The following is a 115,343-nucleotide window of genomic DNA, read 5'->3' as shown; positions in this document are numbered from 1 at the left end:
TTATCAGATATTTACGTCTGCGGACAAACAACCAAAGAGAAGCAAGTTTATCCATGTAATCCAGTTATTGTTTCTTTGAGCACAAAGATAAGACGAATAACTGAGAATTTTCTTTTTTTTGCGTACATTTGCACAAAAGCAAAGATAAACCATACAACCTTTGCACGCTATATAAGTGACAAGAATACCCTGAATATGGAAAATTATATCGTTTCGGCACGAAAATACCGCCCTTCAACCTTCGAGTCGGTAGTAGGACAACGCGCTTTGACTACTACCTTAAAGAATGCTATCGCCACAGGCAAACTGGCACACGCTTATCTGTTCTGCGGTCCGCGTGGCGTTGGAAAGACGACGTGTGCACGTATTTTTGCCAAAACCATCAACTGCATGAGTCCCACTGCAGAGGGAGAGGCTTGTAACCAATGCGAATCGTGTACAGCATTCAACGAACAGCGCTCATACAATATTCACGAGTTGGATGCTGCATCCAATAATTCCGTAGACGATATCCGGCAATTGGTAGAACAGGTACGTATCCCGCCCCAGATAGGCAAATACAAGGTATACATCATTGACGAGGTGCACATGTTGTCGGCTTCCGCTTTCAACGCTTTTCTGAAAACATTGGAAGAACCTCCCCGCCATGCCATATTTATCCTTGCCACTACTGAAAAGCATAAGATATTGCCAACCATCTTGTCGCGTTGCCAGATATACGACTTCAACCGCATCAGTGTGGAAGATACCGTAGCACATCTGGCCTATGTAGCTTCCAAAGAAGGCATTACCGCCGAACCGGAGGCACTGAACGTCATCGCACTGAAAGCTGACGGTGGTATGCGCGACGCCTTGTCCATATTCGATCAGGTAGTGAGTTTTACCGGCGGACACATCACCTACCAAAGCGTAATCGAAAATTTGAATGTACTGGATTACGAGTACTACTTTAAACTGACCGACCATTTTCTTGAGAACAAAGTCGGCGATGCCCTATTACTGCTGAATGATGTATTGAGCAAAGGATTCGACGGCAGCCATTTCATCACCGGGCTATCCTCGCATTTCCGCGATTTGCTGGTAAGTAAAGATCCCGCCACTCTTCCCCTGCTTGAAGTGGGAGCAAGCATACGGCAACGTTATCAAACGCAGGCACAAAAATGTCCGTTACCCTTCCTTTACCGTGCCATGAAATTGTGCAACGACTGTGATTTAAACTATCGCGCCAGCAAAAACAAACGATTGCTGGTAGAGCTCACTTTAATACAGGTGGCACAAATAACCGCCGAAGGAGACGACATAGCTAATGGGCACAGCCCTAAACAAGTCATGAAACCTATATTTACACAGCCTGCAGCCACTCAACAGCCACAGGCTACTCCCGCTGTACCCCGGCCGCAAGCACCCGTCATAGCTAAACCGCAAGCAGTTCCTACCGTTGCTCCCTCCACCGGCACTACCGCCACAACAGCAAATACTGCTTCGCACGCCACCCCTACCTCCATCTTGCTGGCACAAGGCAAAGAAGAAAAGAAAATTCCGGTTATAAAAATGTCAGGACTTGGCGTATCCATTAAACGCCCGAAAGCCGAGGAAGAGGTAAAAAATACGGCTACAGCCACTATCACACCACAAACAGCACAACCGGAAGAGGACTACATCTTCAATGAAAGAGACATAAACTACTATTGGCAAGAGTATGCAGGACGTATGCCCAAAGAGCAAGTAGCCATTGCCAAACGCATGCAGAATATGCACGTCACTCTACTAAATGCTACTACTTTTGAAGCTGTCGTAGATAATGAAATTGTGGCTAAAGAATTTATCTCAATGACTCCCCAATTACAAGAGTACCTACGTACCCGCCTGAAAAACCGCAAGGTAACCATGAGTGTACGTATCAGCACTCCCACTGAGAAAGTCCGCGCGTACGGCCGTGTTGAAAAATTCCAAATGATGGTTCAGAAAAACAATGCTCTTTTACAATTGAAAGACGAATTCGGATTGGAACTTTACTAAGCATTATAAGTAAAGAGGCTCAATATTCACATACACGTCACAACTTATTGAAAATAAAAGCATTATATTTTATTTTGCATATCGCTTTTTATGTTTATTTTTGCCAATAATAGACAAACAAAGCAAACAATGAGAAAAGACGTTGCCGTATTAATGGTGCTGTGGGTGATGTGTATACCATACGCTACCTTTATATGTGCCTCAGCCACTCCGAACAAATTAGATACGCTGAAAGCTTTTCTTCGAAAAAAAATACTTTACGATGAATACGTACCGATAGACAGCGTCATTTGCTGGAGCGAAAACATCCTACCGGTCATCAAGACAAACAATCGGAATGACGAAAACTACTTTTTGCTGCAACTGCAACTTGCCAATGCCTATACATTACGAGGCGACATCAGCCTCGCCATAGACCGGGCACGACTAATGTACGAAGAAGCCAAAGAAACGGAATATGAGTTCGGAATTGCAGTTGCCAACCAAGCCATCGGCGATGCTTACACCATAGCCAATCAATGCGACAAAGCATTGGATTCGTACCAGGATGCTTTAAAGGAATTAAACCATCTCTCGCAGCAACATCCCTACCGGATACAACTCTTATTAAAGATATCCAATGCTTTACAACGTAAAGGACAACTGGAAAAGGCTCAAAAAACATTGCATGACATAGAACAAACTCTTCAGAAACAACCGGACTATGCCACCAGTTTTTTTGCCAATATCGAAAAAGCCAACTATGCAATCTCTCACGGACATCTTTCAAAGGCTTATCTCAAGGAAGCCGCAGCATATCTGCACAACATGGATTCCATCTACCGGATACATCCTGAAAAGTTTTACTGTTTTCACCTGAAATATACTACCGCCGCCTACTATCGGGCAATGGGCAACTGGAACAGAATGTATTGGAACAAAGCCCTGCAGCTGTATGAAGAGCTACGACAAGAATACACGGTCAACAAACAGTCTGCCTATTACCGATGGATCACGCAAGAAACAATATACCTATATAAGATACAAGGGAAATCAATGGCCGCCTGCCTGTTGTATCAAGAATTATATTCCACTGTTGACACACTCACTGCAGAAGGTTATGTCCGACAAATCAATATTCTACGGGCCAAGTATCAGATAGACCAAATGGAAATAGCCAGTAGAGAAGAGCACAACAAATTCATCACTGGCATATTGACCGGGAGTATCCTATTAGTCTTCATATTTATTATTATAACCATCATGCTTAGAAAACAGCGACAGGAAATCGCCCTGTCTACACAAAAGCTGGAACACCTGCGCACCAATGCCGAAAATGCCACATCCGCCAAAAGCATATTCCTCTCGAACATGAGCCATGAAATACGTACTCCGCTCAATGCACTCTCCGGCTTCTCCTCACTACTGACCGAAGAAAACCTGGATAATGAGACGCGTCGTCAGTGCAATGAAGTAATCCTGCAAAATTCCGAGTTATTGTTGAAACTCATCAATGATGTGATAGATCTATCAAGCCTTGAATTCGGGAAAATACAATTCTGTATCAACAAATATAACGTTGTCAATATTTGCCGAAATGTAATCGATACCGTCAGCAAAATAAAACAGACTCAGGCAGCCATATGCTTCATAACCGAATTAGAGAGCATGGATATAGAGACAGACGATGCACGTTTGCAGCAAGTGCTGATAAACCTACTGATTAATGCAACCAAATTTACATCGCAGGGTAGCATTATCCTGGAGCTTAGGAAGCAATCGGAACAAGAGCTGCTCTTTTCTGTCACAGATACAGGTTGCGGTATCCCTAAAGAGAAGCAAGCCGCAATCTTCCGAAGATTCGAGAAACTAAATGAAAATGCACAAGGAAGCGGGCTGGGACTTTCCATCTGTCAGCTTATCATTGAACATATCGGCGGAAAAATATGGATTGACTCCGACTATACAGGCGGCTCACGCTTCTTCTTCACCCACCCCATCCGGCAATCACAGTCCACTAACCCCCAAAAGGAGAATAACGCATGAAAAGATCATTTATCATACCAACCTTACTCATCCTACTCCTGTCCGTACAAATTATCAATGCCGATGTACAAAGCCAGAATTCCGTGCTCCACCAGCATTCTATTGAAATAGAGAGATGCATAAACAACGGCATCCGAAAAGCCGATTCTTTGGTAAAAACCGGAAAACCAGATGAAGCACTTACATATTATAAGAGCAGCCTTAAGTCAAAAGACTCATTATATAATCTTATTACCAACTCCCAGATGGAAGAAATCCTTTCACTCTACAACATGGATAAGCTCATACTGCAAAGAGAACAAAGACACAGTATGTTTCATCAAACCTGTTTATACATCTCAGTCATCATTATCTTAGCTCTACTACTTTCCAATATCCATATATACCGAAGCCGGAAACGGCTGCAAAAGAATGAAAAAGAAATCAGAAGATTAACCTCCATTGCCGAAGAAGCCAATGAAATAAAAAGCCACTTTCTGACAAATATGAGTTACAACATCCGTATACTCTTAAATAATGTAGTAGGATTCTCGCAACTTATGACCGAAGACGGGAACCTGAACGAAAAGGAAAAACGAGAATACTCCGGCATCATTCAAAGCAACTCGGCTGAATTAATCCAACTTGTGAATAACGTATTAGACCTTTCACGTCTGGAAGCCAACATGATGAAGTTTCAGCTACAGAACTGCAATGTGCAAGAGTGGTGCAACGAACTCCCCTATCTGGTGCAGATGCGAAGTGAAGGATATATACATCTGGAGCTTCAAGCCGATGTGAACAATGCAATCATATACACGGATGTCAGCCGCTTCACACAAATAATTTCCAGCATGCTACTCTATCCTGTAGAGTGCAAAAAGCCAAGAAGAATAGGTATGCAACTGGTTTACAATCGGAAAAAACAGGAAATAAACTCCCGAATAGACAACAGTCCACTTGCTGATTCGGCATTTGCCTCACAAAAAGAAGCTATATTACAAAAAATCAATCTATTGTTTTTTGAACATTTCAACGGAAGTTATCGTGTAGAGAACTGTGAAAATAATCCGATTATATTTTTCACATATCCAGCGCTTATAACCTGATTATATGTACATTCACCTCAACCGTTATTTAGACAAGATACAAATTAAATGTTTTTAATCAAGATTGATAGCAAGTATTGAAGAAAACAACTATTTTTGCCAAATCAATTAGTACTAATAATTAAAAAATTAAAGAAAATGGCTTACGTAATTAGTGACGATTGTATTGCTTGCGGAACTTGTATCGACGAGTGTCCGGTAGGCGCTATCTCTGAAGGCGATATCTACTCTATCGATCCTGAAACTTGTACTGAATGCGGTACTTGTGCAGATGTTTGCCCTTCTGAAGCAATTCATCCGGGAGAATAATACAATCCTAAGAAAAAGAAAAAAGGCTCGGTTTCAATGAAATCGGGCCTTTTTATTTCAGTACTAAAAAGACTCAGTGCCAAGAAGAAAAATATACATCTTTATCTATACTGGCCAAACCCGCTTTTTGCGTGAAATATCTAAATATACAAAGAAGCCAACCAATCCACAATACATTTCAAACGTGAATTAGTTGGCTTTTTATATTGCAGAGTTACACCCCATACACCTGAGATGAACTTCTGTCATCAAAAGATTATACCAGCTTTGACAATGCTTCCTTGATACGGCTAATAGCTTCCACAATATTCTCATCGCTGGTAGCATAACTCATGCGAATACATTCGGGAGCACCAAACGATGTGCCGCCTACACAAGCTACATGAGCTACTTCCAACAAGTACATAGCCAAATCATCCGAATTCTCAATCTTACGGTCACCGGCAGACTTACCGAAGAATGAGCTACATTTCGGGAACAAGTAGAAAGCACCTTCCGGTACATTTACTTCGAATCCCGGTACTTCCTTAGCCAGTTTCACAATAAGGTCGCGACGGCGTTCAAAAGCCTTACGCATCTCTTCCACCGGAGCCTGCGTTCCCGTATAAGCAGCTTCAGCGGCTTTCTGAGATACAGAACACGGCCCTGATGTGTACTGCCCCTGCAATTTGTTAGAAGCCTTTACAATCCATTCCGGTCCTGCAATGAAACCAATACGCCAGCCTGTCATGGCATAAGCCTTGGAAACACCGTTTACAATCACTGTACGATCCTTCATTTCAGGGAACTGTGCAATGCTCTGGTGCTTACCAATATAATTGATATGTTCATAAATTTCATCAGCTATGACAATTACCTGCGGATGCTTTGCCAACACGGCAACCAATCCGGCCAATTCCTCCTTGCTATATACAGACCCCGTAGGATTGGAAGGAGAACAGAGAATTAGTGCTTTTGTTTTTGGCGTAATAGCAGCCTCCAATTGAGCCGGTGTAATCTTGAAGTCCTGCTCGATGCCCGCTGTGACAATCACCGGCTTACCTTCTGCCAGCTTTACCATTTCAGGATAGCTGACCCAATACGGCGCAGGCACAATCACTTCATCACCTGGATTCACCAATACCAGAATGGCATTGCAAACCGACTGTTTAGCTCCGTTAGCACAAGAAATTTGCGCAACTGTATAGTCCAGACCATTCTCCTTCTTCAATTTTTCTACGATAGCATTACGTAGAGCTGGATAACCCGGAACGGGAGAATAGCGAGAGAAGTTATCGTCTATCGCCTTTTTTGCAGCCTCTTTAATGTGGTCGGGTGTATTAAAATCAGGTTCTCCGACACTTAAATTAATTACGTCTACACCTTGAGCTTTCAACTCTGCACTTTTTTGAGACATAGCCAGCGTCGCAGAGGGCGACAAGCTATTCAAACGGTCTGATAATTGGTTCATTCTATTTCTATTTAATGGTTGTTATGCAAATCCGGTTGCAAAATAAACGATTTTCTTTGATATAATAAAACAAAAAGACAGTTACTTACTAAAATGGAGAGTGTGTCCCATACGCTCTTTCTTCGTACGCAAGTAACGCTCGTTATACTGGTTCGGAGTAGTTTCAACCGGTACATTCTCTACAATCTCCAGACCATAAGCTTCCAAACCGACACGTTTCACCGGATTGTTTGTAAGCAGACGCATCTTATGCACCCCCAATTCACGCAGTATCTGAGCCCCCACACCATAATCGCGTTCATCTGCCAGATGCCCGAGACAAATGTTGGCATCTACTGTATCCATACCGTCTTCCTGAAGTTTATACGCTCTCATCTTTTCCATCAGACCAATGCCCCGACCCTCCTGGTTGAGATATACGATAACTCCTTTACCGGCTTTTTCTATCACCTCCATCGCCTTGTGCAACTGCTCGCCGCAATCACAACGCATGGAACCGAATATATCCCCCGTAGCACAGGAAGAATGTACACGCACCAACACCGGTTCATCGGGAGCCCAAGTACCCTTAAACAAGGCCACATGCTCCAATCCGTTGGACTTCTGACGGAAAGGAATCAAGCGGAAATGTCCATGCTCTGTCGGCATATCCACCTCTACACCTTTTTCTACGATAGATTCCTGTTGCAAACGGTAAGCTATCATATCGCGGATAGAAATCAGTTTCAAATTAAATTCATCTGCCATTTTACGCAATTCGGGCAAACGTGCCATCGTACCGTCTTCGTTCATGATCTCCATAAGCGCGCCGGCAGGATAGAAACCCGACAAACGACACATATCAATCGTAGCTTCGGTATGACCAGCACGACGTAATACCCCTTTCTCCTGCGCATACAAAGGATTGATATGTCCGGGGCGACCGAAAGTAGCCGGAGTGGAAAGCGGATCGGCCAGTGCCTGAATGGTTGCAGCACGGTCTGCTGCAGAAACACCGGTTGTACAACCTTCTAATTTATCGACAGTCACCGTAAAAGGAGTACCCAATACCGAGGTATTGTCCGTCACCTGATGAGGTAAATCCAGCTCTTTGCAACGAGACACCGTAATCGGAGCACACAATACTCCACGTGCATGCTTCAGCATAAAATTCACTTTTTCCGATGTTATCTTTTCTGCTGCAATAATCAAGTCGCCTTCATTTTCACGATCTTCATCATCGACTACAATCACGAAATTGCCAGCCTTAAAATCTTCAATGGCCTCCTCTATCGTATTTAACTTTACTTTTTCCATATCTTTATTATTTATTCTGATTGACTTTTATAATATTCTGTATCTCTTCGTTTGTGTGGATAATCCGCTCCATGTCCTTATTCAAGCGGATACGGAATGCCCAAATACGGAAGTAAAAGAACAAGCCGACAGGCACTATCGCTCCACACAGCATATTCAACCAATAATTACGGAAAGGACGCACATGGGCATGAACAGCTATTACCGGGTAATTATTCAATGCTGTCAACAACGGTATAGACCTTGTGTTAGACATCTCGTCTATCAAAGTTTCCAACCGTTCATTGAGAGCCACCACCTCCTCATCGTGTGGCGCATCGTTCATCCATAATCTGAAATAATTGGGTGCTCGCATCAGAGTTTTCTTTTCGGCATACGCACGGCAATCCGCCGACAGCCGCTGAAGTTCTCCCGGCAAACGTACATAATCAGGATCGTGAATAATCACTTCTTTCCGGAACAAATGGCGGACACTGCGAATACCTGCTATCTTTTTAAACCAATTGATATAGGCATCAGCATTCAGCACCACCGAATCATTATTGGATTTATAAGTAAGGAATGCACCCAATGGCGCCAGCACAGCTGTACTGGTCCACATACCCATCCACACAATCCACTTACCGTCACGAGCCATCTTATAACCCGTATTGTTGATAATGTAATAGATGATAAAAATAAGCACGGACACTACTACAGGCATGCCTAAACCGCCTTTACGGATGATACCACCCAACGGTGCACCGATGAAGAAAAAAATAAGGCATGCCAACGAAAGCGTCAGTTTCTCGTGCCAGGAAGTCATATGGCGCCTCAAACTGTTTTCCGTCTGCGATATATTGAAACCCTTGAAACTCCAATCACTTGCAGCACTCTCCGCACGGCTGACAGCCGTAGACATTATCTTCTGTTTCTGCATTAAAGTAGCCACATTAAACAGACTGTCCACATCGTAGCTACCCAAAGTTGCAGATTCTATTTTTATCGTATCAGCCTTACTCAGCGTATTGGAGGTCGCCTTATAAGTACTCGCCATAGCCTCTTTATAATAAGTACGCCCGATGCTATCGTTCTGCACCTTCATAGAATCAATGCCGGCCTGCAACATTTTCATGTCCTTGCTATTGGATTGGTTGCTCATAAATCCGGCATCCACCATATTGAAATCCGAGTTGAACTCTATAATCGCATGCTTCTCAACGAACGCTTCCCGACGATAAGGCACATTTTTCTGATTCATACTCTGCGACTTCAGATTTTCAAACTGCTCACCGCTGTAAAGGTGAAGATAAAGATGCTGTTTGTCCGCTGTCATTTCCAATCTGCCGGAATCCGATTTGATAATCTGCGCATTCTCAAACCCTTTCTCGAAATTATAAATCAATACATCATACAGCATACCTGTCTTACGGTTTTTATGCTTTACGTAAAGGTTATACCCGTCTATCTCATCATAAAATACTCCTTCGGGAATGTCCACTTCGGGCGACTTCTGCTTCATGGATACCAGCAATGTCCATAACTTAGTCTGCGCTTTAGGGCCAATAACATTCTGAAAATAAAAGGAAACGCAGCAAATAATGGATATGAAAATTATCAGCGGACGCATAATCTTAAGCAAAGAAATACCTGCCGCTTTCATGGCAAGCAATTCAAACCGCTCTCCAAAATTGCCAAAAGTGATAAGAGCTGCCAGCAAAATAGCCAAAGGCAATGAAGCCGGCACCAGCGTCAGCGCCGAATAGAAAAAAAATTGGGCAAGAACATTCATCTCCAATCCTTTTCCCACCATTTCGTCTACATATTTCCACAGAAACTGCATCATGAAGATGAAAAGGCAGATAAAGAAAGTGCCCATAAAGAGCATGCAAAAGCTCTTTAAAATAAATATATCTAACTTTTTTATGCGCAGCATTTTACTTGTTTCATGCAATAAACGCACAAAAGTAGCACAAAAAAGGGAGTACGGGAAATTTTTAATTGAAAGTTAACTAAAAACCGCATGTTCTACGCAAGGTATCTACCTGAGATTCCCACAATTCACGCAAATCATTTGCTTCGTCTGCATTGGTGAAATCTGTTATTTCAAGTACAAAATCATTGGTTAACTCATTGTTTGTCATCTTTAATTCAAAATACTCACGCGGTTTTTCATTATCCAACCAACGAAAGCGGATAAAAGAGTATGCACGCACTGCAATGATTTCAGCATCACGTCTCTCTGTCTTTCCCCAAAAGAAAGACACTATCTTATCATCCGATTGCACCCTGTCTGCAAACCAACCCTCCAAACCTGTAGGAGTACTTATTGCTGTCCAAAGAATACTTTTAGAAGTCGCATTCAAGAGATATTCCAAATGTATTTTTTCCCTTTCCATAGTCTATTCTGCTTTTATTGCGCCAGCCAAGATAAATACTTTTTTCTAATTAGAAAAAATAATTCATTGATTTTATTCTCATTTGCTTTCTATTCAAAGTTAAAACGTTGATAATGTTATACAATAGATACAAAACAATAAGAGTAAAAAGTTTTTTTATCTCAAATCATAAAATATGCGACAAAAAAATACGCCTGAAAATTTTGGCAGTTTAAAGAAAAGCTATATCTTTGCACCCGCAATCAAGAAACAATGGCGGGATAGCTCAGCTGGTTAGAGCGCATGATTCATAATCATGAGGTCCCCGGTTCAATCCCGGGTCCCGCTACAAAGAAGATTTAGACTGTTAGGAGGCTTCCACTCTTGGCGGTCTTTTTTTGTTTTTTGCCTCAATTGGTAGCAAGTGACGCTATTGGTTGCCCTCCTTTCAAAAAAATTGATCATATTGGGGCAGTCCGAAAAAACACCCGGCAACAAAAGTGGAAAGCAAAGGATTTTTGCACTATGGCAAGCAAGTTATCTTTCCAGACAGATATTAACAGCATTCATCCCCTTTGCTCCTCGTTCGAGGTCGAATGTAACGATATTACCCTCTCTGACATCCGTAACAACATTGTTCACGTGAAAGAAATATTTTTCAATTCCTGCAAGGTCTTTGATAAATCCAAATCCTCTGGCTTCATTAAAGAACTCTATTCTTCCTCTCAAAATTACCGGTTCTTCATCTTCTTTCCTGGGAGTGGAAATCATTATCTCCTCTACATTAATCTCTTGCTTTTTGATATTCTCTTCGGGTGGAGTTGAAGTAATCATACCATATTCGTCCACATAAGCAATCATATCATCAAAACTGCTTTTTGTAGATTTTCTACCTTCTTTTCTTTTTAATTTTGCTTCCCGCTTAGCAAGTCTTTTCTTTTCATTCTCACGCTTTCCTACTGTCATGGATTTTGCCATAGATTTTATAGTTTAATGGGTGTATACTCGTCGGATAAATAAAATAATAAACTTAGAAACGACCTCAGATAGCAAACTCAACCTTGCTGAGTTTCTTACCTGTCAGCTTCTGAATATCGTTAACCAACTTACGCTCTTCCTGCGAGCAAAAAGTCAATGCCGTTCCTAAATTACCAGCTCTACCGGTACGTCCAATACGATGCACATACGTCTCGGGCACATCGGGAAGGTCATAGTTTATAACCAACGGCAACTCATTGATATCAATGCCTCTGGCTGCAATATCGGTAGCTATCATTACACGTATCTTACCCGTTTTGAAGTTTTCCAATGCAGATTGCCTTGCATTCTGACTTTTATTTCCATGAATAGCCTGACTACCGATACCTGCTTTGCTTAATACGCGGACAATTCTGTCCGCATTATGCTTGGTACGTGAGAAAACAAGCACCGACTGTCCCTCCGTTTTATGTAAAATAGAAATCAACAATTTACTTTTCTCTTTCTTCTCCACAAAATAAATAGTCTGTTCGATAGTATCTACCGTAGATGATTTTGGGGTTATAGTAATCTTCACCGGTTGTTTCAGCAGTGAGTTCGTCAAAGCGATTATCGTATCGGGCATGGTAGCCGAGAAGAACAAGGTCTGCTTTTCTTTAGGAAGTTTCGGCAACAAACGTTTGATGTCATGGATAAATCCCATATCAAGCATACGGTCAGCCTCATCCAGTACGAAGTGTCGCACATTATCCAAATGGATATATCCCTGATTCATCAAATCCAACAGACGTCCTGGAGTGGCGACCAATATGTCGACTCCTTTATGGAGCATATTTACCTGCGCACGCTGGTTTACTCCTCCGAAGATAACCCCATGACGGACTTGCGTATATTTGGCATAGTCGTCTATGCATTCGCTAATCTGCAATGCCAATTCACGGGTAGGTGTCAGTATCAAGGCTTTGATACTCTTATCCCGGTTTTTAAGGACTTGCAAATGCTGAATAATGGGAATGGCAAATGCAGCGGTCTTTCCAGTTCCGGTCTGCGCACAGCCTAATATGTCTTTTCCTGTTAAGGCGGCAGGGATTGCTTTTACTTGTATAGGGGTAGGATTGGCATACCCTTTTTCTTCAATTGCTTTTAAAATAGGTTCGGTTATATTTAAATCTTTAAATGTCATATATATTGTTTTTGAATGTGCTAAAACACTAGCACAAGTATAATGAGAGCACGCTTCACTCAAGTGGCCCATACAAAAAGTCTGATAAGTCTTTGCAGAATGAAAAGTGCAGGTAATGAAGCGGAACGCTTCCGCTAAATAAAAAAACGGAGTTTATTTATGAAAGGCAGGAAAGCAAGTTTCCCGCCTTTAGTCTGATATTAATATCTTCTGGAGTTATTATAACCACCACGAGAGCTACCATTCGAGGGTCTTTCCTCGCGAGGACGCGCAACGCTTACAGAAATAACCTTGCTGTCATATTCTACGCCGTTCAATTCGTCAATAGCTTTCTGTCCTTCTGTATCATTGTTCATCTCTACAAAAGCGAATCCTCTGGATCTACCGGTTTCTCTATCGAGAATTACTTTAGCTGAAGAAACTTCTCCAAACTCTGCAAATAAATTTGTCAAGTCAGCATTATTAATGCCATAACTTAAACCTGAAATGTAAATGTTCATTCTAAAAATGTTATAAAATAAATAATAAATGGAGTGAGGAGGATAATTAAAGAAGAGGACTGCTTACTAATAATATATTAAAAAGAAGAACTATACGATAATGATTCGTAACTCAAACTCTGGGACAAAGGTAGTATAATAAATTTGATAAATACATTTCTTCCTGTTTTTTTTCACAAGAAAGACGATTATTATCATTTATTAAGCAGGTACGGAAATTCAAAACAGTTGTTTTTTACCTATTTATATCCATAGTAAGAAGGATAAAAAGGAAAATATGAACACAAGCAGTCTATATATGGATAACATTTTCCCAAAATTAGCAACTAACTTTGCACAAATTATTGGTGATTATTATGAAAAAACTACTATTCATTTTTTCCTTTCTCTGTTTGTCGGCTGTCGAAGGATACGCCCAAAAGACTTTGACGCTGAAAGATTGCCTTGAAATAGGTATCGAAAACAACCTGTCCTTGGAAAGCAAACGCAAGGAAATGCAGAAAAGCAAATATGGAGTTTCTGAAAACCGGGCAAGACTATTGCCCCAAATCAACGGGTTTGCCAATTACAATGACAACATAGACCCACCCGTATCCGTTACCGACGGTTCGGCCTACGGAAATCCGTATAACATTACCTATACCCTACGGAACAGTGCCAATGCCGGCCTGCAGTTGCAAATGCCACTTTACAACCAAACCCTGTACACCACTGTTTCCATAGCCAAAACTATGGACGAGATAAGCCGTCTTTCTTATGAGAAAGCACGGGAAGACCTTATCCTGGAAATATGCAAGATGTATTATCTGGGGCAAACCACAGCCGAGCAAGTCACACTGATAAAGGCCAATATCACCCGGTTGGAAGAATTAAAAAACATCACAGTAGCTTTCCATGACAATGGTATGGCCATGGAAGTGGATGTAAAACGGGTCAATATCAATCTGGAAAATCTGAAAGTACAATACGACAATGTACTGGCCATGCAGGAACAACAACTGAACCTGCTGAAATATATCATGGATTATCCTGCCGAAGAACAGATAACCTTAGTTCCGGTAAACTCCGAGAACATTACGCCTGTTGAGTTGACCGGACTATCCGAAAATCTGTACGAACTCCAACTGCTGCAATCGCAAAGGGTCATGGCTGAAAAGCAGAAAAAGATGATTGGTCACGGTTATATTCCTTCATTAAACCTGACCGCCAACTGGATGTTCTCCGCCTATACGGACAAGGCCTACCGTTGGTTCCATTCCGGACCGTCCAACCATTGGTTCCGTTCCTACGGACTGGACGTATCCTTACGCGTTCCTATATTCGACGGACTGGATAAGCGTTACAAAAACCGAAAAGCTGCAATAGACATCGAAAATATAAAGCTGGCACAGGAAAATACCCGCAAAAATCTGCAGACCCAATATCTGAACGCCACCAACGACCTGATGAACAACCAACGTAACTTCAAAAAGCAGAAAGATAACTACCTGCTTGCCGAAGATGTATATACGGTCACAATGGATCGGTACAGAGAGGGTATCGCTTCCATGACCGAAGTCCTGCAAGACGAAATGCAGATGAGCGAAGCGCAAAACAACTATATCAGCGCACATTACAACTATCGGGTAACAACCCTGCTGCTGTTGAAGCTGACAGGACAAATAGATACATTAATTAAATAACAAGTTAATCAAATCATCATAATATGGAAGCAATAGAAAAAAATAACGCATCGAACACACATCAGGAGAAAGCTAAAAAACTTCGTAAGCTACGTCGCTGGCAAATCGCAGTCAGCTTGTTGGGAGCAGCAATCGTTGTTTGGGGAATAGTGGAAGTTGCTTGTCTCTTCCTCGGCTACAATCGCACAGAAACCAGTAATGACGCACAGATAGAGCAGTACATATCCCCTATCAACCTACGCGCATCAGGCTATATCAAGAAGATTTATTTTACCGAACATCAAGAGGTACATAAAGGCGATACGCTCCTTGTATTGGACGACCGCGAATATAAGATACGCGTAATGGAAGCCGAAGCCGCACTGAAAGACGCACTGGCCGGCGCTACCGTAATCGGGGCCACATTGCAAACCACACAGACCACCGCTTCCGTGTACGACGCTTCCATCTCTGAAATTGAAATCCGTCTTGCCAAACTGGAGAAAGACCGCCAACGCTACCAGAACCTGGTGCAAAGAAATGCAGCCACTCCCATACAGTTGGAACAGATAGAAACGGAATACGAAGCCACCCGCAAGAAGCTGGAAGCAACAAAACGCCAGCAAAAAGCCGCTTTGTCGGGAGTCAATGAAGTATCACACCGCCGTGAAAGTACAGAAGCCGCCATCCAACGGGCAACCGCTGCTTTGGAAATGGCACGTCTGAATCTTTCCTACACTGTAGTAGTAGCTCCCTGCGATGGCAAATTGGGACGCCGGGCACTGGAAGAAGGCCAGTTCATCACAGCCGGACAAACCATTACTTATATCCTGCCCGATACTCAAAAATGGATTGTCGCCAACTATAAGGAAACTCAAGTGGAAAACCTGCATATAGGACAAGAGGTTACCATCACTGTAGATGCTATCAGCGACAAAGAGTTCACGGGAACAATCACAGCCATATCCGGCGCTACGGGTTCCAAGTACTCATTGGTTCCTACCGACAATTCAGCCGGAAACTTCGTCAAAATACAACAACGCATACCCGTACGCATCGACTTCACCAATCTTTCCAAAGAAGATAACGAAAAACTTGCTGCCGGTATGATGGTAATAGTGAAAGCCGAACTCTGATTTTCAATCATTAATTGTTAAGGAAATGCCCGCATATCCCAAAAACTATCCTTTCTATAACTGGGTGCCTAAACCGATAGGCATTATCATCCTGTTCATGTTCTTCCTGCCCATTCTTACAGTAGGCGGAACTTACTCTGCCAGCGGCACGGAGATGATGAGCGGTCTGGGCATCATATCCGAACATATCCAGTTTGCCAACTTCGCCACATCCATAGGCATGGCGGCATTCTGCCCTTTCCTGTACCGGCTGGTATGTATCCGCAGGGAGAAAATGATGTGTATCGTCGGATTTTCGCTGATGTATATCTTCAGCTACATCTGCGCCAAGACAGACAGCATATTCCTGTTGGCGCTATGCAGTCTGTTTATGGGATTCCTGCGTATGGTGCTGATGATGGTCAATCTGTTTACTCTCATCAAGTATGCCGGTAACGTAGAAGCAACCGAAAAGATCACCCCCGGCAATGAACCCACCACCGGTGAAGGCTGGGACAAACTGGATATTGAACGAAGCGCTGCACAACCCGCCATTTACCTGTTTTTTATGGTATTGGGGCAGTTGGGCACATCGCTTACAGCATGGCTTACTTACGAATACGAGTGGCAATATGTTTATTACTTCATGATGGGGTTGCTGTTGCTCTGTATCCTCATTACCTTCGTCACGATGCCTTATCATAAGTATGCCACCCGCCGTTTTCCTATCAACCTCAAACAATTTGGCAACGCTTCCATCTTCTGTATCACACTGACGTGCATCACTTATGTGCTGACTTACGGCAAGGTGCTCGACTGGTATGACGACCCTACAATCCAATGGGCAACGGTCGGTGCTGTGGTTGCAGGTATTCTGTTTGTCTACATAGAAGTAACCCAGCGCAATCCCTACTATCAGTTCGACGTACTCAAGTTGCGAACTATCCGCTTCGGATTCCTGTTCTACTTTCTGTTAATGGTACTGAACTCCAGTTCAATGTTCGTCAATGTATTTACGGGAATAGGCATGAAGCTGGACAACTATCAAAACGCGACATTGGGCAACTGGTCTATGTTAGGTTATTTTATCGGTGGCATTGCAACGATCTGGCTCAGCGTGAAAGGAGTGCACTTTAAATATCTTTTTGCCGCAGGTTTCCTGTTTTTGGGATTATCCGCCATGTTCATGTACTTTGAGGTACAGGGCGCAGGCTTGTACGAACGAATGAAATATCCAGTTATTATCCGTTCTACAGGCATGATGTTCCTATACTCGCTGATACCGACTTTTGCAACCCAGCGTATGCCTTATAAATACCTCTCATCGTGGATTTGCACAATGCTTACTGTACGTATGGTACTTGCTCCCAGCATAGGAACCGCATTATACAGCAATGTATTGCAGGAACGGCAGCAACACTACATTACCCGTTATGCACAGAATGTGGATATGATGCACCCCGAGGCATCCGCCTCATTTATGCAAACCGTACAAGGAATGCAATATCAGGGGAAAAGCAAGCAGGAAGCCGTTAACATGGCAGCCACATCCACCAAAGGGCGCATTCAGGTGCAGGCCACCTTATCGGCAGTCAAGGAGATGGCGGGTTGGACATTGTATGCTTGCCTTTTTTGCATGATATTTGTTGTGGTACTGCCCTATCCTAAACGGAAATTATTAACTTAGCACTGTTTTCAAACAAGAACCGTAAACCCTACTCTCATGGATACCCGACAAGAACGTTTATCGCGCCTTGACAGTGCGTTATTGGACAAACGGCAAATTTGCAGTTCGGAAGGCGTGCTTTGCGCCTTCCCGTCTGCCTTGAAAAGTCCGTTTATGATAGACGGAGTGGGACTTATAATTTGCCGTCAAGGAAGTTTCACCTTCATCCTTAACCAGAAAACATTTTCCGCCAAAGCCGGTGATACGCTCTTTCTGCCGAAGGACTCCTTGTTTCAGGTACTACAGGCATCCGACAACGTAGAGGTATATATCTTCATCTATCAGACCGACCCCATACGGGACTTTATGGGAAACTCGGTAGTATCCATGCACCTATACTCGCATCTGGCCACCGAACCGTGCTACGTATGGAATACCGGAGAAGAAGAAGAGGTTTTAAAATACCTGTCACTATTGGACAGTACGCTGAAAATAGAAGAGAATCCTTTTAACCGGTATGAACAGAAGTTGCTTCTGTTGGCACTGACCCACAGGCTTTGCTCGGTTTATACACGCAAACTCATTGCCGAAAAGACTTCCGTAAGCCACAAGCACGATATATTTATCCGCCTGGTGCAATTAATAGAACAATATTATACGAAAGAGCGGGGGGTGGACTTCTACGCGGACAAGCTATGCCTGTCGCCCAAATACCTCTCCGCCCTCTCCAAATCCATTTGCGGATACACGGTACAGGAGCTGGTATTCAAGTCCATTATCCGCAAAAGCATTTCACTACTCAAGAATACACAAAAGAACGTACAGGAAATCTCCGATTTCTTCAACTTCCCGAACGCATCCTATTTCGGCACTTTCTTCAAGAAACAGATTGGAATGTCGCCACAGCAATACCGCAGAATGTAGGGAAACATCATATTGCTATTACGCTTTCAGTCGAATAACGAAACGACTGCCTTTTCCCAATTCACTCTGAACGGTCAGCGTGCCGCCATGAGCTTCTACAAAATCTTTGGATATGGATAGTCCCAATCCGCTTCCCTGCACTTTCGTACCGGGTACACGGAAGTAACGGTCGAAGATGCTCTGGTGATAGCGCGGATCAATACCTTTACCGAAATCCTGTACATAAAGTTCCACACTATTATCTTCCTGCCTTGCGCCGATAATGACATGCCCGTTTTCCTTGGAATAGCGAATGGCGTTACTCAACAAGTTAGTGAGCACCCATGCTATCTTCTCGCTATCCACAAACAGTTTCGGCATCTTCTCTTCCGGATATTCCACCTCAATCTGTATATTGAACTTATCGGCCTGCACCTGATTTGCCTTGATGGCATATTCTATCAGTTCGATAGGTTTCGTTATCTTCGGTATCATCTGCAACTTGCCGGCTTCCACCTGCGTCATATTAAGAAGCTCGCCTGTAATCCCCAGCAAGCGGTCTGCATTTTCCCTGATACTTTTCGAAAGTTGTTCCTGTTCCTCGTTCAAAGCGCCCACACGATTATCCTCTAAAAGCTGCAGACTCATAAGAATGGCGGAGATAGGGGTTTTCAATTCATGCGAAATCGTAGAAATAAAAGTTGTTTTTGCCGTATCCAGTTCCTTAAATTCGGTGATATTCTTCAACAGGATAACATCGCCCAGATTATGAGATTCGTCCGTATCGGCATCCGTATTCATAATAGTAATATAAGATGCCTGAAAATAGCTTTCCTTATTATCCGCGTAAATTTTCAAAGGCTCTTTCTTCTCGCCCGGATTAACCAACTCCCTTATCAGCCTCCGGAGCAGATCGTTTTTCAGCGACAGTTCCTCTGCCGAACGGCGTATGACATCCTCACGCTTCAGATTCAGTACCGTCAGCGCTTCTTTATTGACGAAAAGAATTTCGTGTTCGCGGTTTAAGCCGATAATAGGTTCATGAATACTGTTTACGATGGCTTCCAGAAACTTTTTGGCGGATAAAATATCATTCAGCGTACTGGTACGATATTCCGTAAGGCGTTCCGCCATGCTGTTAAAACTATCGGCCACCTCGCGGAACTCTTCGTGTTCGCTCATGTCAAGGCGTTTTTCATAATTATGGTTAGCTATTTCGAGGATGCCCTGCGTCAGTTCCCTGATAGGTTTATTAATGGAGCGGGGCAACCATACCAACAACACGATACTGGCAAGAATGCAAATACCGCCCGTAATGGAAATCCAAAGCAAGGCCCGTTGCAAGCCGGGCATGGCGGCAGGGCTATCCGGCTCCGTAGCCGTCAGTATCTGGAGATTTACAACAGAAAGGGCTACCAGCAGGATTATCATACCTGCCAGAACGCCTACACTGAGTATCAGTTTTGTACGAATATTCATAACGGTCAAGATATTAAATTTTATGCAAGTATAATCAAATCTATGTTTGCTTGCGCCAGTTCGTTCACAAATTTTCTATATTTCAGAACCATAAACAAGGATTGCGGCAAAGCGAACGAAGGACTACCCATACAAACGGTCGTTATCTGCTTCTCTTTACAAGCCGTAACGATGCTGTCCAACACGTCTTTGGATTGCACCTGCATGACCTCTCCGCCCAATTCGGTCACCAGCTTGAAATGATTCAGCAGATGCCGCTGGTTCGCAAGGGCAATGCGGTCGGCACTCTCCCGGGGAGTCTGTACATAAAGGGCAACGAACGACGTATTATAACGGGTTGCCAATCGTGCCGCCTTGCGGATAATGCGGCGTGGCGTTTTCTCATGACTGCTGATACACGCCATGAACTTCTCATGCCGCACGCCCACACAGGAAACCACCACTTCATTCTCCACTTTCTTCTCCACTCTTAACGCCACCTCCTTCAGAGCCAGTTCGCGCAGTTGCAGAATATTTTCCGTCTTGAAGAAATTATTCAAAGCAAGGGCCACTTTATCCGGCTTGTATATTTTACCGGCTTTCAGGCGGGTTATCAGCTCTTCCGCCGTCAGGTCGATATTCACCACTTCATCCGCTTCTTCCAGCACACTGTCGGGAATGCGTTCCTTTACCTCGATACCAGAAATGCCTTGCACTTCTTCATTAATGCTCTCGATATGCTGTATGTTGACAGCGGATATAACATTGATACCCTCATCCAGCAAGTCCATTACATCCTGCCAACGCTTCTCATTCCTACTGCCTTCTACATTGGTATGCGCCAGCTCGTCCACAATAACGATTTCCGGATGGATACGGATGATAGCGTCAAGGTCCATTTCCTCGAGTTCCTTACCCTTATAGAATATCTTACGCCGGGGAATTACGGGCAGTCCCGCCAACACCGCCTCCGTACCGGCACGTCCATGCGTTTCCACATAGCCTATATTCACGTCTACCCCATTGTCCAGCAAGTCATGGGCTTCCTGAAGCATACGATAAGTTTTGCCTACACCGGCAATCATGCCGATGTAGACCTTAAACTTACCACGACGTGATTTCTTAATCAAGTCGAGGAAATGTTGTACACTCTCCTCCCTGCTCATGGCTTCAGAGTTATACCAAACACCAGATGCGCATCTTCCATACGGGGATTCCAAATAGCCTGCGCAAATATCGGTATCGCGAATTTGTCCGTCACCTTTATATCCTTCGTGGCTTTCAGTGCCAGATTGGTTACAGCGAATCCGCTGTTCGGTACTCCGTAAACACCTACGCCGGCTTCGTAAGGCAGAAAACCGCAAGTGGCATTCAAATCGACGGATTTAATGCTGAACGGATAGTTCAATTCTACATAAGAAGAATAATTCTGCTCTCCCTTCTCATTCTTATCCGCGCCGGCAAACATCGTGTACCAGGCTATTGACAGCGGAAACTTCTCCAACGGAAGTGTATAGGCAAGCCCCGCTTCAAAATGGTGGGCCGTTTCATGGCTTTTGAAGTTAAAATACTTATTGCTTCCCTGACCTGCCCACCAAAGACTGGCAACGGACAAGGTCAAACCGGAATCACCGAACGTATAAGCTGCCGTCAAATCTATTTCTTTGGCAGCCTCACCGTCCGAGGAACTTGTTCCATCGAAATCGGTAGAGCCCCATGCCGTCAACGCAAAGCCGCCTATCCCAAAGCCTAAAGTCGGCTGGAAACTAACTCCGGTTTGATAAAAGCCGCGCCATACATAGGAACTGATCAAATCACCCTGTATCTTAAATTCCTGCGCCTGCACTTTATCCACTCCCATAAAATTTACTGCCAAAGCGGCAATAACGCCTATTACCGTTACTTTTACCCGATTCATATCTTTCATTATTTTCTTATTTTCCATTTGCTTTTTCCAATGCAATATTCAGTTTCAGCACATTCACTTTCGCCGTACCGAACAATCCCAGCAACGGTTTTTCAACAGCCTTGTCAACGATGCCCCGGACAGTAGCCTCATCCATTCCCCTTGCCTCAGCCACACGCTTTACCTGTACATAAGCACTGGCAGGCGTAATATCGGGATCAAGCCCCGAAGCGCTGGCCGTTACCATTTCGGCAGGAACTTCTTTACGCTGCAAATAAGGATGATGCAGCAAGAATGTATCTATACGCGCTTCCACTTCCGCAAGGTATTCTTCATTTGCAGGGCCTTTATTGCTACCTGCCGAGCTGCTTGCATCATAACCGTCACCGGCACAGGAAGGCCGTCCCCAAAAATAAATGTCTTCCGTAAACATCTGCCCCACGTTGGCAGCGCCCACTGCCTTGCCGTTCAGGGTCAATACCTCGGCATTTCCTTTATTCGGCCCTGCAAATTGTGCGAATATCCACAATACAAGGATATAGAACACGGAAAAGAATATGCAGAAAGCGACGGTTATTCTAACTGATTTCCAAAGAGTTTTCATTTTCTTTTTATTTTAAATTAAAAAAACAAACTGACAAACATATCTATTAACTTAATACCTATGAACGGCGCTATGACACCACCCAAACCATAAATCAGCAAGTTGCGGCGCAGTAACGCGCTTGCGCCGATCGGTTTGTACCGGACGCCTCTCAAAGCCAACGGTATCAGTATGGGAATGATGACAGCATTAAAGATGATAGCCGAAAGAATGGCCGTTTCAGGGCTATGCAACCCCATGATATTCAATGGGGCCAATTGAGGGATAGCAACCATGAACAGTGCGGGAATAATAGCAAAGTATTTGGCCACATCATTCGCAATGGAGAAAGTCGTAAGCGTACCGCGCGTCATCAGCAACTGCTTGCCTATCTCTACTATTTCAATCAGCTTGGTCGGGTCATTGTCAAGGTCTACCATATTGCCGGCTTCCTTTGCAGCCTGCGTACCGCTATTCATGGCAACCCCCACATTTGCCTGCGCCAGCGCGGGGGCATCATTGGTTCCGTCTCCCATCATGGCAACCAGTTTGCCGGCCTGCTGTTCTTTCTTGATATACTCCATTTTATCCTCCGGCTTTGCTTCGGCAATGAAATCATCCACACCGGCTTTTTCGGCAATATATTTGGCGGTCAACGGGTTGTCACCGGTCACCATGACCGTCTTCACCCCCATTTTACGAAGACGTTCAAAGCGTTCCTGGATGCCCGGCTTGATAATGTCCTGCAATTCTATGACTCCCAATACCGCTTTATTGACACACACTACCAGCGGGGTACCGCCATTGCCCGAAATGACGGCAATCGCTTCTTCCACTTCTTTCGGGAATTTATTCCCCGCGCTTTCCACAATCCGACGAATCGCATCGAACGCACCTTTGCGGATTTGAGTACCGTCTTGCAGGTCGACACCGGAACATTTGGTTTCGGCCGTAAACTTAATCATGTGGGCTCCCGCAGTATTGAGGTCGCGCATACGATGTCCGTTCTCACGCCCCAACTCGATGACGGACTTTCCTTCCGGGGTTTCATCGGAAAGCGAGGACAATAGGCAAGCCTCTACAAACACCTTTTCATCAATGCCCGGAGCCGGATGAAACTTGGTAGCCTTACGATTACCGATAGTAATTGTACCGGTCTTGTCCAACAGCAACGTATCAATGTCACCGGCAGTTTCAACGGCTTTGCCCGATTTTGTAATTACATTGGCACGCAGAGCACGATCCATACCGGCAATACCGATTGCCGAAAGCAAGCCGCCGATGGTTGTCGGTATCAGGCAGACAAACAATGAAAGAATAGCCGCAATAGAGATATACGTACCCGGATGGTCGATATTGGTATAGTCCGCCATCGGAATCAACGTAATACATACGATTACGAACACTAACGTAAAACCGGCCAATAAGATAGTCAGCGCTATTTCGTTCGGTGTTTTCTTCCGGGTGGCACCCTCTACCAGCGCAATCATCTTGTCGAGGAAACTCTCGCCCGGTTGCTGCGTAACCAACACCTTTATCTTATCCGACAGCACTTTCGTACCGCCGGTAACGGAGCTTTTATCACCGCCCGCCTCACGGATTACCGGAGCGGATTCACCGGTAATGGCACTCTCGTCAATAGAAGCCAACCCTTCCACAATCTCGCCATCGGCAGGAATCGTATCGCCGGCTTCGCAAACAAAGAAGTCTCCCTTCTTGAGACGTGCGCTGCTTACAGTGCGTAACTTGCCTTCCACCAAAACCTTTGCGGGCGTTTCTTCACGCGTTTTACGCAGGCTGTCCGCCTGTGCCTTGCCACGGGCTTCGGCAATGGCCTCGGCAAAGTTGGCAAACAACAAAGTGACAAACAATATCACAAACACCAGGAAGTTATAACCGAACGTCCCGTATTCCGATGTTCCCAAAGAGAGGATGCAGACTACCAGCATCACCAATGTCACCAGCTCCACAGTGAACATGATCGGATTCTTTATCATCACCCGCGGATTCAACTTCACGAATGACTGTTTCAAACTTTCCATTACTTGCTCCTTTTGAAACAAAGAAGCTGATTTTTTATCCTTCATAAACATATCTGATTATTCTTATCTCGTTACAAACTGAAGTGTTCGGCAATAGTACTCAACGCATGTGCCGGGAAGAAAGACAAAGCTGCCACGATAAAGATTACGGCAAAAGTCATTACGGCAAAGGTGAACGTATCGGTTTTCAGCGTACCGGCACTTTCGGGAATAAATCTCTTCTGCGCCAACAGACCAGCAATGGCAACCTGCCCTACAATAGGAAGAAAACGGCTCAGAATAAGTACCCAACCGCAGGCATAGTTCCAGAAATAAGTATTGTCGCCCAAGCCTTCGAAACCGGAGCCGTTGTTGGCAGCGCACGAAGTAAATTCATAGAATTGCTCGCTCAGCCCGTGAAAACCGGGATTGTTCAGCCAGCCGCCCTCACTCTCTACAAACTCCGGATGGTGCGCAAGGAGGTAACAAGACAGAGCCGTGCCTACCAATATCACAAACGGATGAAGCAGCGCAACGATTGTTGCTATTTTCATCTCCCGGGCTTCCACTTTCTTTCCGAGAAACTCCGGTGTACGTCCCACCATCAGTCCGCTGATAAAGACTGCGATAATGATAAATGTATAATAGTTCATCCACCCTACACCGACACCGCCGAACCAAGTGTTTATCTGCATGTTCAGCATCTCCATCATACCGGACAGGGGCATCGTAGAATCGTGCATGCCATTGACGGAACCGTTGGAAGTAACCGTAGTTGTAATGCTCCATAATGCGGTAGCACCTGCTCCCAGACGGACTTCCTTGCCTTCCATAGCCCCATTGTCCTGTGCAATGCCCATATCGTCAATGCGAGGATTACCGTTCATCTCCTGATAAACATTGATGCCGACACCCGCCAAATAGGCACAGAGCATTACGCCGTAAATACTATAAGCCAGTTTCATCCGTTTTGTATAAAAACCCAACGCAAAAACCATAGCCATAGGTATAATCAGGATAGACCAGCATTCTACGATATTGGACAGGTAGGTAGGATTTTCCAACGGATGAGACGAATTTACGCCGAAGTAACCACCGCCGTTCGTACCCAACTGCTTGATAGGAACGATGGCAGCCACCGGCCCTTGTGACACCGTTTGTTCCTGTCCTTCAAGCGTAGTCACCTCCATCTTACCGTCAAAACCCATCGGAGTACCTTGTGTAATAAGGATAAAGCCGACAATCAGGGAAAGCGGCAAAAGAATACGCGTGCAACTCAATACAAGAAAGTTCCAGAAGTTACCGATTGTATTCGTTGTTTTACGGCTGATGGACTTCATAATGCCCGCCATAGCCGCCATACCTGTCGCTGCGGTAATAAACTGGAAGAGCATGATGACGAACAACTGGGTAAAATACGTCAGTCCGCTCTCACCGGAATAATGCTGCAAGTTACAGTTTACCATAAAACTGATGCAGGTATTGAATGCCTGGTCGGGAGTTTGCGGGCCATTACCGTCAGGATTCAGCGGCAGCCATCCTTGACTGACCAACAGCACCATTCCCCAGACAAACCAGAAAGCATTCAATATCAGCAACGCCTTGAGGAACTGCTTCCAGTTCATTTCTTCATTGGGATTAACGCCCGCTACCTTAAATATCAGTCTCTCTAGCGGTTTCATAAAGTCCGACCATGTCTTCTCTCCTTTATAAACCTTCGCAATATATTTTCCCAGCGGATAAGAAATCGCCACCAACAGGAAAATCTGTAAAACTACACCTAAAATTTCCGTATTCATTTCTTTAATCTTTTAGAACCTTTCGGGTTTCACCAGAACATACATTAAGTACCCGAACACTGCAACACCTAATACAAATAATACTGTGTACATAATCTTTTCTCTCCTCTTTAAATCTTCTCAAACCAATCCACACATTTCCAGAATAGCCAGAAAGCGAGAAATCCGCTCAACAGGCAGAAAATAAATGAAATCGTTATTCCCATGTTTTTACGTTGTTAAATTAATATTCATGTTTTACCGTCCTCATAATTGCCAAATGCGTGCCAAAATAGGAGTCTGAAAGATAAAATACTGATTTACAAATAAATAAAACACAATAAAGGAGTTACAGAAAAAGAAAACACCCTTTCAAAATGAAAGGGTGTCTATCAAAATAGAAAAGGTACATTGCATGCTTCGAGGTTCATCTGGCGAAACCATTTATTTCCTTAGGAGAAACCGGAAGTTCCACGGGGTGAAACAAAGAGTACCCCGGCATGGTACACTTTGTTTCCCGACATGGAACACTTCGTTCCACGCCGGGAAACTTTCGGCAAGTTACGGAAAAGAACAGATTATATTCCGTATTCTTCGATTTTGCGGTAGAGTGTGGTCAATCCGATTTTGAGCAGGCGGGCTGCTTCGGTCTTATTACCTTTTGTATATTCCAACACACGGGCGATGTGGCGACGCTCCATGGCAGAAAGTTCAAAACTGCCGGGAGTGGTTTCATCGGATTGTTCGTAATGTGTGTTCTGTATATCGAGCGGCAAGTCGGCAACATCCAGCCGTTCACTCTCGCAAACAATCAGACTGCGCTCTATCACATTACGCAATTCCCGAATATTACCTTTCCAAGGTTGTTGTTCGAGGGCTTCGAGAAAAGCGGGTGTTATTTCCGTAACGGGACGTGCCAACCGAACGGAGAAGTCCTTTACAAAGGCTTTTGCCAGAATACGTACATCGCCCGCCCGTTCACGCAAGGGCGGCAGATGAATTTGGAATACGGAGAGTCTGTAGAATAAATCTTCGCGAAAACGTCCTGCGGTAATCTCTTCCGGCAGATTGCGGTTGGTTGCGGCAACAACACGCACATTCACACGGGTGGGTTTGGTATCGCCAATCTTTATATATTCGCCTGTTTCGAGAATGCGCAGCAGTTTGGCTTGCAGTTCAAATGCCATTTCACCGATTTCATCCAAGAAGATAGTGCCATTGTCGGCCTCCTCAAACAATCCTTTCTTATCTTTCAATGCTCCTGTAAACGAACCGGCTTTATGACCGAACATCTCGCTTTCCAACAGTTCCTTACTGAAAGAGGAGCAGTTTACCGCTACGAAATTCTGCTTAGCACGCTTACTATTATAATGTATGGCTTGCGCAAAGACCTCCTTTCCCGTACCCGTTTCACCCGTCAGTAATACGGGAACATCCGTTCCCGATACTTTCTGTGCCAGTGAAACGGCATCTTTCAATGCTTTCGAATCACCCAAAACAGAATCGAAAGAATACGTATGCCCCACTTTCTTTTCCAGTTTCTCCAAGCGGACGTTCATGCGCGCCTTCTCTACGGCACGGCTAACAAGCGGTATAATCTTATTGTTATCATCACCTTTGGTGATATAATCGAAAGCGCCGTTCTTAATGGCCTGCACCCCGTCCGGGATATTACCGTGCGCCGTCAACAGGATTATCTCTACGTTAGGGGCTGTTTTCTTGACAGACGACACAAGGTCTACCCCGTTACCGTCAGGAAGAAACACATCGCACAAGACTACATCCGGGCTCTGAAATTCCAACTGCTTCAAAGCAGTCCTGCAATCACCGGCCTGGCATACTTCATATCCTTCCAACTCCAACATACGCGACAAAAGGGTACGGAGCTGTACTTCATCGTCAACGACTAAAATCTTGCTCATATTTTTCGGATAAGTTTAAAGTAATAAATGGTAAAAACAGGGGATGTGCAAATATAAACGTTTTCCGGGAAACAAACGGCATGTCTTTTGAACTTTTATAAGTGAAGGGAGCGCACATAAGACTACGAAAAAGTAAAAAAACACCTTACAATGTATCCTCAGAGGCATTGTAAGAGAACTGAAAAAGAAACTCGCCCTTCCATTTCGGAAATGAGCCTTCTAAAACGAAAAGGAATACAGAGGCTTCATCCGACAGTAAAAAAAGAATAACTAAAAAAGATTTAAAAATGAAAGTTTGCAAATTTGGCGGTACTTCCGTCGGCACAGTAGAGAGAATGAAACACGTAGCGGAGCTCATTTCAGAGTCCACACCGAAGATTGTAGCCCTGTCCGCAACGGCAGGCACTACCAATCATCTGGAAGAAATTGCAGCCAGCCTGTTCAACCGCGACATAGAACAGGCACACGAGAAAATCACCCGGCTGGAATTCCAGTTCATAGACTTTGCCAACGAACTGTTGACAGACGAGTCCACAAAGCGGGAAGCGATAGATTATATTCTCGACCGCTTCCAGCGACTCTGGCAATTTATCAATGATGAATTCACCTCGGTTGAAGAAAAAGAGGTTTTGGCACAAGGGGAACTTATCAGTACAGCCCTGCTGCACTTCTACCTGCGGGAACGGAAGATTGCCAATATCCTGCTCTCCGCCTTCGACTTTATGCGTACCGGGCCGGAAGGAGAACCGGACTTGAAATATATAGAGGAAAAACTACAGGTGCAATTGGCACAGTATCCCGGCATCAACCTTTTTATTACTCAAGGGTACATCTGCAAAAATGCTTATAATGAAACGGATAACCTGAAACGGGGCGGCAGCGACTATACGGCATCGCTCATCGGCGCTGCCATCCGCGCAGAGGAAATACAGATATGGACGGACATTGACGGGATGCACAATAATGACCCGCGTGAAGTAACGGGAACCCGCTCCGTAAAGCATCTCAGTTTCAACGAAGCCGAGCAGCTGGCCTTTTACGGAGCAAAAATATTACACCCGTTCTGCATCGCCCCGGCACGCAAGCGCAATATCCCGGTACGATTGCTCAACTCAATGAATCCTCAGGCAGAGGGGACATTGATTTCGGATTTGCAGGACGACAATATCATTAAAGCCATAGCCGCCAAAGACAACATCTTCTACGTGAAGTTCGAGTCGAAACATAACTTATGTCCTTATCAGTTTATCAGTAAGATTTTTGATACGTTTGCCAAATACAGAACGCCGCTTTGTCTGTTGGTTTCATCCAATCAGGATGTATCCGTCGCCATAGACAACAGCGAACATCTATGCAAAATCCTTGCGGAGCTGGAACAATATGCAAAAATTCTGATGGAAGACCGCATGTCCATTGTATCCGTGGTGGGAAACATGCGTTGGCAGTATGCCGGTGTCGAAGCACAGATTATAGAAGCTCTGGCAGATATCCCGCTACGTATGATTTCGTATGGCAGCAATGACAGTGACGTGGCATTCGTCATTAAGACGGAAGACAAGAAAAGGGCTTTGCAGGCACTCAGCAATAGACTTTTCGAGCCGGAGACGGATAAAATTGTAAAGTAAATAAAAGTTCAATCTATGGAGCCAATAAACAGATACTTTCAAAGAATTTCCGTATTTTTGCTTTCATTGTTTTTACAACCTTATATAATATAAAGTCTAACTAAAACCAACAGATATGATAACTCCCATCTATTCTCCCGCCCCCGGCAGATACGAAAACGGTATGAAATACCGCCGTTGCGGAAAGAGCGGCATCCTTCTACCTGAAATATCTTTAGGGCTATGGCACAACTTCGGCGATGTCAATACTTTCGCCAACTCGCTATCAATGGCACATTATGCATTCGACAAGGGTATCACCCATTTTGACCTCGCCAACAATTACGGCCCTTCCTGCGGCTCTGCAGAAGAAACATTCGGTATGATTATGAAGAAATCATTTATGCCCTACCGGGATGAATTATTCATTTCTACCAAAGCAGGACATGAAATGTGGCCGGGTCCTTACGGTGATTGGGGTTCCCGAAAATCACTGATGAGCAGCCTCAACCAAAGTTTAAAGCGGATGAACCTCGAATATGTAGACATCTTCTATACCCACCGTTACGATCCCAACACCCCGCTTGAAGAGACACTTCAAACACTCGTTGACATCGTACGGCAAGGTAAAGCGCTATACATCGGCATTTCCAAATACCCTAAAGACAAAGCAGAATTAGCATATAAATACTTGGAAGAGCGGGATGTGCACTGCCTACTCCATCAAGGTAAATACAATCTGTTTAACCGCGAACCGGAAGAAGAAGGTATCCTGAGGCAAGCCAAAGAAAACGGTACAGGATTCATCGCTTTCTCCCCTTTGGCACAAGGATTGCTTACCAACCGCTACCTGAACGGTATTCCCGATGATTCACGCATCGCCAAAGGCGGCTTCCTTAAAAAAGAAGCGCTGACAGATGAAGTCTTGAAAAAGATAAAAGCACTGAATGAACTCGCCATCCGTCGCGGTCAGACACTTGCCGAAATGGCGCTTGCATGGATACTGAAAGACGACTTGGTGACCTCGGTTATTATCGGAGCCAGTTCTGTTGGACAATTGGCAGATAATCTGAAAGCGATTGATAATACCGCTTTCTCTGCAGAAGAATTAAAAAACATTTATCAGATTGTAAAATAGTCGCCAATACCCTCGTATGCTATGAAAGAGACTATCTCAAAATGAAAATTGAGATAGTCTTTTTGATATAACCAGTCCCAAAGCGGTAACAACTATTTAAAACCAGCTAATTCCACCGCCTTGAATTATTATTGTGCCACTTTGTTGGCACAACAATGCCTATTTATTGGCACAACTATGCCACTTATATGGCACGATTATGCCAACGAACTGGCAATGATAGTCTGAAAAGCCATTCATACCCATCTGAATAAAAAGAAAACATACCAGTTTCTTTATAGTCCACCGCACATTTAACACATCTATTTTTGAACCTTTTATTTTTTATCTTGTTCTTTCTCCAAAAGCCTAAGGTACCAATAGGGCAGGAATTTATATTTAACCTAAACATTATAGAAGTATGAAGAAATTTATTCCCTTATTATTAGCGGTCTTCGCAATAGCATTCGTATCTTGCGAAAAAGACCCCGACATGGATAAGCTGGACAGCAAGTATCTGGTTTATACCAATTATGACACGAAAGCAGACTTCAAAGCTTTCGAAACTTATTACTTACCGGATAGCATCCTTGTTATCGGCAACAGTAAAGACGCCGAATATTGGAAAGACGAAAGTGCACAGGAAATTCTCAGCGCATACGTTGCCAATATGAACAACCGCGGTTATGTCCGTACAGACAATCGCGAAAACGCCGACCTCGGTTTGCAAGTGAGTTACGTAAAGAGCACTTACTACTTTACGGACTACGGACGCCCCGAATGGTGGTGGAACTACCCGGGCTATTGGGATGCTCCTTACTGGGGTAACTGGGGCGGATGGTACTATCCGTATGCCGTAAACTATGCTTATAGTACCGGTTCCTTCATCACCGAATTGCTGAACCTCGACGCTCCCCAAGGCGAAAAGGAAAAACTTCCCGTACTGTGGACCAGCTACATGAGCGGGTTATTGAGCGGCTCGACATCTTTCAACACCAAAATGGCAGTGGAAGGCGTGAACCAGGCTTTTACACAATCTGCCTATCTTAACAGAATGAGTGCCCAGCCGAGATAAACTACCGACTTCTTCTATCCTGATAGAAAGCTATTGTTGAATTTATAAAACAAGAACAAGTATGAAAACATTGAAATATATATCCTTGAGGGCATTCGCAATCGCCGCCCTCGCCCTTGTCTTCGCCATGCCGGCAAAGGCACAGATGACCGATAACGGTTATGCCAACATCGACTGGCAGTTCAATTTCCCCTTAAACAACCACTTTGCCGACAAAGGCAGCGGATGGGGGATGAACTTTGAAGGCGGTTACTTCCTGACGTCCAACTTTGCTTTGGGAGGCTTCCTGGCTTATCATAGCAACCATGAATATTTCAGCCGTCAGACCTTGCCGGTCGGTACGAGCGGCAGTTTGAATACCGACCAGCAGCATACCGTATTCCAGTTGCCTTTCGGTCTTGCCACACGTTATGCGTGGAACCGTGGCGGTGCATTCCAACCGTATGTGGGCGTAAAACTCGGTACACAATATGCACAGTTGAAGTCCACTTTCAATGTATTTGAAACCAATAAAGATACATGGGGATTCTACGTATCTCCAGAAATCGGTTTCAACGTTTACCCGTGGGCTTACGGTCCGGGCCTGCACTTCGCAGCCTATTACAGCTACGGGACCAACAAAGGCGACCTCTTCACTTACAGTGTGGACGGTATGAACAACTTAGGTCTGCGTATCGGTATTGCATTCTGACATACACACCTAAAACTTAACAGAATAAATTAATTGTTTCAAAAAAAAGAGATGCTGCCTAACGATTTCAAGTTAGCCGGCATCTCCTTTTTTTATTCTGATGCGATTGCCTTACTTCAACACAGCCCGATACATCGCTTCCTGTATTCTTTCCCGAATATCCGATTTCAGCAATTTCGCATTCCACACCTCCGGATAAATACGATTGCTGAGGAATACATACACCAAGCCGTTATCCGGGTCTACCCATGCACAAGTTCCGGTAAAGCCCGTATGTCCGTACACCGATGCCGGAGCGGAAAGGGCGCAGGGACTTTTCGCAGGATTCTGCACATCCGGCTTATCGAAGCCCAAACCACGGCGGCATCCCTTGGCAACCGTAGTGGTAAAGAGCCTGCACGTCTCCTTGCTTAAATAACGTTTTCCGTTCAACTCACCGCCATTCAGCAGCATCTGATAAATCTGCGCCACTTCCTCAGCCGTGGAGAACAATCCCGCATTGCCGGAAACACCGCCTTGAAAAGCGGCCGATTCATCGTGTGCAAATCCTTGCAAAACTGTTTTCCGCAGGAAAGGGTCAACGGACGAAGGCACAATTTCCTCTTTAGACAAGAACCGTAACGGAAGATACCCGGTACGCTTCAGCCCCATCGGAGTATAAAACTCTTGAGCAAGAAACTCATCCATAGGCATTCCTGCACGTGCCTCAACCACCTGCTGCAGCAGAATGAAGCCCACACAGCTATAACGATACCGTTTATCCCTCAAAGGCGCATCCGCTATCTTTTGGAGATACTCCTTTTTGAAAGACTTATTCAACCAAAGACTGTCACAGACCTGTAAAGTACATTCGGCTGTACGTACTTTCGACGTCAGCCCCGGACGGAAACGGAAATTCGGGTTAGCCCACGTCTGCCGCCCGATACGGGCAGGATGCAGTTTATCCGGCCGTGCCTTAAATAATGTACCCTCGTAACTATCCTCATCAATGGCATCCTGATAGAACAGCAAGGTGGAAGGCAATCCCGACTGGTGGAACAGCAGTTCCCTGACCGTTATATTGCGTTTATCCGTATCCTGCAGGTAGGGAAGATAATCAGACACACGGTCTGTCAGGCTTAAACGGCCTTTATCATAAAGCTTCATTACGGCCAATAAGGTAGCTGTCGTCTTCGTCAAAGATGCAACGTCATATACGGATGCCGGTGTCACCGGAACCGCTTCCTTATTTCCGGTTGTATATGTATAAGTACCGAAAGCCTTATTATACATCTCTTTCCCGTCCTTCAAAACCACTACCTGACATCCCGGATAGGCTCTTTCCCGTATGCCTTCCCGGGCAATCGTATCAATCCGTGCCAATAAGCGGGAATCCAGGCCATGCTCTTCGGGAATGAAATGAGACTTTGTCTGCGGACTTAAGGTTATCCCTTCTCCGGCGGCAAACAAACTGCCGATACTTGCCGAAAGCCGGCCGTCAGCCACGGCATCCGCATAAAGTATCCCGGCCACCTGCCGCTGTACGTCATCATTCGAAGAATGCGCCAATACCACCGCTTCGGCTGCCGATATGCCCTGACGTATCTGTGGCAGTTGCTTGTCGGGAATAAAGCACACATACACCACCGGAACGTCCGGAGCAAACTCCGCAAAGAAAGACTGATAAGCCGCCAGACGATGCTCGGTAACACATACCAGAATACGTTTATATCCGGACAGTTTATCTCTCAAAGCCTTACGTCCTGCCGCCGGTAAATCTTTTCCCAATTGGAACTCTACCGGATGCGTATATTCGGAAAGCTGCTTGATAAAAGGCCGCATCTCCGCTGCTTCCCCGACATTCAACACCGCAACATCTTTAATCGCCGGATCCAGTGGCAGCACTTTCGCCGCATTGCCCAGCACGGTAACAGCCGCCAGATTCAAACGACGAATCAAATCCCGCGTATAGGGCGTATTAATTCGGGTTCCCAATCCGGAAAGACGAATAAGAGGCTTCTTATTCAGCCCAAGTGCATATTTATAAGTCAATACCTTTCTGCATTTCTCCTCCACCGCCTGCTCCGTCAACTCACCGCGCTTTACGGCAGCCAGTATGGCATCCACTTCTTCTTTTATACGCCGGGGAACGAGCAGTAAGTCATGCCCCGCCTGCAATGCTTTCAAGCAGAGCGACTCATGTTTGGAAACTCCCTTCATAGCCAAAGCATCTGTGAAGACAAGTCCCCGGAACTGCAATTCGCGTGTCAGCAAGTCATAAACCACATTGCGGGAAAGGGAAGAAGGCAATCCGCGCTGCGCCTCAAAAGCAGGCACTTCCAAATGCCCCACCATAATGCCGCCTACCCCTGCCTGAACGGCTTTTCTAAAAGGATACAACTCCACACTGTCCAAACGCTCGCGCGTGAACGGTAAAACCGGAAGCGATTTATGCGAATCCACGTCCGTATCTCCATGCCCCGGAAAATGTTTGGATACCGAGAGTACTCCGCCGTCTTCCAGCCCCCTGGCATAGGCGATAACCTTATTGGCAACGTTCACCGGATTTTCACCGAAAGAGCGGGTGTTGATAACCGGATTTTTCGGATTGATGTTAACATCCGCCACCGGAGCAAAATTCACCTGTACGCCGAGTTCCCGGCACTGCCTTGCCATTTCCCTGCCATACTCATAGAGCAGGGTATCGTTCTGTATACATCCCAGTACCATATTCTTCGGAAAGACGGGTGTACCCCGCAGACGCATGGAAAGCCCCCACTCACCGTCGAACGTAATCAGCAGAGGAATATCCGCCATGCGTTGCGCTTCATTCGTCAGCATAGCCTGGTTTTGCATCAGTCCGCCGGAAAACAGCAAACCGCCGACTTTATAATCCTCGACAACCTTGCGCAGCAACTCCTTGTTGCCCTTGTCCTGATAGGGGGCGATTGTATAGATAAAAAGCTGTCCTATCCGCTCTTTCAGGCTGAGTGTGCCCAAAACCGAATCCACCCACTGCCTGCATCGCACATCATCCACTGCCGACCTCACCAGCAATGGCTCCACGGGGGAAACAACGGCAGGTGTCGCCGGACAACGTTTCGCATCCGAAGCAAAACGCCCGCAACATCCCATTATAACCAGTATAAACAGTAACAGCCTTTTCATCCGCTATTCCTTCGTCAGTGTCAAATCCAATTCTCCTACAAAAATGCCGCTTCTCCCGGTGTGCAATACCGGAATACTCTTCCCCTCCGCATTCAGGCAGAAAGCCGGTTTCTCCATAAAAGTATGGGAATGGCCGCCCAATATTACATCAATTCCCCTGGTTGCCGCCGCCAGCTTCTCATCGCAGACTTCATTTTTAAGACGGAAGCCGAGATGGGAAAGACAGATAACGACATCACACCCTTCCTTGGTCCGCAAAAGGTCGGTTACTTCCTGCGCCGCAACAATAGGATCGTTGTATACAATGCCTTCACACTTATCGGCCTGTACCAGCCCTTCCATCTTGGGACTCACCCCGAACACTCCGATTTTCATATCTCCGCGTTCCAGGACTACATAAGGTTTCACCAGTCCCTCAAGAACGGTTCCGGTGACATCGTAATTGGCACATACCACCGGGAAGTGGGCCATACGGAACAAACGCGCCATATTATCCAGCCCGAAGTCAAACTCATGATTACCGATAGTCATGGCATCATAGCCCATAAGGTTCATCATCCGGACTTCCACCTCGCCCCGGAAAAGATTGTAATAGGGAGTACCTTGCGAAATGTCGCCGCAGTCAAAGAGCAGGACATCCGGATTCTTGGTACGGAAATCTTTCAGAAAAGTAGCGCGGCGTACCACACCGCCCGCCCCTGCATACGGGTCGGCAGCGTGCAGGTCAATCGGTTCGATACGGCTGTGAGTGTCACTTGTGTGCAGAATGACCAATTGCTTGGTCTGCTGTGCCGATGCTGTCAGCAATGCACAGAACATCAGCAGGCAATATATAGATATACGTTTCATCGAATTCTCTTTTTTAGTTTTCTGTTCTTAATCTTCCACGGTGATTCGTCCTTCCATGCGCGAAGTAATCTTCTTGCCTGCTGCCGTCTGTTGCTCTACATAGTCCATAAACAGACCGCGCAAGGTCGCACCCGGCGGACAATCTCTCTTTTCGGCCTGAATCAGGGCGGTCATATCGCTATTGCCGTCGGCCAGATAATCGATAGTGGCAACCGTGTACAGTTTGTCGTCGACAACCGGCTTGCCGGCTACAGTAGCCCCCAGCAACTTTCCGCTTTTGGTAATCCGCAACTTCACGCCGCTGACTCCTTCGCCGCCACGTGCCGCAATGCTCTCAAACAGTTGCTTCAGATAAACACCTTTCAAAGTCACGACACAAAGTGAGTTCTCGAACGGCAGTATTTCGTAGATGTTGCCGCAAGTAATGGGGCCTTCCGTCAGCACGTTCCGCAATCCACCCATATTCACAAGCCCCATATCGGCAGGTTTTCCAAGCACCTGCGCAGCCGCTCCGCGCAGCACATCGGCCACCAGATTGGAAAGGAGGCTTTCGGGAGCTCCTTTATCCATAGACATCTCGGCAGTGCCCACTACCCGGTACATCATACTGTCTATCTTCGCCTTGTAGGGGGCAAGCAACGCCATGGCTTCCGCATCGGGAGCAACATCATAGGTAGAGTCTATCGGCTGCATGCGCCCTTCGGCTTTTGTCACTTCGTAGGCCGAATGGCAAGATGCAAACAAAAACATCACTGCCAACGCTGTTCCTGAGACGATTTTCAAATAACATTTCTTCATATTCATCCATTTTTAAATTGCTACAAATATACTTTTCTTTTGCTGTAATCCCAAAGAGGAACGGCATTTCTTTCCATCCGGCAAAAAAGAAAAAGAGTACATCTCTTTGTCAATCAAAAGAAAAACTCTACCTTTGCACCGCTTTCGCGCAATCGCTGTCAGGACACCGAGTGAGAAGCCTGGTATGTTGCGTTGTAACGATCAAACAATTTAATAATAAGAACAATGGATTTAATTAAAATTGCAGAAGAAGCATTTGCTACCGGCAAACAACACCCGAGCTTCAAGGCAGGTGACACTGTTACAGTAGCATATCGTATCGTCGAAGGTAACAAAGAACGTGTACAGTTGTACCGTGGCGTTGTTATCAAGATTGCCGGACATGGAGAGAAGAAGCGTTTTACTGTACGTAAGATGTCTGGTACTGTAGGTGTAGAACGTATTTTCCCGATTGAATCACCGGCTATCGACAGCATCGAAGTGAACAAAGTGGGTAAAGTTCGTCGCGCTAAATTGTACTACCTGCGTGCTCTTACCGGTAAGAAAGCAAGAATTAAAGAAAAAAGAGTTAACGGTTAATCCCAAACTCCTATTTCTAAATAAAAAAGGGAAGCCGATTGATTCGGTTTCCCTTTTTTAATGTCTCAAATACCTCATCCCACGGAATGGAATTATTCGTCTTACGGAACGGACAAATGTCCCTTCGCCCGCTATCCCATATGAATAAAAAATGCGAAAAGCAAAAGGAGTACAAACAAACCTGCATTTTCTACAAGCATTTTCTTTTTTCGTGGGATTAACAAAGATTTTTCATTATAGTGAAAAAAAGTTTGATACGGTTGAAAACTTTATTTAGTGTATATCCCAAAAAAATACCGCCCAGCCGTGAAATCATATTCCGGCAGGGTGGCTATATTTTCAATCAAAGACTGAGCTTATTTAATATCTCTCAACTCCCAGCCCAACGCACTGGCTCCCAGCACAGCAGCATCAGAGTCTTTCAGTTCGGACATCATCAATTTGGCCTTGCCCTTGTAAATCATCAGGATATTGTCATCAATAGCTTTCTGGATAGGCTTGAAGATGTAATCTCCGGACTTAGCCAACCCACCGAACAGAATAATTGCTTCGGGACTGGAGAAAGCAATGAAGTCTGCAATAGCCTCTCCCAGAATAGTACCGGTAAAGTCAAAAATATCCTGTGCCAGCTTGTCACCTTGAACGGCTGCATCGTACACATCCTTAGAGGTGATGTTTTCGGCCGGAATGGAACGCAACAAACTCGGTTCGGTACGTGCAGTAAGGAACTCACGTGCAGTACGCGCCACACCGGTAGCCGAACAGTAAGTTTCCAGACAGCCGTGGCGACCGCATCCGCAGAGACGACCGTTTTCGCGACGTATGATAGTGTGTCCCAACTCTCCGGCAAAACCGTCGTGTCCGTATACCATTTGTCCGTTGATAACGATACCGCTGCCTACACCCGTACCCAGCGTTATCATGATGAAATCTTTCATACCGCGTGCAGCACCGTAGGTCATTTCACCGATAGCGGCGGCATTGGCGTCATTGGTCAGTGCCGTAGGGATGCCCAAACGTTCTTCAAACATGGCTGCCAAAGGAATTACTCCTTTCCACGGAAGATTCGGGGCAAACTCGATTGTACCGCTATAATAGTTGCCGTTAGGAGCACCGATACCGATACCTTTTATTTTATCAACACCGCCATTCGCGATAATCAGCGGAAGAAGATTCTTGCATACTTCGTCTACGTAATTGTCTGCCTCATCATAAGCTCCCGTCTTGATGGAACCACTTGCAAGAATAGTGCCACGTGCATCTACGATACCAAAGACGGTGTTCGTTCCGCCTATGTCAATCCCCACTACATAGGGTTTTTCCATGTTTGAATTCATGATATTTACTTTTTTGTTTAAAGGGTTAGTTATAACATTAATGGTTACAAATTACACAAAGAAAAACGACACTGCAAAATCTTTTTTTAAAAAACTTCACGTCAATTGCAACTTTTCGTCACATTGCTGCGTCTAATAGTTAAAATCAATAAGAACAAAGCTATAAACAGGAAAAACGTGATACAACTGAAAGACATCAACAAGACCTATAATAACGGAGCACCGCTACACGTACTCAAAGGCATCGACCTTGATATCCGAAAAGGAGAGTTCGTCTCTATTATGGGAGCGTCAGGCTCCGGAAAATCCACGCTCCTCAACATCTTAGGCATTCTGGACAACTACGATACAGGAGAATATTACCTGAACGGTACGCTTATCAAGAACCTGAGCGAAAACAAAGCCGCCGAATACCGCAACCGTATGATTGGCTTTATCTTCCAGTCATTCAATCTGATTTCCTTCAAGGATGCGGTAGAGAATGTGGCTCTTCCTCTCTTCTATCAAGGAGTAAGCCGCCGGAAGCGTAACGCTATGGCGTTGGAATATCTGGAACGCCTGGGGCTGAAAGAGTGGGCTCACCACATGCCCAACGAAATGTCCGGCGGACAGAAGCAGCGTGTAGCCATTGCCCGTGCATTGATTACCCGCCCCCAGATTATCCTTGCCGACGAACCGACCGGTGCTCTCGACAGCAAGACTTCCGTAGAGGTCATGCAAATTCTGAAAGACTTGCATGAAACGGGCATGACCATCGTGGTCGTAACCCACGAGAGCGGCGTTGCCAATCAGACAGACAAGATTATCCACATTAAAGACGGTGTGATAGGAAGCATTGAAGAGAACCTGAATCACGACGCATCGCCATTCGGCAAGGACGGTTTCATGAAATAACGGACACTGCCGCGTCATTACATTAATCTCCTATCGCTTTATAACATCACTTACAGTAATCATGATAGACCTTTGGCAAGAAATATACGGTACAATCAAGCGTAACAAGTTGCGCACGTTCCTCACCGGTTTTGCAGTGGCGTGGGGCATCTTTATGCTTATCGTACTGCTGGGAGCAGGCAACGGCATCATCCATGCTTTCGAACAAAACGCATCCGAACGCGCATTGAACTCCATCCGCCTGGGCGGTGGCTGGACCACCCAATCGTACGAAGGCTTGAAAGAAGGACGGCGTATCCAACTGGAAAACAAAGACCTCGCCGCAACCGAAAAATACTTTCCCGACAATATCATCACTGCCGGCGCCACCCTGCGGCAGGGAGATGTAAACATCAGCTTCGGACAAGAATACATCAATATCTCGCTGATGGGCGTACACCCGAACTACGTAGAGTCCGAAGCCATCAAGACCGCAAGCGGACGCTTTATCAACCGGAACGATGTGAAAGAACGGCGGAAAGTTATCATTCTTCATAAAAAGTCGGCAGAAATTCTTTTCGGAAAGTCACGTACGGAACCTGTCGGCCGGTTTGTCAATGCAGGCGGTGTAGCCTACCGGGTAGTCGGATTGTACGAAGACCAGGGAGACCAAAGCAGCCTGGCCTTTATCCCCTTCTCCACCATGCAAACCATCTATAACAAAGGCGATAAACTCAACAACATCATCTTCACCACCAAAAACCTGACGAGCGAAGCGGCCAACGAAACCTTTGAGAAAGAGTACCGTAAAGTCATTGCCGCCAACCACCGTTTCAACCCGGAAGATGAAGGCGCAATATGGATATGGAACCGCTTTACACAATACATACAGACACAGAACGTAGCCGGCTTGTTGCGTACCGCCATTTGGGTGATAGGTATTTTTACCCTGCTGAGCGGCATCGTAGGCGTATCGAACATCATGCTGATTACCGTCAAGGAACGCACACGCGAGTTCGGCATACGCAAAGCGCTGGGTGCAAAGCCTTTTTCCATCCTTCGGCTGATTATTGTGGAAAGCGTTACGATTACCACTTTTTTCGGCTACATCGGCATGGTGGCAGGCATCGGAGTAACGGAATGGATGAATTCCGCCTTCGGCACACAAACAGCGGATGCGGGTATGTTTCAAGCCAGGATGTTCTCGGACCCCACAGTGGATATCGGCATTGCCATACAGGCTACATTGACTCTGATTGTCGCAGGTACGCTTGCCGGATTCTTCCCGGCTAAAAAGGCGGTAAGCATCAGTCCCATCGAAGCACTTAGAGCAGATTAAACGATTATGAGAATAGACATGGATACATGCGAGGAAATCCTCGTTACGATAACAAGAAACAAGACACGCAGTCTACTGACGGCGTTCGGTGTATTCTGGGGCATCTTCATGCTTGTGGCACTTATTGGCGGCGGACAAGGCATGCAGGAACAAATGAAAGCGCAATTTGAAGGTTTCGCTACAAACTCCGGATTTATTGCAGCGCAAAAGACAAGCGAGGCCTACAAAGGATTTCGTAAAGGACGCTGGTGGGATCTGGAAATGGAAGATGTGGAACGGGTACGCAGCATCGACGGAATAAAAACGGCCACTCCTTCATTTGCCTTATGGGGACAGACAGCCGTTTACGGAGAAAACAAATACGAATGCAGCGTCAAAGGTCTATACCCCGAATATGAGCAGATAGAACATCAGGAAATGACGTACGGCCGCTTTATCAATGACGTGGATATACGTGAGGCGCGCAAGGTATGCGTCATTGGCAAACGCGTGTACGAAAGCCTCTTCAAGCCGGGCGAGGACCCTTGCGGAAAATATATCAGGGTAAACGGCATTTATTACCGTGTTATCGGCATGTGCTCTTCCGAGGGCAATGTGAACATACAGGGACAGGCTTCGGAAGCGGTTACCCTACCCTTCACAACGATGCAGCAGACATATAATCTGGGACAAAGAATAGATGTAGTCTGTTTTATCATGAAACCGGGAGTGAAGGTTAAGGACGTAGAACCGGAAATAGAACATCGCATCAAAGCCGCCCATTACATCTCGCCGGACGACAAACAGGCAATCATGTTCCTCAATGCAGAAGCCATGTTTTCCATGATGGACACACTGATGACAGGTACCCGCATCCTTATCTGGATGGTGGGCTTGGGAACCTTGTTTGCCGGAGCTATCGGCGTATCCAATATCATGATGGTAACGGTAAAGGAACGCACTACGGAAATAGGCATACGGCGTGCCATCGGTGCCCGTCCCAAAGATATTCTGCAACAAATCCTTTCGGAAAGTATGGTACTGACTACCGTAGCCGGCATGGCAGGTATCTCTTTTGCCGTACTTATACTGCAAATACTGGAAAGCGCAGCGAATGATCCCGGAGTCATCAAGACCCATTATCAAGTCTCCTTCGGACTGGCTATCGGCACTTGCGCCCTTCTCATTGCATTAGGGATGCTGGCAGGACTGGCACCTGCTTACCGCGCAATGGCCATCAAACCTATCGAAGCGATAAGGGATGAGTAAAAAACGGCAAGGTAACAGACTGATAAAACGATAGAAAAATAAAACAATAATACAATAAAGATGAAAACAAAGAAGTATCTGAAAATCGCATCACTGGCGGTAGTAGCTGCCATATTTATCTGGACATTCGTGTTTTTGTACCGGAAATCCCAGCCCACTGTAAAGGTATATGAGACCATCGTTCCGGAAACAGCCGATTTGGAAAAGACAACCGTAGCCACCGGAAAAGTGGAGCCCAGAGATGAAGTGCTTATCAAGCCGCAAATATCCGGTATCATTTCCGAAGTATATAAAGAAGCCGGACAAAGCGTCAAGCAAGGCGAAGTGATTGCCAAAGTAAAGGTTATCCCCGAACTGGGCACGCTGAACTCTGCCGAAAGCCGCGTCCGTCTGGCAGAAATCAATGCCAAACAAGCCGAAACGGACTTTGCCCGTGTCGAGAAGTTGTTTAATGACAAACTCATCAGCAACGAAGAATACGAAAAGGGGGAAGTGAACGTAAAACAGGCACGGGAGGAATTGCAAACAGCCAAAGACAATCTGGAAATCGTAAAGGAAGGTATCACCAAGAACAGCGCTTCATTCAGCAGCACATTGATTCGTTCCACCATTACCGGACTGATTCTGGACGTACCTATCAAAGTCGGCAACTCCGTTATCATGAGCAATACGTTCAACGACGGAACAACAATCGCCACGGTTGCCAATATGAATGACCTCATCTTCCGGGGCAACCTGGATGAGACCGAGGTAGGCCGCGTACACGAAGGCATGCCGGTAAAGCTGACTATCGGTGCATTGCAAAACCTCTCGTTCAACGCCGTACTGGAATACATATCTCCGAAAGGCGTAGAAGAAAACGGAGCCAACCAATTCGAAATCAAAGCGGCCATCCAGGCGCCGGACAGCGTACAAATCCGTTCCGGCTATTCCGCCAATGCGGAAATTGTGCTGGAACGTGCCCTCAAGACGCTCGCCCTGCCGGAAAGTACGGTTGAGTTCAGTGGAGACAGCACCTTTGTATATGTACTGACCGACAGTGTACCTCAACAGAAGTTCAAACGCCAACAGATAGAAGTAGGCATGAGCGACGGTATCAAAATTGCCGTCAAAAGCGGCCTGACTGCCAAAGACAAAGTGCGTGGCGCCGAGAAAAAAGATAAATAACCGTTATACTTAGAAGAAGCAAAAACGCCATGAAGAAAAAGATACTTATATATATGGCCGTTCTGGCTTGCATACAAGTTCAGGCGCAAGACCGCTGGTCGCTACGGCAATGTATAGACTACGCCATCGAGCATAATATCGACATCCGCCGGACAGCCAATGCAGCCGAACAAAGCAGTGTTGAAGTGAATACCGCCAAATGGGCACGACTGCCGAACCTTAATGCCAGTGCCGGACAAAACTGGAACTGGGGACGCACGCAGACCGCTATCAAGGACGAGAGTACCGGTGATTACTCCACCGTATATGTCAACACAGGCAGTCACGGTACAAATATGTCCGTTTCCACCAGTATTCCACTGTTTACCGGACTCGAGATACCCAACCAGTATGCTTTGGCCAAATTAAACCTAAAAGCCGCTCTTGCCGACTTGGAGAAAGCCAAAGAAGATATCTCCATCAATATAGCCTCAGCCTACTTACAGGTACTGTTCAACGAAGAACTGCACCGGGTTTCTTTAGGACAAGTAGAGCTGAGCAAAGAACAATGCAACCGCATAGAGCGGCTGGCAGAAGTAGGGAAAGCCTCTCCGGCAGAAGTTGCCGAAGCCAAAGCACGTGTAGCGCAGGATGAGATGAATGCGGTACAGACGGGCAATAACTATCAACTGGCATTGCTCGACCTCAGCCAGCTTATCGAACTGGAAACACCGGAAGGTTTCCTCTTGGAAAATCCTGCCGCAACAATAGAACTTATCCCATTGGCTTCTCCGGACGAAATATATCAGTTAGCATTAGGTTGCAAGGCCTCAATACAAGCTGCACAGTATCGTCTGGAAGGAAGTAAACACAGTATCCGAATCGCCCAAAGCGGTTACTATCCGCAACTGACTCTCAGCGGGAGTCTCGGTACGAATTATTATTCGACAATCAATCGCACTTTCAGCCGGCAAATGAGTGATAATTTCAACAAATACATCGGTTTTAATCTGAGTGTTCCCATCTTTAACAGACTGGCTACACGCAACCGGGTACGTACAGCCCGCCTGCAACGTGAAAACTACTCCTTGCAACTGGATAATGCCAAGAAGGACCTCTACAAAGAAATTCAGCAGGCATGGTACAATGCGGCAGCATCCGAAAGCAAGTACACAAGCAGCAGCGCGGCAGCCTCGGCAAGCGAAGCATCGTTTAAGCTGATGAGCGAGAAATACGAAAACGGGAAAGCGAACACCGTAGAATACAATGAGGCCAAGCAGAACCTGATGAAAGCACAATCCGATGAACTACAAGCCAAATACGAGTACCTGTTCCGTACCAAGATACTGGACTTTTATAAAGGAGAGCCTATCGAATAAATATAATTTTAGTTGTTGTGTGTTTGTAAGGAGATGAACACTTTTTATTTATTTTCTTTTCAGGCACGGACTACACGGAAAACACAGATTTTCTTTACTTCTTTTTCCGTGAATTCCGTGCCTGAAAGAAATCATCAGGTATATTGAAGTATCCCCCGTTTATCAGTTATAAATACACATGGATAAGCGTTTAATTTCGTCTTGACGCTTCTTTACTTCTTTCTGACGAACGGGAAGAAGAACGTGTTGTACGCGTAGAGGATGAAGAAGAGTTGCTGCGTCGTCTTACGCTTTCGTTTTCCTTCTGAATACTCTGCCCGCGTTTAGGAGCATTTACTTCCTTCTTAGTATCGGAACGGCGTACCGGACTGTTGGTAGCAGGACGGCGATTGGACTGTTCCACGTTATTAGGGCGCGTACCGGAATTGGGACGGATATGAACCGAACCGAAATCCGAACGCCGGCTTGTATGGTACGATTTATTATCACGGATACGGAAAGAGCCGTTATAGGTAGGATAGTTATGTCTGCCCCGGTAATAGCTTACATTATGATAATGAACACGGTTATGTCCGCCACAGTAAGTACGATAATGATAAGGACGCGGATAGTAGAAATGATTCGGATTGGTATAAGTAACATAAATCCGGAAAGACCAATGCCCGCCACTCACATAAATCGGACGGAAGAAGTAGGCAGCCTGCATGAAACGGGAATACTGTCTGCGGCTCAATACCCAACGTAAATCGTCATTGCGTATATCCAGATAATCGTAATACCGATTCAACGCCCATTCTTCACCCCTCAGCACATCATCCATCAGATAACGTACACCTGAAATAAAGTCATAATTAATTTCATATACATCATTATACTGAGCCGTATTCAGATTCAGTTCATAAGCCATCTTATCCGTAAGAAAGCGTGTTTCTTTACGCACTTTACTATTGCTCATGGCCGCATGGCAGACAGCAGTACTCATTATCACGGCAAACAACATAAATAATATTCGTTTCATGGCAGCGTTCTTTACAAGTTTATATTCCATCATTTTAGTAAAAACAAAAATAGGGGAATATTTTCCCCCATCCTTCTGTTTCTCTCTAATATGTTATAGGGAAAACCCTATTGCAGGTAGGGATTAGAGTTTTTTTGCCAGTTCAATCCCATTTTCCTGCAGCGATACCAGATGTTTTTTGTATAAATCGCCAACTGCTTTTTTAAAGGTTTTCTTGCTGACACCGAATGTATCGTAAATCTCTTCGGCAGGGCTCTTGTCATGCAAAGTGATGTGTCCGCCCTGCTCACGGATATAATCCAATAAGGTAGCAGCAAAGTCTTCCACCTTGCCCTGCCCCGGTTTCTGAAGTATCAGGTCAATCTTTCCATCCTCGCGAACCTGCTTTACATAAGCCTTCAATGTCATGCCTGTATGCAGAGGTTGAAATATCTCGCTTTCATACAGCAAACCGCTATATCGGTTCTCAATAATAGCCTTAAAACCTAAATCAGTCTTCTGCCAGATAAGTATGCTGACTTCCTGACCGGGTTCATAAGGCGCTTTTTCTTTCGAAAGATAACGGTCCACTTTGGCAGAGGCTACAATCCGGTAACTCTCATCATCCAGATGAGCATGGATTACATATTGCTTCCCAACCTGCATCTTCATTTTCTGTTCACGGAAAGGAACAAACAAATCTTTCATCAACCCCCAGTTGAGGAAAGCGCCGTATTGATTTATCCATGCCACTTCCAAACAGGCAAACTCACCGACCTGTACTAATGGTGTCAGTGTGGTAGCTACCAACCGTTCCTCGTTATCCAGGTAGATAAACACAGTCAGTTCATCTCCCGGCTTGCAGTTTTCGGGCACATAACGCGACGGAAGCAGAATTTCTCCTTCTTCACCACCATCCAGATACATGCCGAAATCAACCTCTTTCACCACCCTCAAGGTATTGAACTTTCCTAACTCTATACTCATACAAATTATATTTCGTAATATTTATAACAAGAACGATACGCAATAGAACACAGCCTATTCCGGCATCCTGCGCAAAGATAGCGAAAGGTGAGCGCAATACCAAGCCAAAAGCTCGCTTTTGAGCGCGGGTACTGCCGAGCCGCATCCTACCTTGATAAAAATAAGGAATAACTTTTCGCTCTAAAAGATAACTTTTTTATATAAACAACTCTTCCGGAAAACGGTTATCTTTGTAACGTAACAATAGACAAAAGCGTTTATTATTCACCTTTAAATAATATAATTATGGAATTTATTACAAACGAAAAGCTGACCATTGTAGGTGCAGCCGGTATGATCGGCTCCAACATGGCACAGACTGCAATCATGATGCACCTCACCCCGAACATCTGTTTATACGACCCTTATGCTCCCGGTCTGGAAGGTGTGGCGGAAGAAATGTTCCACTGCGGATTCGAAGGCCTGAACCTGACATTCACATCCGACATTAAAGAGGCTCTGACCAATGCCAAATATGTAGTGTCTTCCGGTGGTGCAGCCCGTAAAGCAGGTATGACCCGTGAGGATTTGCTAAAAGGCAATGCCGCCATTGCCGAAGAATTCGGTAAGAACGTGAAAGCTTACTGCCCGGATGTGAAGCACGTGGTTGTCATCTTTAACCCGGCCGATATTACCGGCCTGATTACATTATTGTACTCAGGATTGAAGCCATCTCAGGTTACAACACTGGCAGCCCTTGACAGTACCCGCCTGCGTAGCGAACTTTCCAAACATTTCGGCATTGCTCCCGATAAGATAGAGAACTGCCGTACATATGGCGGACATGGCGAACAAATGGCTGTATATGCTTCTACCACCAAAGTAGATGGGAAACCGTTGCTGGATATCATCGGCACTCCTGCCCTGACAAAGGAAGAATGGGCAGAAATACAGACCAAAGTTACCAAAGGCGGCGCTAACATTATCGCTTTACGCGGTCGTTCTTCTTTCCAAAGCCCTGCGTATATTTCCATAGAAATGATTGCTGCCGCCATGGGTGGAAAGCCTTTCCGCTGGCCGGCAGGCACATATGTACACAGTCATGGTTTCGACCATATCATGATGGCTATGGAAACCGAAATCAATAAGGACGGTGTGCACTACAAAGAGCTGAAAGGTACTCCCGAAGAAGAGGCTAAACTGAAAGAAAGTTACGCCCACCTCTGTAAACTACGCGACGAAGTTATAGGAATGGGCGTATTGCCGCCCATTAAAGACTGGCACAGTATCAATCCGAATATAGATTAAACAACTACGTAGAAATCTATACTCATAAATAATACAAATATCCCCTTTGTTCTTGTTTTAAAAGCTACAAAGGGGATTTTTCTAATATTTTTCCTCAAAAAGCCTTGTAGTATAAAAAAATATCTTTATCTTTGCACCCGCAAACGGAAAAGGTGCCATAGCTCAGTTGGTAGAGCAAAGGACTGAAAATCCTTGTGTCCCCGGTTCGATTCCTGGTGGCACCACTTTTCGAAAAAGGTATCGGAATGTAGCGCAGTTGGTAGCGCACTACGTTCGGGACGTAGGGGTCGGGCGTTCGAGTCGCCTCATTCCGACACATAGGGTCTAACTCTCAACGAGTTAGACCTTTTTTGTTCCGTTATTGTTCCGCTAAATCTGCAATAAATAAAAATAATAGGTATTTCTGTCTGGGTTTACCTCTTTCTCCCTATCTTTGCAACAAATGCTTTCGGAAGTGTCCGATATAGCTTTTAAATCCAATTAGGGACATCCGGATAAAGATGCCCCTTTTTTATCTTCAACGGTGGGTAAAAAAAGAATATCTAAATAAGTCCCCCAGGTTGCCGGGTTGCGGTCGCACTTAAAACAGATACACAATGTATTAAACCAAAACAAAGCGCAACACATAAAATTATAGTATTGGTTGACAGGTTGACGGTTGACTGTATTGTAATACTTTGTATTATAGATGTTTGCATCAAAAACTACGTCAACTATCTAATTTATGGTATTGTTATAACCTCTCTTTTACTACCATACAAACGAAAGAACCGCTTCCAACACATTTTTGTGTGCATCTGCTTATGTTCTGTATCTCGCCTCCGATTATGCAAAGGTATTGGGTAAGTGTGCTTTGCTCCCTACCAGGTTCTAGCTACCTGGTGCCGTTCAGTCCGTCTATAGGGAAATAGGTAAAGTGTTATTCTTGTGTGTCTAATTCCTTCGTATCTTGCAAGGTGTTGCCCTACCTTATACAATCATTTCTTCATTATTATACTCATGTGCGGGTATTTGGTTTCATGAATCGTCGGTTTCTTGGGCTTTGCTCCTTTGAGTTCTGCAAGTTCCGCCTTGACTTCCTTAAGTTCGTTCAATAAATCCGTATATCCTTCCGTCAATCGGAGGATGTGTTGCATCATTGCTGTGCTGATTTCCATAATAGATGAATATTTGTTTTAGTCGTTATTTCTGCCATCTGCCCGCCAGCCGTATTGCTGGCGGGACGTCATAACGTGATTTCGCTGGTTGAACCTCAACGTGCATCTATGCTTGTTTACGTGGCAATACATTTCCTAATCTCTTCTTTATTTCAGCTATCGAATTATCCAAAGAAGCAATCATTATTTCATAATCTTTGTGTGATGCAGCTACATTATCTACTATCACATTACCAAGTTCTTCAATAGAGGCGCAAATATTGCCTACAAGTTGTCTGTTTTCTTCCATGATATAATGTATTAAGTTAATCACCTACGTAATGAGAACCGAAACGCCCTTTGTTGTTATTGGTATAGTAAGCGGATGTCGGGATTGATAAATCATCATAAACGCTGCGTCTTGCAGGTTCGGCTAAATAAGCTTCCATTGCTTCTTTTTCTGCGTTTATCGCCTCTTCATTAGACACACGCTTCTTTTCGTTAACCCAAGCAAGTTTTAGACAGTCCGCCCAATTCTTTACTTCATGAGTGAGGGAATACAGCTTCATGTACTTCTTAATCTGATGAGCTTCTTTCATTATCTTGCTTAAGTTGTAGCGTTTCATAATTGTATGTATGCTAATCGTTAAACATTTAGTTTTATTATTACGATGCAAACATAACTATAATTATAACGCAAACAAACATTATACAGTTAATAAAAACTAATTCAATATACACATAGTATATTTTTATCCAAAGAATAGCAACTAATACTATAATTTTATATATTTGCAAGAAATAAACTATAAGTATAATTATGAAGTTACGAATATTGGGAATCTGCAAACAAGCAGGAATAACCCAAAAAGAGTTAGCAGAAAGAATAGGATTATCAGCTGTGGGGTTATCTAAGGCAATCAATGGTAATCCTACCAAAGATACTTTGGAGAAAATCGCCAGTGCCCTAAATGTGAGAATAACCGAACTGTTCGAGGAACCAACCAACATAAACGGCTACATTGAATTAGACGGAACTATCCACAAGGTTACGAGTAAGGATGATATTAAGAAGTTAGCGGAGAATTTATAAACTTAACTTAATAAAATAAGGAGGTAATACTATGAGCGAAAAAAAATTCAAAGAATCTGACGTAGTAATAAATACACAAAATGGGAAGGAATATTATATTACTCGGATAGAAAAAGTGTATGATGCAGATTTAAAACATTCAGTTCCTACGGGATATGCTGAATGCCGTCCTAATAATTTGGATGATAATCTGCCAAATTATAATAGATTCCCTATTGACATTTTAGAACTAAAGAAATAAAATATGAAAAAGAAATATATTATAAAAGGAGTTTTAAATTCCTCTGTGTTATTTTTAAATTCTTATGGAACATATAGCCTAATACCTACTTCGGACATATACAGTGATGCAGATAAAATCAAATTCTTTGATTCAAAAGAGGAAGCAGAAAATTGCATATTACAAAATGAATTTCCCCCTGTTACAATAATGGAGATTTTCATATAGATAGAATCAGAATAATTTATTTCTCATAACTGCCAAACGCTCACATTCTGTTTATCTCCCAATGTGAGCGTTTTTTGAGGTTTTCATCAGAATAGTAAGGTCGGAGAATTTCTTGTTTTCAACTTTTCCACTATATTTGCGTATTGCTAATACTAAATATAATACTTATGAACAACCTGATTTCTATTACAATCCTTGTATTTGCATTCCTGCAAATCATTTTGTTTTTCAAATTATGGGGGATGGCTAATAACGTAAAGAAAATAAGTTCAAAACAACTTTCTTTTCTTGATAACAAACGAATAGAAGAAGCTCAAATATGCCTTTTAAAGAACGAATCAGAGAAGGCCTTAGATTTATACCGGCAAGCATTTTTTATGTTTGTTTCCGATTTATATAATAAGACTTTAACCGATGGTTCAGAAAGGAAAAAAGAATATTGGACTGAACATTATGCTAAAATTGTGCGCTTTTTCACCAGACGTTTGCAAAATTTTGATAACTCTATAGATTTTAGTGTTTATGACACCTTTGATAAAGTGGAACAATTAATCATTAGAAAATGATACCGAGGCTACAGAATTGTGGTTGCAAGATTTTATAATCAACAAATACTGCAATTATCTAATTTATAGTATTGGTTGACAGGTTGACGGTTGATAATCGTCAGAACTACTGATATACAAACAATTACATAGGGATATACGTCAACCTCTTAATTTATGGTCGCAAGGAAAAACCCCGAACCGAAATAACCGGAACGGGGCTTCATTGTCTTAATAAACGGTCTCGCCTCACGGCGGTACACTATCTTTAGAATGTGGCTGCGGAAAGCTCCTTTGAAATCCTTTCCACCGCTACACGTATCTTGTCATACTGTTTTTGTCCGGCATTGGTTACACCTGATGTGTATTGCCGCATCAATGAAGCGTTGATACCTGCTAACTCTGCTACCTTAGTAACATTCAGGAATGAGAAATAGTTAAAAAAAGATTGCATATCATACTTGTAGGTAAACTCCAGTTCCGGCACTTCCTTACCTTCTTCTGCCTGCATCTCTTTTATTTCCTCATACGCTTTCATCATATCCTCTTTGGCCGCTTCTGCCGTATCTCCATATCCAGCCAAACCAAAGCCGGGCAAATCTTCCTCTACAAAGCATGAGTAATACCCATCGCTCGCCTTTTCCATGATTACAGTTACTTTCATACTTCCTCTTTTTAGTAAAAGGGGACGGCAATACGCCGACCCCATTGCCTCAACATTTACAGCCTTTTAGGTATGAAGCACAAAGGCGGGGGATTACTCCCCCAAAAGAACCTTTCTTGCTTTACGTTCCATTCCGGTAGGTACTTCTTGTTTACCGTGCCTTGACAAAGCAAATTTGTTTCCCGTTTTAGGGCTATACCAAATATCATGGTTTGCCCCATGCCTGAGAACGTAACAACCTGCTGCGGTAAGTTCCGCAAAAAACTGATTGTACTTCATAATGTAAAAGACCGTTTATTTATTAAGACAATACAAAGATAGCGTTTTTGCTATAATTCACCAAATAAAAACATAACTATTTTGCTACATTTGTGAAAAACATGCCTTTATTAATCACTCAACGCAAAAATACGTTTAGCTTTTGTTTCAACGACTTACGAAAATGCAACCGGCAAAGTAACCCGCCCTCATTCTGTTTTAGGGCATGTAAATCAGCCTATAACCCTTTTTCTATCTCCTGCCAAAGTGTTATCATTTCCTTTGTCGGTTCCTTGTCCTTGCCTAAAAACTCAAAGTCACTCCTTTTGTATGGTGTACCCTCAAAGTTTATAAAGTCAAGAAGGTAGTTTTTAGCCCTTACAGGGTACAGGTAACACAGTTTTCGGTATTCCCTATATTGTTCGTTTGAAAGTGGCTGATAAAGCTTTATTTCTTGATAAGCGAAAACGACTTCATACATTCCGCCACCTGCATAAATGACACGGAGCGAAAAAGGCTTGTTCGTTTCGATTATGTTTTTCTGCTTTCTCCCCATTTCGCTACATCTTTTTACTCCTTCAACTTGATTTCAAGCTGTTTTCGGGAAAGCATCCAGTTCTCCAGCATGACATTAAAACGGTGTAGCTTGGAGTAGTACTTACTAACTCTCTTACCGTAAGGGGTTACTTTTCCTTTGTACGTTTTCTTGCCGTACTTGCGTTCTGGACTATCGTTTTTACCAAAGCTGGAAAGAAGCCGGTTTATTCTGCTCTCGTTTTGATAGCTGTAAACATGACAGAAAGCATATCTGCTGGCTATCACCTTGCCGTTAAGGAATAGTGTCCGGCATTTACGCCCGGTATAGGGGCAAAGGAAATACCAAACCTGCCCTTTCCCTAAATTGCTCGGTTCTGAACAGAGAGAAACAGTTACCTTTCTGTGCTCTCCTTCATAGTCCCAATAAAAAAGCATTTCATTCTTATTCAAGAAAACAACGGCGGTATATTGAATGCCTTTGAGAGTGAAACGTGCACACAACGTTGCATCCGTTTCTGATTGCCGTTTTATCAACTCCTTTAAGTTTGATAATGTAATTCTTGGTATGTAATCTATAAATGTTGCCATATCTCAAATTTCTGCCTAAATACTTAGCGAATATCCGTTTTCTTCATGTACATATACATAAATACCCTAACCAATGGTTCGGGCAGACTTCCCTATTATAGAAAACCCACCCGAAAGACAATAAATTACTGATAGGGATTTTATCCTTTCATCGTTTAAGTGTTAACCCTTTAGTGTTTAATGTGTCAATACCGTTTTTCACGGCATACATGTATTCCCTCATTTCTACAAGATTAGACGTATAGTTATCAATGTTTGCCAAGTGGTTAAGAGCATCCCTGCTTTGGCTTTCAATTGCTTTAGCCGTTCTTTCTATATCCGTAGTTAATGAAAGACCGGAAGAGGCATAGTTCAAAAGACTGTCAATGCCATTAGCCATACGGTTGACATTTTCGTTGATGGAGTATGTATGCCCCATCATTGTTGTAGCCATTCCGTCTATTTTGTCTACACTATCTTGCGATGCTGTAATTCCCGTTTTCTGTGAAGCCTCACGGGTGGAATCAGGAGAGAACACATCAAATCCCATATCTCCCGCCGATTGACGGAAAGCTTCGTATAGCTGTTTGGCCTCATCTTGTTTGGCGACTGCATCATTCGTCAGTCCCTTAAGTATATTAGTCCACTGGGAGAACCTTTGCTCGTCCGTAAGATTTTGATTTTTCATCACGGTCATCATTTCTTTTTGTGCTTCTTCGAGTAACGGGCCAAGCGTAACGGAATAAATCATCTGCTCTGCTAATGTCTCCAACATTTCAGAAACAGATTGTGTAAATGATTCAGCCGCATCTGTGCCATTCTTGAATGCGTCTACGAGCGCATGGCTCATGCTGCCTCCCAGTTCTCCGAAAATATCCGTCATGTAATCATTCAAAGAATCGAATGCGGCTTCTGCCTGTTCTGCAAGGTCTATCATTCCTTGCAAGGCGGCTTTATCCTCGTCAGACATTTCACGGGTATTTATGATAGATTCCGCCAATTCTTTATTGAATTCTCCGTTGGCATCTATTAATTCAGGATAGACATCAAGAACGGAAGTATAGACATCATGCTGTTTTTTCCAGAACCATGCACCAGTAGTATAGCTTCCGGTCTTAATTTCAATATCGGCAAGACCGGAATAACGGTCTTTCGATTGGGAATAATTCCTATTAAAAACTTTATCAAGAGCTACACTGCCGGTTTTCCTATATGCAAATTTCTTTTGCTGTTCCGTAGTTCCTGCCAATTCCTTGTTTAAATCTGATATGGCATCCTTTAATACACGAACCGCATTTTCTGCTTTGGCATAAGAATCAACGCCAAATATCGTACTGGCTTTCTCATACAAGAGATTTTGTTCCAGCAAAAGCAGGTTATATTCCCTTTGTTGCGCTATTGTATCATTCATTACATCTTCAAGGACTTGCCTGTGCTTAGCTGTTTCTTGTGCTCCTTTCCCTATCAAAGAGAATATTTCACCGACAGCCGCAAAAGCCCCGGCTACCGGGCCGCCCGTTGCAAAAGCCTGGCCGATATTGGAAATCGAGCTCAAGACTTCTCCCAAACTTCCTATAACATTGGCGGCACTGTCCTTGCCCATAGCTTCAAACATTGTGGCTATCTCTCCGGCCGCTTGCCCTGCCGCACCGGAAATCATACCAATAGCACCGGAAATTTCCTTAAAACCTTGTGCGCTTTTTAAGTCGGCAAAACCCGTTTTGAATGTCTCGAAAATATTGCTCCATTTGTTTTGCTTCTTCCCAGCCCCTAACAGTTTATCAAGTGCCTTTTTAAGTTTATCCAATTCTTCCGGACTTTCTTCTATGGCTTTGAGTTGTTCGGGGGATATGAACGTAATACCTTCCTTATTATCTTTCCCTGAAAGATAGCTCCTTAGCTGCCGTGCCTGTTTCAGTAATTCGGACAAATCGGAAAACGCCATTTGTGAGACATCCCCGAAGAGCATCCTTAAAAAATCATTATCTTGGTTAGCCAAAGCTTTGTTCTCCTCATCTGTCACTGCCTGAATGCTTTCTTTTGCCTTGTCTTTGGCTACTTGTATGGCACGGTCTATTTCTTCTGCATTGCTTTCTGTACGCTGTCTCCTTAAGAAAAATATATCATCATTCATCTGTTTCTCAATGGCAGTCCTTTGAGCCGCAAAATCACGGTATTTTGCAAGAGTATTGGATAGTAGCTTTGCGGTGGCACTCTGTTGTAGCTGATATGCTGCTGAATATTCTGCATCCAATTCTGTCCGTTTATCTTGTGGCAACTCCGTAACAGTGGATGTGAACTGTAATCCTTTCTTCTGATAATCAGGGTTTGCCTGTTTCCACTGTTCATATTCCGCATCCTGTAAAGTCTGCAAAAGTTCTCTTTCCCTTTTTTGAATTTCCACTATTTTGGTGTCATAGTTAGCGTTTATTTGTGCCAACTCTTTCACATTCCCGTCTTGCATCAAATCCGCTACCATTTTTTGCGCATTCAGTTGGCTTTGGGTAATGGTGTCTAAAATGTCCTGCTCGGATTTCTTTATGGCTTTCTGCTGCAAATAGGAATCAAGATATTTGACCTCCTTGTCCTTTTCAGGTGTTTTTGCTGGGTCAAAAAGAAGGTCAGAAATATTTATTGAATCTTCCAGCCTCTTAATCGTTTCATCAATGCTTGCAATTTTTGTCGTTAAAACATCGACTTCTTTAGAGAATTTACTTACATCCCCAGCTGCATCAGCAAGCTCTTTAGAACCAGCAGTAATCGGGGCAAATGCAGCGCCCGCCGTATTCCTTACATTGCCCGCTTCCTGTAAATCTTGTAAACTTTTTGTTTCTTCAAGGTTCTTCTTTGCTTGTAGCAACTGTTCTTCCAGTTCTATGCGTTCTTCTTGTTTTTCAGTAATTTTACTAACATAAGCCCTCGCTTTGGCGTTATTTATTATAGATTGTGTCAGACTATCATAAGCAGCTTTAGCCTTTCCTAGCATAATAGTTTGGTTGCTCATACTCTCAAAAGAAGAGGCAAATTCTTCTTTTAATGCTTTGACCGCTTTAGTCTGCGATTCCGTCCCTTTAGAAGCGTCTACGGCTGCATTGTACAATAGTCTCAACCTTGTTAGTTGTTCCTGCGCTTCTTTACGTCCTTCTAAACTTGCATCGTTATATGCAGTTAACGCCTCTTTAAGTACATCTATATTCTCTTTAGCCTTGAATAATCCTTTCACCCAGTCTGCAAGTTCGTTACCATAAGAGGACAGGAGAGTAATGCCGACAACCAAAGCCGTCTGCCATCCTAATAATGATTTTGCAAGCTGTTTCCATACCGGAGTGCCTTGTTTCCCTTCATCCTTTAGTGCTTTTAGACGGTCTTGCGCTAACTTGATTTCATCAATCAACATCGGAAGGTTATTTGAAATAGCAAGGAAAAAAGTATTCATGGAAACTGCTAAAGACGGAAGTTCACGAGCCAGTTGTTGCACCTGTACATTAAGACCGTTCCAACCTGAAGCATAGTTGCCTACATTTCGGTAAAATCTCATAGATGCCTGTTCCGCTTCGTTAAGTTCCTTTGTCACCGACTGAATTTGTATAATCAGTTCCTTGCCGGTGGCACCGTTACGCAAACCACGTGATAGATTGTCATATTGGAACGTCAGCAATGAGAGTTGTCTGCGAAGCTGGGCAATGGAACCATCAGCCGCCTTTTGGACTTTTATAATATTCTCCTGCTCTTTGGCAAACGAACGCATTTCGTCAGCCGCAACCTTCAACTGTGCTTTCAGCCCGGCATACTGTTTTACAGCGTTTGCCCCGGAAACCGAGCTTCTCTGAGCCGCCGACATCATATCTATTTCGTCAGTTACAGATTTAAGCTGTTCTTTAACTCCCCTCAAGGAATCCGCATAATGTTTTATACTATCGCTCGTTTCATCTGTTTCTTTCCGTATCTTTTGGGAACTGTCAACAACCCCTTTGGCTATATCCACTTGCGCCAAAGCTGTTTGGATTTCCGCAAACTTCTTTTGCATGGTGTCAAGCTCCGTCTTTATTTTTCTAAACTCTTCATACAGTTTATCGTATTTCGGAGAGAACTTTGCTAACTTATCCATCTCCTTACGCACTTCCTGTATGCGTTTTACCAACTGCGTAAATCTTGCAATATCTGCGTCTATATTAAATCTCAATCCTGCCATAACTGATAAAAATAATGGTTATTTACTAAATTTCTTACCGACTTCCGTAACGATATGTAAAGCGCCCTGAGAAATGACCTCACGTCCCTTGCCCTCAACGTAAGATGCGTATTCCATACCATCGGCAATGATAATTCCGTTTTGGGGACGCTTACCGTAAATCAATAGATTCTCCGTCTTGCTTTTGGCGTCCTCATGTCCGGGTTCTGCCGGTACATACATATCTACGATTTCACCATTTATCACGACTGCCGAACCGGGTGCACTACGTAGGTTGTGGGTATGGTTTTGGTAGTCCCCCGTTTCTTTTGAGTAGTCCACGCCGGCATGGGCTACTTCTATCATACCTTGTTTGATTTCGTTCTCTGCATCTTCCAAGAACTCATCTAAGCCGGAAAAATCAACTTCTACTTTCATTTTTTCGCCGTTGCTGTCATTTCACATATCTTCTGTGCCATAATTCCGTATTTTTGGGCATTGAGCAAGATGTCTGAAAATAAGATTTGAAAGGCATCTTCAAGTTCGGTTCTTTGACCTAAAGAAAAGTCTTTCGCCAAAGAGAGGTTCCCGGCAAGCAGAAGAGACAATGCATTGCATATTGTCGGTGTGTCCATGCTGTTACATAATTCCGTAATGTTGTTACAGTGCAAAGAAAGTTCTTGTATTTCCTTACATGCCTTACTTATGTTGTTTACTGAAACAGACGTACAATCGTATGCCCGTTGTGCGATAATTATTGTATTATTCATTATTGTTCAATTGTTTTATTCTACAATCCGTAAATGTCCCGTTTAAATATGGTTGGCAAGAGATGTTGGCTTTGTCGGGACAATAGACATAAACCAACATCTCTATCTTGCTATTCCATGTCGGGTAATCCGCCCGCCCATTGCTTTGCAAGCCCTTCTGCCGATACCGCAAAATCTTCCTTTCGATATTCAATGCCCAGATGTTTGCAAATGGCTTTGTTCTCATATTCCGACTGCAAAGCCCATTGTTCATAGGGGGTGTTTGCAATCGCACACTTTTCATCCATCCCGGCAAAGAAGTTGATTCTATTAACCGGGCTTTCATTCAATTGCCGTTGAAAGGCATCGAATTTTTTCCGTTCTTCTTGTGTCATTTTTTGTTGGTTTTAAATAAATTCATAGTTTTCTTTTTCCTCGTGGAAATTGCCGTCTCCATCGAGCCAGCAAAGACATCTCCGAGAATCCAGTGATGTACTGATACCCTTACCGAAGAAACGGTTGTGACTGACAAGTGCGTTAAGTTCGTCAATTGCCTGCCGGACATTATCCACAAGCAGTTTCGCCTGTTCTCTGTTCTCTGTCGGCAAGATGGTATATTCCGCATCTTTCTCCTCAATCCAACGGGAAGAGACCTGTACAACTCCGTCCGTGACCTCGTATGCCTTAATTTCCAACGGGTTCTGCGTGTGGTAAAGCAACGCTTTTCTCAATGCGTCTGCATTCCGTGAGACAGCATCATTTAGATATTCCAGAGTTTCGGTATAATCTGCATTACTCCGAAATTTGACCTTCGAGCGTGCCGCTTCTTCCTTAGCCATATTTTCAGCCTGTTTGTACAATTTGGAACATACGGATGCCAAATCTTTCAGCTCATCGGTCGTAAAACAGAAACCGGTTTCAAGCATCGTGTTTACAATAGGCTGAATTTTGCTGCATTCCGCCTTATGACGGTTGATTACTTTCTCCAGTCCGTTTTTTCTAATCTTTTCCATGAAATAAAATTTAAATTATTAATAAATAAGTATTTAGTTAAATAACATAGGATTCATCCCTACGAATATGAAATTTCCCTCTGCATCGGTTCTAATCCATTCCGGCACGCCCCCGAACATCTCATTGAACTTTGCCTGACCGATAGTCTTTTCCGCCATATCTTCTACTGACTCATAACCGTTGGCTTTGGCAACAATTTGACCGTGTATGATTTCTACTTCCATTCCTAAGCATCTTTGTAGGTTATCCCGTAATCCTTGCATATCTCGAAGAAAGAGCCGATTCCGATACGCTTCCCAGTACGCAATAGGTTGGAAAACTTCTTGTCGGTTTCAGCGTATTTATACTTTGTGTTCTGTCTGCTGCATATATGGAAGAAGGAACGGCCGCTTTCACCCAATGAAGCCAACGCACAACCGACCGTAAACCAGTCCTTGTAATCGCCTGTGATGTCTATTCCGTTGGCTTCTATCTTCTCACAGCACTTTGCCACCTTATCCAATACGTTATCACCGCCTGAATATTGATAACTGTTTGTCGGACGTGGCTCTTTGTAATATCCATCGTAGGGGATTGCCTCAACATTGATATAAGGTTCCGCATCATAGGACAAACAGCGCATCCGGGTTACATCACCGCAAGCAGGATCTATAATGATACCTATCCGTGCAAAGTCCTGTTTCAGCTTCTCGAATTGCCCTTTATGTGCGTGGGGGTATTTCAACGGAATAATGACAAAATAGCCGTTGCCGCTTACCGAAAGACTGATATAGGCTATTTCTTTCAACTTGCAAAGCTCCTGCTTTATTTCGTCCCAGTTATCTATATGTAAATTATCCTTTCGGTCAATATCCACGCAGATAAGCCCGGAATGTCTTACAAGGTTTTCCGCTTTCCGTGTCGGCTGGAATAACCCACTTATGCAAGCCATAGGCAAACGCTTCTTTACCTCGTTCTTTTCTTCCTTTGTCGGCAAAGAACGCAGGCGTTCAATCTCCGAAACGTGCTTCTTGCTGAAAAGGAAATCACGGAGTTTGCACGTTGTGCCGTACACATCTTTCACACCGTTATAAACGGAAATCTCTACATCAAAAATATCTTTCTTCATAATCTTATAAAAATTAGTAGACGGTTGACCGGTTGTCGGATTGTTACTATTAAACTTTTAATTTATAGGTGTTTATGCAATTTTATCAGTCTATCTCTATGCTTAAGCTTTTGAAAAACCACAAGTTACAAGGTTGACGCAGTTTTGTTTATATCTTGTTGTATATCAACACTTTCAGTATCTGTCAACCGACAACCTGTCAACTTAGGGTATTTCTTTAGGCATTTTGATATGTATTGCTTTGAAACCCCAATCGCATCAGCAACAGCGCTTTGACTGACCGGGTTAGTCAAATGGTAAACATTAGCTATCATTTCCTCTTTACCCATTGTTTTCGCTTCCGGCTGTTTTCTGTTTTCCGTCAGCTTCATATACACCTTTTCCGCACATCTCTCGAAGTAACCCATACATCTGATTGAATACTCCATTTCTTTCGGCAAAATACGGCTCATACCCGTATTATCTCCTAACAGGTGTGTTATCAAAGCCCAGCGTTCCACTATGATTTGCAGTTTTGAATATACGGCACACATGTAGCTATCATCCGTACTTTGCTTCTTTACCTGTAATTCGTTATAGTATTCGATATAGAGACGTTTTGCCTCATCAATGATATAGACCGTATCGCATCCACCAGCCTTGAAATCTGCATCCAATAAAGCATTAATGTAACTGCTCCATGCTTCCCGTACCTCTTTGCTGATAGACTTCTCCGAATACATTGCAGACGGATTTTCATCCGGGTAAACGAATAGCCACCTTTGATTAAAGCCGTTGTTCATAAGCAGGTCGTTACCGAATGTGTCCGCAAGTACGTCAGGCTGAATTGTTCCTAAAACACCCATAAATGGCTCTTCGACTAATAGCGTATCATCTGACTTTCGGTTTATTACAATGTTATCAGAATCAAAGACCGATAATAATTGGCTTACCTCGCCACTCTTGTTATATCGTCCTATATCGTCAAGAAAGCCCTTTATTTCGTCCCTGTAAAGCAATATTCCGTTGTGGCTGGTAGATAATACCTGGTTCCTCGCTTCGGGTGTGGAATCGCTTAAAAGCAACTGCCTGAATATCGGTCTTTCCTTATGCTCATCCTTTGAATCCTTGAAAACCTTCAGCTCTTCCCTGTATGCCTTGTATTCGTTTGCGTCCCTATCCTTTAAAGGTTGCAGAATGAAGCGTACAGGGGTGGACTTGTTAGAACCGGACGGGGCGACTGCACACGCCCAAAGACACGGATAGTTAAAATACTTGCTATCGGAAATCCTTATTTTTTTGCCGACTGCTACACCGACCGCACTAAACATTGCAGCCAGTACTATATCACGGCTGCACTGATACACTTCCGACACTTCTCTAATTATCTCTTGTGTATTTGCTGAAAGCCCGTCAATAGGTAATACAAGCACATCGGACAAAGTTTTGTTATTTACACTTATGTTCATGGCTTTAATTTTATACCGTTCCAGAAATCACAAAAAAGTGAAGGCTGTTTATCGTCTTTGAAGTATTCCCGGTTGCTCGTATAGAATCCGGCTTTCCTGTGTGATATGGGACATTTGCCGGATGATACCTTACGGATATTGCCGCTTTTCTTCATCTTGTCTATAAAACGACAAATATTGGCAATCCTTACACCTGTTTCCCGCTCGGCCTGATACATGGTTTTAGGGGATTCCGCAAAACACTCTGATAACAGTTTTATTTGGGAGATTTTACTTTCTTCATTCATTGTGTCCCCCTTTCTCTGCCAGCCAGTATAATTTGCAACCGTTTGACAACCGAATATCCTGGATGTTCATGCCTTCCTTATGGCGTAATTCAGAAATAGCCTTACGGGCATCATTAAAGCCTACCAGTTCATTAATCCGCCTGGCTGTAAATTTATCGCCTGATAAAAATAGTTTTCTGACAGCCCTGATATTTCGGGAAGAATTAGTATCTTTGCCCTCGTAGTTGGGGAGATTGGTAGTCGATGAGGCTACCTTTTTCTTTTCTTTCATAGTCACGCCCTCCATTATTTACACGCCTTTTTCAAAGCATTGTTAATATCCTTCTCTGTGTAGTAAATGCGTGTACCTATCCGGCGGCCATTAATAATGCCAGCTCTCGTCCATGCGTCTAAGGTAGGTAAGGAAATTTGCAACCGTATAGCTGCGTCTTTGCGTTTATACAGTATGTCTTTCGGAAAGTCCTCTACTTTGGGAGTAGATTCTATTATATTAGCCAGCTTCTTATCAAGAATGCGGCTCATCATATTCTCAAGGTCACTCATTGTTGCGCCTTGAATTAACATTGCATTGGGGGATAAAAAATTTGCATCCATAAGCTATTATTTTAACTCTATGGATGCAAAAATATAGTGATTTTTATGGTGTCACATTCATTGTCATATGACAATTTTTATATCACATCAATGTTTTATAGTGCCTTTATCATAATCTATTCCAATATTGGCAAATTGCTTCTTCAATTCCTTTTCATTTCCGTAACCGGTATTAGGCACTATTCCATTCTTTCTAACAGAATCCTCCGTGCCGCCACAAAGCCACGATATAAACTCCGCTAAGGCTGTATCGTCCTTATACTTTACACCAGCACTTTTGATAAAAGTTCTAATAACATCCACTTGTTCCGTTGTTTTTGCTCTTGGCAGCTTTTTACGTATTCCTTTATTCAAATTAAAAACTGGACCGTTAGCAGCAAAAGCTAATATGTCCTCTAACTCATCATAACAATCGGAACGAGCGGCTTTTTCTTCTAATTTTTTTATTATAGAATAGACATCTACCCCAAAATCTAAGAATAACCCAAATACAGCTTCCACAAAATCATCAATATCTGACATAGCAGCAGACATATCAAATTTCTCCCCCTTAAATTCATAAATATAAACATACTCCTTTTCTTTTCGGGATTTACCTGTCTTCTTATTTATAACGTCAGTCGTAACCATTTCCACACTATCATAGCAAATACCATAATAAATATTTATACACTCTATCATTAGTTTTGCATAAATCGGTCGGTCTTCTTTACACATTGAAAATAATTTATTAGCAACTTTTTCAACATATTCAGTAAGCCTATAATAGTCAACATTTCCTAAAGATGGATAAAGTTCTTCTTTTACTTTATACGTCTCTCCTTTTTTGATTTCTTCTATCATGTAATCACGTACATAATCAAAAAAAGCTCTTGCATTTTCCATATTATACAGTTTTTAATAAACTACCTTTCTTTTGCCAATGCACCATCAGCATCTTAGCATGTTCTTCTTTAGTCACTTTGATATATTTCAGAAAGCTATTTTCTGTCTTATGTCCGGTTATCTGCATAATGCTAATACTTGGGAAACCGGATTTATATAGATTGGTTGCAAAACTTCTCCGGGCTGTATGTGAAGAAACGAGTTGCCACTTTTCATAAATAGTAGTTTGCTTCTTACCACCTTTGGTTATTGATTTCATCACATGTTCCGTTAACCCGGCTTCCCTACATACATCTTTCAAATTATCGTTGAATTTCTGATTGCTTATATTACCTGGAAGATTGCCGTTATACTTCTCCCAAATACGTAAGAATACCGGATGCAAAGGAATGGTTACAAACTCATTCGTTTTCTGTTGTTGAATGGTTATCATCCCGTCTTTTATATTTTCTTCTCTAATACGTGTAAAATCAGAGAACCGTAATCCAGTCCAACAACCTACGAGAAACAAATCCCGTGTTCGTTCCAATCGGGGAGAATGCGAAAAATCAAAAGATGCAAGCGTATCAAGTTCATCCTCACTCAAAGCAACAGCCTGGCTCTCCTCTGATACATTTTTGAATAGTTGATATTTAGTGTTATCCGTTAGTTCCTGCTCATTAGCTGCTTTCATTACAGCCTTAAGGCTTACTGTTTTGTGCCAAATAGTATTAGTGCTCAATCCCAGTTCTTGCAAGAAAGCAACAAAATCACTAAAGAAAGATTGATTTATACTTCGGAATTCCAGTCGTATTTTCCTTTTCTTCTCGTATTCTTGAATATAATAGTAAGTGCGTGCATACTCACGTTTCGTTTTATAGTCGATAGTCTGACCGCCTCTACGTGGGCTTACTCTTGTATCACATAACCGGATAAACTCCTCAAAGAACGAATGAAAATCATGTGCAGCCGCCACTTTCTTTCCGAAGTGAATATCAAGAAAATTTCTAAGACTGTCTTTAGTAATTGGTTCACCTTTTGTTGTTGCTTCTGCAATGAAAGAGTTTATTTTCCCTTCAATACTTTTAAGGGCTACATTAATCTCGTCCTTATTGACACAATACTTTGAATTTTTAACACACTCTTTCTTTTCATCCCAAAACAAAGGTTCAATTTTCAATGGTGTGGCATACATGAGCTTTTCATTTCTACCAAAGCGGGAAGTTATGTATATGGTTTGCTCATTGTCGGCATTCATATCACGGATGAGAAATTTTATATTTGCCATATTCTTCACTTTTAAATCCAAAAGCAAAGATACATGATTAGCGGAACAATTCCTATATTTGTTCCGTTTTTGTTCCGCAAATTCTTTATTTTATTTGTTTTATCTTTGTTTCTCTTTGTTGATAGCATTTTCATAAGACATTGATAAACATACAATTTACACAAACAAAAACAAAATAGAAGAAAAAGAAGAAAAACAGGTTACAAGTCGCCTCATTCCGACATGAAAAAACCACTGTAAAAGCAGTGGTTTTTTATTTATATTATCACCCGCAACATCAGATATAAGGTTCCTTTGGCAGTACCTTGCAACACTATCTCGAACCGCTCCCCACTGCGGAATCTTCTTAACTTGTGCACTAAGCTGCCAGATAAAGGTGAAGAGGTAAAGCATGCAAAAGGCAAGTCTCTTGAAATGTTCCATAATCTTTTATTTAAAATACGGTTTCATCGTTGAAGCGTAATGCCCATTATTCCTATCACCACCTCATTGGAGAGTGTCTCCAGTACAAGGTGCGAAAGCTTTTTTCCTGCATTCAACGGCATTTCCAACAGTACGGCGGCACCACCGTCCACCTCGCGAGACACTCCGGTAAAGCCAAGTTCCTCACCGAAATTATTGCTCAGTTCACCGGTCTTCAGACGCAGGCGATAGAGAGACGGTGCATGACGGTTAAAAGACTTTCCATCTTCAAAGAATATCTGTTCGATGGGCGGCCAGTTGTCCGGATTCACCAAAGACAAGGTGTCGCAAGTACCGTCTTCATAATACACACGGATTACGCCATTGTCGATATGGCACTGCATGTGGTTAGTACTGCCTGCCATTAGTAAATAGGCACGGGAAGCCTTGCCTTGCAGGGGAATTTGCAGACTGTCCGGATAATTGTCCCAAAGAGAGGTGAAAGCAATGTTATGCCCTTCGGCAGGAGTACGGAAAGGTATCCCGAGCTTTGTCTCCAACAAGCCTTTACGCACAGCGGCACGCAAACCCGAATCATCTATATCTGCTGTCTTCAGCGGATGACACCACTCGCCTATTCCCTGTTTGGGCAACTGCAACGTGGTGTACGGAGAACGCGGCGACAGGTATTCATTGCGGAAAATATCCGTTACATTCGCATTGAACACTTTCTGCATATCGACAGGAGTGCATCGGGCTGAATCGACTGCTTTAAAATCACCTGCCGGAACAGGTTTCTTACCCTTATCGGATACCGGGTGCTCTACCGGCGCCCACCATTTCATCTGTCCCTGTTCCATAGCAATGAAACTGACGGGTCCCGCCTTACGGACGCGAGTTGCAGGATAAGCATCGACAGAAGCAGGAGCTTCAAGCAACTCTCCTTCCCAAGCGACATTGATTGTTACCTCCTCATCGGAAGCAGCAGGAACGGAAACGGAAAGCATGGGCCGTCCAACTGAATTTTCAACCAGTCTCCACGCTGCATTCTGGCCGTTTACTGTCAAACGCGCCACAGCCGAACGACGTGCTGGGAATTGCAATTCCAGATTCCGTACGGCAGGCAAACGGTGTGTAACGGTATAAAGCGAACAGTCGCGGGAAGAATACTTACCGGTAGCCACTTCGCCCGCTTTAAAGTCAAAGTCTATATCCGGCGTATGCAGTGAAGCATACTCCCACTCTTCCGGGAAACCGGGTTTTATCAGCAGACGACCGTTCAAAGCATCGGGCAAGATTCCGTAAAGCCCCTGAATCAATGCGCGGGAAGCCACTCCGATAGGGTCGCCGAAGTCGCGGTAACATTCGCCCCGGGCAGCATCATAGAAACTTATCTGCCCGAAATTGCCCGGACTATCGCCCAGGTACATGCCGTCCAGAACAGAACTTTTCAGCAATTTGAAGCCTGCCTCTCTGCGTCCTGCCTGAAAATAAGCGAGCGACGTGTGCATCACTTCGGCAAAGGCCACATTGTTAATGCTCCATAAATACGGCATCCAGTCGGTAGTGGCCACAGTGGCATACTTTCCGGCATTGACGACAGCACCCGCTGCCTTCAACTGTTCCTGCCAATGAGCGTACGGGCCTGCATTGACAGGCAAAGCAGCATCGGCGGCAAGCACGTCATCCGAAGTCACGACAGGAATATGAGGAATTTCACGGTCTATGTAACTTGTGGCAAGATATGCCTGAAACGAATCGGCCACATCGCTGTCGAGAGCGTGATAGACGGTCCATACGGCAGCATCTTCATGCAGACGGCGATGGCCCATGAAATCTTGGAATTCCGCCCAATGTCCTCTCTCCGGCAACCAGAGACGGGTGTTGAGCGCTTTCAATATCTTATCGGCCTCTTCCCGATAGGGTGTGGGGTCTTCGCCTATCTTCTCAGCAATCAGTGCAGCCAGTTTATTGCCGCGATAGTTATAGGCAGAGCTGTGCGTAACGGCGCCACTGTTATAATACAGCGCATCGCTTGCCCAAATGCAGGCGTAGGCATCGTACAAGCCGTCGTTGTCCGGGTCGAAGTTGCGTTTTTCCCAAGCAAGATGCAGTGTCAGCAACGGCCACATGCGGCGGGCATACTCAAGGTCGCCCGTCCAGTTGAAGTGCCACAACAGTTCGTCTATGTAACAGAGATTCATGTCATAATGGTGCATCTGATTGTTACGGCGAGGATTGCGGCAGATATATCCGTTGCTGTATTGCGGCGTTCCCCATATCTTGGCCGAACGTGCAAGCGCAAGGGCAGAATCCTGTGCCGGATGCGAAATCGTATTGGGAACTTCGGTCACCTGACTGGCAGCATAGTTGTCAAAATGAGTGCGTGCGCGGTCGTGCCAGCCCAACACATCGCCTACGTATGCGGCACGCCAGCCGCTCAACGGCATACGCCAGCCGACAGCTCCATGCAGCCACACGCCCTCTTCCCCCCAGATACCGTCGGCAGCAACAGCAAGTGCACCGCCAAGCGTATTGAAATAAGGATCGGGAGTAGTGATTCTGATGCGTTCGGCCAGTTCACGGCAAGCCTTTTGAAGGGCAAGATACTGTACACCACCATCCCGTATTTCCTTCAGTTCATTACCGGAAATGCCCACATACAAATGCCCGTCGGCCGGAAAGCGGCATTTCAGTGTTTGCAGCACTGTGCCGTCTTCTGCCGGCTCAAAACATCCCGGAGGGTCTGCCCCCATATCTCCGCTACGGGAAAGCTTCTTCCGGCGGATGGGCGAATTCAACACTTCCAGCTCGCAGCCGGCAGGCAACTCACCGGAAAGCTCCCAAACGGCCATCTCTTCCGTAAGACTTGCCAATACGGAAACTTTCAGGCTGCAATTTTCTCCCCATGCCTTGTCTTTCAAGGCATACGTACGCGTACCCGGATTATAACGCGCCTCGCACCAATCGGTTTCTTCCAACGGTGTAACCGTACCGTCCGGCAGATGCAAGCGAAAACGGATATTACGGCAGTCGTTCTTGACATACGTGGCAAATATCGGACGGTCGCCGGTTTCCAGGCGCCATGCCGTATGTCCGCCATACAAAGCACGTGTGTAGCGGTTCTTGCCGTTGACGCAGACAAACTCTTCACCGGACGGCAAGTATTGCAACATACGGGGAGCTCCCCGCTTATGGTCATTGTAGGAAGTGGATTCTATCAAATCACCTGCTTTCTTCGGAGTTTTAGACGAAGAAGCATATTGCGCGTAAGCCCCCAAAGGGATAAACAGAGTAAAAATAATTGCAAAAACAGAAATACGGTTCATAAGGTTTTATTTAATTCAAAGGATGAAGGCATAACTGAAAGCCATTCACTATACGATTGAAATACATTCAGTATACGACTGAACCTATATCAGTCGTATACTGAATGCACCCCTTCTGCAAGCTATTCAGAAAAGGGGTAGTACGGAGTAGTCCCAGATTAGTTATATATAATAATATTTATATACAAAGAGGCAATTATGGCATCGGCTTCAATCCTTCCCAACGCACATCCCATGTACCGTCTTGCGGGAAACCGGGATTCTTCATCTCACACCCATCCCAACCGGCACACATCAGCGCTACGGCAGTCAGCAAGCCGCCATTGCCCGGCAGGTAGCAACGCAGACGTCCGTCCTGATAATTGTGTCCGTTCAACAAGTAAGTATTGGTGCGCTTATCCATCAGCAAGGCACCTACAGCCTTTTCGGGCTCACCCAACCGAGTGGCATTCATAGCGGTCATCGGGTAATCCCAGCCCCATGTCTTGCCCCAGTTCCAGTTGTCCCACACCCAATGAAGCGTATTCTTCATATAGTCAGCACGTATCAGCTTGTTCATCGGCAGGATACCCACAGAGCCAAGCACTGCCATGTGGTCGCTGGTGAAACGGATATCCTTGTAAGTATCCACTGCATTTTCGGCAGCCAGATAAAGGCAGTCTTCATTATAGGCCAGCGGAGAGAGTTTGTCTATCATCTCATCCCATTCCAGATTACGCTTTTCACCGGCACGTTCACGCCACTGCTGAGCCACATTCATGGCATAATGCCAGTAAGAGAGTTCGAACGGCGGATTGATGGTAGTAGCCGCACGCAATGTTTCTTGTGCGGGAATAGCGCCTTTCAGGATAAAACGTCCATGGAATTCATCGTAAGTGGCGAAAGAATACATGAACTTTGCAGTTTCCTGCACCAGATGATTGTATTTCTTAATCACCTCATCCGAAGGATTGGCACGGTAAACGAGTTCGGCCAAATAGATAAAATGCGGTTGCTGCCAAATCAGGAAACTGCCTACATTAGACGGAGCTTCCGTTCCGCTGGGATCGGTCATTTTCATCCAACGCACTCCGTCGAATCCCTGACGGCGGGCTATCTCACGGGCAACAGGTTCTACCGTTTCGTACCAGCCGAGTGTGCGGTCCAGCAATTCGGGATGCCCCCAAAGTGCCTGCCAAGCCTGATGCCACCATATCATTTCGAGGTGGAACTTGCCAAACCATGAATTGTAGGTCAGTCCTGTTTCCTGCGGCGGAACACTGCCTGCCGACTGAATGGCGAGCAGGTATTGGCTCAATACGACACGGCGTTCCAGTTCTTTGGCACGCGGGTCGGTACAATGTGAGAAGTCTACAGCCGCACCGTTCTTCCAGAAATTGTTCCAATAGCTGTTGCCGGCTGCCAGAGTTTCGGCGAAAGTAGGCAGAGTATCGGCAGATGTATAGACAGCCGGTTCACTCTCGAATACAGTTCCGGGAAAAGCAGACGTAAACTTGCAAGAAAAAGCGAGTTTATCTTCCGCCGGTGTCAGTACAAAATAGTTTGCAGACTTCTCCTTGAGGGAAGCTTTTCCTTCCCAACGCAGAGATACATAATAAACGGTAGAATCGAGTGTACGTTTGAGAACTGCACTTTGCGCATTCTCAAAGACTATATCTGTAGTGTGTTTGTTGTTGGCATCCCAATTGCAGGCATCATCGGCATGAGCGCCCGTAGGGTATGGAAAATGCAGTTTCACCCCAGCACGTGCCGGACTGGTGATACTGGCTGAAATCATGTCCATTTGCGGATGACATACGGTCTGTACATCAAAGGCGTTACCTTTCAGTGTGAAGTGACTGTTGATGACACCGTTCCACATATCCAATGTCTGGGCAATATCGGTAATGTCAGAAGTCTTCACATCATCGCCCAACTCCAGTCCCACGATACCCAAATGCAGGCGATGAGGGTTCATGCGATACCAATTGGAAGCTTCTTTCTGACGTCCGTCTTCTTTAAACTGACAAGCGTATATTTCTTTATGTCCACGACCGAAATCGTGTTCTTTCAAGTATTCTTCCGGTTTGTATTTATTGGGATTACCGAAACTATGCCAGCCCCATTGACTTTGCGTACCCAATGGCACGCCTTTCTTATATACTGAAGGAAAAGTCTGTAGACCGGTAGCATCCACAGTAAAGGCAAACTCACCGTTGCCGACCGACAACGACGCCAACGAATCAAACGAAGATACCTGAGGGTTGTTACGGGCAACCAGCGCCTCACGATCTATCGGCGCTTGCTTTTCCGAACCGCAAGCTGCCAAGACGACTGCAAGTAGAGAATAAAACAGTTTTTTCATGGTATTTTTAGTGTAAGTAATATATCTCATAGTTGTGAACGAAGCAAAGATAACGCATTTCCGCCAAACCGATTCTGTCCGGTTTGGCGGAAATGCTAAGAGAAATGATTATCGGGCATACACTGCCCAAGCTGTCACAGAAAGTCAAATGCCAACTCCAGTTTCAATCCCTCATCCCCTTTTTTGATACGGATAGTTCCAGGCTGACTCTGCGGCCCGTGCTGACTTATCGGCTTGAAAGAGCGAATGGCGGGAATATCCAATAAGAAAGAAAGATCCCCGGCCGGAAAGTCCGGCATTGTATGGATACCATCCTGACGCCCACGAGGTTCATCCGGAGTGAATACACGAAAGAACACTCCGTCCGTAGCCGCATAGACGGTAAAAGCATTCTGCTTGCCTTGAATTGTGGCCCAATAAAGATTGGCGTGATACCCTTTAAATTCCGGATAGACCAGTTTGTCCGCACTCTCTCCGGTAACAGTATTATTAAAGTCTTTCTGCCAGATACCGTAATTCGTGCCCGGAATACGGTTCTTCCACACACGGTAAGGACCGCGCCCCAACCAACGCATACCTGTACATTCGCTTTCAGGATAAGAGAAGGTAAACCCGAAGTTAAGTATGGCATTATCCGTAAAAGCATCATCAAAGCCACCACCGCCCGATGCCCGGTTCAGCAATACGGCATCCATCTTCAACAGCCCGTCCGGACGCAAACGCCACACAACGGAATCCGCTCCGCCCCGATAACGGGCACAAAGGACAGCATCACCTCTCTGCTCCATACGAGCGGAAAGAGACACCAGTTTCATTTGCATTCCTACAGGCAGCGGACCGTCTTTCAACGGAATTATCCGGTTGTCTTTCTTCCGCAATACAGAATATATGGTAGCATCGTTTCGGCGAAAGGATATGTCCACCCAATCGGAACACAACGTTATTAAAGAATCAGCCTCGTTCACACAACAACCTTTTCCTGTTCTTTTCAAAGAAGCCAGTTGCCCTTCAAAATAGCTTTTCGCAAAACTGATGGGATACGTACGTGTACACACGCTCTTTCCATCCAGTCCTATAGCCTCCAATTCCAAAACATCTCCCTTAGAGAAGAATTTTTCCCGGATTTCCGGATTCTCCCATGCAGCTATACAGGCATATCCGGTTTCACCCGGTTCCAAAGCAGGCAAATTCACCCGGCCGCTGTCTACTGTGCATCCCTCTGCCCGGCTCTGTAGCGGGGAAGGATAGGAAAGGACGCGATAGCGCATGGAACACTCCTTCAAATTAGTAAACAGATAACGGTTCTCCACTAAAAAACGACCATTGAAAGAAGGCGTTAGCTGGAGAGGCTTTATCTTTATAGGCGACCATATTTCCCGTACGGAATAGAAACTGCCTTCTTTCTCCCGATAAGGACCTACAATACCGTCAGGCGCATTATAATCTTCACTGTCCAAAATGCCGTTACAGTCTGTCCGGCGTACAGCTTCATCGCTATATGCCCATAAAAAACCTCCGGCAAACAAAGGGTGTGCCGTATATCGCGCCCAGAAATCCTCCAGTCCGGCTCCATGTCCCTGGTCGTACAGACCATGCATAAACTCTGTCGGCATGAAAACCTTATATCCGTTGGTGAAACGGCCTACACCGGTCAGGTAAGCCGGGTAATGGTGTGTATCCAATTCATCAAAGTCCGCCCAAGGATGAATGACATGACGGCGTTGCGGATCATAACGGTAGAACAGTTTGTCCGTAGCTATATTCCACCCGCCTTCATTTCCATTGCTCCAAAGTACGATACATGGATGATTTACATCCCTTGCTATCATTTCTTTTACCAACTTGCTGCCTGTAACAGTGTCGTAAGCATTCTGCCAGCCCGCAAGTTCATCAATATAGAGCAATCCCAACGAATCACAAGCATCCAGAAAATGCTCATCGGGTGGATAATGGGAACGCACGGCATTCATATTCATTTCTTTAATGAGCAGAGCATCTTGAATGCTGAGTTCCTTATTGGTGGTACGCCCGCCATCGGGGTGAAAAGAATGACGGTTTATGCCTTTCATCACCAGTTTCGTACCATTCAGATAAACACCGTCGCGTGGACGAAAGTCAACGGTACGGAATCCGACGCGGACAGATGTCCGGTGTAAAGCCTCCCCTTCTTCATTCCGCAAGGTAACAATGAGATTGTAAAGCCGAGGTTTTTCCGGAGTCCAAGGTTCTACATTTTTCCAAATATGAGCAAACACACTGTCATGCCCCACTTCCCACATCCGAACCTCCGAACAAACGTCCGTTCCATCCAAAGGATGTAAAGCTGCCGTTAATTTTTCCTTGCCTTTCACTCCTTTCAGCTCGGTATAAAGCTGCATTTCCCCATCCATTTTCGCATCCACTGCAATATGTTCGATACGTATCTGAGGTTTGGCTTCTAACCATACAGGACGGTAAATCCCCCCAAACAACCACCAGTCCGCCTTACGTTCGGCCGCATTCACCGACTTATTTCCGGAATGTTTTTTTACCCGTACTTCCAGCTTATTGGCAGCACCATATTTCAACAAAGAAGTTATGTCATAGGAAAAACGATAAAATCCGCCCCGATGCTTGGCCACGATGTCCATGGCAATCTTGCACAGATAAAGGTTGGTACCGATACCTGCCGTGGCCGTGATGCCCGTCTGCTTCAGGACATGGCGGATCATCGTCATGGCCAGTTCGTGTGCCGTCATGCGGTAGGTCAGCAGATACGAAGTCACATCGATGAAGACCTCGTCGATGCTGTACACATGAATATCCTCCGGTGCGATATACTTCAGGTAAATCTCATAGATCCGCCGGCTGTATTCGATGTAATAAGCCATCCGGGGCGGAGCCACGATGTAATCCACCTCCCAGTCGGGATGCTGTTCCAACGCCCGGGCATCGCAGGACTTGCCGGATAGGCGGTGTGAAAAACTGCGGTACCACCGCTGCCGGTTCACCTCCCGCACCCGCTGCACCACCTCGAACAGACGGGCACGGCCACCGACGCCGTAAGCTTTCAGCGAGGGTGTGACCGCCAGGCAGATGGTCTTCTCCGTGCGCGAAGCATCGGCCACGACGAGATTGGTGGTGAGCGGATCCAATCCTCTCTCCACACACTCCACCGAAGCGAAGAACGACTTCAGGTCGATAGCTATATAGGTGCGCTGCGTAGGATTCATCAGACAGTTACGTTACATATCTTCCAGGGTTAGACATTCCGTTTGGATGTCGTACTTGTGAAGAACCTTGTTCCGCAAGGTTTCTACCTTTATGGCAAAATCATCCGGCTTGAAGTTCTTCCGCTGCCGTTTGACTTCTGCCACCAGAGCTTTTCGGTCTTCGACATAAAGGCCGACAATATCGATTTCGCAAGCCTCCTTTCCTTTCTTGGCCTGCCACCAGGAGCCTATATCCATGAAGTTGCAGCTTTCCATCATTTGCTGACGGAAATACTGCTCCAGTGTAGATCCGGAATAGGTAGGATAGTCATTCTTGATGAGCTGTCCCAACTGTTCGAAGTTCTCCATCTCGACAAGCCGGTGATACTTGACGAAATAACGGAACCAGAAGCGCAGGAAGAGGTCTGAGATTTCAAACCGGACCGTCTGCGAGCCTTCCTTAGCCAGAATGGGACGTTTTCTGACAATGAGTTCGTAGTCTTCTTCGAGCTTCTTGAGATGACCGGCAATGACCATATCCCCCATGTTCTGCTCGATTTCTGCGGTCGTATTCCGTCCGTTGGCAATGTCAGCCAGTATGGCAAAATAATTGCCATACTTCTTCCCGAACTCCTGAATGAGCAATGCCTTGCCCTCATTTAGGAACGGGGAATCTGATTGCACGATGTAATCCACCATGCTTTCCATATCCGTGCAACCCTTCTGCATGAAGAGGTCGATATATTTGGGTACTCCTCCGGTGAAGGTGTAAAGCGCCAGAAGATCTTCATTCGTATAGTCAGGCTTGTGGTCATGAAGAATCTCCTTCAGTACGGAAGTAGAGAACGGACGCAGCTTGATGATGCTGTCACACCGTCCGTATAGCGGTTCGCGGGCATCCATAAAAATCTGGTTCATCAGCGTATAAACCGAACCGCTGGCCACGAAATTGATAAACGTGGAGTCTTTGTAGCGATCCCATATATCCTGCATCTTGCTGTAAACAGAGGGATTGATATAGAAGAACTCCTGGAACTCATCGATGACCAGGTTATACCTTTCCGTCTTTCCGGCACGCATCAGCATCTCGAAGACATCTGCAAAGGAATCGATGGATTCAGGAATGAAGATATTCGATAGAACCGAATTGATGTGCTGAGCGAAGCCACGGCAAAGCATAGCTTCATTGCTCCGGCTCACAAACAGATAGACCGTCGGACTCTCTTCGCAGCTTTTCAGGATAAGCTTCGTCTTTCCGATACGGCGACGACCGGTCAATACGGTCATCTGTGAATGCTGGGTGAAGGCTATCTGACGAGTCTTCTCCAGCAAGGCCAGTTCCTTTTCTCTATTGTAAAATTTCATAAGCAGCTCGGATAGGGTGATTCTTTAATACAATATACAAAACTTATAGCCGTAAGTCTTACAGCTGTAAGTTTTGCAAAAATACAGAATCTATAAAGAATAAGCAAGAATATACCATTCTTTATCGATTACAATCGATAAAGAATCTGGCAATCACTGGTATTGATGTCGTGCGAGACAGATTGCTCAATAGGAATGATGCATCCCGATTGCAATGCAACTAACAAAGTTGTGACTAACTCAGATTTGCGGGAAATAGTTAAATTTGCGAGAAATCGGATAAAGTCTAGTATTTCATCAAAAACAGCTCATGTTTTCAGGATGTAAGTGACTCAACCCTATCAAGTTCTGTGCAACATACTGATTCGATTTCTTCAATGATTTCCATACAGCGCTTTCTGCTTATACGGATGCCGGTGCCGGCCGCGATGACATCCTCCAGGCAAGGACGGCCCGAATACTTGACAGACGTTGCATGTTCGCCTCTGGTTCCCTGCGGGGAGTAGGTAATATCGTAGGCAGGAGCCAGTCTCCACTGACCGTTTTCGCAGAGGAAACTGAAGTTTTTGGCATGGTCGTCTTTGTTGATGCAGACGATGTTGAAGACCATCCTTCGGAACATCTGCTCCACCTGTACCGGATCCTGAGTCAGGTAACCGGTCAGTGCAAGTAGGTTTACATAATCTATGCTCTGGGTGCGAAAATCAATCTGCAGGAGGGCTGCCGCTGTCAGTGTATGGATACGCCGATCTTTTTGGATATCGAACCTTTGGATGCAGAAGTAGCTGTCATGGATCAGACGGATTTCCGGGATGTCGATGCCGCATTTCTGTGCGGTCTTCATGTAATGATATTCAACCTTGCCTATATCCAAAGGATCGTAGACATGCCGGAACTTGACTATCCAGTCTGTACCGTCAGCATCCTTAAACACCGCCTTGGGTCTTGCCCCACCTGAATTTCGGCTGTTGTAGTATAGGAAAGAGGCATCCGCATCACTCTTCTCGGAGAGCACATCAAGCGCTTTGAGCTGAAGCTCGTCGAAGTCTATGTCTGTAAGGTTTGAAGTCTGTTCTTGGGAAACTTCCGGTTGGTAACAAAGTGCTCCCATTCCGGACTGACCTACCAGAGACAGCCTTTGAAGAGGAGAAAGTTCCCCCAATGAGCTACCTTCACGGCGAAGCATTCTGTCAAGCAGATAAAGACCATAGCCATCTGGCATACTGTCCTCAAACGCTGCAAATCCTCCACCCAAACTTCTTTCTTTGGAGTAAATCAATCCGGTCTGGAATGGCAATTCCCATGGAGATATCGAGAAACCATCGGCCATCCACTCTTTGTCGTATTCAAACACACATCGGTCTCTCTCCGGTGTCATCTGCAAAGTGCCTACTGTACGTCCCGCTAATGAAACGGTTATTTTTAGAATATCTTTCATCGTCCTCTTTGTCTTCTTTGGTTTTTGTTGATTGTCTCCAGCTCCTCTCCGGTGCTGAACTTGCTTCTGCCTAGGATGGCACTCATTTCATCAAACCAATCGAATTCAACCACCAGTTTCAGAAATGCCTCCAGCGAAATCTTTCCCTTGGTCTCAAACCGTTCGAGTGTCGGTTCCGGAATACCTGTCCTTTCAGAAAGACTGCGTCTGCTCAGTCCCTTATCCAGTCTGCGTTTGCGTGCGTTCTCGGCTAGTATTTTAGCCAAACGCTCCGGATTTTTATCGAAAATATCAAAACTATATTTCATAATATATTATGCGATATATAATATTTTTCTACTTAGTTCATATTATAATATGCCAAATATACTAATTAACGAGATTATAAGCAAACATCTTTGTATGATTTCATCCTATGTGATATTATCAGTCAAAAACGAATAAGTTACTTAGCCAGGTGACAACCAGTGACAACCGATTCCCATTTTCTTAGGGATGGAAGCATATCAAACAGCATTCATACCATACTACAAGGAAACAAAAAAAGTATGTCAACGCCTACTGGGAGTGATATGCTCTTCCTTCAAATAATTGTAGATTGTCTGAATGGATTTGATGCCGGTAATATTCATGATATCCTTGATGGAGGTACCAGCCTTATACATGGTAATGACTGCTTCCTTCTTGGGTTTCTTCATCTTGGTTCCAGCCTGACGGCCAAACTTCACACCCCGCTTCTGGGCAGCTTCGATGCCTGCCTTGCATCCCTCCAGAATCAGGTTGCGGTTATACTCAGCCAAAGAAGCCAGAATCTGCATGGTAAATCTGCCGACTGCCGTGGATGTGTCGAGATTGTCCTGCAGGGAGACCAGCTTGATGTGACGGCTTTCGAGCTGTGCACAAAGGTCGAGCATTTCCTTGACGGAACGACCCAAACGATCCAAACGGAAAATGACCAAAGTATCTTCCGCACGCAGATAATCCATGCAAGCCTTCAGACCTTCACGATTGAACTCCTTTCCGGAAATTTTGTCCGTGAAGATTCGGATGCATCCGGCCTTGCTGAGTGCATCCTCCTGAGACGAGAGGTTCTGCTCTCTCGTACTGACTCGCGCATATCCTATTTTTTCTCCCATATATCCAAATTAGACTTGATTTTGCAAAGATAGTGTTTTTGGATATAAAAGCAAGGGTTATGCCTATATTAATAAGGTGTAATCCTTGCTGATTCATATCCATGTAAACCTATAGTTTATTTTATTTTAGAAGTATCATTTTCGTAAACATTCACTCTATAACCAGTGTTAGTTTTGTACTCCATTATTCATTATTAGTTTTCATTTTATTTTCTTCTAGATAAATTTCGAATTCAGATAAAAGTTCTCGATGCAAATTTCGTATATTGTGTTTCTTCAATTCATAAGAACAAGTCCCTGCTTCAGGACGCATTCAAGTCGAATACAAAACGGATAATATGAACAGTTTGAGCACATTTTAAACTTTGGAAGTCTTGTTCTCAAGAAAGAAACTTCGTTAATATTAAAAACACTAAAAGAGTTTATATCTGATACAAAATGGTCTTCTGAAAAGTGTTCACACAGACCTATTTGTCCGTTAGGCAATATAGTAACTGACTTCTTATTATCTGCAATACACCTATATAATTTAAATTTCGATGCAGTTCTAACATGGCAAGAAAATCCATTCGTATATAGCAAATTATCTAACACTTCCTTTTGCATAAATAGATGTTTATGATCTTCAATATCGATTTTACTCAATGAATCTAGAAGCAGATGGCTATATATAGAAATAAATCTATTTGAGTTAAACCTTTTCAGCAAGACATTTTTTACAAGATTTATTATATCAGAAATATTGCTCAAATCCACATTTAACCGTATAATCACATTTATACTATTTGACGTAAGAAGATCAATATTATCAAGGACTCTTTGAAATGGATTAATATTTTGATTACACTGAAATTTTTTAACTCTATTATATACGGATTGATTGTATTGCAGCAGGAGATAATATTTTACTATTTACTTATTAATTGTAGATTTATGAAAAAGAATGTATTGGTAGCCCTGTCGGCTATTTTGCTGGGAACGTCTTGTGCGACTACCAGCGTTGTCAATGACCCACTGCCGTCTTATAGCAGGTTTTCTACATCGCACAGCTTTATCCATGGCAAGGCTGATATGACAGCATTTAAACACATCGCTATGGCCAAGTCAACTACCGGTAAAAGTGTCGTCATGGATGATTTCAAGGGGAATATACGGAAGCTGCTGTCGAGTCATTTCGTGGAAATTTCGGCTGACACGATAGACAGTGCGGTAGCACACGGGATTCGCGTCCTGACTCCTTATATAAGTACATCAACAGAAATCGGAGAAGGAGGAAAGAGCAATGTGCTTATCATGCTGTACGATTATAACACGGATGATAATGTGGCTACTATCACGGCAACCAGCCAGGAAACTGACATTGCGGATGAACACACTTTTAAATATCTTTTGAACACAATAAGTAATCTACCACGAAGGTAAGCATTCACCACATTAGAGGGAGGTGATGGAGTGCTGCAATGTATTTCATCAAAATAGTTTTCTGTAAATATTCTGTAGTAATCATGTAATCCTCTAAACCTTCACATATGCCCTTGATCAACTGCCCAAGCGACATTGCTGAATACAACCGAGATTGTTTTTATCATTCTCTTGCGTATAACTCGCCATTTGCCTAATTTTGTATTGAATAATCAAATGCAATGGAAGACTATGAATTCATTACGCTATATTATGTCTATCACATTTTCTTTACTTTCTATGTTGATCTATGCTAATAGAGACATAGATTCTTTACTCCATGTCTTAGACCATGATCTTAGCAATTACAGCAGGTATGAAAATAGGAAAAAACAACGCATAGAAAATTTAAAATCTATCATTGTATCCCCTCTATCTACAGACCGCTATGATCTAAACTTATCCATATACAACGAATACAAAACATACAGTTCAGATTCTGCATTTCATTATCTTTACCAGAATTTATCATTAGCTCAACAATTACAGAATTATCCATGTGAAATAGAAACCTTATTAGAGGAAGTTTATCTGCTTACATGTGTCGGAATGTATTTAGAAGCTAAAGATGTGCTATCAAAGATCAACCGCTCTACCATCCCCCCTTCTCTCCTAGGTAGATATTATATGTATAGCAAACGTCTGTTTTTTGAAACAGGTGTAAGCCTACCCCGAAATAAACACACATCGAAGTATTATAGAAATATAGGACTGACTTATCGTGATTCCATTTTGCAGATATTGCCCCCAACCGACGATGCTTATTTATCAGAAAAAATGTTTCAATCGAAAGAAAAAAGGGACTACTCTAAAGCCATGCACTGGAATGACGAACGTATGAAATCGGCTACGTTCGGAACAGCATTGTATGCCTTGGTTGCTTATGACCGTGCTGGCATCTTAAAGACAATGGGCAAAGATGATGAATCTTTGTATTATCTTATCCTCTCAGCTATTTCAGACGTGCGCTCTGCCATACAGGAACAGTCATCCATCATGCTTTTGGCACAAATTATGTATGAAAGAGGTGATATCAATCGTGCAAATACTTATATTAATTTTTCTTGGAGAGTGACAGAGGCATATAATACTCGCATGAGAAATTGGAGACATATCATACCATATTCTATGATAAATAGTCGTTTCAAAGAAATAATCAGCAAGCAAAATGAAAAACTGCAATCGTATTTATTACTCATTACATTACTGACCTTCCTACTTGGAGTAGCTCTGATTTACGTTTACCGTCAAATGTCAAGACTAAAAGTAGCCAAAGAAAAACAACAGAGTCTAAACAGAGAACTATCTGAAGTGAACAATAAATTAGAGAAAATCAACAACCACTTACAAATGACGAACCTCGAACTTATAGACAGTAATAATATCAAAGAAGTATATATCTCACGTTTTTTCAAGTTATGCTCCACTTATGTTGACCGTATGTACCAATTTCGTAAACAAGTTAACAGAAAGTTGCTTAAAAAAGACTATGCAGATTTGATGAAAATGACAGCATGTGCTAGTGATGTACTTGCCACGGAACAGCAGGAACTCTACGCTCACTTTGACTCAGCATTTTTACACCTGTTCCCCAATTTTGTCACTTCCGTTAACAAACTACTTCTCCCTGAAGAACAATTTATTCTCAAAGAAAGAGAACTGCTAAATACCGAACTTCGTATCTGTGCTTTGATACGTCTAGGGTTTGTTAAAAGTGCGCAGATTGCAGAATTATTACATTACTCACCTACTACGATTTATAATTACCGTACGCGTCTACGAGAGAAAGCTGTATCCCGTGATGTGTTCGAAGAAAAAGTAATGCAAATTCAATAACAGCAATGTTACAACTCGATTACAACAAGACATTAGGTGTTTTTCTGCAAAAGAAACTCTACTACATAGGAATTTGCTTTCTACTTTTTTAGTCACCAAATGGTAATATTATACACTGAAAAACAATCAGTTATGCTGTTTGAAGATTATTAAAATCTACTTGTCTCAATTTCACCGATTTAACGCTTATCTATTATTATTAATTTTACTACTGCAAATGAAAAAAGTATTTGCAGTAGTATAGTTAATCATAAAAAATAACGCTAATGAGAAAAAAACATTTTCCTCCCTTGTTCACCGACAAAGGAACAACGATTAAAAAAATCGTGATGAATTATTGTTGTTGGATACTCCTATTATGTATAGGTAGTATATTTACAGCATGTTCAGATGAAGACCCTGTGAAAAAGAATCCTTATCTTTCCACTAGCACCAGAGCTATGTTGAAAGAAGTGGTAGAAGTAAAAATCTTGAATATCGACAGGAACATTACCGTGCATGTTGACTTTGGGGATGGAACTGTAAAAGAAGGCATAGCTAGTGATGTCATTACTCACCAATACACCAAGAGTGGTGATTACATGATGAATATAATAGCAGGAGAACATAATATCCAGAAGCGAATAAGAATTTATAACTTGCTAGCGTTAAGTGAGGCAATGAAACAATTTAAAGACCCGGACTACAAGACCGTATGGGTAATGACTCACCGAGCACATACAACCGATTTAAGCATTCCGGAAAACTCGATTTCGTCCGTATCAGCAGCCATTAAATCAGGAGCAGAAATAATCGAATGTGATACCCATGTAACAAAAGACGGTGTCGTTGTTGTTTGCCATGATCAAACCATCAATTCAACGACCAATGGAAGCGGTGATATAACGAAAATGACATTCGAGGAAATTCAAAAATATAATTTAAAAGATAGAAATGGCAATCTAACAGACGAAAAGATTCCAACATTGGAAGCCTTTTTAAAAGCCGGTCGCGGAAGAATCTATTTTAATTTAGACTACTCTCCACGAACAGCATCCAGTAAACAAGTGTTTGACATAGTCAGCAAATTAGACATGATTGAGTCTGTATTCTTCTATTGCAACAGTGAACAAAAAGTAAAAGAAATATTAGATTTAGACAAAAATGCACATGCATATCCATGGGTTGGATCACACAAGCCTCTCGTTGGTTTACCAGGAACCTATTTTATCCAAGGAAGTTATTTAACAAATGGCAAGAATACGGATGTATCTAAAGGCATAGCAGATGGAATGATAGTTTCCATAGGCATGCTTGCTTGGACAGGAAGTGAAGTTTCTGAATATGAACTAAACGAAACATACTTAGATGATTTACTATCTGTTTTTCCAGAGGTAAAAATGATTATGACCGATGTTCCTAAAGAACTTATCAAAGCCTTGAAACAACGAGGAAAACGTTAACCCTATGTATCACACAAAACAATACACAGTTATGACTCAAAAATTACATAACCTATATGGCTGCATCTTATTTATTACGCTATCCATTTGGAACGGAGTAGGCCTATATGCAACAAATGCGCAAATACAACAAGACCCCAAAGTAAAAGGTCTTGTCGTAGATGAAAAAGGCGAAGCAATCATCGGTGCCACAATTCAAGTAAGCAATTCACATGAACGAACTGTAACAAATCTTGAGGGTGCATTCACCATTGCAGTCCCTCAAAACGGACAAATTGTCGTTACATATATCGGTTATGAAACACAAGAAATAAAAGTAGGAAAACAAAAGCAGCTGCGAATTATCCTAAAAGAAGAAAATACAGTCTTAAATGAAGTAGTCGTTGTCGGATATGGTACAATGAAACGCAGAGAAATGACTTCCGCTATTTCACACGTCAGTGCAAAAGAACTGAATCAAATATCCAGTTTAGATGCTTCCATGCTTTTACAGGGAAAAGTCTCAAGTGTATCTGTTTCCAACACAGCCTTAGCCAACCCGAATAGTACAGGTAGTATTCAAATACGTGGTATATCCTCCCGTAATGCAAGCCTTAGCCCACTCATTGTCATTGACGGCATTCCGGGAGGAGACTTAACCAACATAAACCCTGCAGACATAGAGTCCATCGACGTTTTAAAAGATGGAGCAGCATCTGCCATTTACGGAACCCGTGGTAGTAATGGTGTTATCTTGGTCAATCTCAAAAAAGGAACGAAAGACGGTCAAATCCATACAACATACAGTTCATCCATAACCTTCAACAAAGTAAAAAATGAACTTGATATTATGAATGCAGAGCAATATCGTGCATATTGCATACCATCCAATCCTTTAAATGACCTAGGATCCTCTACAGACTGGTTTGATGAAATCACCCGCTTAGGTGTCACACACATGCACACTATTACTTTGTCAGGAGGAAACGCCCGTACCAACTACCGATTGACAGCCGACTATCGTAATGCAGAGGGAGTAGATCTCCGTTCCGATCGTCGGGAATATGGAGCACGTGCAAGCATCAACCACACTACCAAGGATGGACTTTTTACGTTTTCAGCCAATATTAGTCCCCGTGATATTAAACGCCAGCTTGCTCCCAATGTATTTACTGGAGCCATACAAAATAATCCAACCATACCTGTGTATGATTCAAAAGAGAAAAACGGCTATTACCGCTTTCCTTCTGGCAGCGGATTATATAACATAGTTGAACGCCTCACAGAAGAGCAAGATGATACCGAAATAGACATATTGGAATGGAACGCTTCTGCGGGAATCAATTTACTTCCGCTTTTCAAACCCCAAAACCCCGACATGGTATTAAAATCCCAAATAACGGTATCACAATACAAAGTTGACAAATTAATAGGAACATTTACCCCCTCGACATACGGACCCAATGTAAATGCGGAAGTTAATGGAAAAGCAAAACGTTCTTTTGCCAAAAGTTCAGATACCAATCTTGAATGGATTACCAATTTTTCTACCCGTATAAAAGAACATCAAATACGTGCTATGGTAGGATATAGCTACATGTATGGTGTCAGTCAGGGATTCGATGCAGAGAACTGGAACTTTGATTCAGACGCTCTGGGATATAACAATTTAGGAGCAGGATTATATGCCTCCATAGAAGGGAAAACGATGATGGGCTCATCTAAGAGCGATCACAAATTGATATCATTCTTCGGACGAGTGAACTACGATTGGAAAGAAAGATATATGCTCACATTCTCTTTACGCCACGAAGGATCATCTCGATTTGGGCAAAACCATAAATGGGGAAACTTCCCGGCTTTTTCACTTGGCTGGCGCATTTCGGATGAAAAATTCATGAAATCCATCTCCTGGATTGACGATTTAAAAATACGCTATGACTATGGAATTACCGGTAATCAGGAAATTGGCAATTACCAATCACTCGCTACCTATCAAGCCTTTGGATGGTATCAATACAACGGAAACAGTTTCCATGTATGGGGGCCAAGTAAAAATGTCAATTCCGAACTCCGGTGGGAACAAGGACGCAACCAAAATATAGGACTTGATTTTTCTTTATTCAAAAGCCGTATCAGCGGTTCGTTCAACTATTACATTCGCAAGCAGGAAGATCTTCTTGGAAACTACAATGTTCCTACCCCTCCCAACTTGTACAGTTCCATATATGCCAATGTAGGAACATTGCGCAACACAGGATTCGAGTTTGACATCACAGCCAACCTCATTAAAGCGAAGGATTTTACATGGAACATGACCATTGTCGGTGCTACAAACAACAATAAATTTGTCAGTTTCTCCAATGACATCTACAAAGGACAGAGTTATTATTCCACTTGTAAAATGTCCAATCCTAACAATCCAGGATACCTGCAACGGATTGAAGAAGGGCAGCGAATCGGTAACTATTTCACCTATCGCTATGCCGGTGTAGACAAAGAAGGAGATTGGATGGTATATAATAAGGATGGGAAAGCCATTCCTGTAGCTGAAGCGACAGAAGAAGATAAGAGTATTACAGGCAATGGTTTACCCAAATTTACAGGATCAATGACCCACAACATTGTTTATAAGAACTTTGATCTGACCCTTGCATTGCGAGGAGCATGCGGATTCGACATTTTTAATGTACACGATTTCTACTATGGTCTTCAGAGTGGAACAACCAACTTGCTGACCTCTGCCTTCTCAAAGAATGCACATATAAAAAAGGGAATCAATATTCTGAGCGATTACTTCATTGAACCCGGAGATTACATAAAAATCGACAACATCACATTAGGATATACGCTCAACTTAAAGAAGAAATACATCGATAAAATTCGTGTTTTTGGCACAGCCAACAATCTATATACATTTACTAAGTTTTCTGGCGTTGATCCTTCAACCTACCAGATTAATGGGTTGACCCCTGGAACATTTGGAGGCAATGCGAATTATTACCCTTCCGCTTTCCAATTCATCTTGGGTTTACAAGTTAATTTTTAAAATAAGAACAGTATGAAAAAATTAAAAGACATAATAAAAGTAGGGCTCATCACAATTACAGCCTGCAGTTTTTCATCGTGTACAGATTTGGGAGAATCCGTATATAGTTCTGTAATGTCCGACAACTATTACAGAAGTAAACAAGACATCATTAATGCCGTTTTTAGACCCTTCGAAGGGATTTATTCCACTGTCAACCAAGCAAACTGGAGCGAAGAATGCTGTGCAGACCAGTTAATCACGCCCAGTCGCGGTACATGGTGGGTTGACGGAGGAGCATGGGCTAAATTTCATCGCCACCAATACGACGACTTAGTAGAAGAACGTTGGAATCAAGAATGGAACAGCATTTATTTAACAATAGCCCAAGCCAACGTTATTCTCGACGACTTAAATCGGCTGTCACCCGATTACTTTGGAATCAGCAGTAAAGAATGGAACGAGTTTAAAGGTCAACTGCGATGCATCCGCTCCTATCAGTACTTGCGCTTACTCAACGCCTACCGTAATGTTGTGTTATGTACGACTTCTGACCAGGCTATCAATAAGCTGCCCGAAAATCAAAAGCAGGTAGAACCGAAAACCCTGTTCAATTTCATAGAAAAAGAATTGACAGATTGCCTAAACATTCTGCCGGCCAAAAACGGACAGTCAGGTAATGGTATACAACAAGGACAGTGCACGAAAGCTTTTGCTGCAGGACTATTAGTACGCTTATACTTAAATGCAGAGAAATGGATAGGTGAAGCCAGATGGAATTCATGTGAAGAAATGTGCACCCGCATCATAAAAGGAGAATTTGGATACTATGAAGTTGGACCAAACTGGTACGAAGCATTTGATTGGAACAATGATACATCCAATGAAGTAATCTTTGCCTTTCCTTCTTCCTACGGAATGAACCACTGGCATATGCTACAAAACCACCGCACTGTATATGGACGTAGCATGCCTTATGGATCTGCCAACTATTTAGATATAGAAGGAGATGGAGAACGAAATCCACAGTTTGCTATTTCTCCAAGTTATGATAATCAAAATCCTCCCCAGTTATTTACATATGAATTGGGTATGGTAACTCAAAAGTTCCTCAAATATCCGGGAGACGTGCGTTACAAACAATACAAAAACACAAGCAGCAAATCACGTGAAGGAATGTTTTTCCTAGAAGGTAAAATACCCAACGCGCGCATGAACGGAGGATATGCTTACGATCCATTTAATCAATATGTGATATACCTTAGAGACCAAGTAGGACGATTTGAATCAAAAGCAGCAGATGGAGTCATTTCCAATCCCAACTATGCAGAATCTAAATATGAAAACGGAGATTTCAACTCAGGGTTCTATTGTGTAAAATATCCATTCTACTCCTTTTCTGGAGGATATTTCGCAGAGTCAGATTATACCATCATGCGATTCCCAGAAATCATATATTCCAAGGCAGAATGTTTACTTCGCTTAAACAGAGTAGCTGAAGCCGGTAAATTGCTCAATAGCGTCCGCAAACGCAACTATAAAAACTTCGATGCAAACATAGCCTATGAGCCAGAAGGAAATGTAAAACTAGATTTAAAAGAGATGCTGGATGAATGGGGACGAGAATTTCTCAATGAGACTCGTCGCCGTACAGACCTCATACGCTTTGGTCGTTTCCAGGAAGAATGGTGGGATAAGCCTCGTGACAAAGATAACCATTATGAAATCTTTCCGATTCCCCAAAAAGTATTGGAGCAAAACAAATATTTAAAACAAAACCCAGGCTATCCTGATATAACTCGCTGATAACAATCAAGACAACAGTTTAACGTTTAAATTAAGAAACAATGAAACGAATGATATATATCCTATCACATTTGGCCATACTAACATGTGCTTTGATCATGAATCAAGCTTGCCAAGAAGATTATGAAATGGTAGATCCCCCTCTAGTAACAGGAACCGATGATTTAGATGAAGAAATCTTAATGCCCGAAGATTTGGAATGCTATTATGTTACTCCGAGCGGAAAGGGATTGTTAGACGGAAGTTCATGGGACAATGCCATGAGTACAGAACTCTTGCGCAATCTACTCAATGCAAGCAGCAATACAGATATTACCATCCAAAATGCCGAAAGACTAGACGGGAAGTATATCTATTTGGCTGCCGGTGAATATGAGTTGGTAAAAAATGATGCAGGAATAAACGTCGATTACACCGGTTGTAAAAACCCTGTAGAGATTTATATCGAAGGCGGTTATGATCCCCAAAGTGCCGGAACCGATCTGAGTAAACGAGACACAAAACGCTTTGTTACATCACTGATTCGAAAGACTGACAGTCATGCTAACAAGACCATCAACTCCGTTTTCCAATTGGGAAATCAGACAAGCCTGCACTTCAATGGTTGCGTGTTTGACGGAAAATACAATAAAGAGGAAAACGGAACAGTGAGAGCATTCTACCCCAATGGAACCAATACCTCATTATACCTGACAGACTGCACCATTAAAAATTTCAATGTGAAAAAAGCAGCAACGACACGTGGTGGAGCTCTCTTTATCAATAAAGGCAATGTCTACATCGATAATGTAGAAATACATAACAACATCGCTGGAGACCGTGGAGGAGCCATAATACTGGCTAACGGAAGTTGTCAACTATTTATGAACGCATGTACTTTGCATGAGAATTCAGTCAAGACCCAATGGAGTACAGCAATTCATACTGGTGGAAAAGCAATCATGTGTATGAACAACACTACCATTTGGGGAGCAGCCGGCAATAATGACAGAAACATTGTTGTAAATGGTGACGGATATTTTCTATTAGCCAACTCCACGATTATAGGAAACGAAAACAACAATTATGGTGTACTTAGAAGTCCCAGCTACCCCGCAGTTCTTGTCAATTCACTATTCTGTAAAGGAAAGGGGACTCGCACCATCTATCTTGACAAGTCTCCCTATCTATCCAAAGGATACAATGTATATCAAGCTGCCGATAAGAATTGGGGAGCCACAGAAAAAGACACCGACTATAGCGATATCAACATGCCCGATCCTACCCTTACAGATGGTGTTTACCAATGGAACGTATCAGATGGAAAGATCAAACATTTTGCCACAGAACAAGAAGTAATTAAAGTTGTAAAAGAGTTTAAAGTAGAAGACAATCCGATAGGTATGCAGTTTCTTGAATGGTGTGGAGAAGCTGCTTTCGGTAAAGATGGACGCGGTCAAATTCGCAATAAAGAGAAAATGCAAGCAGGGGCATACGATGCCGGTCTATAATTAAATCCAATCAGGGGTGTATATTAACACATACGCCCCTTTACATCCAAATAGTTCAATTATGAAAAGATTCATTTTATTATTTATCATATCACTTCTATCTTCTCATTTCTTTGCGCAAAATCATGCAGAAAAAATACGCAGCCAGCTATTATCACGTTCTACAGACAACGTGTTAGTAATAGCCCACAGAGGAGATTGGCGCAATTTTCCAGAAAACTCTTTAGAAGGCATTGAAAATGCCATACAAATGGGAGTCGACATCGTAGAGTTAGATGTACAGCGAACCAAAGATGGCGTGCTTATACTTATGCATGACGAAACACTCAATCGGACAACAACCGGCAAAGGAAAAGTATCGGAAGCAACAATGGATTATCTGTCAAACTTACATCTCCGAAACGGCTGTGCCATCCGAACGAAACATAAAATTCCAACTTTGGAAAAAGCTCTGTTGTTAGCCAAAGGAAAAATTATGATCAATTTAGACAAGGCAGATCGTTACTTCGGAGAAGTGTATTCTTTACTAAAAAAGACAGGTACCACAGCGCAAATTATCATGAAAGGGGGAAAATCAGTAGATGAAGTAAAAAAACAGTATGGAAAGTACCTTCACGATATCATTTACATGCCAATTGTAAACCTTGACAAACCTGATGCAAAGCAGCAAATAGAACAGTTTTGCAACGAAATCAACCCGGTAGCCTTCGAACTTTTGTTTGCAACAGACGGCAATACCTTGCCACAGGAAATCTCCTCCTACCTCAAAGGAAAATCCCTGATTTGGTATAATACACTTTGGGACACAATGGCCGGCGGGCATGATGACGACCTTTCACTATCCAATCCAGATGCAGGCTATGGACATTTGATAAATCAATTAGGAGCACGCCTCATTCAGACCGATCGTCCGGCCTATTTGTTAGATTATCTGCGAAAACGGAATTTACATCATTAATGAATTCAAATTGAATCCATTGAAATAGATGAGACGTAAATAAAAGGAAATTATGAGTAAGACAATAACACTATCATTGATATTATATACATTCATGACAGTAGTAGGATGCACACTATCCGATCATGAAGCCCCCGTATCTGTAACTTGGCACATTAATGTGCCAGACATAAACAAAAGCAATAATATTGAACAGAAATTTGTCATAAAAAACATATCGAATACCATTATTGACGGCGATTGGAGTATTTTTTATTCCCAATTCCCAATGAAATCCTACCTACAGCAATCCAGTATGGCAAAGGTAGAACAAGTAAAAGGAACCTTTCACCGTATCTCTCCAAATAAAAACTACACCCTGCTAAATCCCGGTGATTCCATCGTACTTATTATAAATGGACGAGGTGAAGTTCCTGGATATTCCATGCAACCCGAAGGAGTATATTGGATAAATGGTAGTAAAGGGAGCACGCCATTGCCCATCAAGTTCCACAATCATCCGATACCATTTCTTTTTTCACAAAATGAAAGAGCAAATCAGATATACAAAGAGAATCAACGGATTGAGAAGGCCATACTTGACACGAGCATGATAGAAGTAATTCCTGCAGTCAAACACGCAACATATGCTCCATCCGTATTGAATTTAGCGAATTCGATACATATCATTGCTCATCCAGACTTTCACATAGAAACAAGCATCTTGAAAAACAAACTTTCCACCCTATATGGAATTACAGACGATTCGCTTTCAACTGTTCAGTTAAGGATAGACTATTTACATCAAAAAAAAAATGCTGTCAATGAAGAATACTACGAACTGGATGTTGCAAACAATAAAATCCAGCTCTTAGCAACCACCCCACATGGCATTTTCAATGGCATGCAAACCTTTTTATCTCTCTTGAAAGGCCAAGAATCACCCTATACCATACAATCTGTATTTATTCAAGACTATCCGGACTTTTCCTATAGAGGACATATGCAGGATGTAGCCCGTAACTTTATTGAATTATCTGATTTAAAGAAATTAATAGATATTTTGTCTTCATATAAACTAAACGTCTTTCGTTTCCACTTTTCAGATGACGAAGGATGGCGTTTGCAAATACCCGGCCTGGAGGAGTTGACAGAAATCGCCTCTCACAGAGGACACACCTATAATGAATCCGAATGCCTGTATCCTGCATATAATGGAGATTTTGATTACCAGTCAAAAACTTCCGGCAATGGTTTCTATTCTAGAGACGAATTCATCGACTTACTCCGGTATGCAGCCGACCGTCATGTAGCTATTATACCTGAAATAGAATCACCTGGTCATGCACGTGCTGCAATTGTAGCCATGAAAGCTCGTTATAAAAAGTATCAAGACACAGATCCCATAAAAGCACATGAATATCTGTTACATGACATACATGACACATCTCAGTATGTTTCAGCCCAGGGGTACTCAGACAACGTGATGAACGTAGCTATGCCTTCTACATATCGTTTTATGAAAAAAGTAATCCAAGAGATCCAACTGATGTATAAAGAAGCCGGTGTCCCGCTTCGATCCATCCACATCGGTGGTGATGAAGTAGCAGAAGGAGCTTGGAAAGGTTCGCCTATATGCAAAAATTTCATGTTAGAACATAACATGACCGATGTTCAAGAATTGTCAGATTACTTTATAATGCGAATTGTTGATTTTCTAAAGGAACAAAATATACCCTTTTCTGGATGGCAGGAAATAGCTGCTGGACACGATAAAGATTTTGACAGATATTTGTCAGAAAATGCTCTGGGAATCTCCTGCTGGAAAGCTTCGCCACACAGTCATTCGGATGAATTGGTCTATCAATTTGCTAATAAAGGGTACCCTGTCATTTTGTGTAATGCCAGCAATTTTTATTTTGACTTGGCATATGATAAGCATCCGAACGAACCGGGACACAATTGGAATGGATATGTTGACGAATCAAAATCTTTTTCACTACTTCCCTACAGCATCTACCGTTCCATACGTAATCGACAAGTAGAGAAGGAGAAAACAAGACTTACTGAACAAGGACGTAAAAATATCAAAGGAGTGGAGTCTGCCTTATGGAGCGAAACAATTCGAAATTTTGAACAAGTTGAATATTACTTATTTCCCAAAATTATGGGTCTTTCAGAACGAGGCTGGCATGCTTCACCCCAATGGGAAAACATAACTGGCATTCACGAACAGTACACCTATGAAAAAGATTTATCATTTTATTATCAACGCATATCTCAGAAAGAAATTCCTTATTGGGAAAAAATGGAAGTAAACTACAGACTTCCTTTTCCTGGTTTATATATAGACAATGATGGAATATTGTTTGCCAATAGTTCTATTAAAGGCGGACAAATCCGATATACTACTGATGGAACAGAGCCTACTTTACATTCCAAGTTATGGAACAAACCTGTAAAGTGCAACTCAAATGAAATTAAAGCCAAACTTTTTGTAGGCAAGAAACAAAGCGTCACAATAAGCATCACCAATTCCCATTTGCAGTCAGAAGCAAGTGAAGCAAATATAATCTATACAAACGCCAACCAATTACAATTATTGGGAAAAGCCACTATGGAAGGGAGTTTTTTTCATCGCATTGACACAGTCCGCTACAAAGACTTGCCAAAGTCTGTGAAGAAATTATATGCCCATTCCTCAGGACTTGCCATTGCATTCAAAACAAACAGCACAGTCATAAAAGCAAGGTGGACCATACCCAATAAACGACAGAATACCAACATGACTCCTATTATGCAAAAAGGGCTTGATTTATACATTAAAAAAGAAGGGGAATGGCAATATGCAGGAGTCGGCATTCCCCAGGGAATTCATTCAACTTCTACATTAGCTGAAAACATGGATACGTCAGAAAAAGACTGTATACTATATTTACCTTTATACGATGAAATAACGCATTTAGAAATAGGTGTATCATCAGACGCCTATCTAAAAAAAACAAAGAATCCCTTTAAAGGAAAAATAATTGTCTATGGCTCAAGCATAACCCAGGGAGCATCAGCAAGCAGACCTGGTCTTGCTTATCCGTCACAACTATCCCGCAGCAGTGGATATCAATTTATAAATATGGGATTGAGCGGCAATGGAAAAATGGAAAGTTCTGTAGCCAAAATGTTAGCTGAAATAAAAAACGTGGATGCATTTATTTTAGATTGCATACCCAATCCTACTGCAGATGAAATTCGCGACAGGACAATTCCTTTCGTAAAAACGATCCGTGAAAAATACCCTGACATACCCGTCATATTTATTCAGTCCGTTTTCCGTGAAAAAGGAAACGTAAATAAAACGGTACGCCATAGAGTAAATGAACAAAATAAAGCGATAGAAGAGCAGATAGAAAAACTTCATAAGCTCGGTTATAAGAATTTATATTTAATCAAAGAGAATCATTTTCTTGGAACCGACCATGAAGGTACTGTGGATGGAGTCCATCCCAACGACTTAGGATTTAAAAGAATGGTAAAAGAAATCCAACCTGTCATAACTAATATTCTTCACATCTGATGTGGAAAGCATCCGATAAAGTACTCATAGTGTTTTTCAGAAACTAGAAAACTCGATATTAGCTTCTGTCAAAAGTTAATATCGAGTTTTTTGTTCTTCAACATAAATATGTATGGTTTACTAAGTAACGTGAGTTCGAAATAAAATTAGAAAATAGACAGTTGCCCGTCATTGAACAACTTGACATCAATGGCGGGCTTCTTTTCAAAAAAGCAGTATGCTGCGATAGCCGACAAAGAATTGGCTATAAAGTTACTGAATGAACGGTGTCTGGAATGTTCAATCTGCGCAATGTTCTTCAATTCGTCATTGACTATCTTGTAGATGTGTTTCTCCGGCCGAAACTCCGTTTACAATCACATCCGTATCTGTCATAACCCCATCAAACCACAAACGTATGTTCTTACCTCTCCAATCTTCCGGTACACGAAATGTATGACGATAAATCCCCTCTTCCATACTGGGATTCTTAACCCCTTTCTTCTTATACCAACGCCCGTAGGTATATTCACCAAAACCTTGCAGCTCCCATTGAGAAGGCACTTCTATCTTACTCCACTTCCCGCTGTTCCTACCCTCGGAACAATAAAACTGCCAGGTTACACCATCGCCCAGTCCGGTACCGGAAAGATAACGGCGCTCTGTCTGCTGAGACCATATGCAAAGAGCGGACAATAGTCCTAAAACAGTAAAAAAGATTCTTATATTCATACTTCTTTTATATGGATTTTAATTTTCGAAAATAATAAAATAATCAAAGAAAAAGGCAGTCTGACTTTCACAAGTTAACCGCCCATTTTTCACTAACCCAAATTATAATAATCAATCACTCATCAATAACGAAGGTGCAATACGATTCCTTACTCACCCGGCAATGGCCAATTAGGAGTAGGAATACGCATCGCTTTCATCTCTTTTTCGAACTGTGCTACTTTTTCCGGATATTTATTTGCCAGATTGACAGACTCCGTCATATCCTCTTTTATGTTATACAACTCTAACGGAGCATCTTTCTTTACAGTCACTACTTTCCAATCTCCACATCTTGCCGCACGTTGCTTTCCAGGGAACTCCCAATACAACAAACGATTATCCGTATCAAGCTGTTGCCCATAAAACAAGGGAAGAATATTGATACCGTTAAGTTTTTGTGGCAATTTATCTGTAGCACCAGCCAAAGCAGCCAAAGTAGGCATTACATCCGGGAAATAAATAATATTATTCAATTTCTGCACCGGAACCTTTCCGGGCTGATTTACAATAAACGGTACGCGAATGCCACCTTCATAAAGCTGTCCTTTCATTCCTTTAAGAGAACCTTTACATCCCAATTCCTCCAACGGTGCCTGCTTGGCAGCACCGTTATCCGATGCAAAGATGACTAAAGTATTTTCGCGCAGCCCCAACCTATCCAGTTCTGCCAACAAACGTCCTATCGCCCGATCCATATGGGTAATCAGCGAGGCATAACGCTTGGTGTTCATATCCCAAGCCTCATCATCATACCAGGTTGTTTCATCTATATTATAGGGTTCGTGCGGCGCATCATAAGCTAAATACAGAAAAAACGGATTGTTTTTATTACGGTTAATAAACTTTATTGCATCTTCCGTAGAAAGGTCTGTATTATGCTTGATGTGTTTATCACCTTCATTCTCTTTTACATTCTCCAGTTTCTCGTTGTTGAAGCGCCAATAAGGATAGTAGTACGGATCATTAGAATATGCAGTACTGATAAGCCATCCGTAAAACTCATCAAACCCTCGGTTCAAAGGAGTTGCTTCCGGATTAAATCCGTCCAAATGCCATTTGTTTACCAAACAGGTTCTATATCCGGCAGCCCCAAGCACAGTGGCAATGGTTGTATCATTCGGTTGTAAATGCATGCGGCGTATGGTCTTGGTGCCTTTTAATCCTTCAATACCACCTGCAATACAAAAGTTATCGCGTATAGTTGTATTTCCCGTATTCTTTCCCGTCATCAAGGCACAACGGGAAGGTGAACTGATACCGGAACCGGCATAGCATTGCGTAAAGGCCGTTCCAGTAGCTGCCAAACGGTCTATATTAGGAGTTTCTATATATTTATTTCCATAACATGACAAGTCGCAATATCCCATATCGTCGGCCAAGATAAAAATAATGTTCGGCTTGTCTCCACCGTCTGTTACAAGTTGCCGGGCAGTCATCAACTGAGGCATAACAAACATACCCGCACAAACTCCACCTAATACTATATCTTTTCTAAACATAATCTGATTTAAATAAAGGAAAAGGTGGCATACCTTTTAAAAGCACCCACCTCCCCTTTTTAATAACTTAAATTTAATGTAGCCAAGGCTAAGATATGATATTTAGCCTTGATAATCAAACAAATAGCATCAATTTTCATATCCCTCGTTTTGGACATAAAGTCCTGGAGTAACATTCATCTGATTCATCGGAATTGGATAGAGGTAACGACCTTCTTTTAAATTTGCTTTCAATTCAGTAAAGTTATAACGCTCAAATTTTGCTTCTGTATCTTCCTTCCAAGTGCCATAACGTACTTGATCGAACCAACGAATACCTTCTCCCATAAACTCAATTTTACGTTCAAGTTTAATGTATTTCATGGCATCCTCTACACTAACTCCAGTCTCGGTTCTCGGATCGCAGTTTGCCCTTTCACGTATTTCATTTACAATTTTCATGGCATCCGCAGTGTTACCTTCACTCGCCAAAATCTCTGCATAAAGAAGCTTCATATCTTCAATACGAATAATAGGTAGATTTACTCCCCAGTCATCATACTTTTTCATGCCACTCTCTGCATCAAAAGACATCCCCAAAGAGGCTATTTTAGTTTTAGTAGGAATCATTTTATAAAACATAGCTTTAGTATACACATTACCCGTAGTTCCATCTTCAAAAGTCATCAACTCAGAAGGGCTCTGATATTCAGGAGCTACCGCATCACCAGCAAAGCCAGCCATCACACCAAAATTATAGCCACGTCCGTCTTTTTTTCCATTAGAGTATTCACGATCAAATTCATGCATCAATGTCTTTTCCACATAAATAGAATTTTGCGAAAAATTATAGTTTTTAGACCAATCTTCCGGAACGATTTTAACTGGAAGCATATTGAATATGGCTGGGTTTCCCGTACCACCCGTACGATACTGAATGGCGAAAATAGAATATTTATTGTAATATGCATCAGTCGGCATCCACTGTTTTTGCCATTCTTCCAATGATGGTGCCCAATAAGCGGCTGCATGAGAATCATCTAAAACGTTTTCCAATTGCGTTTTAGCCAAACTCTTCGCATTAGTATCATTATATGGATAACCAGCCAATGTCATATACACACGTGCCAACATAGCCTTCGCGGCCATTTTATCTGCACGGCCTTTTTTATCTATTTTAGCACCATTGGCATCTTGCATATCTGCTTTATAAGGCAAATCTTCTGACTTTTTCAAATCAGGAATAACACGATTATTGAGAATATCCACTGCAGTAGATTGCTTTACCGATTTAATCTCTGACGGAGACATCGGTCTATCTACCATAGGAACATTTCCAAAAAGACGAACTAACTCAAAATAAGCCCAACCTCTCAGGAAATAAGCTTCATTTAAAAATTGATTTCTGATAGACTCGGAATCAAAAGATGCACTCGGAATCTTAGAAATAGCGACATTGGCATCATAAATGACCTTATACCACATATTCCAAGTATCATTAAACATCGCCATATCATCTGTTGCTCTAAATGTTCCTATTTCAGAGTATTCACGAAAAGCGTCCGGATTAGGTTCTACCCACGCAACATCTGAACGACATTCAGACATAAACCAATACATGCAATTAGATGCTTGGCGCAAATCCGCATAAATGCCTAAAATACCTTGCTCCGATTGAGCTTGAGTTTGATAAAATCCATCTGAAGTTATTTTATCTACAGGTGGAGTATCCAAATAATCATCACACGAGGAGATAGTCACGACCAGCGCAGCCAGCCATATTATATTTTTAAGTTTAAGCATAGTTCTTTGTATTAAGGATTAAAAATTAACATTTATACCAAAAGTAAATGTACGAGCATTAGGATAACCACCATAATCCAGTCCAAGTGCACTTGCTCCTCCAGGACCTGAGCCCACATTGGCAGCTTCTGGAGAATACCCACCATAATAACTATCCCATTTGGCTAGATTCTCAATAGACAAATATACACGTGCATATGATATAAATTTAGGATTAATCGGTAACTTATATCCCAGAGTAAGATTCTTAATACGCAAATAATTAGAAGAATATAACCATCTGGAATCCAGCGTAGTGCCAGTTGTTTGACTCAAAATATAAGGAACCGATCCGTTGCCTGGTTCATCTTCAGACCACCATGCATCTCTCCAATGCCCCATTATATTAGATTTAGCTCCCATACTTGGACGGTCTATAGCACGTCCCAAGATACCATAAATTTTACCTCCAGTTTGTGCTGTTAATAAGATTGATAAATCAAAATTCTTATAAGAGAATCTATTAGTCATACCAAATACAAATTTAGGTGTTGGACTTCCCAAATAGTCTCTATCATTATCCTTATCATATTTACCATCATTATTGACATCTCTATAACGGATATCACCCGGTTGAATCTGTTTACCTTCAAATGTAACGGGTTGTCCATTATGAGCTGCACTATAAGCATCAATCTCAGCTTGATTTTTCCATACTCCAATAGCATCGTACATATAGTACGTATTGACAGCTTTACCCACAGTCAATATATTTGAGTAATTGCTTCCGGAGAATCCAGAATAAATAGGAGTATTATCCGTACCCAACTTCTTTACTTCATTCTTATTATACGACATATTAAATGAAGTATCCCATTTAAAATTCCCTGTCAAATTATGCGTATTCAACTCTATTTCAAAACCTTCATTATGAATATCACCTAAATTATCCCAAATAGTGCTGAAACCAGAAGCACCTTCTACGGGAACTTGATATAATAAGTCGGTCGTATTTTTTGTATACCAATCCAATGACAATTGAATACGGTTATTCAAAAAGCCCAAGTCCACTGCAATATCCGTACTATGAGTTTTCTCCCAACCTAAATCAGCATTACCCAAACTACTAGTATAATAACCTGCAGCTCCCCCATAGACGGAAGAAGTCAAAGTTGCATAAGCAGCTGTATTACTGATAGAATTATTACCTGTCACACCATAACTAGCTCTAATTTTCAATGTATTCCACCATTTTTGATCCCAATTCTTAAAGAATTTCTCATTAGATATAATCCAACCACCGGATATTGCAGGGAATACACCCCATTTATTATTAACTCCGAAAACAGAACCTCCATCAAAACGCAAACTACCCGAAAGCATATAACGTTCATCATAATTATACTGCAAACGACCAAATGTAGATAATAATTTATTAGGTGTCTGTTCTGTTACTGTATTAGTTCCAGCGGCAACCTTTGAACCATCAAACGAACCTGTAATGGCATCATTGGGAAAAGGAGCTTTGAAACCTTGTTCTGTTTTATATCCTAAAGAAGATTGTTCTGACGAAAAACCGAGCATAGCGCTTACTCCATGCTTATTGAATGTATGATCATAATTAGCTACAGCTTGTAATAAAGTATTCCAAATACGACTTGTAGAGTGGCTACCCGAAGAAGATTGGCCTTCACCCTTTGCCCAACCTTTGCCTGAACTTGAAAAAGAATATTTGTTTCCATCCAAATCATAATAATTTGCTGCAGCAGACAATTCAACTCGAAAATCCTGAAATGGAGTGATACGTAAGAAAGCATTACCGACCATACGTAATGTACGATTTTGGCTAATATCCGTATTCAAAATATAACTTGGACTTGAAGTTGTATCTGCCCATCCGTAACGGCCGTTAGGTTGTACGTAAGTCATATATCCGACACCCGGTTCTGAAACCGGAGCAGAAGAAAGCGTTTTATGAGCTTGCGAATCCTTACCATTAGCACGTCCCGAGCCGTCTGTTACAATATAAGTTGGAGCTAAATTCATTCCAATAGAAAGATATTTATTTATTTTTGACTCTACATTTGCACGGAAAGAAAAACGCTTATAGCCAGTTCCTGTAGCTAATCCCTCTTGGTTCATATAACCACCAGAAAATAAATAGCTGACATTATCAGTAGCACCGGACACATTCAAACTATAATCCTGTACAATAGCGGTACGATAAACTTCATCTTGCCAATCCAACAGACTAAGGCTTTCCGAAGTTGGAGTATAGGTATGGGAATCTCTCATATCTTGACTTAAATAATTAAACCAACGGTCATCAAGAATATACAAATAAGCGTTATCTGTACCAACCTTAACTCCTACATTTGCCAAACGCGTGGCATTATCATCGCGGATACTAGCATTAGTGATTCCTTTCTTTTGAGCTTCAGATAAATAATAAGCATCATTCCATCTTGTTCTGAACTCCATCCATTCTGTAGCACTCAGTAAATCTATTTTCTTTTCCAAAGTTTGAAAACCAACGCTAGCATTAAAAGAAACTTTTGGTTTACCTGTTTTTCCTTTCTGCGTTGTCACAATAACTACACCATTTGAGCCACGAGAACCATAAATAGCTGCAGAAGCCGCATCTTTCAAAACTTCAATAGAAGCAATATCTGCCGGATTTATTCCACTTAAAGTAGTCATAGGAACACCATCAACTACATAAAGAGGATCGGAGTTAGCATTTACCGAAGCAGCACCACGTACACGAATTTGCATATCAGCACCAGGTTCACCGGTAGTAGTACGTACCGTTACTCCAGCCAATTGCCCTTGCAAAGCTGTTTCTGGACGCGCCAAAGGACGATCTTGAATTCCTTTAGTATCCATTTTTGCCACAGCCCCCGTCAAAGTACTTTTCTTCACAGAACCGTAACCAATAACAACAACTTCATCAAGAACTTCCGTATCTTCTTCCAAAGTCACTTTTACATTGCTTTGTCCTTTCAAAGCAATATCCTGAGTTTTATAACCAACGAAACTAACTTGTAGGACAGCATTTTCCTGAACATTGTTAAGAGTAAAGTTACCATCAACATCTGTGATAGTACCATTAGTAGTTCCTTTCACTAAAACACTCGCACCGATAACTGTTTCACCCGTTTTGTCTAATATGACACCCGTAATAATTTTGCCTTGTGCAAGAATGTTTAGATGACAGCTTATTAAAAGAAGCATTAACAAGCATAACTTTTTGTGTAAAATTCTCATAGACTATTAATATAAATTGGTTGATTAATTAATTCAAGATTAACCGTCCGATGCAACTGTTATCGGACACAGAGCTTATGAATGCAAAGTTAAATATAGACAAACTTAACAAAATACACCTACTGATACAAATACTATCCTTTTTGACTTTCTCCTAAGAAAAAAGAAGCTTTTCACCCAATAAAAATCTGACAATCAAAGTTTTTATAACAATTTTGATAGTAGACTATTCATTTTGACATTAATCAAAATCCTCGTTCTCCACCTCAGTCTCCCGACCAAAAGAGCGATATTCCAATGGGGTAAACCCTGTGCGTTTTTTAAATAATGAAAAGAAATGTTCGGTAGACTTATAATCGAGCATAAAAGAAATCTCTTTAACGGAATGAGAAGTACCAACCAATAATTGTTTGGCTTTACGCAACTTCAACTCCTGGAAATATTTAGCCGGTGCATAACCTGTATAGTCCTTGAATACTTTCCGGAACCAGGAATAGCTGATATTCAATTTCATAGCCAACTCTTCAGGATCAATATCCTTAAAGACATTCTCATTCATTATAATCTTGGCCTGCTCAATCTTCTGATCAACATCGCCCACCTCAAAAATTTTATTTTTAGAAATGGACAGTATCATACCTACTATGTGCAGCACTATACCGCCAAGATACTGTTGGGAAGATATTTTATCCGCTTCCGCTATTTCCAAAGCACGGGAAAAAAGAGACACCAACTCCTCATTCAAACCCACCTCAAGCACTTGATTGTCTTTAGACAAGAAACCGCCTTTCACCAGATTATCAATGACAGGACCTTCAAAACCGATATAATATTCGTTCCATCCGGTTTGGCGATAAGGGTGATAAGTATGCCATTGACCGGGAAACAATACCATCAGACGTCCTTTGCATACCTGCTTTTCCGGCGTTGTTTCCGAAGAAAACAATCCCCGTCCTTTCGTGATATAAACCAATTGATACTCACGCAAGACACGTCCTTTCTGGGCATTAAAGAAATAACCGGAAGGATGATCCTTCAATGGATACGGAGAGTCCGGCTGAATGGATTGAAAGCCGACAGTATTTACCCACAGACCAAACTTTTGGTCCATGTCATTTACGATAAGGTACTTAAATTCCACTCCTAAATCATTGTAATTCTTAGTCATACCACGTGTCCTTCATGATGGATTCGGGACAAAAATAGGAAATATTTGTGAAATAAGAGATACCTATGGAAGATTTAATAAAAAAAGTCCCGTCTGGAAGTATCTTTGTGTTTCCAGACGGGATTAACATACTATCTAAAAGGATTATTACTTTTTGACTACAATTTTATCGTATTGCTGTTCAGCCTTAATCTCTGTATACTTCGGCGCATCCATCATTTCAATCAATGCGCGGAGAACAGGTCCTTCACCCATCGGATCATTCTCTTGGGTAGGACGGTTGTAGTAGTATGCAGGCGACGGCATGATACCCGTTCCGACACAGATTTTGGTCACATCGCCTTTGTCGGACATCAGTGTCATCATTCCTTTCAGCCCCTGCTCGGCAGCATAAATGAAATCAGGATGCAGCCAACCGTGCTTTACACCACGTGCGATACCAAAAACAAACATGGCCGTACCCGTAATTTCCTCATAGGAATCTTCCTTATCAAGAAGCTGATGCCAAAGACCGTTCTTACCCTGATAACGCACTACACCGCTACATTGACGGCGGAAGCACTCCAAAACCTCAGGACGCATAGGATGATTCTGCGGCATCACTGCAAGCAAATCGGCAGTTGCCATGAAAACCCAACCGTTGGCACGGCTCCAATGAGCAACACCGTGCTCGTCCGTATCCGTATGATAGCAATGATAGAGAATCCGTTTTTCGGGACACCACAAATATTTGTGATATTTGATTACCTGATTGGCAGCATCATTGATATAACTCATGTCACCGGTCATCTTAGCCATACGTGCAAGGAAAGAGATAGCCATGAAAGCATCATCAGCCCAGATGGTATTTTCATGAGGCCAGATACGGGCAATAGTACCGTCAGCCAAACGAGGCTCGCCATAGTTCAAGTGCTCGGCTGTTTCATTAATATAATTCAAGAAAGAATTATTCGGATGCTTCATCTGCAGGTCAATCAGGCTGGCTCCCATAGGACCGTTATCATCCAAACGCTTTCCACGGAATATCATGTGCCAACTCAACTTACGAACGCCATACCATCCTTCATTTTTCATTGCCTGCTCATACTGCTTCTTAAAGAAATCAAGATTACCCTCGTTAAATACGAAATTCATATTTTTAAGAACATAATCATCATACTTCTTCGCTCCCGTTTTATCGGCCAATTCCATTAAAGCGATATGGGTTACTCCATTGGTATAATGCCAATTATTGTATTTACATGCAACCTTGACATTCATATCCAAAGGCAAGTTCTTGACAGACTTATAGGTTTTACCGGTCTTGGTATTCTTAAACTCATAAGTAGTAGTTGCAAGGATACGGTCTGCTATTTTCACAGCAAGGTCAGAAGCCGAAAGCTTAGCTTCTGCTGCCGTCTTCATTGGTGTTTGCGAAAAAGCAGTGACGGCTGTTAAAAACAGCACACATGAAATAATAGTTTTCTTCATGGTAATTCAAATTATAATTAAAAAGCTTTACGATACAAAGTCTCAATATCTTCGACAGAAGTAGGACGAGGATTACCGCCCGTGCAAACGTCATTGAAGGCATCAACAGCCAATTGATGCAAGTCTTCCTCTTTTACATTTATCTCATGTAGTTTTTGAGGAATGCCAATGCTCAATGACAGCTTCCGGACTGCATCCACAGCCGCACGCACTCCTTCTGCCTCGGTCATACCCACCGTATCTACTCCCATAGCTTTAGCTATATGAAGATATTTGGGGGCAGCCGGAGACTCTGCATTATATTCCATCACATAGGGCAACAGCAATGCATTGGCAACTCCATGCGGAGTATCATAATGAGCGCCCAACGGATGCGCCATGGAATGAACAATACCCAAACCTACATTACTGAATCCCATACCGGCAATGTACTGAGCCTGTGACATCGCTTCGCGAGCAGCGACATCATTGCCATCGTCTACCGCAGCTTTCAGATTAGCGGCAATCATTTCGATGGCTTTCAACTCAAACATATCGGACATCGCCCAGGCGCCCGGTGTTATATAGCTTTCAATGGCATGCGTCAAAGCGTCCATTCCTGTTGCAGCAGTCAGCCCTTTCGGCATGGAATACATCAGTTCCGGGTCTACAATCGCCACAACCGGAATATCATTAGGGTCTACGCAGACCATCTTCTTCTTTGCATCCTCATCAATTATCACATAATTGATAGTGACTTCAGCGGCTGTTCCAGCCGTTGTAGGCAATGCAAAAGTCGGGACAGCCTTATGACGGGTTGCAGCTACACCCTCCAATGACTTCACATCTGCAAAATCCGGATTATTCACAACAATGCCGATACCTTTTGCCGTATCAATGGAAGAGCCACCGCCCAGCGCTACAATAAAATCAGCACCGGATGCTTTAAAAGCGGATACGCCATTCTGTACGTTCGCAATCGTCGGATTTGCCTTTACATCACTGAAAAGCTCATAAGGAATACGATTCTTTTCAAAAACTTCAATTATTTTGTCTGCGACTTTAAAACGGATCAGGTCTTTATCTGTCACAAAGAACGCTTTCTTAAAACCTCTACGCATGGCTTCCACCGCAATTGTTTTCCGACAGCCTGCTCCGAAGTAAGAGGTTTCGTTCAATATCATTCTGTACATATACTTCATTTTTATTTGGGTAAATTAAAAGCCACGGTCATCTCTTTCATTTGTTCCTGACTCATTCCGTCCGGTTCAAAGCCCATGTTTTTAGCTGCAATGTAAATCAGTGCAGATTTATTCAACACATCTACCTGGTCAAAAGCAGACATAATATCCACATCTACAGCAAAGACTCCATGCTTTTCCCACATAGCTACATCATAATCGTTCAAAGCCTCAATAGTAGCGTCAGCCAATTTTACCGAACTTGGCAATTCATAAGGGATTATACCCAATCCACGAGGACAGAACGCCTTTGTTTCCGGAATCATACTCCAAAGCAGATTGGTAGCCACATCCTTCTCCAGGAACTTCTTGTTATGGGTCATAGCAATCAATTCGATAGGATGTGTATGCAAGGATGCTCTGTAAGGAGAGCCTTTTTCAAGCAGATAATTATGCACGGCAAGATGAGAAGGCAATTCCGATGTAGGCATTACAGGCTGGTCTGCTATAATTACGTAGCTGGCACAGTCATCCAGAATACGGATGATTGAACCGTTTGCCATAGGCCAACGTGCCAAATCACGCATACGCATCTGAGTACCTTTACAATAAAAATAACAACCTTTCAGATAAGGGAGTACCTTTCCTATCTGTTTTACTTCGCTGATAGCCGGCAAAGCCCGGATTTCATCATCTACATATTCAGTGATGTTTAAAGTTATATTACCACCATTACGTTCCGCCCAACCTTTTTGCCAAAGATAACCGGCCACTTCTGCCGCTTGATTGACTTCATAAGCCAATTCGGGACGATTTTCAAGAATTGATTTCATGTGTCTATTTAATTACAGTTTATTAGATATTATTTTCATGCTTGCGCCATCGCCACTACAATGATAGAAGCAATGAGAACGGCCAATCCCAATATTAATACGCCTATTGTACGGGAACCGCACCCCTTCCATTCTTTCAGCAGGATTCCCCAGACATTACTGAATGTAACATTCAGCGACATCAGTATACTCCAGGAAAATGCAAGCAATATCGGACTGCCGCCTAAAAAACTCTTACCCATTTCCAGACCGAAGAATTGCGAATACCATAATACTCCGGCAAGAGCACAGAACAAAACATTATTCACAAGGACATCACCGCTGACCGACAAATACTCCTTACCCGTCCTATTCTTTATATTTTGCTGGATACAATAAGCCGCATTCGTACAGAACCCGCCCAAAGTTACCAGAAAGATAACAGGAAGTCCGGCATACAACGGAGCCACCCCACCTGCCAGCGCCGCCTCCTTAATAGGCGTTCCGGCATCCAGGCCGAGGGCAAAACAGGCACTCATCACACCTGCCAGCAAAGCAACCAGCAACCCTTTTGTCAACGCAAAATCTTTCACGGCAGCCTTTTTTTCCTCCTCACTCATATTTCTGGAGCGTAGGCTGCCCGCATAACCGATAATGGCAATTCCCGCCAAAGTGATGCAAACACCAATAAGGAGCATCAGACCGTCACCGTGCAGCAAATCTTTCCCTGCAAACAGAGCCGGGAACAGGGTTCCGAAACCGGCACAGGTACCCAAAGCTATACTTTGTCCTAAAGCAACGCCCAAATAGCGCATACTCAATCCGAATGTCAGACCGCCGACACCCCAAAGGACACCGTAAATAATAGCCGGCAATGCACCACCGGCTCCCCAAAGTTCTATCAGGCTGCCATCGGCAGGAATGGCAAGTAAAGCGCCGAGCAGCGGAAAAACAAGCCAGGCAAAAATGCCCTGTACCAACCAGAAGTTTTCCCAGGACCAACCTTTGACTTTATTGATAGGTACATACGAGCTGCTCTGCCCAAAGCTTCCCACAGCGATAATTAATAATCCTATTAGTGTATTCATGATAATCAACGGTTAATGTTCTATGAGTAATGAAAGTAGCGGGCAAAGATATGCTTTCCCCGCTAAACACTATCACTAACTCTGATAAACTTAGTTACGTCTGGATGTAACCTCAGCTTCGTATTTTTCTATTTCAGCAATGAATTCTTCACCTACCGGAACATTATTCTTCAAACAGAACATATCCCAAACGGCATTCCAAGGCAAAGCTTTAGCTTCTTCCAACAGGGCAAGACGCTGGAAGCCCTGACCGGCAGCCTCATACTCGCGAAGTTTAGCCAACGGTTCCAGCAATGCCCGCAACATACATTTCTGTGCGGCACGGGTGCCGATGACATAAGCGCCTATACGGTTGATGGAAGCATCGAAATAATCAAGACCGATGTGTACACGGTCCAAGGCATTGCAACGGACAATCTCCTGGAAGAGTTCGAGAGTCGGGTCATCCATAATAGTCACATGGTCGGAATCCCAACGTATCGGACGACTTACATGAAGCATCAGTTCGGGTACGAACAGCAACATGGACGAAACTTTATCAGCAGCACTCTCCGTAGGATGGAAGTGACCCGTATCGATTGTTATCAGTTTCTGGTGTTGCACGCTATAACCTACACAGAATTCATTAGAGCCCACTGTATAGCTTTCCAGACCGATACCGAATACTTTAGATTCCAGACAGTCCTTCATATTTTTATATTCCGTAGCAAAAATCCGGTCGAGAGAGTCTTTAAACAGTTCACGGTATTTCATACGGTTTACCGTAACATCCTTGCTACCGTCGTGTACCCAAAGATTCATGATGCAAGGATCGCCCTGACGGCGTCCCATCTCTTCCGCAATGGCACGGCAGCGCTTGGTATGTTCAATCCAGAAATCACGGATGCCTTTATCCGGATTGGCTAAAGACAAGTTACCGCTTTTAGGATGTGAGAAAGAAGTCGAGTTGAAATCCAGTTTCATCCCGTTTTCAGCCGCCCATTGCATCCAGCTTTCAAAATGTTTCACTTCCACCTGGTCACGGTCAACAAACGTACCGCCGAAATCACCGTAAATTTCATGCAGATTCAAGCGATGTTTGCCCGGTATATAAGAAGCGGCCTTTAAGATGTCGCTACGCAATTCTTCCATATTACGGGCCTTACCGGGATAATTACCTGTAGTCTGGATACCGCCGGTCAGCGAGCTGCCCGACTCAAAGCCGATAACATCATCGGCCTGCCAGCAGTGCATGGAGATTGCAACCTTCTGGAGCTGTTCCATTACCTTTTCCACATCTATCCCAAGAGCAGCATAACGTTCCTTTGCCACTTCATAAGCCTTTGTTATTAATTCTTCTTTCATGATACTGATTTATTTAATATGATTTTAAACATTAATGATTCATTGTCACCTGTTTGAAGTGTAAATATGCGGCATCCCACACGTCCGTATCTTCCGGATAGAAAGTTTCCAAAGAAATAGAGCGATTGATCAACTGGCGCATGGAAGCAATATCCTTTGCCGTTCCCGCCGCCAATGCCTGAATCATGATATTACCGATTGCCGTAGCCTCAGACGGGCCTGCCACAACAGGAATACCGACAGCATTGGCTGTCCAACGGTTCAATAATTCATTACGGCTTCCTCCGCCAATAACGTGAAGTGTCTCTATCGGGTGAGGAGAAAGAGTGCGAAGATTATCCAAAACCTGACGATAGCGCAGAGCAAGGCTCTCAAAGATACAACGTACAATTTGCCCCCGTGTATGCGGAACAGGCTGATGAGAATCCGAACAGTACGTCTGTATAGCCTGTTCCATATCGGCAGGATTAGCAAACAGGACATCATCAGGATTAATCAGACTGCGGAACGGCTCACTGGCATTCGCTTCGGCTATCAGTTCCGGATAAGATGTCTGTCCCCACGCCGCACGGCAGCGTTCCAACAGCCACATCCCACAAATATTTTTCAATAGACGGATAGTGCCATCCACACCTCCTTCATTCGTAAAATTCAAAGATTCGGTTTCCTCTGTAATAACCGGCCCCTTCGTTTCCACTCCCATTAAAGACCAGGTTCCGCTGCTCAGATAGGCAAAATCAGGATTCATTGCAGGAACCGAAGCCACAGCAGAAGCCGTATCATGCCCGGCAACTGCGATTACAGGTATATCTCCCAATCCGGTCATGCGCTGTACTTCCTTTGTCAATGTTCCTATTTTCTCACCGGGATAAACAAAACGGCCGAAATTATTTTCCGTCAGTCCGAGTTCGCGCAATAAAGCATCTTCCGGTTTACGGGTGTTTGCATTGACCAACTGCGCCGTACTGGCAATGGTATATTCCGTTACCATTTCACCGGTCAGCATATAACTCAAAGCATCCGGTATAAAAAGCAATTTATCGGCAGCAGCCAATGCACTGTCATTATTACGTCTCAATGTATCAAGCTGGAACAAAGAGTTGAAATTCATCACTTGAATACCCGTCCACTCATAGACCTGCTTGCGGGCAACCTTTTTAAAGAAAGCCTCAGGCGCTCCGGCCGTATGAGGATCACGGTACGAATAAGGCTGACGAAGAAATCCGCCGTCTTTACCTACACAGACAAAATCCACTCCCCATGTATCAATACCGATGGAAGTAATTTCCACATTCTTCTGAGCGACTATTTTCAGTCCTTCGATAATATGCCGGTAAAGCTCATATATATCCCAATAAAAATGTCCGCCGGTTTCAATCAGATGATTCGGGAACCGATTCACATCTTCCATTTCCAATCCTTCCGGTGTGAAAGTTCCCAAGATGGTACGGCCGCTGGTAGCTCCCAAATCGACCGCAAAAAAACATTGTTTCATGGTAATTAGTTTTAGTCGCTATTTCATGATACAAAAATAGGGGAATCATCCCCTATTCCTTGTACTTATTTTGACTGAAAGGGTGTCAGATTTGACAATCCGTTTCATCCGCTATTACCACATCCGGTCTTCTATTTCACATCCTCACAAAAACGGGTGACAATTTGCTCGCCTTCCGTATTCCGGATGGTTACGTTCTTCATCGTAACGGCCTTGCTATAAACAAATTCGGCTCCCAATCGGGAAGTTATATCAACATCTTCCAAAACCACATTTTCAATCGGCATTTCCGGGATACCGTTGAAGAACAATGCACGACGGGCGCCTGCGCATACCAAATTCTTCACATGAATATTCCGGAAACAAGGAGTTGTTTCATCCACAGGAAGAGGATCTACTTTAGCCGGAACTTTTTCACCGCTCTCCAACACTTCAACGGCAGATTTTCCACCATAATAAAGATTGAAAGTAATCGGTTCGGTCGGAATATCCATCATAGACACATTGGTAATCCATATATTTTCAACAATACCGCCACGACCACGCTTGCTCTTAAAACGCAGTCCCACATCCGTTCCCAGGAACTGGCAATTGCTGACGGATACATTACGTACCCCGCCACTCATCTCACTGCCGACAACGAAACCGCCATGGCCTTTAAATACCGTGCAGCCATCTACCACTACATTTTCGCAAGGACGTGCACGACGGCGGCCATCTTCATCCTTACCGCTTTTCAGACAGATTCCGTCATCTCCCACATCAAAGGTAGAATTCACAATCAGCGCGTTTTTACAAGATTCCAAATCCAGTCCGTCACCGTTCTGCGCATAGCTCGGATTACGCACCTGCACATCTTCAACCAGCACATTCTCACACATCAGCGGATGCAGGTTCCACGCCGGAGAGTTCTGGAAAATCACCCCTTGCAACCACACATTCTTACACTCTATCAGACTCACCATCACCGGACGAAGGAAATGACGGACACTTTGCCACTCTTCTTCCGTTTTCAGATTCTGGGGGACATTCATATTGCTGATAGTATCCCCTTTCAAAGTTTCAGGATAAGGAAACCAGTAGGTAGGACGTTTATATACACCGCCACGGGCTGTTGTCTGCTTCCAGACGCTCTCCGTAACCTTCTCACGCTTCAACGGACGCCAGTAATGGCCGTTTCCGTCAATTGCCCCTTCGCCGGTTATAGCTACATTTTCCAGGTTACGGCCGGAAATCGGAGACTGGCAACGGCGGGTATCCAACCCCTCAAACACTGTTTCCACCAAAGGATAGAGGTCCACATCAGGAGAGAAAAGGATAACAGCCCCTTTTTCCAAATGCAAGTCGATATTACTTTTCAATACGATCGGCCCTGTAAGCCAAACACCGGCAGGAACAACAAGATGTCCTCCCCCTTGTTCGGAAAGAGCATTGATTGCATCGGCAAAGGCCGATGTACATAGAGTTTCCCCATTACCGACGGCATTAAACTCTTTCAGATTGACCGTACGGTCAGGAAATCTCGGCGCTTCCACACGAGGCATGTCAAAAGGCAGGTTACGATAGACAGCTTCATATTTATAGTCCGTAGACTGGCAAGAACTGAATATCCATAAACAAACAGCAGCAATTACATACAATGGTTTTGTCATTCTTAATAGCGTTTTAAAGTTAGCAAACATACCGAAACATCTTATTCCGATACATGTATTAATTATCTCCTAAATAATAAGACGGTACGGGTGCTTGAGGATACCCCATGCTACGATGGGCCACATAACTACGGTACAAAGCGTCCTGCATCAACGTTACCCTACGGTCTGTCGCAGGAATATCGGTGCGGTAAATACGCAGTTCGCCGGGCAAAGCCGTTATCAGTTCCTCGCGCCAGTCACCTTCCACATCAGCCATCAGTAATATATCCCCCTTGATATTTTCCGTTAATATCTCACCTTTCCATTTCCAGATGCTCTGACTACGTCCACCGGAAGAGGAGCCTGCTCCCCAACGGTTATCGTCTCCCTTAAATGTCTCACGCAACAAATCAGCATCCCACCATATCCAGTTACGGCAGCCGGGAATCTCATCTTGAGCTACTTGCAGTTTCTTTCCGTCGGCAGTAAGCAAATATCTGTCGGTACTTCCCCCCTTACGGTCTTCGCTGGCAAAACACTCCAAACCGGGATGAACAGGATCAAAATCCGTTACCATACCGTCACCTACATGATAAGTAGTATGACCGATGCTCCATATCAATTTACCCGTAGCCGCATCCACTACTGAAACGCCACGGCCATCTTCCTTTTTGGGTTCACTTACCATAAACACCTGCATGCCTTCCCTATCGGGATGCAACTTGCAAAGATATGCCTTGTCGCTATGTCCCAAGCCCGAAGACCACAAAAGTGTTCCGTTATCATCAAGCATACAGGAACCTAACATAACCTCATCACGGCCGTCACCGTCCACATCGGCAGTAACCATGCTGTGCGCACCCATACTACGGACAACAGGATTCTCCTCATCACCGTCCCAACGCCATGCACGTTCCAATTTACCGTTTTTCAACATCCAGGCATCCACAACCATCAGCTTGTAAGTGCCGCGTGCCGCCAATATAAACGGGGTCTTTCCGTCTAAATAGGCAACTCCCATCTGGTTACGATTCTGACGAATCAGATTTCCGTAACGGTCATTGCGCTCAGGCCAATCCACCCGGTCTATCTCCTGTCCGGTCATGCCGTCCAATACGGAAAGATATTCACTCCCGCCGCAAACACGTCCTTTCTCGTTTTTCACATAGTCAGTGCCTGCTGTTTTAATCGCCACCTCAGCCTTACCGTCACCATTGAAATCGTATACGATGAAAGGCGAGTACCAGATACCCGGTTCAATCCCCGGTCCCATATCGTATGTCCATAGGTAAGTACCGTCACTCAAATAAGCGGATATTTTATACGTTTTTCCGGTAGTATCACCCGGCATGCCCGGATCTACGTTCGTTTCGGGAGTACGGACGATATAATCATAAGTTCCGTCCCCGTTCAGGTCGGCCAATGCTATCTTTCCTGCTTTTGCATTATCTTTCAAGCGGATAGATGTATAAGGCTTCAAATCGGATAACACGACCTTCCGTTTTTCCGATACAACCGGCTTCTGTCCTTTGACAACAGCTTCCACCCAATAGACGGCTTGTGCATGAGGAGCGGTGTCCACAAAGTCACAAGTACGGGAAACGGCCTTTTTCGTCAGGCGGCAAGCCTTTCCGCCCACCTCACGATATACATGGAAAGCCGTAGCGGGAGCATCCGATGCCAGCAAACGCCAGCTGAGATACACGGATTTGCCGTCCCGGGAAGGGGCAACCGCCAGTCCGCGATTTAAATTTTCAGTAATCCGCTCTTGGGCAAATCCCTCTACCAACGGTTTCGGTTCATGCTTAGGATCAAGGATTTCATAGAAATAGTTTCGTTCACGCGGGTCTTGAGCATATAAGGAGCAGAAAGCGCAAACAAGCGCTACTCCGCCCAGACTGATTTTTTTCATTGCATTTCGTTTTTAGTTATCTTCAGTGGTATAATACGTACAGGGCCTAATAATCCGCTTGGCACAGGTTCCCAACCGGCATAAGTCCCTTTTTTATAACCAAGCGCTGCAATATTTATATCTTTGAAGATGCGCCACTTCACTCCACGGCGATCCATATCGGCTATGCGATTGGCAGGAAGATTGGTTACTTCTATTTCCAGAGTATTCTTTCCCGGACACAGGTATTGCCCGACGGAGCAACAATAGGGCACAGCCCATAAAGTGGCAACATTCCGGCCATTGATACGTACACGGGCACTTTCACGGACATCGCCAAGTGAGAGTAACCAGTCCTGGGCCGATGCCGGATTTTCAATCACAAAAGTGGTTGTATAACAGCCTGTTCCCATCGTCGTTTTAGCACCTTCAAAGGATAAATCCGTCCATGAGCCCAAAGCAACGGAATCCGGCACACTATGTACCGCAGGAACGCTTTCCACAAACCGCAGGTTCCATAAGCCGGACAGTTCGACAGCTCCCCGTGCAGCAGTCTGATACTTCCATTCCGGAGCTTGTACGTCAACTTCCGTAAAAGTTTTCAATATGGCAGATTCTCCGGAAACCAATTGCAAATAAACTTCCGTCTTTCCATCCTTCTGACGCAAGCGAGCCTTGCCGGAAACGCCGTTCATCGGATTATAAAGCATGGCCGAACGTGCAGGCACAGCCAACGGTATCCAACTTTCCGTATCTTTTCCGGTCAGTGCGGAAATGAAATAATGATAACCTTCCGGGTTCTTCCGACGGATACAACTCAAATCAAAAGAAGTTTTCATCGCTTCCGGTATAGCAGCAGTCTGCGCCAGTGTACGGACATAATCCGTACCGAAGAACACCGTCTTACCTTTACCTTGTTTATTTCCTAATTTCTTTACCTGCTCCAGAGTACCCTTAAAGTCCGTACGGCGCTGCTCCAACCTGGCATACCCCGGAACATCCTCCGGATACCGGTCCAGAAACACAACGGTCGCTCCCTCTTTTGCCAATTCGAGCAGGCGGGCAAGTACGTCCGCAGGCATTAAACGTGCACCGGGAACAACCAATGCTTTATAAACTGTTCCGCCTGACGTCACAATTTTCTTATCACGGCAGGTGGCCGTACGAATGAAGTTATCGGAAATATAATCCATATCATAACCGGCATCGTTAATGCGGTGCACCGCTTTTATAAAGCCCGGAGCACGCCGTGCCATTTTATGAATATCAAACATCAGCAGACGTCCGTCCTGCTCCTGCCACATATCATATACCGGCAAATACACAAGGAAGTCATTATCCGGCTGTCCCATCTGCAAAAAACTCTGGCAACGGGATATGTATTGAAAGAAAGCAGGCGCATCACGCCAGATGCTGTTCGTCGGACTCATATCCACCGTAGCATAAAACTTCCAGCCGGGCCAGGCAGCCTCAGCAGGAGAATAAGTCGTACCATGGAAGAAAGTATGATTGACGCCGGAAACGAACATGAGGTCGATATCCGGCTTGCACTGTGACAGAGAAGTGCGGAAATGTTCCGTCAGCCAAGTAAAAGTTTCTGAAGAAGTATAAGGTTTACCGGCAATATGAGCGCCCGAAGATGCGTATTTCAACATGGAGAGGTCGGAATCATTGGGACGCGTCAGCGAATCCTTACGCAATCCCCGTATACCGAAATCAGACAAACCGAAACCTTCGCACTCCGGAATATCCACCGTGGCATAAAGGTCTATCAGATTTCCCGGCGAGCCATGAGCCTGATTTC

At 43.4% G+C, this 115,343-nt stretch carries 94 protein-coding genes, 3 tRNA genes and 3 pseudogenes (2 of these 100 running past the window's edge); 35 read left to right on the top strand and 65 right to left on the bottom strand.

What is annotated here, in order from left to right; genetic code table 11:
• Positions 1-55: the beginning of an FtsB family cell division protein gene (locus NQ565_RS05470; protein WP_005652348.1), read on the bottom strand. It extends 254 nt beyond the left edge of the window; the window shows 55 of its 309 coding nt (coding positions 1-55); its start codon is at positions 53-55; its stop codon lies off the left edge, out of view.
• A gap of 140 nt (positions 56-195) precedes the next feature.
• Between NQ565_RS05470 and NQ565_RS05465 the strand changes: the two genes are divergently transcribed.
• The 4 genes from NQ565_RS05465 (at position 196) to NQ565_RS05450 (ending at position 5,441) form a co-directional block, all read left to right on the top strand.
• Positions 196-2,019 carry a DNA polymerase III subunit gamma/tau gene (locus NQ565_RS05465; RefSeq protein ID WP_005652349.1) on the top strand — a complete coding sequence of 608 codons (1,824 nt, stop codon included), beginning with the start codon at positions 196-198 and terminating at the stop codon, positions 2,017-2,019.
• Between the two features lie 90 nt (positions 2,020-2,109).
• Complete coding sequence (locus tag NQ565_RS05460) at positions 2,110-4,044, top strand: tetratricopeptide repeat-containing sensor histidine kinase (RefSeq protein ID WP_005652351.1); 1,935 nt, start codon at positions 2,110-2,112, stop codon at positions 4,042-4,044.
• Positions 4,041-5,132 carry a sensor histidine kinase gene (locus NQ565_RS05455; RefSeq protein ID WP_005652353.1) on the top strand — a complete coding sequence of 364 codons (1,092 nt, stop codon included), beginning with the start codon at positions 4,041-4,043 and terminating at the stop codon, positions 5,130-5,132. Before NQ565_RS05460 ends, NQ565_RS05455 begins: the two co-directional genes overlap by 4 nt.
• Positions 5,133-5,270: 138 nt before the next feature.
• The gene (locus NQ565_RS05450; RefSeq protein WP_004292360.1) at positions 5,271-5,441 is read left to right on the top strand and encodes a DUF362 domain-containing protein; all 171 of its coding nucleotides are present in this window, start codon (positions 5,271-5,273) and stop codon (positions 5,439-5,441) included.
• Positions 5,442-5,697: 256 nt separating this feature from the next.
• On the opposite strand, the gene NQ565_RS05445 is transcribed toward NQ565_RS05450, so the two are convergent.
• From NQ565_RS05445 to NQ565_RS05430, 4 genes are all read right to left on the bottom strand, one after another.
• On the bottom strand, positions 5,698-6,891 hold the full coding sequence (locus NQ565_RS05445; protein WP_040315509.1) for a pyridoxal phosphate-dependent aminotransferase: 1,194 nt from the start codon (positions 6,889-6,891) through the stop codon (positions 5,698-5,700).
• A gap of 81 nt (positions 6,892-6,972) precedes the next feature.
• Positions 6,973-8,187: a bifunctional 3,4-dihydroxy-2-butanone-4-phosphate synthase/GTP cyclohydrolase II gene (locus tag NQ565_RS05440; RefSeq protein WP_005652360.1), complete on the bottom strand. Its 1,215-nt coding sequence runs from the start codon at positions 8,185-8,187 to the stop codon at positions 6,973-6,975.
• Between the two features lie 7 nt (positions 8,188-8,194).
• Positions 8,195-10,102 (bottom strand): LptF/LptG family permease, encoded by a 1,908-nt coding sequence (locus tag NQ565_RS05435; RefSeq protein WP_040315511.1) that lies wholly within the window; start codon positions 10,100-10,102, stop codon positions 8,195-8,197.
• 76 nt (positions 10,103-10,178) lie between these two features.
• Positions 10,179-10,565, bottom strand: a complete 387-nt coding sequence (locus NQ565_RS05430; RefSeq protein WP_005652367.1) for an START-like domain-containing protein — start codon at positions 10,563-10,565, stop codon at positions 10,179-10,181.
• Positions 10,566-10,819: 254 nt separating this feature from the next.
• On the opposite strand from NQ565_RS05430, the gene NQ565_RS05425 reads away from it, so the two are divergent.
• Positions 10,820-10,893 (top strand) — tRNA-Met (locus NQ565_RS05425).
• Between the two features lie 188 nt (positions 10,894-11,081).
• On the opposite strand, the gene NQ565_RS05420 is transcribed toward NQ565_RS05425, so the two are convergent.
• The 3 genes from NQ565_RS05420 to NQ565_RS05410 form a co-directional block, all read right to left on the bottom strand.
• A complete protein-coding gene (locus tag NQ565_RS05420; protein ID WP_005652368.1) occupies positions 11,082-11,522 on the bottom strand; it encodes a cold-shock protein in 441 nt (146 codons plus the stop codon).
• Between the two features lie 64 nt (positions 11,523-11,586).
• Positions 11,587-12,705, bottom strand: coding sequence for a DEAD/DEAH box helicase (locus tag NQ565_RS05415; protein ID WP_005652370.1), 1,119 nt, complete (start codon positions 12,703-12,705; stop codon positions 11,587-11,589).
• A 200-nt stretch (positions 12,706-12,905) separates the two neighbouring features.
• Complete coding sequence (locus NQ565_RS05410) at positions 12,906-13,205, bottom strand: RNA recognition motif domain-containing protein (protein WP_005652372.1); 300 nt, start codon at positions 13,203-13,205, stop codon at positions 12,906-12,908.
• Between the two features lie 356 nt (positions 13,206-13,561).
• On the opposite strand from NQ565_RS05410, the gene NQ565_RS05405 reads away from it, so the two are divergent.
• From NQ565_RS05405 to NQ565_RS05390, 4 genes are read left to right on the top strand one after another with little or no spacing between them, the layout of a single operon-like run.
• Entirely contained in the window at positions 13,562-14,887 is a 1,326-nt protein-coding gene (locus tag NQ565_RS05405; protein ID WP_005652373.1) for a TolC family protein, read from the top strand.
• 23 nt (positions 14,888-14,910) lie between these two features.
• Entirely contained in the window at positions 14,911-16,002 is a 1,092-nt protein-coding gene (locus NQ565_RS05400) for an HlyD family secretion protein (RefSeq protein WP_005652375.1), read from the top strand.
• A gap of 25 nt (positions 16,003-16,027) precedes the next feature.
• Entirely contained in the window at positions 16,028-17,668 is a 1,641-nt protein-coding gene (locus tag NQ565_RS05395) for an MFS transporter (RefSeq protein WP_005652377.1), read from the top strand.
• A gap of 36 nt (positions 17,669-17,704) precedes the next feature.
• Positions 17,705-18,571, top strand: coding sequence for an AraC family transcriptional regulator (locus NQ565_RS05390; protein WP_005652379.1), 867 nt, complete (start codon positions 17,705-17,707; stop codon positions 18,569-18,571).
• A gap of 18 nt (positions 18,572-18,589) precedes the next feature.
• Here NQ565_RS05390 and NQ565_RS05385 read toward each other — a convergent pair whose 3' ends face one another.
• From NQ565_RS05385 to NQ565_RS05355, 8 genes are all read right to left on the bottom strand, one after another.
• Complete coding sequence (locus tag NQ565_RS05385) at positions 18,590-20,029, bottom strand: ATP-binding protein (protein ID WP_005652381.1); 1,440 nt, start codon at positions 20,027-20,029, stop codon at positions 18,590-18,592.
• Between the two features lie 20 nt (positions 20,030-20,049).
• Positions 20,050-21,174 (bottom strand): sensor protein KdpD, encoded by a 1,125-nt coding sequence (locus tag NQ565_RS05380; RefSeq protein ID WP_005652384.1) that lies wholly within the window; start codon positions 21,172-21,174, stop codon positions 20,050-20,052.
• A complete protein-coding gene (locus tag NQ565_RS05375; protein WP_016661201.1) occupies positions 21,171-21,926 on the bottom strand; it encodes a hypothetical protein in 756 nt (251 codons plus the stop codon). Before NQ565_RS05375 ends, NQ565_RS05380 begins: the two co-directional genes overlap by 4 nt.
• Before the next feature lie 16 nt (positions 21,927-21,942).
• Positions 21,943-22,518, bottom strand: coding sequence for a K(+)-transporting ATPase subunit C (locus NQ565_RS05370; RefSeq protein WP_005652390.1), 576 nt, complete (start codon positions 22,516-22,518; stop codon positions 21,943-21,945).
• A 17-nt stretch (positions 22,519-22,535) separates the two neighbouring features.
• The gene (gene kdpB / locus NQ565_RS05365) at positions 22,536-24,584 is read right to left on the bottom strand and encodes a potassium-transporting ATPase subunit KdpB (RefSeq protein ID WP_040315517.1); all 2,049 of its coding nucleotides are present in this window, start codon (positions 24,582-24,584) and stop codon (positions 22,536-22,538) included.
• A 26-nt stretch (positions 24,585-24,610) separates the two neighbouring features.
• Positions 24,611-26,317: a potassium-transporting ATPase subunit KdpA gene (gene kdpA / locus NQ565_RS05360; RefSeq protein ID WP_005652395.1), complete on the bottom strand. Its 1,707-nt coding sequence runs from the start codon at positions 26,315-26,317 to the stop codon at positions 24,611-24,613.
• A gap of 12 nt (positions 26,318-26,329) precedes the next feature.
• Positions 26,330-26,410 (bottom strand): K(+)-transporting ATPase subunit F, encoded by an 81-nt coding sequence (gene kdpF / locus NQ565_RS17020; RefSeq protein WP_117666942.1) that lies wholly within the window; start codon positions 26,408-26,410, stop codon positions 26,330-26,332.
• A gap of 464 nt (positions 26,411-26,874) precedes the next feature.
• Positions 26,875-28,218, bottom strand: coding sequence for a sigma-54-dependent transcriptional regulator (locus tag NQ565_RS05355; protein ID WP_005652396.1), 1,344 nt, complete (start codon positions 28,216-28,218; stop codon positions 26,875-26,877).
• Positions 28,219-28,505: 287 nt separating this feature from the next.
• On the opposite strand from NQ565_RS05355, the gene NQ565_RS05350 reads away from it, so the two are divergent.
• The 4 genes from NQ565_RS05350 (at position 28,506) to NQ565_RS05335 (ending at position 32,705) form a co-directional block, all read left to right on the top strand.
• Positions 28,506-29,843, top strand: a complete 1,338-nt coding sequence (locus NQ565_RS05350) for an aspartate kinase (protein WP_005652399.1) — start codon at positions 28,506-28,508, stop codon at positions 29,841-29,843.
• A gap of 115 nt (positions 29,844-29,958) precedes the next feature.
• Positions 29,959-30,960 (top strand): aldo/keto reductase, encoded by a 1,002-nt coding sequence (locus tag NQ565_RS05345; RefSeq protein ID WP_005652403.1) that lies wholly within the window; start codon positions 29,959-29,961, stop codon positions 30,958-30,960.
• Between the two features lie 400 nt (positions 30,961-31,360).
• The gene (locus NQ565_RS05340) at positions 31,361-32,014 is read left to right on the top strand and encodes a DUF4136 domain-containing protein (protein WP_005652407.1); all 654 of its coding nucleotides are present in this window, start codon (positions 31,361-31,363) and stop codon (positions 32,012-32,014) included.
• A 61-nt stretch (positions 32,015-32,075) separates the two neighbouring features.
• Complete coding sequence (locus NQ565_RS05335; protein ID WP_005652409.1) at positions 32,076-32,705, top strand: porin family protein; 630 nt, start codon at positions 32,076-32,078, stop codon at positions 32,703-32,705.
• Positions 32,706-32,816: 111 nt separating this feature from the next.
• On the opposite strand, the gene NQ565_RS05330 is transcribed toward NQ565_RS05335, so the two are convergent.
• Genes NQ565_RS05330 through NQ565_RS05320 form a run of 3 tightly spaced genes read right to left on the bottom strand, consistent with a single transcriptional unit; the run spans position 32,817 to position 37,499 of the window.
• On the bottom strand, positions 32,817-35,852 hold the full coding sequence (locus NQ565_RS05330; RefSeq protein WP_005652411.1) for a glycoside hydrolase family 3 N-terminal domain-containing protein: 3,036 nt from the start codon (positions 35,850-35,852) through the stop codon (positions 32,817-32,819).
• Between the two features lie 3 nt (positions 35,853-35,855).
• The gene (locus NQ565_RS05325) at positions 35,856-36,701 is read right to left on the bottom strand and encodes a bifunctional metallophosphatase/5'-nucleotidase (RefSeq protein ID WP_016661196.1); all 846 of its coding nucleotides are present in this window, start codon (positions 36,699-36,701) and stop codon (positions 35,856-35,858) included.
• A gap of 27 nt (positions 36,702-36,728) precedes the next feature.
• Entirely contained in the window at positions 36,729-37,499 is a 771-nt protein-coding gene (locus NQ565_RS05320) for a 5'-nucleotidase C-terminal domain-containing protein (protein WP_040315519.1), read from the bottom strand.
• Between the two features lie 225 nt (positions 37,500-37,724).
• Between NQ565_RS05320 and rplS the strand changes: the two genes are divergently transcribed.
• Positions 37,725-38,078 carry a 50S ribosomal protein L19 gene (rplS, locus tag NQ565_RS05315; RefSeq protein WP_005652416.1) on the top strand — a complete coding sequence of 118 codons (354 nt, stop codon included), beginning with the start codon at positions 37,725-37,727 and terminating at the stop codon, positions 38,076-38,078.
• A 356-nt stretch (positions 38,079-38,434) separates the two neighbouring features.
• On the opposite strand, the gene NQ565_RS05310 is transcribed toward rplS, so the two are convergent.
• Positions 38,435-39,415: an ROK family protein gene (locus NQ565_RS05310; protein WP_005652421.1), complete on the bottom strand. Its 981-nt coding sequence runs from the start codon at positions 39,413-39,415 to the stop codon at positions 38,435-38,437.
• Positions 39,416-39,592: 177 nt separating this feature from the next.
• On the opposite strand from NQ565_RS05310, the gene NQ565_RS05305 reads away from it, so the two are divergent.
• The 5 genes from NQ565_RS05305 (at position 39,593) to NQ565_RS05285 (ending at position 45,400) form a co-directional block, all read left to right on the top strand.
• Positions 39,593-40,309 (top strand): ABC transporter ATP-binding protein, encoded by a 717-nt coding sequence (locus NQ565_RS05305; protein ID WP_034535873.1) that lies wholly within the window; start codon positions 39,593-39,595, stop codon positions 40,307-40,309.
• Between the two features lie 61 nt (positions 40,310-40,370).
• Positions 40,371-41,627 (top strand): ABC transporter permease, encoded by a 1,257-nt coding sequence (locus NQ565_RS05300; RefSeq protein ID WP_005652425.1) that lies wholly within the window; start codon positions 40,371-40,373, stop codon positions 41,625-41,627.
• A gap of 6 nt (positions 41,628-41,633) precedes the next feature.
• Positions 41,634-42,875, top strand: a complete 1,242-nt coding sequence (locus NQ565_RS05295) for an ABC transporter permease (protein WP_005652427.1) — start codon at positions 41,634-41,636, stop codon at positions 42,873-42,875.
• Between the two features lie 60 nt (positions 42,876-42,935).
• On the top strand, positions 42,936-44,042 hold the full coding sequence (locus tag NQ565_RS05290; RefSeq protein WP_005652429.1) for an efflux RND transporter periplasmic adaptor subunit: 1,107 nt from the start codon (positions 42,936-42,938) through the stop codon (positions 44,040-44,042).
• Between the two features lie 29 nt (positions 44,043-44,071).
• Entirely contained in the window at positions 44,072-45,400 is a 1,329-nt protein-coding gene (locus NQ565_RS05285) for a TolC family protein (protein WP_005652431.1), read from the top strand.
• Between the two features lie 190 nt (positions 45,401-45,590).
• On the opposite strand, the gene NQ565_RS05280 is transcribed toward NQ565_RS05285, so the two are convergent.
• Positions 45,591-46,418 carry a hypothetical protein gene (locus tag NQ565_RS05280; protein ID WP_016661193.1) on the bottom strand — a complete coding sequence of 276 codons (828 nt, stop codon included), beginning with the start codon at positions 46,416-46,418 and terminating at the stop codon, positions 45,591-45,593.
• A gap of 123 nt (positions 46,419-46,541) precedes the next feature.
• Positions 46,542-47,384, bottom strand: coding sequence for a CvfB family protein (locus NQ565_RS05275; RefSeq protein WP_005652436.1), 843 nt, complete (start codon positions 47,382-47,384; stop codon positions 46,542-46,544).
• A 285-nt stretch (positions 47,385-47,669) separates the two neighbouring features.
• On the opposite strand from NQ565_RS05275, the gene NQ565_RS05270 reads away from it, so the two are divergent.
• The 3 genes from NQ565_RS05270 (at position 47,670) to NQ565_RS05260 (ending at position 48,985) form a co-directional block, all read left to right on the top strand.
• Positions 47,670-48,671, top strand: a complete 1,002-nt coding sequence (locus NQ565_RS05270) for a malate dehydrogenase (RefSeq protein ID WP_005652438.1) — start codon at positions 47,670-47,672, stop codon at positions 48,669-48,671.
• A gap of 151 nt (positions 48,672-48,822) precedes the next feature.
• Positions 48,823-48,895: transfer RNA gene (locus NQ565_RS05265), tRNA-Phe, on the top strand.
• Positions 48,896-48,912: 17 nt separating this feature from the next.
• Positions 48,913-48,985: transfer RNA gene (locus NQ565_RS05260), tRNA-Pro, on the top strand.
• Between the two features lie 663 nt (positions 48,986-49,648).
• On the opposite strand, the gene NQ565_RS05255 is transcribed toward NQ565_RS05260, so the two are convergent.
• The 3 genes from NQ565_RS05255 to NQ565_RS05245 form a co-directional block, all read right to left on the bottom strand.
• The gene (locus tag NQ565_RS05255) at positions 49,649-49,828 is read right to left on the bottom strand and encodes a hypothetical protein (RefSeq protein ID WP_005652442.1); all 180 of its coding nucleotides are present in this window, start codon (positions 49,826-49,828) and stop codon (positions 49,649-49,651) included.
• A 106-nt stretch (positions 49,829-49,934) separates the two neighbouring features.
• A complete protein-coding gene (locus NQ565_RS05250) occupies positions 49,935-50,117 on the bottom strand; it encodes a hypothetical protein (RefSeq protein WP_005652444.1) in 183 nt (60 codons plus the stop codon).
• 16 nt (positions 50,118-50,133) lie between these two features.
• On the bottom strand, positions 50,134-50,433 hold the full coding sequence (locus NQ565_RS05245; RefSeq protein WP_005652445.1) for a hypothetical protein: 300 nt from the start codon (positions 50,431-50,433) through the stop codon (positions 50,134-50,136).
• Between the two features lie 194 nt (positions 50,434-50,627).
• On the opposite strand from NQ565_RS05245, the gene NQ565_RS05240 reads away from it, so the two are divergent.
• The 4 genes from NQ565_RS05240 (at position 50,628) to NQ565_RS05225 (ending at position 51,914) form a co-directional block, all read left to right on the top strand.
• A complete protein-coding gene (locus NQ565_RS05240) occupies positions 50,628-50,900 on the top strand; it encodes a helix-turn-helix domain-containing protein (protein ID WP_005652447.1) in 273 nt (90 codons plus the stop codon).
• 31 nt (positions 50,901-50,931) lie between these two features.
• The gene (locus NQ565_RS05235) at positions 50,932-51,141 is read left to right on the top strand and encodes a hypothetical protein (protein WP_005652449.1); all 210 of its coding nucleotides are present in this window, start codon (positions 50,932-50,934) and stop codon (positions 51,139-51,141) included.
• Positions 51,142-51,144: 3 nt separating this feature from the next.
• The gene (locus NQ565_RS05230; protein WP_005652450.1) at positions 51,145-51,348 is read left to right on the top strand and encodes a hypothetical protein; all 204 of its coding nucleotides are present in this window, start codon (positions 51,145-51,147) and stop codon (positions 51,346-51,348) included.
• 167 nt (positions 51,349-51,515) lie between these two features.
• Positions 51,516-51,914, top strand: a complete 399-nt coding sequence (locus NQ565_RS05225) for a hypothetical protein (RefSeq protein WP_005652452.1) — start codon at positions 51,516-51,518, stop codon at positions 51,912-51,914.
• 247 nt (positions 51,915-52,161) lie between these two features.
• Here the strand turns inward: NQ565_RS05225 and NQ565_RS05220 are convergent, their stop codons facing one another.
• From NQ565_RS05220 to NQ565_RS05105, 25 genes are all read right to left on the bottom strand, one after another.
• Positions 52,162-52,557, bottom strand: a complete 396-nt coding sequence (locus NQ565_RS05220) for a type II toxin-antitoxin system HicB family antitoxin (protein WP_005652454.1) — start codon at positions 52,555-52,557, stop codon at positions 52,162-52,164.
• 93 nt (positions 52,558-52,650) lie between these two features.
• Complete coding sequence (locus NQ565_RS16960; protein ID WP_005652458.1) at positions 52,651-52,836, bottom strand: type II toxin-antitoxin system HicA family toxin; 186 nt, start codon at positions 52,834-52,836, stop codon at positions 52,651-52,653.
• Positions 52,837-53,053: 217 nt separating this feature from the next.
• Positions 53,054-53,371 (bottom strand): hypothetical protein, encoded by a 318-nt coding sequence (locus tag NQ565_RS05215; protein ID WP_005652459.1) that lies wholly within the window; start codon positions 53,369-53,371, stop codon positions 53,054-53,056.
• Positions 53,372-53,385: 14 nt separating this feature from the next.
• Positions 53,386-53,940 carry a hypothetical protein gene (locus tag NQ565_RS05210; protein WP_005652461.1) on the bottom strand — a complete coding sequence of 185 codons (555 nt, stop codon included), beginning with the start codon at positions 53,938-53,940 and terminating at the stop codon, positions 53,386-53,388.
• A 148-nt stretch (positions 53,941-54,088) separates the two neighbouring features.
• On the bottom strand, positions 54,089-58,111 hold the full coding sequence (locus NQ565_RS05205) for a coiled-coil domain-containing protein (protein WP_005652463.1): 4,023 nt from the start codon (positions 58,109-58,111) through the stop codon (positions 54,089-54,091).
• Positions 58,112-58,129: 18 nt separating this feature from the next.
• Positions 58,130-58,528, bottom strand: a complete 399-nt coding sequence (locus NQ565_RS05200) for a hypothetical protein (protein ID WP_005652465.1) — start codon at positions 58,526-58,528, stop codon at positions 58,130-58,132.
• Positions 58,525-58,860 (bottom strand): hypothetical protein, encoded by a 336-nt coding sequence (locus tag NQ565_RS05195; RefSeq protein ID WP_005652467.1) that lies wholly within the window; start codon positions 58,858-58,860, stop codon positions 58,525-58,527. Before NQ565_RS05195 ends, NQ565_RS05200 begins: the two co-directional genes overlap by 4 nt.
• A gap of 110 nt (positions 58,861-58,970) precedes the next feature.
• A complete protein-coding gene (locus NQ565_RS05190) occupies positions 58,971-59,234 on the bottom strand; it encodes a hypothetical protein (RefSeq protein ID WP_005652468.1) in 264 nt (87 codons plus the stop codon).
• A gap of 12 nt (positions 59,235-59,246) precedes the next feature.
• Positions 59,247-59,852 carry a hypothetical protein gene (locus NQ565_RS05185; RefSeq protein WP_005652470.1) on the bottom strand — a complete coding sequence of 202 codons (606 nt, stop codon included), beginning with the start codon at positions 59,850-59,852 and terminating at the stop codon, positions 59,247-59,249.
• 33 nt (positions 59,853-59,885) lie between these two features.
• The gene (locus tag NQ565_RS05180) at positions 59,886-60,077 is read right to left on the bottom strand and encodes a hypothetical protein (protein WP_005652471.1); all 192 of its coding nucleotides are present in this window, start codon (positions 60,075-60,077) and stop codon (positions 59,886-59,888) included.
• Positions 60,078-60,079: 2 nt separating this feature from the next.
• Complete coding sequence (locus NQ565_RS05175) at positions 60,080-60,961, bottom strand: BT4734/BF3469 family protein (RefSeq protein WP_005652473.1); 882 nt, start codon at positions 60,959-60,961, stop codon at positions 60,080-60,082.
• A 125-nt stretch (positions 60,962-61,086) separates the two neighbouring features.
• Positions 61,087-62,409: a YfjI family protein gene (locus NQ565_RS05170; protein WP_259830818.1), complete on the bottom strand. Its 1,323-nt coding sequence runs from the start codon at positions 62,407-62,409 to the stop codon at positions 61,087-61,089.
• Positions 62,406-62,696 carry a hypothetical protein gene (locus NQ565_RS05165; protein WP_005652475.1) on the bottom strand — a complete coding sequence of 97 codons (291 nt, stop codon included), beginning with the start codon at positions 62,694-62,696 and terminating at the stop codon, positions 62,406-62,408. The genes NQ565_RS05170 and NQ565_RS05165 overlap by 4 nt, the downstream gene beginning before the upstream one ends.
• Entirely contained in the window at positions 62,689-62,967 is a 279-nt protein-coding gene (locus tag NQ565_RS05160; RefSeq protein ID WP_259830816.1) for a hypothetical protein, read from the bottom strand. The genes NQ565_RS05165 and NQ565_RS05160 overlap by 8 nt, the downstream gene beginning before the upstream one ends.
• A 14-nt stretch (positions 62,968-62,981) precedes the next feature.
• Positions 62,982-63,290: a helix-turn-helix domain-containing protein gene (locus NQ565_RS05155; RefSeq protein WP_005652751.1), complete on the bottom strand. Its 309-nt coding sequence runs from the start codon at positions 63,288-63,290 to the stop codon at positions 62,982-62,984.
• Between the two features lie 87 nt (positions 63,291-63,377).
• Positions 63,378-64,175, bottom strand: a complete 798-nt coding sequence (locus tag NQ565_RS05150) for a hypothetical protein (protein WP_005652752.1) — start codon at positions 64,173-64,175, stop codon at positions 63,378-63,380.
• Between the two features lies 1 nt (position 64,176).
• Positions 64,177-65,442, bottom strand: coding sequence for a site-specific integrase (locus tag NQ565_RS05145; RefSeq protein ID WP_005652754.1), 1,266 nt, complete (start codon positions 65,440-65,442; stop codon positions 64,177-64,179).
• Positions 65,443-65,598: 156 nt separating this feature from the next.
• The gene (locus NQ565_RS05140; RefSeq protein ID WP_005652757.1) at positions 65,599-65,865 is read right to left on the bottom strand and encodes a hypothetical protein; all 267 of its coding nucleotides are present in this window, start codon (positions 65,863-65,865) and stop codon (positions 65,599-65,601) included.
• Between the two features lie 23 nt (positions 65,866-65,888).
• Positions 65,889-69,173, bottom strand: a complete 3,285-nt coding sequence (locus NQ565_RS05135) for a DUF4450 domain-containing protein (protein WP_005652759.1) — start codon at positions 69,171-69,173, stop codon at positions 65,889-65,891.
• A 196-nt stretch (positions 69,174-69,369) separates the two neighbouring features.
• Positions 69,370-71,517, bottom strand: coding sequence for a hypothetical protein (locus tag NQ565_RS05130; protein ID WP_040315565.1), 2,148 nt, complete (start codon positions 71,515-71,517; stop codon positions 69,370-69,372).
• 134 nt (positions 71,518-71,651) lie between these two features.
• A complete protein-coding gene (locus NQ565_RS05125; RefSeq protein WP_005652766.1) occupies positions 71,652-74,729 on the bottom strand; it encodes a glycoside hydrolase family 2 TIM barrel-domain containing protein in 3,078 nt (1,025 codons plus the stop codon).
• Between the two features lie 12 nt (positions 74,730-74,741).
• The gene (locus NQ565_RS05120; RefSeq protein WP_005652769.1) at positions 74,742-76,073 is read right to left on the bottom strand and encodes an ATP-binding protein; all 1,332 of its coding nucleotides are present in this window, start codon (positions 76,071-76,073) and stop codon (positions 74,742-74,744) included.
• Positions 76,074-76,389: 316 nt separating this feature from the next.
• A complete protein-coding gene (locus NQ565_RS05115) occupies positions 76,390-77,511 on the bottom strand; it encodes a type II toxin-antitoxin system HipA family toxin (protein ID WP_005652771.1) in 1,122 nt (373 codons plus the stop codon).
• Positions 77,508-77,819: a helix-turn-helix domain-containing protein gene (locus NQ565_RS05110; protein ID WP_005652773.1), complete on the bottom strand. Its 312-nt coding sequence runs from the start codon at positions 77,817-77,819 to the stop codon at positions 77,508-77,510. Before NQ565_RS05110 ends, NQ565_RS05115 begins: the two co-directional genes overlap by 4 nt.
• A 243-nt stretch (positions 77,820-78,062) precedes the next feature.
• Complete coding sequence (locus NQ565_RS05105; RefSeq protein ID WP_005652776.1) at positions 78,063-78,647, bottom strand: recombinase family protein; 585 nt, start codon at positions 78,645-78,647, stop codon at positions 78,063-78,065.
• A gap of 1,071 nt (positions 78,648-79,718) precedes the next feature.
• On the opposite strand from NQ565_RS05105, the gene NQ565_RS05100 reads away from it, so the two are divergent.
• The 9 genes and pseudogenes from NQ565_RS05100 (at position 79,719) to NQ565_RS05060 (ending at position 94,197) form a co-directional block, all read left to right on the top strand.
• Positions 79,719-80,069 carry a hypothetical protein gene (locus tag NQ565_RS05100; RefSeq protein ID WP_139168200.1) on the top strand — a complete coding sequence of 117 codons (351 nt, stop codon included), beginning with the start codon at positions 79,719-79,721 and terminating at the stop codon, positions 80,067-80,069.
• 231 nt (positions 80,070-80,300) lie between these two features.
• A complete protein-coding gene (locus NQ565_RS05095; RefSeq protein ID WP_139168199.1) occupies positions 80,301-81,944 on the top strand; it encodes a DUF6377 domain-containing protein in 1,644 nt (547 codons plus the stop codon).
• Between the two features lie 266 nt (positions 81,945-82,210).
• Entirely contained in the window at positions 82,211-83,386 is a 1,176-nt protein-coding gene (locus tag NQ565_RS05090; RefSeq protein WP_005652783.1) for a glycerophosphodiester phosphodiesterase family protein, read from the top strand.
• A gap of 31 nt (positions 83,387-83,417) precedes the next feature.
• Complete coding sequence (locus NQ565_RS05085; RefSeq protein WP_040315561.1) at positions 83,418-86,414, top strand: SusC/RagA family TonB-linked outer membrane protein; 2,997 nt, start codon at positions 83,418-83,420, stop codon at positions 86,412-86,414.
• Between the two features lie 12 nt (positions 86,415-86,426).
• Complete coding sequence (locus tag NQ565_RS05080) at positions 86,427-88,199, top strand: RagB/SusD family nutrient uptake outer membrane protein (protein WP_005652785.1); 1,773 nt, start codon at positions 86,427-86,429, stop codon at positions 88,197-88,199.
• Positions 88,200-88,240: 41 nt separating this feature from the next.
• Complete coding sequence (locus NQ565_RS05075) at positions 88,241-89,689, top strand: hypothetical protein (RefSeq protein WP_005652787.1); 1,449 nt, start codon at positions 88,241-88,243, stop codon at positions 89,687-89,689.
• Positions 89,690-89,750: 61 nt separating this feature from the next.
• Positions 89,751-90,647: a glycerophosphodiester phosphodiesterase family protein gene (locus tag NQ565_RS05070; protein ID WP_005652788.1), complete on the top strand. Its 897-nt coding sequence runs from the start codon at positions 89,751-89,753 to the stop codon at positions 90,645-90,647.
• Between the two features lie 52 nt (positions 90,648-90,699).
• Positions 90,700-93,156 (top strand): annotated as a pseudogene (locus tag NQ565_RS05065) (family 20 glycosylhydrolase); the annotation flags it as partial.
• Entirely contained in the window at positions 93,154-94,197 is a 1,044-nt protein-coding gene (locus NQ565_RS05060; RefSeq protein ID WP_259831029.1) for an SGNH/GDSL hydrolase family protein, read from the top strand. The pseudogene NQ565_RS05065 and the gene NQ565_RS05060, both read left to right, overlap by 3 nt.
• A 146-nt stretch (positions 94,198-94,343) precedes the next feature.
• On the opposite strand, the pseudogene NQ565_RS05055 reads toward NQ565_RS05060, so the two are convergent.
• The 15 genes and pseudogenes from NQ565_RS05055 to NQ565_RS04985 form a co-directional block, all read right to left on the bottom strand.
• Positions 94,344-94,505, bottom strand: a pseudogene (locus tag NQ565_RS05055) (IS982 family transposase); the annotation flags it as partial.
• 16 nt (positions 94,506-94,521) lie between these two features.
• Positions 94,522-94,908 (bottom strand): annotated as a pseudogene (locus tag NQ565_RS05050) (sugar-binding domain-containing protein); the annotation flags it as partial.
• Between the two features lie 149 nt (positions 94,909-95,057).
• A complete protein-coding gene (locus NQ565_RS05045) occupies positions 95,058-96,449 on the bottom strand; it encodes a sulfatase-like hydrolase/transferase (RefSeq protein WP_005652794.1) in 1,392 nt (463 codons plus the stop codon).
• A 129-nt stretch (positions 96,450-96,578) separates the two neighbouring features.
• Entirely contained in the window at positions 96,579-98,231 is a 1,653-nt protein-coding gene (locus NQ565_RS05040) for a RagB/SusD family nutrient uptake outer membrane protein (protein WP_005652796.1), read from the bottom strand.
• An 18-nt stretch (positions 98,232-98,249) separates the two neighbouring features.
• On the bottom strand, positions 98,250-101,444 hold the full coding sequence (locus tag NQ565_RS05035; protein ID WP_005652797.1) for a SusC/RagA family TonB-linked outer membrane protein: 3,195 nt from the start codon (positions 101,442-101,444) through the stop codon (positions 98,250-98,252).
• A 274-nt stretch (positions 101,445-101,718) separates the two neighbouring features.
• On the bottom strand, positions 101,719-102,645 hold the full coding sequence (locus tag NQ565_RS05030) for an AraC family transcriptional regulator (protein WP_005652799.1): 927 nt from the start codon (positions 102,643-102,645) through the stop codon (positions 101,719-101,721).
• 147 nt (positions 102,646-102,792) lie between these two features.
• Positions 102,793-104,115: a glycoside hydrolase family 88/105 protein gene (locus tag NQ565_RS05025; protein ID WP_005652800.1), complete on the bottom strand. Its 1,323-nt coding sequence runs from the start codon at positions 104,113-104,115 to the stop codon at positions 102,793-102,795.
• Between the two features lie 17 nt (positions 104,116-104,132).
• A complete protein-coding gene (gene fucO / locus NQ565_RS05020) occupies positions 104,133-105,287 on the bottom strand; it encodes a lactaldehyde reductase (RefSeq protein ID WP_022104590.1) in 1,155 nt (384 codons plus the stop codon).
• Between the two features lie 11 nt (positions 105,288-105,298).
• Positions 105,299-106,108 (bottom strand): rhamnulose-1-phosphate aldolase, encoded by an 810-nt coding sequence (gene rhaD, locus NQ565_RS05015; RefSeq protein WP_005652802.1) that lies wholly within the window; start codon positions 106,106-106,108, stop codon positions 105,299-105,301.
• Between the two features lie 35 nt (positions 106,109-106,143).
• Complete coding sequence (gene rhaT / locus NQ565_RS05010; protein WP_005652803.1) at positions 106,144-107,175, bottom strand: L-rhamnose/proton symporter RhaT; 1,032 nt, start codon at positions 107,173-107,175, stop codon at positions 106,144-106,146.
• A 90-nt stretch (positions 107,176-107,265) separates the two neighbouring features.
• A complete protein-coding gene (locus NQ565_RS05005) occupies positions 107,266-108,519 on the bottom strand; it encodes an L-rhamnose isomerase (RefSeq protein ID WP_005652804.1) in 1,254 nt (417 codons plus the stop codon).
• A 31-nt stretch (positions 108,520-108,550) separates the two neighbouring features.
• Positions 108,551-110,014, bottom strand: a complete 1,464-nt coding sequence (locus NQ565_RS05000) for a rhamnulokinase (protein WP_005652806.1) — start codon at positions 110,012-110,014, stop codon at positions 108,551-108,553.
• A 131-nt stretch (positions 110,015-110,145) separates the two neighbouring features.
• Complete coding sequence (locus tag NQ565_RS04995; protein WP_040315562.1) at positions 110,146-111,666, bottom strand: glycoside hydrolase family 28 protein; 1,521 nt, start codon at positions 111,664-111,666, stop codon at positions 110,146-110,148.
• 58 nt (positions 111,667-111,724) lie between these two features.
• Positions 111,725-113,560, bottom strand: coding sequence for a rhamnogalacturonan lyase family protein (locus NQ565_RS04990; RefSeq protein ID WP_005652808.1), 1,836 nt, complete (start codon positions 113,558-113,560; stop codon positions 111,725-111,727).
• Positions 113,557-115,343: the 3' portion of an alpha-L-rhamnosidase gene (locus NQ565_RS04985; protein WP_081448455.1), read on the bottom strand. The gene runs 1,003 nt beyond the window's last position; the window shows 1,787 of its 2,790 coding nt (coding positions 1,004-2,790); the start codon falls outside the window, past its right edge — the gene reads right to left on this strand; its stop codon occupies positions 113,557-113,559. Before NQ565_RS04985 ends, NQ565_RS04990 begins: the two co-directional genes overlap by 4 nt.

This window comes from Bacteroides stercoris ATCC 43183, assembly GCF_025147325.1.
GTDB classification, from domain to species: domain Bacteria; phylum Bacteroidota; class Bacteroidia; order Bacteroidales; family Bacteroidaceae; genus Bacteroides; species Bacteroides stercoris.
This window is presented reverse-complemented; position numbering and strand designations above follow the sequence as displayed.

Excerpts from the sequence above, each read along its gene's own strand:
- NQ565_RS05275 (WP_005652436.1), bottom strand. The coding sequence starts at position 47,384 with ATGAGTATAGAGTTAGGAAAGTTCAATACCTTGAGGGTGGTGAAAGAG.
- NQ565_RS05115 (WP_005652771.1), bottom strand. The coding sequence starts at position 77,511 with ATGAAAGATATTCTAAAAATAACCGTTTCATTAGCGGGACGTACAGTA.
- NQ565_RS05420 (WP_005652368.1), bottom strand. The coding sequence starts at position 11,522 with ATGGCAAAATCCATGACAGTAGGAAAGCGTGAGAATGAAAAGAAAAGA.
- NQ565_RS05195 (WP_005652467.1), bottom strand. The coding sequence starts at position 58,860 with ATGAATAATACAATAATTATCGCACAACGGGCATACGATTGTACGTCT.
- NQ565_RS05110 (WP_005652773.1), bottom strand. The coding sequence starts at position 77,819 with ATGAAATATAGTTTTGATATTTTCGATAAAAATCCGGAGCGTTTGGCT.
- NQ565_RS05370 (WP_005652390.1), bottom strand. The coding sequence starts at position 22,518 with ATGAAAACTCTTTGGAAATCAGTTAGAATAACCGTCGCTTTCTGCATA.
- NQ565_RS05350 (WP_005652399.1), top strand. The coding sequence starts at position 28,506 with ATGAAAGTTTGCAAATTTGGCGGTACTTCCGTCGGCACAGTAGAGAGA.
- NQ565_RS05105 (WP_005652776.1), bottom strand. The coding sequence starts at position 78,647 with ATGGGAGAAAAAATAGGATATGCGCGAGTCAGTACGAGAGAGCAGAAC.
- NQ565_RS05255 (WP_005652442.1), bottom strand. The coding sequence starts at position 49,828 with ATGGAAATCAGCACAGCAATGATGCAACACATCCTCCGATTGACGGAA.
- NQ565_RS05205 (WP_005652463.1), bottom strand. The coding sequence starts at position 58,111 with ATGGCAGGATTGAGATTTAATATAGACGCAGATATTGCAAGATTTACG.
- NQ565_RS05320 (WP_040315519.1), bottom strand. The coding sequence starts at position 37,499 with ATGAAGAAATGTTATTTGAAAATCGTCTCAGGAACAGCGTTGGCAGTG.
- NQ565_RS05045 (WP_005652794.1), bottom strand. The coding sequence starts at position 96,449 with ATGTTTAGAAAAGATATAGTATTAGGTGGAGTTTGTGCGGGTATGTTT.
- NQ565_RS05435 (WP_040315511.1), bottom strand. The coding sequence starts at position 10,102 with ATGCTGCGCATAAAAAAGTTAGATATATTTATTTTAAAGAGCTTTTGC.
- NQ565_RS05140 (WP_005652757.1), bottom strand. The coding sequence starts at position 65,865 with ATGGAACATTTCAAGAGACTTGCCTTTTGCATGCTTTACCTCTTCACC.
- NQ565_RS05035 (WP_005652797.1), bottom strand. The coding sequence starts at position 101,444 with ATGCTTCTTTTAATAAGCTGTCATCTAAACATTCTTGCACAAGGCAAA.
- NQ565_RS05005 (WP_005652804.1), bottom strand. The coding sequence starts at position 108,519 with ATGAAAGAAGAATTAATAACAAAGGCTTATGAAGTGGCAAAGGAACGT.
- NQ565_RS05290 (WP_005652429.1), top strand. The coding sequence starts at position 42,936 with ATGAAAACAAAGAAGTATCTGAAAATCGCATCACTGGCGGTAGTAGCT.
- NQ565_RS05165 (WP_005652475.1), bottom strand. The coding sequence starts at position 62,696 with ATGAATGAAGAAAGTAAAATCTCCCAAATAAAACTGTTATCAGAGTGT.
- NQ565_RS05000 (WP_005652806.1), bottom strand. The coding sequence starts at position 110,014 with ATGAAACAATGTTTTTTTGCGGTCGATTTGGGAGCTACCAGCGGCCGT.
- NQ565_RS05310 (WP_005652421.1), bottom strand. The coding sequence starts at position 39,415 with ATGAATTCAAACATGGAAAAACCCTATGTAGTGGGGATTGACATAGGC.
- NQ565_RS05280 (WP_016661193.1), bottom strand. The coding sequence starts at position 46,418 with ATGAAACGAATATTATTTATGTTGTTTGCCGTGATAATGAGTACTGCT.
- NQ565_RS05415 (WP_005652370.1), bottom strand. The coding sequence starts at position 12,705 with ATGACATTTAAAGATTTAAATATAACCGAACCTATTTTAAAAGCAATT.
- NQ565_RS05070 (WP_005652788.1), top strand. The coding sequence starts at position 89,751 with ATGAAAAGATTCATTTTATTATTTATCATATCACTTCTATCTTCTCAT.
- NQ565_RS05455 (WP_005652353.1), top strand. The coding sequence starts at position 4,041 with ATGAAAAGATCATTTATCATACCAACCTTACTCATCCTACTCCTGTCC.
- NQ565_RS05090 (WP_005652783.1), top strand. The coding sequence starts at position 82,211 with ATGAGAAAAAAACATTTTCCTCCCTTGTTCACCGACAAAGGAACAACG.
- NQ565_RS05380 (WP_005652384.1), bottom strand. The coding sequence starts at position 21,174 with ATGAGCAGGGAGGAGAGTGTACAACATTTCCTCGACTTGATTAAGAAA.
- NQ565_RS05120 (WP_005652769.1), bottom strand. The coding sequence starts at position 76,073 with ATGAAATTTTACAATAGAGAAAAGGAACTGGCCTTGCTGGAGAAGACT.
- NQ565_RS05385 (WP_005652381.1), bottom strand. The coding sequence starts at position 20,029 with ATGAATATTCGTACAAAACTGATACTCAGTGTAGGCGTTCTGGCAGGT.
- NQ565_RS05170 (WP_259830818.1), bottom strand. The coding sequence starts at position 62,409 with ATGAACATAAGTGTAAATAACAAAACTTTGTCCGATGTGCTTGTATTA.
- rhaD (WP_005652802.1), bottom strand. The coding sequence starts at position 106,108 with ATGAAATCAATTCTTGAAAATCGTCCCGAATTGGCTTATGAAGTCAAT.
- NQ565_RS05185 (WP_005652470.1), bottom strand. The coding sequence starts at position 59,852 with ATGGAAAAGATTAGAAAAAACGGACTGGAGAAAGTAATCAACCGTCAT.
- NQ565_RS05080 (WP_005652785.1), top strand. The coding sequence starts at position 86,427 with ATGAAAAAATTAAAAGACATAATAAAAGTAGGGCTCATCACAATTACA.
- NQ565_RS05135 (WP_005652759.1), bottom strand. The coding sequence starts at position 69,173 with ATGAACCGTATTTCTGTTTTTGCAATTATTTTTACTCTGTTTATCCCT.
- NQ565_RS05450 (WP_004292360.1), top strand. The coding sequence starts at position 5,271 with ATGGCTTACGTAATTAGTGACGATTGTATTGCTTGCGGAACTTGTATC.
- NQ565_RS05355 (WP_005652396.1), bottom strand. The coding sequence starts at position 28,218 with ATGAGCAAGATTTTAGTCGTTGACGATGAAGTACAGCTCCGTACCCTT.
- NQ565_RS04990 (WP_005652808.1), bottom strand. The coding sequence starts at position 113,560 with ATGAAAAAAATCAGTCTGGGCGGAGTAGCGCTTGTTTGCGCTTTCTGC.
- NQ565_RS05330 (WP_005652411.1), bottom strand. The coding sequence starts at position 35,852 with ATGAAAAGGCTGTTACTGTTTATACTGGTTATAATGGGATGTTGCGGG.
- NQ565_RS05155 (WP_005652751.1), bottom strand. The coding sequence starts at position 63,290 with ATGGATGCAAATTTTTTATCCCCCAATGCAATGTTAATTCAAGGCGCA.
- NQ565_RS05340 (WP_005652407.1), top strand. The coding sequence starts at position 31,361 with ATGAAGAAATTTATTCCCTTATTATTAGCGGTCTTCGCAATAGCATTC.
- NQ565_RS05395 (WP_005652377.1), top strand. The coding sequence starts at position 16,028 with ATGCCCGCATATCCCAAAAACTATCCTTTCTATAACTGGGTGCCTAAA.
- NQ565_RS05465 (WP_005652349.1), top strand. The coding sequence starts at position 196 with ATGGAAAATTATATCGTTTCGGCACGAAAATACCGCCCTTCAACCTTC.
- NQ565_RS05180 (WP_005652471.1), bottom strand. The coding sequence starts at position 60,077 with ATGGAAGTAGAAATCATACACGGTCAAATTGTTGCCAAAGCCAACGGT.
- NQ565_RS05270 (WP_005652438.1), top strand. The coding sequence starts at position 47,670 with ATGGAATTTATTACAAACGAAAAGCTGACCATTGTAGGTGCAGCCGGT.
- rhaT (WP_005652803.1), bottom strand. The coding sequence starts at position 107,175 with ATGAATACACTAATAGGATTATTAATTATCGCTGTGGGAAGCTTTGGG.
- NQ565_RS05235 (WP_005652449.1), top strand. The coding sequence starts at position 50,932 with ATGAGCGAAAAAAAATTCAAAGAATCTGACGTAGTAATAAATACACAA.
- NQ565_RS05225 (WP_005652452.1), top strand. The coding sequence starts at position 51,516 with ATGAACAACCTGATTTCTATTACAATCCTTGTATTTGCATTCCTGCAA.
- NQ565_RS05145 (WP_005652754.1), bottom strand. The coding sequence starts at position 65,442 with ATGGCAAATATAAAATTTCTCATCCGTGATATGAATGCCGACAATGAG.
- NQ565_RS05245 (WP_005652445.1), bottom strand. The coding sequence starts at position 50,433 with ATGAAACGCTACAACTTAAGCAAGATAATGAAAGAAGCTCATCAGATT.
- NQ565_RS05400 (WP_005652375.1), top strand. The coding sequence starts at position 14,911 with ATGGAAGCAATAGAAAAAAATAACGCATCGAACACACATCAGGAGAAA.
- NQ565_RS05130 (WP_040315565.1), bottom strand. The coding sequence starts at position 71,517 with ATGAAAAAACTGTTTTATTCTCTACTTGCAGTCGTCTTGGCAGCTTGC.
- NQ565_RS05405 (WP_005652373.1), top strand. The coding sequence starts at position 13,562 with ATGAAAAAACTACTATTCATTTTTTCCTTTCTCTGTTTGTCGGCTGTC.
- NQ565_RS05220 (WP_005652454.1), bottom strand. The coding sequence starts at position 52,557 with ATGAAAGTAACTGTAATCATGGAAAAGGCGAGCGATGGGTATTACTCA.
- NQ565_RS05190 (WP_005652468.1), bottom strand. The coding sequence starts at position 59,234 with ATGACACAAGAAGAACGGAAAAAATTCGATGCCTTTCAACGGCAATTG.
- NQ565_RS05210 (WP_005652461.1), bottom strand. The coding sequence starts at position 53,940 with ATGGCAACATTTATAGATTACATACCAAGAATTACATTATCAAACTTA.
- NQ565_RS05250 (WP_005652444.1), bottom strand. The coding sequence starts at position 50,117 with ATGGAAGAAAACAGACAACTTGTAGGCAATATTTGCGCCTCTATTGAA.
- NQ565_RS05215 (WP_005652459.1), bottom strand. The coding sequence starts at position 53,371 with ATGGGGAGAAAGCAGAAAAACATAATCGAAACGAACAAGCCTTTTTCG.
- NQ565_RS05200 (WP_005652465.1), bottom strand. The coding sequence starts at position 58,528 with ATGAAAGTAGAAGTTGATTTTTCCGGCTTAGATGAGTTCTTGGAAGAT.
- NQ565_RS05125 (WP_005652766.1), bottom strand. The coding sequence starts at position 74,729 with ATGAATCCTACGCAGCGCACCTATATAGCTATCGACCTGAAGTCGTTC.
- NQ565_RS05240 (WP_005652447.1), top strand. The coding sequence starts at position 50,628 with ATGAAGTTACGAATATTGGGAATCTGCAAACAAGCAGGAATAACCCAA.
- NQ565_RS05075 (WP_005652787.1), top strand. The coding sequence starts at position 88,241 with ATGAAACGAATGATATATATCCTATCACATTTGGCCATACTAACATGT.
- rplS (WP_005652416.1), top strand. The coding sequence starts at position 37,725 with ATGGATTTAATTAAAATTGCAGAAGAAGCATTTGCTACCGGCAAACAA.
- NQ565_RS05100 (WP_139168200.1), top strand. The coding sequence starts at position 79,719 with ATGACAGCATTTAAACACATCGCTATGGCCAAGTCAACTACCGGTAAA.
- NQ565_RS05460 (WP_005652351.1), top strand. The coding sequence starts at position 2,110 with ATGTTTATTTTTGCCAATAATAGACAAACAAAGCAAACAATGAGAAAA.
- NQ565_RS05300 (WP_005652425.1), top strand. The coding sequence starts at position 40,371 with ATGATAGACCTTTGGCAAGAAATATACGGTACAATCAAGCGTAACAAG.
- NQ565_RS05285 (WP_005652431.1), top strand. The coding sequence starts at position 44,072 with ATGAAGAAAAAGATACTTATATATATGGCCGTTCTGGCTTGCATACAA.
- NQ565_RS05375 (WP_016661201.1), bottom strand. The coding sequence starts at position 21,926 with ATGAATCGGGTAAAAGTAACGGTAATAGGCGTTATTGCCGCTTTGGCA.
- NQ565_RS05095 (WP_139168199.1), top strand. The coding sequence starts at position 80,301 with ATGAATTCATTACGCTATATTATGTCTATCACATTTTCTTTACTTTCT.
- NQ565_RS05445 (WP_040315509.1), bottom strand. The coding sequence starts at position 6,891 with ATGAACCAATTATCAGACCGTTTGAATAGCTTGTCGCCCTCTGCGACG.
- NQ565_RS05230 (WP_005652450.1), top strand. The coding sequence starts at position 51,145 with ATGAAAAAGAAATATATTATAAAAGGAGTTTTAAATTCCTCTGTGTTA.
- NQ565_RS04995 (WP_040315562.1), bottom strand. The coding sequence starts at position 111,666 with ATGACAAAACCATTGTATGTAATTGCTGCTGTTTGTTTATGGATATTC.
- NQ565_RS05085 (WP_040315561.1), top strand. The coding sequence starts at position 83,418 with ATGACTCAAAAATTACATAACCTATATGGCTGCATCTTATTTATTACG.
- NQ565_RS05025 (WP_005652800.1), bottom strand. The coding sequence starts at position 104,115 with ATGAAGAAAACTATTATTTCATGTGTGCTGTTTTTAACAGCCGTCACT.
- NQ565_RS05150 (WP_005652752.1), bottom strand. The coding sequence starts at position 64,175 with ATGGAAAATGCAAGAGCTTTTTTTGATTATGTACGTGATTACATGATA.
- kdpF (WP_117666942.1), bottom strand. The coding sequence starts at position 26,410 with ATGTACACAGTATTATTTGTATTAGGTGTTGCAGTGTTCGGGTACTTA.
- NQ565_RS05345 (WP_005652403.1), top strand. The coding sequence starts at position 29,959 with ATGATAACTCCCATCTATTCTCCCGCCCCCGGCAGATACGAAAACGGT.
- fucO (WP_022104590.1), bottom strand. The coding sequence starts at position 105,287 with ATGTACAGAATGATATTGAACGAAACCTCTTACTTCGGAGCAGGCTGT.
- NQ565_RS05030 (WP_005652799.1), bottom strand. The coding sequence starts at position 102,645 with ATGACTAAGAATTACAATGATTTAGGAGTGGAATTTAAGTACCTTATC.
- NQ565_RS05040 (WP_005652796.1), bottom strand. The coding sequence starts at position 98,231 with ATGCTTAAACTTAAAAATATAATATGGCTGGCTGCGCTGGTCGTGACT.
- NQ565_RS05295 (WP_005652427.1), top strand. The coding sequence starts at position 41,634 with ATGAGAATAGACATGGATACATGCGAGGAAATCCTCGTTACGATAACA.
- kdpB (WP_040315517.1), bottom strand. The coding sequence starts at position 24,584 with ATGAAGGATAAAAAATCAGCTTCTTTGTTTCAAAAGGAGCAAGTAATG.
- NQ565_RS05430 (WP_005652367.1), bottom strand. The coding sequence starts at position 10,565 with ATGGAAAGGGAAAAAATACATTTGGAATATCTCTTGAATGCGACTTCT.
- NQ565_RS05410 (WP_005652372.1), bottom strand. The coding sequence starts at position 13,205 with ATGAACATTTACATTTCAGGTTTAAGTTATGGCATTAATAATGCTGAC.
- NQ565_RS05390 (WP_005652379.1), top strand. The coding sequence starts at position 17,705 with ATGGATACCCGACAAGAACGTTTATCGCGCCTTGACAGTGCGTTATTG.
- NQ565_RS05160 (WP_259830816.1), bottom strand. The coding sequence starts at position 62,967 with ATGAAAGAAAAGAAAAAGGTAGCCTCATCGACTACCAATCTCCCCAAC.
- NQ565_RS05175 (WP_005652473.1), bottom strand. The coding sequence starts at position 60,961 with ATGAAGAAAGATATTTTTGATGTAGAGATTTCCGTTTATAACGGTGTG.
- kdpA (WP_005652395.1), bottom strand. The coding sequence starts at position 26,317 with ATGAATACGGAAATTTTAGGTGTAGTTTTACAGATTTTCCTGTTGGTG.
- NQ565_RS05325 (WP_016661196.1), bottom strand. The coding sequence starts at position 36,701 with ATGAAACGTATATCTATATATTGCCTGCTGATGTTCTGTGCATTGCTG.
- NQ565_RS16960 (WP_005652458.1), bottom strand. The coding sequence starts at position 52,836 with ATGAAGTACAATCAGTTTTTTGCGGAACTTACCGCAGCAGGTTGTTAC.
- NQ565_RS05440 (WP_005652360.1), bottom strand. The coding sequence starts at position 8,187 with ATGGAAAAAGTAAAGTTAAATACGATAGAGGAGGCCATTGAAGATTTT.
- NQ565_RS05335 (WP_005652409.1), top strand. The coding sequence starts at position 32,076 with ATGAAAACATTGAAATATATATCCTTGAGGGCATTCGCAATCGCCGCC.